This is a genomic window from Klebsiella sp. 4_1_44FAA, assembly GCF_000238715.1.
Taxonomy (GTDB): Bacteria; Pseudomonadota; Gammaproteobacteria; order Enterobacterales; family Enterobacteriaceae; genus Klebsiella; species Klebsiella pneumoniae.
This window is the reverse complement of the sequence record NZ_JH414804.1, coordinates 75113-172951: the sequence shown is the minus strand read 5'-3', so window position 1 is coordinate 172951 and position 97839 is coordinate 75113. Positions and strand designations below refer to the sequence as shown.

Genomic DNA, 97839 nt, shown 5'->3' with positions numbered 1-97839 from the left:
CGGCCTGCGGGTCCTCCACAGGTTCAAACAGCGTAGGCCCGCGCAAGCGCAGCGCCGCCGGGCGATACACATCAGACACCGTACCCGCGGTTGTGCCGGATGGCGGCATAAATTCCTTATCCGGCCTACGGGTCCCCCACAGGTTAAACAGCGTAGGCCCGCGCAAGCGTAGCGCCGCCGGGCGATACACATCAGACGCCGTACCTGCGGTTGTGCCGGATGGCGGCATAAATGCCTTATCCGGCCTACGAGTCCTCTGCTGGTTCAAACAGCGTAGGCCCGCGCAAGTGCAGCGCCGCCGGGCGATACACATCAGACACCGTACCCGCGGTTGTGCCGGATGGCGGCATAAATGCCTTATCCGGCCTACGAGTCCTTTCGCAGGCTCAAACAGCGTAGGCCCGCGCAAGCGCAGCGCCGCCGGGCAGCGGGTGATAGAACGGAGTTCGATGAAGAGTCCGGATGCAGAAAAGCAAAAACCCGCCTTTTGGGCGGGTTCTTTAAATAGTGGTGCCCGGACTCGGACTAACGCCGCAGGCGTTGAACAGCGCGCTTGCCGCGCTGGCCCCGAAGGGGTGAGCCGCTGTGCGGCGAATAATCGAACGGAGTTCGATGAAGAGTCCGGATGCAGAAAAGCAAAAACCCGCCTTTTGGGCGGGTTCTTTAAATAGTGGTGCCCGGACTCGGAATCGAACCAAGGACACGGGGATTTTCAATCCCCTGCTCTACCGACTGAGCTATCCGGGCAACGGGGCGCATTAAACCGTAATCCGCCCACCCCGTCAACCAAATTTCTTAAATTACTTATCGATTGCTTATCTTTGCGGCAATTCTGCGTTCAAAGGCGCGTTTTGGCTTAACTTCACTGCATGCCGTTATCGCCCTCGCGGGTTTTCCAGCCGCTGGTAATTGCGATAACGTGGCGTAGTCCGGAGATGAGATAATCGCCAATGACCTCCTCGTCCTCACGCGGCGAGCTTAGGGTAATTTCCGCATCCACGCCGTGGCGATAGGCGCCATGATGGCTGAAAATGGTGCCGATGTAACACTTCCCGTTCAGCCAGACCGGAATATAGGCCACCGTCTCATAGATATAGTTAACGGCGACGCCGCTGTAGTAGTTATCCGCCTCGTCAGCGGAGGTGCCCGGCGGGATGGGGCAGATCGGCGCGTCGTTGTCGCTGGCGGGTCTGTCTTTCAGCAGGCTGCCCTGCATTACCTCCAGCGAGCGCAGCAGGTCCGCTTTATCGCCGTCGCTCAGGCTGGGGGTCAGCGGCTGGTCTTTCTCCGGGGAGCGGATGCTGTTCAGCGTATAGCGATAGCGAACCGTCACCGCGGGCGTCTGGCTGGTGGTGCTGAACGGGCGTAGCAGGTAGAGGTTATCTTCGCCAAACTGGCCGTTGTACCACAGGGCATACACCTGGCCGTTGATTTTGACCCAGTGGTTCCACTGGTTAGCCCCGCGGCCATTAATGGAAAAGAGGGCGCCGGGCACCCCGGCATCGAAATCATCACCATTATCACTGTCGCTGCCGTTGACGGCGGCAAAATCATCATCACCTCGCTTGAGCACCCCGGTGTAGCTGAAGAGTCCGGTGCCGCCCACGTAGCTGTCGATAATCAGGTCGCGTTTGCCGTCGCCGTCGAGGTCGATAAGGGTAAAGCTGACTTTGCCGTTTTCTGAATCCGCGCTAATCGAGGAGCGCAGAAACGCCTGCCACTCATCATCGCTGATATCCGGGGACGGTTTACTGGTCGTGATCAGCGTATCGTCGGCGTAAGTGAGCGTGAAGTCGGTAATATGGCCGGTTAACGGAAACTGCTCGGCGACCTTATTCAGCGACAATTCTGGATCGCTTTTTTGCGCTTTCAACACTGCGTAATACAACGTGCGCAGAGCCAGGTTATCCGCCTCTTTCTGCTGCCTGGGGATCACCTGGCTGACAAAGGTCGGCAGCATCCAGGTGCCACCCGGGGTGATTTCCCGACACATACCGGTGCTGTACTTCAGGCTGGGGGGAAAGGTTTTACCATCCCAAACGCGCGTCTCGCCGGTGACGCAGTCGGCCATGCCCCGTTCTTTGTGCAAAAAGACGATAGCGCCGTCGGCGTAGCTGGAGGCCTCGGTAGTGAGCAGTCGCGGTTTGCTCAACTGGGCGTTATCGACCAGCCACAGGGCATAACCGTCGTTATAGGGCGCTCGCCAGCAGAGCGCCTGCGCCAGAGAATGGGTTTTATCCAGCGCGGTCAGCGTGATCTGGCGATCTGCCGCCGGAATGGCCTGATTCTGCCAGTCGTCGCAGCGCTGGTTCAGCAGCGGCGTCAGGATGGGCAGCAGTTTCTGGCGCTGAAGCATACTCAACGGCACTGGCTGCGCGTTATGGAGAACCGGGGCGGCGATAATTTCCGGGGCGGGAGTGGCTGGCAAAATGGCATCGTCGCCGGCATCGCCTTTATCCAGCAGCGCATCGGCGGTGCCGGTGCGTCGCTGAAACGCATCCATTTTACCCAGCACCTCGCGGCTGCCGGCGCTGGAAAGCGGCAGGTGCTGGCCGTTAAGGGTGAATTCGATTTTGCGCTGATTCGTTAACGCCTGTAGCAGGGCGGTGGTCTGATCGCTGTCGAGGCGAAAGTGGCTGTCGTCGAGAGCGTCCAGCGCGCCAAAATCCCGGTCGTCGATCAGCAGGCTGGCGGTGGAGTCGGCGGGGATATCGTGCTCGATTTGCGCAAAGGTTACCGTGGCGGTGAGGTGCTGTTCGCTGCCCGCGTTGCGGGTCAACAGCACGCTGACCTCACCCATGCGGACGCCGTAACCCGCCGCCCGGCAGGCGCCGGTATTATCGCAGGCGAGCTCCCAGTCTTTTTGTGCAAAGGAAAAACCTTGCAGGGGAGCCGCCAGCAGGGGCGTAGAGCAGAGGCCCAGCCAGGCAGCCCAGAAGAACGCGCGCATATCAATCCCTGTCAGCAATCAGTGAGGGGGAAATTATAGGCGCGACGTGGCGGTTAGGATATCAGAATCAGGTCAAGGCGCCACCCATACGGCACTGGGCGAAGCGTAGAATATCTTCAGCCAGCCGCCGGGCGGTATCCACATCCGTCTGGCTACGTTTGACCAGCAGACGGCTCAGACAGCCCTCGACAATCAGCTCCATCTGCTTGGCGACCATTTCCGGGTCATCCACCTCCAGCTGAGTCAGCAGCTCGTGAGTGTAGGCCAGCGAAGCCTGCTTCTGCTGTTCCGCCAGCTGGTGAATGGGGTGCTGAGGATCCGGGTAGAAGGTGCAGGCGGCGATAAACAGGCAGCCCGGGTACCGCTGGTTGCTTACGCAGGTGGTGAGTGCGGCATAGCGTGCCAGCAGCTTTTGCTCTGCGCTTAAGGTCTCGTCCAGCAGGAGCTGACGACGCCAGGCATCCACCTGCTGGCTCAGATAGCGAAGCGCGTCGTACAGCAGCGCTTCGCGGTCAGGCCAGAAGCGTTTCAGGTCGCTCGTCGGGCAGGACACGCGCTCAGCGACCATCTCCAGCGACGTGTTGGCGATACCTTCAATTTCAAGAATCTTAATGGCTTCTGCCAGGACGTCTTCACGTAGCACGGTGTTCTCCTCCATCTTTCCTCCTAAAGTGTCGCTCACGCTTGCCAATCGCGCAAATGGGCGCTGAATGCCGCGGCATCCATAAAGCCGGTGACTCGCCGCTCAGGCTGTTCCTGACCCTCAGCGTTAAAGAACAGGATCGTCGGCAGACCCAGCACCTGCAGGTGTTTCAGCAGCGCGACGTCTTGCGGGCTGTTCTTCGTCACATCAACCTGTAATAACACGGTGCCTTTCAGCGCCTGCTGCACGTCAGGTGAACTAAAGGTGTATTTTTCAAACTCTTTGCAGGCCACGCACCAGTCGGCGTAAAGATCGAGCATCACCGGTTGACCTTTCGCCTGCGCCAGCGCCTGGTCAAGCTCGGCCACCGAGCTGACGCGGGTGAAAGCCAGGTGCGCCTGCTGCTCGACCGCCGGGGCGCCAAACGCCCAGTCCTGCAGAGGCCGCGCGCTGACCAGCGCGGCGGCAAGCAGAATGATCTGTACCAGCCGCATCCACGGCCGGGTAGCGCCCAGCGAGGTGATAAACGCCCAGCTGAAGAAGGCGACACCGAGCATTGACCACAGCCGTAACCCCCACTGGTCGCCGAGTATGCGTTCCAGCAGGAAGACGGGCAGGGCAAGGATCACAAACCCGAAGGCGGTTTTCACATGGCTCATCCACGGGCCGCTTTTCGGCAACAGGCGATTGCCAAACACGGTCACAAGGATCAACGGCAGACCCATGCCCAGCGCGTAAAGGTACAGCGTGCCGCCGCCCAGCCACAGATTACCGCTCTGGGCGATATACAACAGAATGGCGCTTAGCGGCGCGGTGGTGCAGGGAGAGCAGATCAGCCCGGCAATAGCGCCCATCGCAAAGACCCCGCCGGGCGAGCCGCCCTGGCGCTTATTGCTGAGCAGCGTCAGCCGGGTCTGCAGCGACGACGGCAGCTGCAGCGTGAACAGGCCGAACATGGAGAGCGCCAGCAGTATAAACACCGCCGACAGGCCGACCAGGACATACGGGTGCTGCAGGGCCGCCTGGAACTGCAGCCCGGCGGCGGCTACCACCAGCCCCAGCGCGGTATAGGTCAGGGCCATCCCCTGGACGTAAATAAAGGCCAGCAGCAGGGCGCGCGCGGTGGAAAGCCGCTGTTTTCCGCCCAGCACGATGCCCGAAATCAGCGGGTACATCGGCAGCACGCAGGGGGTGAAGGCGATACCAATGCCAATCAGCAGCGCCCACAGGGCGGTGAAGGGCAGACGAGCGGGGACGTCTGCTGGCGGCGCCATGGCAGGCGCCTGCGGCACGGCGTTCTCCTCCATCGGGCGCGGTTCAACCGGCAGCGGCGGATTGAAGGCCGGGCGATGGTTCTGCGACGACACGGGCGCGGCGGCGGTTGGCTGAGCGTCGTTTGAGGCCGCCCGCACGGCGCTCAGCGGGATCACTTTAGTCTCCGGCGGATAACAGAATCCGGCATCGGCGCAGCCCTGCCAGGTGACGGTGAGAGTAGCCTCTTTGTCCGCCTCCTTCACCGTCACCGGCACGGTCAGGCGTTGGCGAAAGATCTCGCTTTTGCCGTAAAACTCATCTTCATGCCACTCTCCCGCCGGCAGCGCCGGTTCGTCGATCGTCGCCCCGGCGGCGCTGAAGGTAAACTGTTGACGATAAAGATAATAACCATCCTTGATTTGCCAGCTCAGGTTGACGTCATGCTGTTGCTGCTGAAAGTCAAAGGCGAAAGCTTGATCAGCAGGCACGAAGTTCGAGCGCCCCGGCGCGTCGAATAACCCGGCGGTGGCTGATGTGCTGCACAGCAGCAGGATCAGCGTAATGATGCGGTAAGCCATGAGAGGTAATCGTTATCTCCATGCGTGACGGGTAGAACCAGCAGTTCTGGGGTTTGATACGGGTGGTGTGACTTCAGGCAGTCCAGCAGCGCCTGCTGATGGGCAAGGTCAGTTTTGAGTAGCATCTGAACTTCATACTCCTGCTCGAGTTTCCCTTCCCAGTAATACAGAGAGGTGGCCCCCGGCAGCAGCGTGGCGCAGGCTGCCACCTTTTCCGCCAGCGCTTTTGCCGCCAGATCCTGGGCGGTCGCTTCGTCCGGCGCGGTACAGAGCACAACAACAGCATCAGGCGTAGTCATCATGAACCTCGTATCAGCGAAAAGAGGCACTATAACACGCAAGATGCGGGGATATTAGCGTAACGAGCGGGGAAAGTGAGGGCAACGGAAGGCGGGCCCGTAGTGGACCCGCCGCCAGCGGTATTTACAGCATAATCCCGCCAAAGATAAAACCGAGGATCACGCACAGCGTGATAGCGATAACGCCGGGGATCAGGAAGGCGTGGTTAAAGACATATTTACCAATGCGGGTTGAGCCGGTGTCGTCCATCTCTACCGCCGCCAGCAGGGTTGGGTAGGTCGGTAGAACGAACAGCGCCGAGACCGCGGCAAACGAGGCGATAGCCGTCAGCGGGCTGACGCCCAGCAGCAGCGCGGCAGGCATCAACGCCTTGGTGGTGGCTGCCTGCGAGTAGAGCAGCGTGGCGGCGAAAAACAGTACCACCGCCAGCAGCCATGGGTAATTATGCAGCAGATCGCCGGCCACGGCCTGGATGTCGCTGATATGCGCTTTAACGAAGGTATCTCCCAGCCAGGCGACGCCGAGGACGCAGACGCAGGCGCTCATCCCGGACTTAAAGGTGCTGGCGTTGAGCACTTCGCCGGTGTCGATTTTGCAGGTGATGCTAATCAGGGTGGCGATGGTCAGCATAAATACCACGATCGCCTCGTTACGCGGCAGCACCGGGTTCTTAATCAGGCCGACGGTATCGCTGATGGCCGTGGCGTAGAACATCACCGCCACGATGCCGATCAAAAACAGCAGGACAGAGCGTTTGGCGTGCGGCTGCAGCTCAAATACCTGGCTGCCGCGCAGTCTGACTTCCCCCTTGGCCAGCCGCTCCTGGTAAACCGGATCGTCTTTCAGTTCGCAGCCGAGGAAGTTGCAGACGATAGCGGTGAGCATCACCGCCAGCAGCGTGACCGGAATACAGATGGCCAGCAGCGTCAAATAGCTAACGCCCAGCGGTTCAAGGATTCCTGCGAAAAAGACCACTGCGGCGGAAATGGGCGAGGCGGTGATCGCTATCTGGGAGGCCACCACCGCAATCGACAGTGGACGAGACGGACGAATGCCTTGCTCTTTGGCAACTTCGGTGATCACCGGCAGCGTGGAGAAGGCGGTATGGCCGGTGCCAGCGAGCACGGTCATAAACCAGGTCACCAGCGGGGCAAGGAAGGTAATGTACTTCGGGTGGCGGCGCAGCATCCGTTCGGCGAGGCTGACCAGGTAATCCATCCCGCCGGCGACCTGCATGGCGGCGATAGCGGCAATCACCGCCATAATGATTTCAATAACGTCGAAGGGGATCGCACCCGGTTTAATTTGAAAAATAAGCGTCAGGACAAGGACGCCAAGGCCACCGGCAAAGCCGATACCGATGCCGCCGAGCCGGGCGCCGAGATAAATCGCCAGCAGGACAATAACCAGTTCTGCACCAAACATATATGCCTTCCTTGTTTTTTAACAAGTTGATATTGAATTGTTGTATTTTAGTAAAACCAAAAAGCAAAAAAGGCATGTCATCGCTGACATGCCTTTGAATGACTAACCTGAAAGATTACTGTTCGCTTTCATCGGTATAACGCTTTGCTTTATAAGCGGGATGCATCAGGTTTTGCGCAGAGAAAATATCATCCAACTCCGCCGCCGTCAGCAGTCCGCGCTCCAGGACCACTTCCCGTACGCTCTTGCCGGTTTCGGCACAGATCTTGCCGACGATATCGCCATTGTGGTGGCCAATAAACGGGTTGAGGTAGGTGACGATGCCGATGGAGTTGTAGACGTAGCCTTCACATACCGCTTTATTGGCGGTGATGCCGTTAACGCATTTCTCCAGCAGGTTGTAGCAGGCGTTGGTCAGGATATGAATCGACTCGAACATCGCCTGGCCGATCACCGGCTCCATCACGTTCAACTGCAGCTGACCGGCTTCGGAGGCCATGGTCACAGTGGTATCGTTGCCGATAACTTTGAAGCAGACCTGGTTGACCACCTCCGGCACCACCGGGTTAACCTTCGCCGGCATGATTGAAGAGCCAGCCTGCAGCTCAGGCAGGTTGATTTCGTTGAGGCCCGCGCGCGGACCGGAAGAGAGCAGGCGCAGGTCGTTACAGATCTTGGATAGTTTCACCGCCAGGCGTTTCAGCGAGCTGTGAACCATAACGTACGCCCCGCAGTCCGAGGTGGCTTCAATCAGATCTTCCGCCGGGACGACCGGTAAGTTGCTTACTTCAGCCAGCTTCTGCACCGCCAGCTGTTGATAGCCGTCCGGGGTGTTGAGGCGAGTACCAATGGCGGTGGCACCGAGGTTCACCTCCAGCAGCAGCTCCGCAGTGCGCAGAATGCTTTTGGTCTCTTCATTAAGCAGCACATTGAAGGCATGGAACTCCTGGCCGAGGGTCATCGGCACCGCGTCCTGCAGCTGGGTGCGGCCCATTTTGAGGATGTCCTGGAACTCCACGGCTTTCGCCTGGAAGCCTTCGCCCAGCTGTTTAATCGCATCGATTAACTTAAGGATGGAGGCATACACCGCAATGCGGAACCCGGTGGGGTAAGCATCGTTGGTGGACTGGCATTTGTTGACGTGATCGTTTGGGTTCAGGTACTGGTATTCGCCTTTCTGGTGGCCCATCAGCTCAAGGCCAATGTTCGCCAGGACTTCGTTGGTGTTCATGTTTACGGAGGTACCGGCCCCGCCCTGGAAGACATCGACCGGGAACTGGTCCATGCATTTGCCGTTATTCAGGACTTCGTCACAGGCGGCGATAATCGCATTTGCCGCGCTTTTGGGAATGGTCTGCAGCTCCTTGTTCGCCAGCGCGGCGGCTTTCTTCACCATGACCATGCCGCGCACGAATTCTGGTATATCGCTGATTTTGCTGTTGCTAATGTAGAAGTTTTCAATCGCTCGCAGAGTATGAACGCCGTAGTAAGCGTCCGCGGGAACTTCCCTGGTGCCCAACAGATCTTCTTCGATACGAATGTTGTTTAACATGTGAACCTTCTTTTCAAGCTGCCAATGAATTCACCAAACACACAGAATATCCAGTATTCAGTATATTTTCTGGCCGACGATTATTTCCTTAACCGGCCCGGTGCCCAAGATCATATGCTGATGATAGCGAATATCAGTAAGCTTGATCACTTATTACATTGCGGGTATGAGAAGATTTATTAATCTGTGAAATGGGTCACCGCTTTCTTATTCCTGAGAAAAATAAGCCTTTCCGCTGATTGAAAAGCCGCTCAGCATCCCCATGTTAGTGGGATGCGATCAGCAAATTGATGATTACGGGCGCTGAACGCAGCGCCCGTTGATGAAGGAGACGCCGGTGCGTTGGATTCCGTTTATTGCTTTTTTTCTTTACGTTTACATTGAGATATCGATCTTTATCCAGGTTGCGCACGTGCTGGGCGTCTTTATGACCCTGATCCTGGTGATCTTTAGCTCGGTGGTAGGGATGTCGCTGGTGCGTAACCAGGGCTTCAAAAACTTCCTGCTGATGCAGCAGAAGATGGCCGCGGGCGAGAGCCCGGCGGCGGAGATGATCAAGAGCGTATCGCTGATTATCGCTGGTCTGCTGCTGTTGCTCCCGGGGTTCTTTACCGACTTCCTCGGCCTGCTGCTATTGCTGCCGCCGGTGCAAAAGCATTTGACGATGAAGCTGATGCCGCACCTGCGCTTCAGCCGGATGCCGGGCGGCGGCTTTAGCGCCGGAACTGGCGGCGGAGAGACCTTCGAAGGGGAATTCCAGCGCAAAGATGAGCAGCGCGACCGTCTGGACCATAAGGACGATCGCCGCGATTAACATTCCCCCGGCCCGGTCAGCAGATGCGACCGGGCCGCTTTCTTTGCAGGCCTACACGCTTCCCGTCGCCAGCTTGCGCCTGGGTAAAAACAGCCACAGCCCCGCCAGCATCACCAGCGCGTACAGGCTTTTCCAGCCGACCATCGCCAGCAGCAGCAGACAGAGAATGCTGCCCACCACCGCCAATAGCCGATAGCGACCGCGAAGCAAACGACAACCCGCCAGCATGCACAGCAGATAGATCATGATGAAAATGCCATTGGCGTAAACGATCAGCGCGTCCAGATTGATATCGAGCAGATAGATGCCAAGGGTGCTAACTACGCAGGATCCCAGCACGGCGTTGAGGGCGTTGCGCGGGATCTGCCGTGGCGACAGCCTTGCGAGGTAGCTGTGTGGCTTATGCTGCGCTTGCGACCAGACCAGGCGGGCAAAGCTTTGAATATAGATGTTGAGGCTGGCGAAACAGGCGAGATAGCCGATGACGCAGGCTACCCACAGCGCTTCGACGCCGAACAGACGGACCACGATATTCGGTAATGACGCCGCCGCCGCCATCTCCTCGCCAAAGGCGTGGAAGTGCAGCACCAGCACGGTGCAGGCCCAGTAGACCGAGCCGGCAAGCAGCAGGCCTATCATCAGCGCCCTGGGGAAATCACGCTCGGGATGTTTAAACTCCGAGGCGAGATGCGCGAAGGCTTCCAGACCGACAAAGCACCAGAACATCACCGACAGCGCCAAAAAGAGCTGCCCGCGGTCAATCTCCGCCGGGGCCGGGAAGGGGATCTGCGCCGGGCTTATCCCGCCGCGCCACCAGACTACGACGATCAGCGCCACAATCAGTACGGCAACCAACGTCTGCAGGTTGGCGCTGGAGCTGGCGCCACGCGAACCGACCCACCAGACGATGGCCAGGGTGCCCAGCTCCGCCAGCAGCAGCTGCGCATCATGCCAGCCGAACAGCGCCTGGCCAAAACCGGTGGCGATGTGCAGGGCGGCGGGGAGTCCGACCGGGATAACCGATAAAAACAGCCAGCCGGTGACGCTGGCCAGACGTGGCCCAAAGGCCATATCGACAAAGTGGGCCACGCCGCCCGCGCTGGGAAAATGGCGGCCGAGCAGGGCGAAGACGATGGCAATCGGGAAAACAAGGAGAATGAGCAGCGGCCATGCCCACAGGCTGTTATCGCCAGCGACCAGCGCCGCCAGCGCCGGGACGGCGAAGACGCCGGTACCCAGCAATGAGGTGGAAAGCAACCCAACTCCCTGTCCCAGCCCTAACTCCTGTTTTAAACCACTCATGATTCAATCCTGCGCCAGTGAAAAAAAAGAGAGTATCACAATCGCTTTTCCTTATGACCGATTGCCTGACATGGCCGCTTTTTGTGCGCCAGCGCAAAGGTAAAAATTTTTTTAATTTTGCCCTTGAAGCCGTAAATGGCCATCCCCATCTCTCTCTGCACTAGCCGGTAAACCGCGTTCGGCCCGGCGTCACCCATAACTGATAATGACTTTCTCGAAGGAGAGCTATCAATGAGTATTCGTCCGTTACATGATCGTGTGATCGTCAAACGTAAAGAAGTTGAAACCAAATCTGCGGGCGGCATCGTTCTGACCGGTTCTGCAGCAGCTAAGTCAACTCGTGGCGAAATCATCGCTGTCGGTAAAGGCCGCATCCTGGAAAACGGGACCGTGCAGCCGCTGGACGTTAAAGTTGGTGACATCGTGATTTTCAACGATGGCTACGGCGTGAAGACTGAAAAGATCGACAACGAAGAAGTACTGATCATGTCCGAAAGCGACATCCTGGCAATTGTTGAAGCTTAATTCGCACGACCCTGAACGAATTTGAGGAATAAAAGAAATGGCAGCAAAAGACGTAAAATTCGGTAACGACGCTCGTGTAAAAATGCTGCGCGGCGTAAACGTACTGGCAGATGCAGTTAAAGTGACCCTGGGCCCGAAAGGCCGTAACGTGGTTCTGGACAAATCCTTCGGCGCGCCGACCATCACCAAAGATGGTGTTTCCGTTGCACGTGAAATCGAACTGGAAGACAAGTTCGAAAACATGGGCGCGCAGATGGTGAAAGAAGTTGCCTCTAAAGCGAACGACGCGGCAGGCGACGGTACCACCACCGCAACCGTACTCGCTCAGGCTATCGTGAACGAAGGCCTGAAAGCTGTTGCAGCAGGCATGAACCCGATGGATCTGAAACGCGGTATCGACAAAGCGGTACTGGCTGCAGTAGAAGAGCTGAAAGCGCTGTCCGTTCCGTGCTCTGACTCCAAAGCTATCGCTCAGGTAGGTACCATCTCCGCTAACTCCGACGAAACCGTCGGTAAACTGATCGCGGAAGCGATGGATAAAGTTGGTAAAGAAGGCGTGATCACCGTTGAAGACGGTACCGGTCTGGAAGACGAACTGGACGTAGTTGAAGGTATGCAGTTCGACCGCGGCTACCTGTCTCCGTACTTCATCAACAAGCCGGACACCGGTGCCGTTGAGCTGGAAAGCCCGTTCATCCTGCTGGCTGACAAAAAAATCTCCAACATCCGCGAAATGCTGCCGGTTCTGGAAGCCGTAGCGAAAGCTGGCAAACCGCTGGTCATCATCGCTGAAGACGTTGAAGGCGAAGCGCTGGCGACCCTGGTGGTTAACACCATGCGCGGCATCGTTAAAGTGGCTGCGGTGAAAGCACCGGGCTTCGGCGACCGTCGTAAAGCTATGCTGCAGGACATCGCTACTCTGACTGGCGGTACCGTTATCTCTGAAGAGATCGGTATGGAGCTGGAAAAAGCGACTCTGGAAGACCTGGGCCAGGCGAAACGCGTGGTTATCAACAAAGACACCACCACCATCATCGATGGCGTTGGCGAAGAATCCGCAATCCAGGGCCGCGTAGCTCAGATCCGTAAGCAGATCGAAGAAGCGACCTCCGACTACGATCGTGAAAAACTGCAGGAACGTGTCGCTAAACTGGCTGGCGGCGTAGCAGTAATCAAAGTCGGTGCGGCTACCGAAGTTGAAATGAAAGAGAAAAAAGCACGCGTCGACGACGCCCTGCACGCAACCCGTGCTGCGGTTGAAGAAGGCGTGGTGGCTGGCGGCGGCGTAGCGCTGGTTCGCGTTGCGGCGAAACTCGCTGGCCTGACCGGTCAGAACGAAGATCAGAACGTCGGTATCAAAGTTGCGCTGCGCGCAATGGAAGCGCCGCTGCGTCAGATCGTTTCCAACGCCGGTGAAGAGCCGTCTGTTGTGGCAAACAACGTGAAAGCAGGCGACGGTAACTACGGTTACAACGCAGCAACTGAAGAATACGGCAACATGATCGACTTCGGTATCCTGGACCCAACCAAAGTCACCCGTTCTGCACTGCAGTACGCGGCTTCCGTGGCTGGCCTGATGATCACCACCGAGTGCATGGTGACCGACCTGCCGAAAGGCGACGCGCCTGACTTAGGTGCTGCTGGCGGCATGGGCGGCATGGGCGGTATGGGCGGCATGATGTAATCGTGCGCTCTACGGCATAAAAAAGCAGAAACCCCTGGCCAGCAATGGCTGGGGGTTTTTTATTGTCATTTTTAATCATCTTCTTCGTGACCCTGGTTCAAAATAGGTGCTGTACCAAATCAAAGATCTTCGCCTGTTCGGATACTTCGGATAAATTCAGTCGGAGTCATGTCATTTAATAATGAATGCGTTCTCTCATGATTTTATTCCTGCGCCAGTTTTCGAGTTTGTCCTGCGCATCTTCCAGGGACAGAAGCCTGGCTAATAATTTTAAATGGAAACTGATGTAGGAAAGGGTTCGTAACTGGAGCAGAGTATTAAAAGTATAAAAAACATGTAATAAGTTTCTTATATTCTATTGATATGCTATCAATTCTAATCACTAAAGTGTTTTATTGTAATAAACCTATAGATGGAATTTATAATGATGATGTTTTATTTGTTAGAATAATCATTAATAAAGAAAGAAGTGATAAATTTAGCAAATAAAATTTTTGGAATGTTAAAAAACATAAAAAGGTACAACGTCGTACCTTTTTATGTTGAAAAATCAATCGAGATTAATAAATACCCGGAGTACCGTTAAAGATACCTTCTAAACTATCAATCGCGATCTGTTTTGACTGATCCCAGCCCAGGAAGAAACCTGCTGCGGCACCGTTAATTGCGCCAACGATAAGGCCATAGAGTCCACCGATCATCATACCGATAGTACCAACCCCAAAGATCCCGCCGTTGTCGCTGCCGTGGGAGCCACCAACGATGCTACCACCACCTGCGGTGATTGCACCTAACAGCAAAGCAGAAGCGACTGCTTCAACGCCGTTTGATGCAATCGATGAAATCGCCGATCCCAGGGATGAGAAGTCCCAGCTATAAGCACCAGAGATTGATTCCATTTCAATTACAGATAATTCTTTCATTTTATGTCCTTATTTTAATCAGTGGTGAAATTAGAAAATGCCGGTTGTTCCATCAATCAAACCTTTATAACCGTCCATGGTCAGCTGCATAGAATCATCCCAACCAAGTAAGGCACCGGTAATAGCACCAATAATACCGCCAGCGATCAGCCCCCATAAGCCACCAACGGCCATACCAATGGTACCAACGCCGAAGATCCCGCCGTTATCGCTGCCATGAGTTCCACCAATAGAACTGCCGTAGCTAGCAAGAATCGATCCCAGAGTGACCGCGGATGCAACTGCTTCAACGCCGTTTGATACGATAGAAGTCAGTGCTGAACCCAGGGAGGAAAAATCCCAGCTGTATGCACCAGCAATGGATTCCATTTCAATTACTGATAACTCTTTCATTAATGCTCCTTGAAGAAATAATAAAACTTACAATTGTATATTAGATCGAACTAATATTTTCTTCCTTATTAATCAATATACATTGGTCAATAATATAACGTGAATGCCAAGAAGCATTCCAGTTACTGGAAGCTGTTACAGGATAAATATCCAATTCTGTTTTTCAACTCATCTTTACATGAATTATTGCTGCTTAATGAACTGTGAAGTTAGGTTCACATCCCAGTTCATTTTAAAGTTTTATTAATATTGATTTATCGTGAAGGTCATTGCAGCATTAGCAGTCCCTGACTTAACCGTCCCGATACGTTTATAGTGAGCAACAAGTGGGATCTCTATTGAGCTCTCCATATTGGTATGATATTTGGTTTCACTAGAAAAAACTAAAGGAGAACGATCTTTAGCATTAAGTATTTCAACTGCTATGCCTGTGGCGGCATCTGAATTACTGGTGTCAACATTAAGTATACCTTTTCCAGTACTACCGGTTGTTGGGTCAAAAGAAACGTAGACAGCATTAGCATCTTTCTGACAATTAAGCTTAACGGAGAACTTGGTATCCGTAGATGTGCTTCCAACAGACGTAAAGGAAGAAGCAAGATGATTACCAAGTTGAATATTTTGAATTCGTAAACTTGGGTCTGTCACACAGCTTTTAGTAATCCAGGAAATTTTTGCTTTAATAGATATTTTTGCTACAACCCAGTTATCAACATTAAACTGGGCCGCGAGGCCATAATTCGTCGTCCCTTTACCAACAGTGCCTGTCTTAATGAAGCTAATGACAGTTTTTTTATCGGTAGACCAATATAATAAATCGCCAGAAGTCATAGACGCTGAATAAGGGACGGCTTTTGAAGATTGTACAAGATCTCGTATTTGAATACCGATACCATCAATACCTGAGGCATAGATATTACCATAAACATTCGAGCCCACTAATGTCTGGAAAGAACCCAGCATTTTAGAGGTATATTTACCTCTTCCTGAGTTTAAAGGACAGGTTATCTTTGGTCCTTCTGTATCGAGGCGAGCTGTATAGAGAGTTGCACCAACCTCGGCATCTGGATCGATAGCTATTGAAGACAAATTTAAAGTATACGTCTTGCCGTCCAATACAATACAGCCAGACGCATCAGCTAAGCACTGCGAACTATAGATACCGATAAAGGTGGTGATAATAGCCACCATAATTTTATACATAGTCAGGTCCTTCTTTGGTTAGTAGTGGCACACAAGTTGACTTTGTTGAATACCGCTTGTTTTTTCAGCATCCGAAAATTGATAATTTGCACGACACTGCTGAGAAGCCTTTTTACCCCACTGAACCGATAGTGCCCCTTCCAAAGGCAAACCAGCCATATAAACCTGACCATTATCACTGACGATACCATTACGAACTTCTTGTGACGTCTCTGCAACGCTGTTTACCATAGCACCAAATGGGACTGGTTTATTATTGGTATCAACTAGACGAAACATAGCTCTGATCCCTTTTTTACCTGTATATTGAGCTAATACAATCGCCCCACGAGTTGGCACCACTGTAGCGGTGGTTGTATCTAAATCAACGTCTTCAGGCATTGTTTCTGTATCAAGAACAACATCATTTCTCCGATACATCGTAATATTTGGAACTATCGCATAGCCACGGTAGTCTGTTTTCACACCGGTATTTCCTATAACACGTGTTCCGGTCACACCGGGCGCTTTGACAAGAGCACTTGTATCACTAAAAGATTGTCCAGCTGTAATACCATTGCGGTGCACAATTACACCACCGTTAATACCATAATTTAGACGCTGCCAATCATGATCATAGTTGTAGCTTCCGTAAATTTCACCATAGCTACCCTTATAGTCGACGCCAGCGTTACCACTACTGAAGTCTCGATTATCGTATTGTTGTTGCAAGTTCCAGCTCAGATTATTATCTGCCAACGCAAGCCCAGATAAACCCACACTATTACTGGTTGAGCCCGGATCGCTAGTATTCAAGCCATAGGTTACCCAAGTATTCGGCATCCAAATATCAAGAGGAATGTTGACGTTGAATGAAAATATATTATCAGTAGAATAGTTTCTACCGTAACCCTCATAGTCAGTTGAGGAGCGAGAATGGGAATAGTTTAAATTATACGTAATACCGCTCCAGCTATTGCTGTAACCTACGTTAAGTGAGTTATTCCTGCGGCGCTGATTCCAGTAATCTTCCATTACGCCGCCGATGTTAAAATAGCCTAATTTATCACCGAGGCTTTGGCTTACGGTAATTTCAGTTCTATTTTTAACGCGATCGTTATAGTAGTATTTATAGTCATCACGATAGGTTTCAAGAACATCAGAAAGGGTATTAAAGCCGCTCGTTGAGTAACGATAGCCTGCAATCGCTATATTTGTGCCTATATCGTTCAGGTTTTTGCTGTAGCGTATACGCACAGATTGGCCCGATATCTTATCTTGATCTTGCTTCGTCGACCAGGCCTGTGTTACGTCTAAAGAAACAGCACCAAGTACGCCCAGGTTGTTACCGACGCCAATGGCCACTGATTGATATTTAGAAGCAGCCTGGAATCCCCCGTATAGGGTGGTGTTGTGTGGTAAACCGTAGCTGGCCGTTGCTTGTGAAAACGGAGTATAGTCAACGCTACCGTCGGAGGAGCGGTATTGGCCGGATGTAATGCTATATTTTAAACTACCTTCACGACGTAATACGGGAAGTGAAGCATAAGCTACAACAAAATTTTGTTGAGTGCCGTCAGCTTCTTCGATAGTGACATTGAGGTCCCCATTGCCACCTGTCGAATACAGATCAGTGATCTCAAAGGCTCCAGGAGGAACGAAAGATTGATAAATAACATATCCACTTTGTTTAATAATAACTTTTGCGTTACTTTTCGCAATCCCGCGAACTACAGGTGCATATCCCTGGATACTTTCTGCATCCATGTAATCGTCTGAGTTTAATTGCGCACCACGATATGGCACACTATCAAAAATATCAGCATCTGAAGTGCTTTCACCCAATGTTAACAGGCTTTTAAGTGAAATAATATTTCGTTCAGCATAGGTATAAATAGTATCCCATTTACCATTGCTATCATTATCATAACTATCTTTATTCCACGTGGTGTAGTTTTTAATACGCCATGGTCCGATATTTAAGCCTGGTAGTAAGTTGACACTATGGTTCTCTTGATCTGATGATCCGTTATCTCGTGCGTAGCTACTGGTTCCATTATATCTATAATTTAAATAGAACGCGTTAATACCATTGTCAAATTCATCAGGTGAAACATACCCACGAACCGTTGAGGATACTGCGGCCTGCGGAACACTTAACTCAAGTTTCTGTAAGTTAAAGTTAAAATCAACAGAGGCTTCTGGAATGGAACTGATAATGACGCAACCATTAGCGTTTGTTTTTAATGAAGAGATTGCTTTTACCTTAATACCATAACCACTTAATTCCTCTGTTGATAAGCATGGGTATAGTTTAAGTTCTTCTCCCGCCTCGTTAAGATAGCTTGCTTTTTGTTCTGCCGTAGAAAAGAAATCAACATCTTTGGTATCGACGACGGTACCATTGATGATAATGTCAACCCGATATTTCCCAGGGGCCTGAGAATTTGCCACTTCAAAAGTCGAAAGGTCCGGACTCACGTCTGAACCGTTTAGATCGGTAAGAAATGCGGGGTTAAAAAATTCTCTTGCATATAGCTCAGAAGATATGGCTAACACACCGATACTTATAAGAGCTAAACAGCATGGAGATAATTTGAATTTTTTAATCATTACCTCGTCCTTGGGTTTTGTATAATTATATTTTATGCATCAAGCTCAACTATAAACTGCTTTGATAAAGGTCGCTTTGGCCACCCATATCATTGATAATTTTCCATTCTACTTTCCCACCACCGCCTGCAGGCAATGAGTAACTTGCTGAAGAGAATGGTGCAACGAAGTTTTTATCTTTCATTACTATTGATTGACCATTCACCTTGATAAACATGAAATTAATGTAAAAAGCTGACGGGTTTTTGACGATAATCTGATTGCCATTTTTTGACCATGATAATTCTTTAGCATGATTTACTGGCAAGTCATCGCTTAGTCCTTTCGGGCGGAAAATGAGCTTAAGTCTGGTACGAACTGCAATTTGCAACGTATTACGATCGGCATCTGTCGTACTGGCCGGGATTGACGTCGTATTAAAAAAGAAAAGTGACTCACGATCGGCAGGCAAAACGCCATCAAGCTTAAAGATCCTGACAACATTTTTTTGTTTACCTTCCAGACGAAAGAGGGGGGGCGTAACTAAAAAGTGTGTCCCAGCATTATTATTGTTTTCAATCCATGATTTAATTAGATAAGGAGTACTGTCCAGGTTATCAAGGGATACGCTCGCCTCCTTTTTACCTTCTGCATAAATTATACGAGTCGTTCCGACCTGTACTCCTGCGTAGCAGGCGAGAGAGGTAGAAAAAAGGAGTATAATGGATAGCAATGAATTTAAGATTCGCATAATGCACCATATATAAAAATGCCTCTCATATAAATGAGAGGCATTGATAATTAGTAAGTTACCAGCAGGGTCGCAACGCCATTTGCAGTACCAGCGTCAACGGTGCTTTCAACTTGTGCATAAGTTGCTTTAAATGCAACATTTGCGGCGCCAGCTGTCAGTGGAATTGCAGCAGATTTCTCACCCAGTTTCAGGTGATTGTTGTTGGAATCCATCAGCTGGATGGCAACACCTTTTGCAACACCAGTGTTACCGTAGCCGGTCAGTTTCAGGTAGTCATTCAGACCATTGTAATAGTCGCCGTCAAAAGTCACATAAGCGTCGGTTTTAGTGGTAGGGCAACCTGACAGGGAGATAGTGATCGCAGCCAGACCAGAACCGTTACCCGCAGTGGAACCGACGCCAGAGAATGCAGATTTTGGTACAGAGCCGAGAGTAACCTGACCGGTAGAAGAACCAGTATTTTGTACATCGACAGTACATGCGCCATCAGTAATGTCACCGATAAAATTAACGGTGCCATCGTTAGCGCTAGCATTGAATGCTACCAGGCCGCTTGCGGCGATCAGTGCTGCGATAATACGTTTATTCATTTGAAAATTCCTTGTTTCATTTCTAGATGATAGTTTTAAAAAACCAGTTAACTTCTAAAAGCGCAGGAGTTTTAAGCATACTTACACAACACACTTATTTTCCCTTTGCCTGCAGTGGACCTTCGCGTTGGCGAGAATTCCACAGCGCAACGAAAATAATGCACAATGGGTGAGGTCACGTAATGAATTTGATGTGACTTTTACTATGTGAGAGTGTGAAATTTATCAAATCTATTTGTTCATAGAACACAATGCTTTGATTTATTATTGATGAGGTGATTTTAATTTGTTTGCATCATTTTATTGATGTATCTTTATTCGATTAAGAAAGCATAAAATATTTTAGTCATGAACATTAAATAACAAAGCTTATGTGAGTTCTCAATATTTGGTGTTTTGGAAAAATTCAAAATGCCAAATTTTATAAAAACAATATGTTTTACAGTGGGTTATAGCACGAAAAGTATGCCAGTTATCAAGCGATATCGCCTATCTTTACGCGCAGGGGCTGCCATACACCGCGACAGGTGTCCGGAAGGCACACACCGCTCTTTACGATAGATTAATAATTTCAATTTGATCATCTTTTTAGTATAAGTTGTAGATGTGAGGCTAGTGGGCCCAACTAAATGATTATGGGGAGCAACATGCAGGTGAAATATTTTGCAGTGATAATTGGGGCTTCGCTACTGCTGGCAGGGTGCAGTTCGAGCAGTGATTTGACCGCAGGAGGGGAGGCGGTACGCTTCGTGCAGGATAAACCAGGAGCTGAATGCCAGTTGTTAGGTACCGCGACGGGTAAACAAAGCAACTGGCTCTCTGGGCAAAACGGTGATGAGGGTGGCTCGATGCGGGGGGCTGCAAATGCCCTGCGAAATCACGCTGCCGCGATGGGGGGGAACGTGATTTATGGGGTGAGCAGTCCAACACAAGGGCTACTTTCCAGTTTCGTACCTACGGATAGTGAGATGAATGGTCAGGTTTATAAGTGCCCGGACTGATCGTTTCGATTTGGCTCTCCTTCTTCGAAGGAGAGCTTTTCCCTTAGAACTCAAGTTTTGCCTGTTGCTCAATAAAAAATGTCTTTAATGGATGCAGACAGGCTTCCAAACTATCCATGTTGCCAACAGTCGGAATAACTTTACTGAATATCTCACACAAGGAATACTTTTCATTTACTACCCTTAATTTTGGACACTGTTCATTGATGCGTATAGTGATACTATTTTCTGCTTCAGAAGGATGAACCGCATTCGTTTTAATTACGGCTCCGGAGAGAATTTTTTTACCATTTTCGGTTTCATAACAATAAAGTACCGCGAGATGGTGAGAAAATAGATTCTGCTTCCATAATTCGTGTTCAAAATATTCATAGTTAAAACGAGTATCTTCCATAACTTGCACTGCATACAGCATCACAAAATCTGTAGTGGAATCTATAAGGTTGAGAAAATCTTCGGCATCAGCGTGTAAAAATGCCTGGCGTATTGCAAGTAGAAGTACCTCTGCTTGCGTGTCATCAATTGTGATAATTTCAATTTGCTCTGATTGAAGCATGGCGATCAGCGTTGAGTCCGATTTTCCTGGTTTGAGCGTTAATGAAGCGATTCTTCTCTCAGGCTCAGGCATCTGTACTTCGTTAGCATCTATACCTGGAATATTTTTTATACACAGCTCTGCCTGCTCATGCAACTGACCCCGATAGGTTTCACCATGTTCTAACAATCGATGAGCTACTCTGTGTAATTGATTTCTTAAAATAATTAACAAATCAGTTAATGTTGTATATTGTAAATAATATATTTGACATGTGTTATCACTTCTTTTTATTTTCAGCGCCAGAGCAAGAAAATTATCATTTTGCTTTATGATTGCGGTGTTAAAACCTAGCACGGTACTTAGCATATGGTTATCCTTTTCCATTATTCAGTTTATGATGCTTGCTTTCCATATTGAGAAAGATCAATGATCCGGTCTGCAGACGCTATCGTTGAAGGACGATGCGCGACAATGATTCGGGTTATACTTAAACTGGCAATAGATTGGTTTATGGCAGACTCATTCTTCAAATCAAGATGACTTGTTGCTTCATCCATAAACAAAATGCTCGGCTTGCGGTAAAGCGCTCTGGCAATTAAGAGTCTTTGTTTTTGCCCACCTGAAATACCCAGCCCTAACTCACCTATCATTGTTTCATAACCCATTGGCATTTTCATAATTTCATCATGAATATTACTGCGTCGAGCACACTCAACAATTAATTCTTCATCCGCATTATCTTCAAACCCGCTGATATTATCGCTAATTGACCCCGAAAAAAGACGATCTTCTTGCAGGACACATGCTGTCCCCAGGCGGTAGTTATTAAGCCCTATTTTATAAATGTCAAGATTATCGGCAATTACCTCACCTGAAGTTGGAGATAACAAACCACACATCACTTTCAGTAAAGTCGTTTTACCGACCCCTGAAGGTCCAACAAGCGCAATAGATTCTCCTGGCTCAACCTGCAGGTTAAAGTTAGAAAAAATAGGTTGCGAGAACGGGTCATATTGATAACTGAGATTTTTAATCTCCAGCTTCACTCCACTATTCTCATCGAAAACTCGACGTGCCGGGAGCTCTTTCTCGGGTTCGCTGAAAACAATCTCAGATAGTCTCTCGTTATGTAATGATAACATCCGCAGTTGCATAAAGAGATCGATCAAATTAGATGCTCTTTGAGAAAACTGGCCACGATAAGAGTTAAACGCCATAAACATACCTAACGTCATGTTGTTATCAATCACCATAATGGCGCCTAACCATAGGATAGCAACTTGATCTATAGATGATATGAAGGTGTTTATGCCACTGAACATCATATCAAAGCGAGTTTGTTTAATTCCTGCATTACATGCATCAATGTTAATATTAAGCCAATGCTGCGAACGGCGCTCTTTTAAATTAAGAGCTTTAATCGTTGATATTCCATAAAGTGACTCCATGAAATGAGAGCTCGAGCGGGCTCCTTTAATGACTTGTTCTTCTGCTACCCGACGGTAAAAACGGTATGTCGCCAAGCGCATAATGGCGTAGCAAAGTGTAAATCCTACGACCACCCATACTAGCCAGCCGCCGTAAAGGGTTAACATAATTAACAGACCAATTGTCATGATCGAGTCAATGATGCCACTGACAATACTGTTAGTGAACGTTGAGCGGATAGTATCCAATGAAGTAAAACGTGACTGGATATCACCAAGATGCCGTTTTTCAAAAAAGGATAACGGCAAACTTGTCAAGTGATCAAACAATGTCGTTTTCCATTGAATATTAGTCAGAGTATTGAGAGTCAGTGAGGTCCATGCCCTTAGCATACTGACAAAGGTACGGAAGAGAGTGAAAAAGACCAGTCCTATACAAATGACGGATAACAGACTCTGGTCATGGGCCATGATGACATGGTCTGTGACCAGTTGGGTACCAATGGGGAGTAAAAGGCCAATGGCTTCGATTACGACAGAGAATGCGAAGATTTTAATTAATGCAGACTTTAATCCGACAATGTTTCGCATCAGGTCTAATAAACGTAAGCGTGCTTTTGCCTTTTCTTGCTGAAAGTTCTGATCGGGCCAAAGTTCCAGAGCCACGCCGGTGAAATTATTAGACATCTCCTGCAAACCAATTATACGTTTACCCAAAGCAGGATCATGCACAACATAGCTAGATTTTCGTACTTTCGTTAGAACGACATAATGATTCATTCCCCAGTGGAGAATACAAGGGAGCTTAAGCTGTTTTATTTCATCTAAATCTAATGAAAGCGCGCGATTTTTAAGGCCAGCACGCTCGGCGGTTTTGCTCAAATGCAGCAGTGAAGCGCCTTGCGATGGGCTGCCGAAGCGTTGGCGGAAATTGAATAAGTCTATATCTAATCCATAGTGTCCGCAGATCATTGCCAGGCTGGCGATACCACATTCCGCTGATTCTGATTGTAAAATTACCGGTGTTTTCTTAATTAGCGAAAAATTTAACTTTGCAATAATCGTTTCAAAGAGTTTGTTATTCATTAATTGGGCCGCTCACACTTTGAGAAATTTTATAAAACGGTGTAAACATCCACATATATAACGGACGCTCTTCAAGAAAAACAACAGCTTCGGCTTTTAATCCATTAGATAAGTACAATGTTTTTCCATTGTAACTAAAGGATTTTTGCTTGATTTTTACAATCGTTTTATATAGTGCAAGCTCTTGCTGATTCGTGCCATTATTAACGTTAGTATATTCTGACATTTCCTGTCGTGAAGCAGGCATAGATGATATCGATATTACCTCTCCTGGAAATTGACCAAATTTATCTGCCGGAAAGGCATCGTATCGGATGTTGATTGTATCCCCCGGTTTTACGTAAGGAATACTATTATTGGGTAACCATAAAATAAGATAGTACTCAACATTACCGGTGGGCTTTATTTGTGCCAAACTACTCCCATTATCAACCATTTGCCCTTTGGTTACGGCTAGCGATTCGATTCTTCCATCCGTTGTCGCCTTGATGATGACATTGCCTTTTGCATCGGACTCAACTAGTTGATTTTTAAAATCATTAATTTGATTTTGTTGGTTTGATATTTGATTATCAAAATCTGCCGCTTTGGTGACTTTATCACTTGTGAACTGGGTTATCTGAGATTCCAGTTGCATCTTTTGGCTTACCAGAGATTGATACGCACTTTGCTGTTGAAAATAAAGTGAGTGCTGATAGTTGTACTGATCTTTTGTAATGAGGCCTTCTTTCAGATACTTATCGTAACTTGAAAGATTCTGATGCATTTTATTTAACCCTGCCTGCGTGTTGGCAAGCATTGAGGTTGTTTCGCTAAGAGATTTTTTAATCGTATTTAGTTGTGTGTCTAATGCATTCAATGTTTCATCTTTGTTGCGAATTAGTTTTGTAATAATGCTCTCAGCATTAATGATCTTTTCATTTATGACGGCAGTTTGAGCAAGACTCACATTACCGTTAGTGGTATTACGAGAAATATCTATTTCATATAATTTTTGACCTTTTTTGACTATATCTCCGACCTTAACATATTGATTTAACACAAAGCCTTGCTGCGGTGCAAAGACGTTAACGGAATGCGGTAATGTGATGACTTCCCCCCGTACATCTATACGTTGGGTGAATGTACATAGGATAAGAGTCGAGATGAGTGCGATGAGAAAACAACTTGACAGAGTAACGATAAGCCATGCTGGCATACCTGCCAGTAATAATGCTTTTCCTTTCCAGTGCAATTTCTTATATTCAATCGCTTCCTTGCGATAGAGCTTTCGTGCCATGAGTTTCCACTTTTGTTATTGATTCGAAGATAATTTTCTGACAGTAATGGAAAATTATATGATGTTTGTAACATGCCCGCTGGACTTTACATCTTGGCGGACGTTGTATTAATTTACTGTTTTTAACTATGAAGTGCATATGAATTATGCATAAATTTACATTTCTTTTGTATTGAATGAGATTAGATCGTAAAATGACGTGAGCTTGTGAAGCTCTTATCATGGACGTATATATTTTTCAGATTTATATTTTTAATGGGTAACATAGGGATTCTGAAGAAGATTAGTTTTTTATATGGATTGGCGCATCTGTTTTTTTCTGTGAATTATACGAGAATAATTGGTTTCTCCGATAAATAAAGAATATGGAAATGCTTTATGACATTTAATTCATACATCATTAATGATGAGGTTATTTTTAATATGGACGTGAATGAGCTTCAACCAGTAGCGGGGAAAGACCATGAAGCCATTACGTTAAATACCCCCACAGCCCGATGTTTACAACTACTTTTAGAAAGTAATGGAAACATTATTTCCCGAGATGAATTTTTATCCGCTGTGTGGAAAGAGCGTGGTGTCGTTGTTTCGCAAAATACTTTTTATCAAAATATCTCCTTGCTAAGGAAATCGTTGCTCAGAGCGGGACTGACTCAGGATGTTGTTGTTACGGTTAGACAACGTGGCTTCGTCATTGCTACCGGAACCGTAATTCGACAAGTTACACTGCAGAACGAGTTCAATAGTGCTCAACCGTTAAGTACCGACGCAAGCATGCGAATAATAAATGATAAATATATAGCCAGAATTGATGATGCAGAAGTGCAAAATAGCGTGAGGAAAACTTTCAGGATCAATGGGTTAACTTCACGACAACTATCATGGTGGACCTTTATTATTGTAGCCATAATGGCCATAATCAATATAATTTTTTTATGCTTCAAATATTTTTGATTTCTATTGAAGTATAGCTGGATTAAGTTGGATAAATGAATACTCATTATCATTTATCATCATTTAAATCTTCTTATTACCCAGCCTCCAGTACGCCTGGAGACTGGGTATATTGTTCTTCTTTAAAACAGAGTTACTGCTTTATCCTTATTCGGAAGCACTAACGTTGCTTCAGCCCTAAATCCAGCGGCGTCTTGCTGGGTTCCCCGCCAATCTCGCGCGCCAGCTTCGGCACCATATAGCCAGAGATGAGGGTCAATAGTTCGCGCATGATTTCACGGGCTTCATCATCGCTGACCATGAAGTGCGCCGCTCCCTGCACCCGATCCAGCACGTGCAGGTAGTAGGGCATTACCCCGGCGTCGAACAGCGCATTACTGAGGTCGGCCAGGGTTTGCGCGTTGTCGTTCACCCCGCGCAGCAGCACGCTCTGGTTGAGCAACGTGACGCCCGCCTGACGCAGCATGGCCATCGCCGCGCGAAACTCACCGTCAATTTCATTCGCGTGATTGACGTGGTTAACCAGGATTACCTGCAGCGACGAACGCTGGAAGCGACTGGCCAGCGTCTCGGTGATGCGCGCCGGGATCACAATCGGCAGGCGGCTGTGAATACGCAGGCGCTTAACGTGCGGAATAGCTTCCAGCTGGGTCATTAGCCAGTCAAGCTCATGGTCCTTTGCCATCAGCGGGTCGCCGCCGGAGAAGATGATTTCATCAAGCTGCGGATGCGCCGCGATGTAGTCCATCGCTGTCTGCCAGTTGCGCCTGGTGCCCTGATTTTCGGCATAAGGGAAGTGGCGGCGGAAACAATAACGGCAATTGATTGCACAACCGCCTTTCACCAGCAGCAGGGCCCGGTTGCGATATTTGTGCAACAGACCGGGCACCACGCTTTGCTGTTCTTCCAGCGGATCGGTGGAGTAGCCGGGGGCGACGATAAATTCTTCCTCAGCGGTAAGTACCTGACGAAGCAGTGGATCGTTAGGGTTGCCTTTCTCCATGCGGGCGATAAACGCGCGCGGGACGCGCAGCGGGAACAGGCGTCTGGCCTCGCGTCCGGCCAGCAGTTTTTCATCAGCGTCTACATTTAAAAGACGCAGCAGTTCATCAGGACTGGTCACAACATTGGCAAGTTGCGTTATCCAATCTTCTCTGGATGGGGTATTTAGGGTTACAATATGCGCCATTTTGTGGCTTAGCTACCAGTTAAACAATTTCAGAGGGCCTTATGGCGACTTACTATAGCAACGATTTTCGTGCTGGTCTTAAAATCATGTTAGATGGCGAACCTTATGCGGTAGAAGCCAGCGAATTCGTTAAACCAGGTAAAGGCCAGGCGTTTGCGCGCGTTAAGCTGCGCCGTCTGCTGACCGGTACCCGCGTTGAGAAAACCTTCAAATCTACCGATTCCGCAGAAGGCGCGGACGTTGTCGATATGAACCTGACTTACCTGTACAACGACGGTGAGTTCTGGCACTTCATGAACAACGAAACCTTCGAGCAGCTGTCTGCTGACGCGAAAGCGATCGGTGACAACGCTAAATGGCTGCTGGATCAGGCTGAGTGCATCGTGACCCTGTGGAACGGCCAGCCGATCGCGGTCACCCCGCCGAACTTCGTTGAGCTGGAAATCATTGAAACCGATCCAGGCCTGAAAGGCGACACCGCGGGTACCGGCGGTAAACCGGCGACCCTGTCTACTGGCGCGGTGGTTAAAGTTCCGCTGTTCGTTCAGATTGGCGAAGTGATCAAAGTGGATACTCGCTCTGGCGAATATGTATCCCGCGTGAAGTAATTTCGCGTCATGATGACCGGCGTAGCCTCCGTGCTGCGCCGCTCTTTTCGTACAGGCACAACGAGCACGATACATGAAGCGCAGCGTTAAACTCCTGGTGTTACTCTTTCTGAGCAGCGCGCTGTTGGCTGGCTGCAATACCGCCCGCGGTGTGGGTGAAGATATTCAGGGCCTGGGCCACGCTATCTCTCACGCTGTGAGCTGAATTTCCCTGCCGTTTCGTTAATGGCGCTTGCCTCCCGGTATGTCAGCCTCCTCCACGCATACTCCTTTTCTCTTAAAAATCGCAAAGATCCCTTCATCTTTGGACGGTTTGTCTATGCTTATAGGGCATGAAAACAAAACTGACACTAAGGATGACATTATGGTGAAAAAAACGATTGCAGCGTTCTTTACGGTTTTGGTCCTCTCTTCAGCACTGACCGCTTGTAACACCACGCGCGGTGTCGGTGAGGATATTTCAGACGGCGGCAACGCAATCTCTGGCGCGGCAACCAAAGCTCAGCAATAAACGCCGTCAACGGTACGGTTTAGCGCCGTACCGTTCTTCACTTCTCTCATTCCGTTGGATATACTCACCACGACTTTTCATCCACCTTACGGGACGACCCGTAAGCGTTTCTCATCCGGGGACGGCCCCAGCAAAGGAGCCTTATGTCCTGGATAGTCTTGTTTATCGCTGGTCTGCTGGAAGTGGTGTGGGCCGTCGGCCTGAAATATACCCATGGCTTTAGCCGCCTGGTTCCCAGCGTTATCACCATCGTGGCGATGGTGGCCAGCATGGCGCTGCTCTCATGGGCGATGAAAACCCTACCGGTAGGTACCGCCTACGCCGTCTGGACCGGGATCGGCGCCGTGGGCGCCGCCGTGACCGGTATTGTGCTGTTAGGGGAATCCGCCAGCGCCATGCGTATCGCCAGCCTTGTCTGTATCGTGATTGGCATCATTGGCCTGAAGATCAGCGCGCACTAATCATAGCGCTGATTGACCCAGACCAGTTTGCCGACATCAAAGCCCTGTCGGGTGGCAATGTCCAGCATCTGCTGCCTGACCTCCGGGGCGATGGTCGGCGCCCGGGCCAGCAGCCAGAGATAGTCGCGATCGGGGCCGCAGACCAGCGCGTAACGATACTCCTTATCCAGAGCAATGACGTTATAGCTGCCGTAGAAAGGGCCGAAGAAGGAAATCTTCAGCGCGGCGCGGCTGGGCTCCCCGGTAAAGTACGCTACCCCGTCCGTTTTCTGCCACATGCCGCGGTCGGGGTTATAACCTTTATTCACCACATCCAGACCGCCGTCATCACGTGGGTGCCAGGCGATCGTGACTTTTTCCAGCCCGCTTTCAAAAGGGTGGTCAAAGCGGGCGATTTCATACCAGGTACCCAGATAGCGCTGAACGTCGAAGGGACTGACCACGGTGACGCCCGGCGGCGGGGCGGGCGTGCTGCAGGCGACAGACAGGAACGAGACGGCAATCGCGGTGATTATCGGCAGGATACGCATGGCATGCTCCTTGCTGGCTTTTAAGCTAAGTGTAGAGTCCAGCAGGGAAAAGGCGGCAAGATTTTTCTATGAAGCGAGCCCGGTAGCAGAAATGCGACCGGGCTCTTGCAGGATCAGATAAACAGTACGCCAACGAGGGTGATGACGCTGAGGATTGCCGCCAGGCCGTAGAAGACCCATTTACCGTTTGGCACATGGATTTTCAGATCGTGCATGGCGTGGTGAATACGATGCAACCCACACCACAGCGGCAGGACAATCATCAGAAAGATGAACGCGCGGCCGATAAAGCTTTGGGCAAAGGCCAGCACACGCTCATAGCTGAAGGCGTCGGCCGGGGCGAGCCCCAGCGGCAGCAGGATGCCGACCAGCAGCACCATCACCGGCGCGACGATCGCGCCCCACATGCCGCCTGCGCCAAACAGCCCCCAGAATACGGGTTCATCGGAACGTTTCGGATTGGGATTAATCATCTCAGCCTCCTTACCAGAACAGGGCGACAAACAGGATCACCACGGTGACCGCCGCCGTCACCACCCAGAGCCCTTTAATGACCGGCTCTGGCCCCATTTTTTCGCCTTTGATGATGACGTTGGCGGCTTTCGGCGCCAGCTCAAACCAGGTTTTGGTGTGCAGCAGCGCCGCCGCCAGGGTAATCAGGTTGAGGATCACCACCACCGGGTTTTGCAGGAATCCGATATATCCCGCCCAGCTCTCGGCGCCGTGCTTGAGGGCAAATAGCCCATAAATCAGCACAATGCTAAACCATACCGTCGGTACCGCCGTGCCTTCCCGTACCATGTAGAAGCGATAAAACGGCAGCTTTTTCCACCAGGTGGAGGTCATTGGCCGCACGTAGGGTTTGCGTTTCGTCGTCATAATGCACTCCTTAGCGTGGTTTCAGGGTGGCGATAAGAAAGTCTTTCGAGCTTTCCACCTTGCCCTGCTGGATCGCCGCCGCCGGGTCGACGTGCTTCGGACACACTTCCGAGCAGTAGCCCACGAAAGTGCAGGTCCAGACGCCATTCTGGCCGTTAAGCTGCGCCATGCGTTCCTTTTTACCGTGGTCGCGGCTGTCTTCGTTATAGCGGTGGGCGAGGGTGATCGCCGCCGGGCCGATAAATTCCGGGTTCAGGCCGAACTGTGGACAGGCGGCATAGCACAGCCCGCAGTTGATGCAGCCGGAAAACTGATGGTATTTCGCCATCTGGGCCGGGGTCTGCTTGTTTGGCCCCTGGTCAGGCGTGCGGTTATTGCCGATGATATACGGCTTAATGGCTTCCAGGCTTTCGATAAAGTGGGTCATGTCCACCACCAGATCGCGCTCGATCGGGAAGTTGGCCAATGCCTCCACCTTGATGCCTTTGGTGTAATCGCGCAGGAAGGTTTTGCAGGCCAGCTTCGGCACCTTGTTGACCATCATGCCGCAGGAACCACAGATTGCCATTCGGCAGGACCAGCGGTAGCTCAGGTCTGGCGCCAGGTTGTCTTTGATGTAGCCCAGCGCGTCCAGCAGCGAGGTCTGTTCATCGTAAGGCACGTCATAGAACGCGCTGTGCGGTGCGGTGTCGACCTCCGGATTGTAGCGCACCACTTCGACTTTCAGGTTTTTCATCTCAGCCATGGGTGGTCTCCTTCTTCTCAGCCGCGTCCGCTTCTGCGCCATAGACACGTTTTGCCGGCGGCAGCGTGGTGATCTTCACATCGCCATATTCCAGACGGGTAGTGCCATCGGCCTCGCGGAAGGCGAGGGTGTGCTTGAGGAAGTTGACGTCGTCGCGTTCGGTACAGCCTTCATCCAGACGCTGGTGCGCCCCGCGCGATTCTTTACGGGCGATGGCCGAGTGCGCCATACATTCGGCAACGTTTAAACCGTGCCCCAGCTCAATGGTGTAAAGCAGATCGGTATTGAACACGCTGGAATTATCGGTAATGCGCACGCGCTTAAAGCGCTCGTGCAGTTCAGCCAGCTTGTCGATCGTTTTCTGCATCAGCTCCGGCGTGCGGTAGATGCCGCAGCCTTCCTCCATCGACAGCCCCATTTCATCGCGAATTTTCGCCCAGTTTTCGTTACCTTCCTGGTTGACGAGATCTTTCAGGCGCTGCTCCACATCGGCAGCCTGCGCATCGAGGGCGGCGCCGTTTGCCTCGCCCGCCTGAGCGGCGCGCTGCATGGCCTGCTCCCCGGCCAGGCGGCCGAAGACCACCAGCTCGGCCAGCGAGTTGGAGCCCAGACGGTTGGCGCCATGTAAGCCAACGGACGAGCATTCGCCCACGGCAAACAGCCCTTTGATCCGGGTTTCGCACTGCTGATCGGTTTCAATACCGCCCATGGTGTAGTGCGCGGTCGGGCGCACCGGGATCGGCTCTTTCACCGGATCGACGCCGACGTAGGCTTTCGCCAGTTCACAGATAAACGGCAGACGCTCCAGCAGTTTTTTCTCGCCGAGGTGGCGGAGATCGAGGTAGACCACGTCGCCGCGCGGCGTCGGGATGGTGTTCCCTTTCCGCCACTCGTGCCAGAAGGCCTGGGACACTTTGTCGCGTGGGCCTAGCTCCATATATTTATTCTTCGGTTCGCCGAGCGGGGTTTCCGGGCCCATGCCGTAATCCTGCAGATAGCGGTAGCCGTTTTTGTTGACCAGAATCCCGCCTTCGCCGCGGCAGCCTTCGGTCATCAGGATCCCGGAGCCCGGCAGGCCGGTCGGGTGATACTGAACGAATTCCATGTCGCGCAGCGGCACGCCGTGTCTCAGGGCCATCCCCATCCCGTCACCGGTGACGATGCCGCCGTTGGTGTTGTAGCGGTAGACGCGCCCGGCGCCGCCGGTAGCCAGCACTACGGCGTTAGCGCGGATCTGCACCAGGGTGCCTTCAATCATATTCATCGCCACCAGGCCGCGGGCCTGCCCGTCATCGACCAGCAGGTCAAGGACGAAATGTTCGTCAAAGCGCTGAATTTGGGGAAACTGAAGGGAGGTCTGGAAGAGGGTATGCAGCATGTGGAAGCCGGTTTTGTCGGCGGCAAACCAGGTGCGTTCGATTTTCATGCCACCGAAGCGCCGGACGTTGACGCTGCCGTCGGGGCGGCGGCTCCATGGGCATCCCCACTGCTCCAGCTGGGTCATTTCCGTCGGGCAGTGATGAACAAAATAGTCGACGACATCCTGCTCGCACAGCCAGTCGCCTCCCGCGACGGTGTCGTGAAAATGGTACTCAAAGCTATCGTGATCCTGGGCAACGGCTGCGGATCCCCCTTCTGCAGCGACCGTATGGCTGCGCATCGGATAGACTTTAGAAATCAGGGCGATTTTAGCGTTGGGGTTGGCCTGAGCGGCGGCGATAGCGGCACGAAGGCCTGCCCCGCCGGCGCCAATTACGGCGAGATCGGCTTGAAAAGTTTGCACGACATTCCTCCAGTTTTAGTGTATTTCGCCGCCGGGCTGGCGAAAAAGTATCACTGCTCCTTTATAGGTACAGGAGTATAGCCTTAGGGTCAGTATGGAAAATTGACGTGTTCGATTTTTTTATCGATATGTGCGGTTATTTATCAGTGGTATTTATGCGTCAGGGTTAACGATAGATTAATGGCATGTAGTCTGCCGGAGATTGCACAAAATTTGTTTCACTCGCCGGTTGCGAGTAGACTTCGTGCCCTTAATTTGCAATCGGAGAAAGTACCATGAGCGAGACGGCAACCTGGCAGCCGAGCGCACCCATTCCCAATCTGTTGAAGCGCGCGGCGGTGATGGCGGAAATCCGCCGTTTCTTTACCGATCGCGGCGTGCTGGAGGTGGAGACGCCTTGCATGAGTCAGGCGACGGTAACGGATATTCATTTGTTCCCGTTCGAAACCCGTTTCGTCGGCCCGGGCCATTCTCAGGGGCTTAACCTGTACCTGATGACCAGTCCGGAATACCACATGAAGCGCCTGCTGGCGGCAGGTTGCGGCCCGGTCTTCCAGCTGTGCCGCAGCTTCCGTAATGAAGAGATGGGGCGTCATCACAATCCGGAATTCACCATGCTGGAGTGGTATCGTCCATGCTATGACATGTATCGCCTGATGAATGAGGTGGACGATCTGCTGCAGCAGGTGCTGGAGTGCCAACCGGCGGAAAGTCTCTCCTATCAGCAGGCGTTTCAGCGCCATCTGGAAATTGACCCGCTCTCTGCCGATAAAGCACAGCTGCGTGAAGTCGCAGCGAAGCTGGATCTGAGCAATATCGCCGATACTGAAGAAGATCGCGATACCCTGCTGCAGCTGCTGTTCACCATGGGCGTGGAGCCGCACATCGGCAAAGATCGACCAACGTTCATTTATCATTTCCCGGCGACTCAGGCCTCTTTAGCGCAGATCAGCCCGGAAGATCATCGGGTCGCTGAGCGCTTTGAGGTCTATTACAAAGGTATTGAGCTGGCGAACGGTTTCCACGAGCTGACCGACGCCCATGAACAGCGCCTGCGGTTTGAGCAGGATAACCGCAAACGCGCCGCGCGCGGCCTTCCGCAGCAGCCCATCGATAACAACCTGCTGGCGGCGCTGGAGGCGGGTCTGCCGGACTGCTCCGGCGTGGCGCTGGGCGTTGACCGCGTGGTCATGCTGGCGCTGGGCGCTGAAAGCATCGGCGAAGTGATCGCCTTTACGGTAGACCGCGCCTGATCGCTTTTTCACCTCCCTCCGCCGCCGGGTGGGGGAGGTGAAAGACGACTCTGAACCTGACACCCTCGCCCCGGCTTTAGCCCGAATACCCACAATTTCCCTCCGTGATTTTGCTACTATCCGCGCTCTTTTTATGAGGCCAGGCGTCGCTCGTCGGGCGATGCCCACGTTTGGATAGATTTATGCATCAACAACTCAAGAAGATGAGCCTGATCGGGCTAATTCTGATGATCTTCACCTCGGTATTTGGCTTTGCCAACAGCCCATCGGCGTTTTATCTGATGGGCTATAGCGCGATGCCGTTTTACCTTTTTTCCGCCCTCTTTTTCTTTATCCCGTTCGCGCTGATGATGGCGGAGATGGGCTCAGCTTATCGTCGCGAAGAGGGCGGGATCTATTCCTGGATGAACCACAGCGTCGGGCCGCGCTTTGCCTTCATTGGTACCTTTATGTGGTTTGCCTCGTACGTAGTGTGGATGGTGAGTACCGCCGCTAAGATCTGGGTCCCGCTCTCTACTTTTTTGTTTGGCGCGGACAAAACCCAGACCTGGGCGCTGGGTAGACTGACGCCGACGCAGACGGTCGGTATTCTGGCGGCCTGCTGGATGGTCGTGGTGACCTTTATTGCCGTCAAAGGGATCAATAAAATCGCTAAAATTACCGCCGTCGGCGGTATCGCGGTGATGGGGCTTAACCTGGTGCTGCTGCTGGTGAGCGGGGCGATCCTTCTGCTTAACGGCGGTCATTTCGCCCAGCCGTTAAACTTCACCCTTTCGCCTAATCCCGGGTATCAGTCGGGCATGGCGATGCTGTCGTTTGTGGTATTTGCCATCTTTGCCTATGGCGGAATTGAGGCGGTCGGCGGCTTAGTGGATAAGACCGATAAGCCGGAAAAGAACTTTGCCAAAGGTATTATCATCGCGGCGATCGTTATCTCGATCGGTTACTCGCTGGCGATTGTGCTGTGGGGCGTGAGCGCCAACTGGCAGCAGGTGCTTGGCGCGCGTTCGACCAACCTCGGCAACATCACCTATGTGCTGATGACCAGCCTCGGGGCGACGCTGGGCCAGGCCCTGCACCTGACCCCTGCGGCGTCAGCCCTGACCGGGGTCTGGTTCGCCCGTATTACCGGCCTGTCGATGTTTCTCGCTTACACCGGCGCGTTCTTCACCCTCAGCTATTCTCCCCTGAAAGCGATTATCCAGGGCACGCCAAAAGCGCTCTGGCCGTCGGTGATTACCCGCCTTAACGTCAACGGAATGCCCGCCGCGGCGATGTGGCTGCAGTGTCTGCTGGTCGGGGTGTTTATCGTACTGGTATCGTTCGGTGGGGATAGCGCTTCCGCGTTTTATAACAAGCTGACGCTGATGGCCAATGTCTCTATGACCTTGCCTTATCTGTTCCTGACCATCGCCTTCCCGTTCTTCAAGGCGAAAACCCATCTTGACCGGCCGTTCGTGATCTTCAAAAACCGTCCGTCGACGCTGCTGGCGACTGGCGTGGTGCTGCTGGTGGTGACCTTCGCCAATATCTTCACCATTATCCAACCCGTCATCGACAGCGGGGACTGGAACAGCACCCTGTGGATGGTGGGTGGGCCGATCTTCTTCTCACTGCTGGCGCTGGGGATCTACGAAAGCTACCGTCGGCGCATGGCGTCCGGCGCGCTGGTGATGGAGAGTTAAAGAGCCTGCCCGGCGGTGCCGCCGGGCAGGGGATGGTTTACAGGCTACCAGCCGTACGGCGGCTGGTTTTTCCGGCCGAGGTCATGGTTTTACTGCTTTGCCTGCCGTCAATACTTTCCAGACGCATCTGGAACGGAGGGAACGGCATATCAATGCCATGCTCGCGGAAGCCCGCCAGGATCAGCTGATGCATCTCATGGCGCAGCGGCATGCGGTGCCCCATCTCCGCGGCAAAAATACGTAGCTCGAAAATCTGGATCCCCTGCTGCAGGTCGACGAGAAACGCCTCCGGCGCCGGGGTATCGATGACCAGCGAGCAGCGATGCGCCGCGGCGATGAGAATTTTCGTCACCTCTTCGGTATCGGCGTCCACAGGCGCCGGCACCGTCAGCACCACGCGGGTAACCGAGTCCGACAGCGACCAGTTGATAAACTGTTCGGTAATGAACGCCTTGTTCGGCACGATAATCTCTTTTCGGTCCCAGTCGCTGATGGTGGTCGCACGGGTATTAATGCGGGTGACGCTGCCCGTCAGGTCGCGAATGGTGACCGTATCGCCGATGCGGATCGGCTTCTCAAACAGGATAATCAGGCCGGAGATAAAGTTGGCGAAGATCTCCTGCAGGCCAAACCCGAGACCCACACCCAGCGCGGCGACCAGCCACTGCAGCTTCGACCACTCAATACCGATCATCGAGAAGCCCACCAGCCCGCCGACCAGCATCAGCAGATACTTAGTGATGGTGGTGATGGCGTAGCCGGTGCCGGGCGTTAAATCGAGATGCTGGAGGATCGCCAGTTCCAGCAGCGCGGGCAGGTTGCGTACCAGCTGAGTGGTGATGATCAGCACCAGAATGGCAATCAACACCGCGCCAAGCGTAATAGGCTCAAGGCTTTCCACCCCTTGTACCGTCGAGGTCACGTCCCACAGCGAGATATTCTCAAGGAAGCCAAACGCCGAGTGAATTTCCGACCACAGCACGATGACCGATAGCAGCGCGATCAACATCAGCAGGGAGCGCACAAGCCGCAGCGACTGGGTACTGATGGCATCGAGGTCGACCTCGCTGACCTCCGTCTCCACCGACCCTTCCGGGCTGCTGACGTGAACGGGCTCATCTTCGCCGCGGGCGCGCTGAGCGAGAATTTCCGCGCGACGATGGCGGGCCCGGTCGAAGGCCAGCCGGCGGCGCTGGATCAGCATCCAGCGGCGGATGATGTGATAGACCACCAGCAGCAGGAACCAGATGGCGACCGAGGTTTCCAGACGCGCAAGCAGCGCCTGGGCGGTGGCGAGGTAGCCGACGGCGGCCGCCAGCATGGCCACCAGCGGGGCGCCAAGCATCAGGTTCCACAGCAGGCGGTTCACCATATTGTCGCCATTCCCCTCTTTATCCAGATAGAGCGGAATACCGGCGTGCTTAAGGCTCAGGGTGACCACCGCTAGCGCGCCGCAGATCAGCAGGAAGCACAGGCGGCCCAGCGAAGCGGAGAATTCGCGGTCGTTAAGATTATCGAACATGATCAGCGCCATAATCAGCGGCACAATCAGCCCGATGCTCATCAGGTAGTAGCGCATCGCCTTCGCCACGCGGCTACGCGGCCAGCCGAAGTGGGCGATAAACAGCCCGTTTGGCCGGGCGAAGGTGGCGCAGATCATCACCACCCACAGCAGAGGCACCGTCGCGGTGACTCCATCGCCAATCGCCACCGCCAGCGGGAACGGCCAGGCGGACTGCAGACCATAGCCGAGCGTCATCCACAGCACCGGCAGCGGCGAGGCCACCAGTATCGACCAGAAGACCGTGCGCAGCGTCAGCCAGAAGTGATCCTGAGTGACTTTCCCCACCCGGGCGCTGGAGCGCTCGAGAAAGCGGGTGAAATGGCGCCGCGAGCTGATGCTAAAGCCAACCAGCAGCAGGGCGGCAAACAGCGGCAGCAGGGTCTCTTTGCTGGTAAGCATCATCGCGCTGGCTTTACCCAGTTCGCTGATGGTATCCAGGGAGATCAGGCGCCGCAGATCCTGGACGATCTCTAGCGGCCAGGAGAAGCCGATGGGGCTGACGTCCGAAGTCCAGAACAGATAGCGGTGGGTGGCTTCGTTGATCTCTTTCAGCGCGTCTTCCAGCTGGCCGTTGGCGACCTTCAGCTTGGTGAGCTCCAGCATCAGGGTGTCGCCGCCGCGCAGCAGCGAGTTCAGCAGCTCGTTCTGCGTGCGCAGCTGCGCCTGCAGGATCTTGTTCTGCTCGCTGGTCAGCGGTTCGCCGTCGGCCTGGCGGATCTGCCGCAGCTGCGGCTGCTTACTCAGCAAATCTTCAAAGCGCAGACGCTGCACGCGCAGCTGCGCCATTTCCGTATCCAGCTGCTGCGGGCGAGGGCGCTCCGGCAGCCTCGCCACCTGGGCGCGCAGGGCTTCGCCCAGCAGATTGGAGGAGCCCAGCCACTGCGACTGCTCGCGCAGAGTGTTTAACGCCTGGCGCACCTGCAGCGTTTGATTCGTCGCCTGCCGCTGCTGGGACGCCACCAGATCCATGCGCTGCGCCTGCTGGTTCAGCGCCTGGGAGAGCTCACGGTTGACCTTAAACTGGGCGGTGATGTCCGGCGGCAGGTTTTCACTGTTCTCCGCCAGCAGTTCGGTACTCTCCAGCGCCTTTTCCGCCTCCCGCTGGCGCTGGCTGTTTTGCAGATTGCGCAGCGCCTGCAGATAGGCATCCAGCTGCTCGCTCTGCTTTTGCGCCAGTTCGGAACGGGCGCGCGACAGCTCCTGGCGGTTGTTGGCGGAGAGCTGGGCGAGGTCGAGTTCATCCACCAGCGCCTTCAGACGCGCCGATTCCGCCTGCAGAGCAAGATTTTGCGCCTGGGCGAGAGCATTGTTGCCGGTTTGCGTGCCGATGCGGCGCTCAACCTCATTGAGCTGACGACGGGCATCGATTTGCTGCTGCGGCAGCTGGTTCAGGGAGTCGGCGATTTCACGCGCGCGATCCTGCTCCTGCTGCGCCTGGCGGCTCGATTCCAGCAGCTGACTGCTGACCTGCAGGATCTCCTGGTTCAGCGCATCGGCGGTCAGGCCGGTTGGCACCTGGCGCGGCTCTTCGCTCAGATTATTGAGCTGGGCACGCAGGCTTTGAAACAGTTTGGGGAAATTGTCGATAACGTCCTGATACTGACGGGCGCGCTCGAGGGATGATTTTCGCTCCTCAAGCGCGTTCAGCGCGGACTGCAGAACTTCAACGGTTTCAGGCTGGGCGGGCTTTGCCGCCTTCGCCTGTTCCAGTTCCTGGGTTATCTGTTTAGCATCCGGGGCTGTCGCAGCGTACGCCCCGAAACTGAGGCTCAAGGCCAACAGGAAAGTGTATATCAGGCGCACGGCATAACCCTTTTGCTGAAGAATTAACCTTGGTCTTGTTTATCGTCAACCAGCGGGCTGGCGCGGTGTTCGGCGCGGATCTCTTCTTCCGGTAACGGCGCGGGTTCAGCGGCGGCGGTCGCTTCCACTGCTGTCGCCAGCGGTTGGCCGATCTTGGTCACGGACAGGCTTTGCAGCGTGTCGACCAGCTTCACCTGGCCCGGGGCAAACAGGTTGATCACGGTGGAACCCAGTTTGAAGCGGCCCATCTCCTGGCCTTTCAGCAAGGCGATGGAGCCTTCGTTGTCGCCAGCGGGCCAGGTCCAGCGTTTAATAATGCCTTCGCGCGGCGGGGTCACGGTGCCGGACCACACGGTCTCGATGCTGCCGACGATAGTTGCGCCCACCAGAATTTGCGCCATCGGGCCAAACTCAGTATCAAACAGGCAGATGACGCGCTCGTTACGGGCGAACAGGTTCGGGACGTTCTGCGCCGTCAAGTGGTTAACAGAGAACAGGTCGCCAGGAACGTAGATCATTTCGCGCAAGATGCCGTTGCACGGCATGTGTACGCGGTGATAGTCGCGCGGCGACAGGTAGGTGGTGGCGAAGCTGCCGTTACGGAACAGGTCGGCCATCTGATAGTTGCCGGCCAGCAGGGCTTCCAGACTGTAGTCATGACCTTTAGCCTGCAGGATTTTATCGTTCTCAATGGCGCCAAGCTGGCTGATCACGCCATCGGCCGGCATCACCAGCACGTTTGGATCGGTATTCAGCGGGCGAACGTCGTCGCGCAGCGGGCGCACGAAGAAATCGTTGAAGGTGCGATAAGCCGCGGTATCCGGCTTCTGCGCCTCTTTCATATCGACCTTGTAGTATTTCACGAACAGATCGATGACCAGCTTCGTCAGCCAACCTGCGCGTTTGCTCGCACCCCAGCCTGCGAGGCGGGTGAGCCACAGTTTAGGCAGAATGTATTGCAGTGAAAGTTTAAGATCGTTTAACAAAGTAGCCTCCAGGCCATGATATGTCGTTCCTGACCCCGCCTGCGGGCGGGGACCTGAAAAAAGGGGACGATTCTATACGTAAAACTCGCCAAATGGCATCCGCGTAAGCTGCGTCATCACTGCTGCCCGGCAGCGCCTGACGTGATGCTCAGCTTAATGATCAGTCATCGGACGAGGAAAAGTTTTTACGCGTTTTTACCTGTACCTGCGCCATGCTTTCCAGGATGCGGTGATAGTTCTCAAAACGGCTTTCGGCGATCTTGCCGTTCTCTACCGCTTCGCGAAGCGCACAGCCAGGATCGGTATCGTGTTTACAGTCGCGATATTTGCAACGGCCTAAATAATCATGGAATTCGACAAAGCCGTTGGTGATTTGTTCCGCTTCCAGATGCCACAGGCCGAACTCACGTACCCCCGGTGAATCAATCACATCGCCGCCGTGCGGGAAGTGGTAGAGGCGTGCAGCGGTGGTGGTGTGTTGACCTAAGCCGGAAACGTCCGAGACATCATTGGTGAGGATCTGATCCTCGCTCAACCCGAGCAGGGCGTTCAGCAGGCTCGATTTACCGACCCCGGACTGCCCGGCGAAGATACTGATGCGGTCGGTCAGGGCCGCTTCCAGCGGCTTAAGGCCGTCCTGAGTCCGACTGGAAACCAGCAGCACGCGGTAACCGATGTTGCGGTAGATATCCATTTGCTCATTGACGAAGCGCAGACCATCATCATCCAGCAGATCGATTTTATTCAGCACAATGAGCGGCTCGATATCCTGCGCTTCGCAGGCCACCAGATAGCGATCGATAATATTCAGCGACAGCTCAGGCAGGATCGCGGAAACCACCACGATCTGGTCGATATTGGCGGCGATAGGCTTCACGCCGTCGTAAAAATCCGGACGCGTCAGGACGGAGGCGCGATCGTGCACCGCCTCGACGATCCCTTTGACGCTTACGCCGTCGGCGGCGTCTTTGCCCGGCCGCCAGACCACGCGGTCGCCGGTGACCAGCGAGCGGATCGTCCGGCGGATATTGCAGCGATGCACGCTGCCGTCAGCGGATTCGACGTCGGCATGCATACCAAAGCGACTGATGACAATGCCTTCCGACGTTTCGCCAAACAGGTTGTCATCGTAGTCGGCCTTCTCCGCAGTGGTTTTCAGACGGCGCTGGTGGTTGGCTTTGACGCGGCGCTGCTGGCCTTTGGAGAGTTTATTTTTACTCAATCGAACTGGCTCCTGGTCGCCCTGATGGGGCAAAACCTCTATGATACACGCTATTTTAGATGAATATAGTCACGCGAGAAGGGTGGAAAATAGCATGAGTGCAAATGAAAACAACCTCATTTGGATCGATCTTGAGATGACAGGGCTGGATCCGGAGCGCGATCGCATTATCGAAATCGCCACCCTGGTGACCGATGCCAACCTGAACATTCTGGCTGAGGGCCCGACCATCGCGGTGCATCAGTCGGACGCTCAGCTGGCAGTAATGGACGAGTGGAATGTGCGGACGCATACCGGCAGCGGTCTGGTGGATCGCGTAAAGGCGAGCACCGTCAGCGAGCACGATGCCGAACTGGCGACCATTGAGTTTCTTAAGCAGTGGGTGCCGGCGGGCAAGTCGCCGATCTGCGGCAACAGTATCGGCCAGGATCGTCGCTTCCTGTTTAAGTACATGCCGCAACTGGAAGCCTATTTCCACTATCGCTATCTGGACGTTAGCACGCTGAAAGAGCTGGCGCGCCGCTGGAAGCCGGAAATTCTCGACGGCTTTAAAAAGCAGGGCACTCATCAGGCGATGGACGATATCCGCGAGTCGGTCGCCGAGCTGGCTTACTACCGCGAACACTTCATTAAACTGTAAACCGCGACCGGGCCCTGTGCGCGGCCCGGTACACTTTTCTGCGTTATTTAAACCACTTCTGCTGCATCTGCTGGAAGTCAGGTGTCGCCATGACCGCGGCCAGGGCATCGTTGATGGCGTTCAGCAGCTCCGGATCGTCTTTGCGCACCGCAATCGCATACTGCTTACCGTAATAAGCCGGGTCGGTGGCCCGTTCATCCATGATGGCGTAGTCAGGGTTCTCCTGCTGCCAGGCGTCGAGGGTGGCGAAGTCGCCCATGACGCCGGTTATTTGCCCGGCTTTCAGCGCGGCCAGGGCGCTGGCGACATCGTCGTAAGGGACAGCCTGTACGGCTTTCTGTTTATCACGCAGGTAGCGCTGATGCAGCGTGCCTTTCACCACGCCGACTTTTTTAGCCTTCAGATCGGCAAAGGTATGGGCGACATCTTTGTTGACGATCACTACCCCGGAGAGCGCCTGGCGATAGGGTCGGCTGAAGGCGACCTGCTTCTCACGCATCGGGATCACTTCCATGCCGGCAATCACCGCGTCAAATTTCTTAAAGCGTAAAGCCGGGATCAGGGTATCGAAACGCTGCGCCGTGAACTGGCACTGCGCCTGCATCTGCTGGCACAGGGCGTGCGCGAGATCGATATCGAAGCCAACGGGCTGATTTTTGCCGTTGGCGGTGACAAACGGTGGATTGGCCGTGGTGGTGCCAAAATGGAGCGTCTCGGCTGACGCGGTTCCGATGGCCAGCGTGCTCAGCAGCAGGACGGTGAGGACTTTTCTCATGCTAATTCCCTGTTTGGCGTCGGGGTGGCCTCGTTATACGTCGCGCCACCGCTGTATGATGCGAGCGATTTTGCGTCATTCAGCCGGGCGGAAAAAGCGATTTTGCCCGTTATGACGCTTATTTATACAATTCAGCGGCGTAGATGGCGAGAAAATGTCCATTTAAACAAAAAACGCAAAAAAGTGATCGTCAGGGGGTTGCAGGGGCATCGAATTCTCGTATAATGCGCCTCCCGTAACGACGCAGAAATGCAAATTACGACGCCATCGAAATATGGCAAAAAATGCAGTAACGCGGGAATAGCTCAGTTGGTAGAGCACGACCTTGCCAAGGTCGGGGTCGCGAGTTCGAGTCTCGTTTCCCGCTCCAAAATTTGAAAGCACCATCCTGATCAAAGGATTTCATCTCGCAGATGCGGGGCGAAAGCCGAAGATTAAGCGGGAATAGCTCAGTTGGTAGAGCACGACCTTGCCAAGGTCGGGGTCGCGAGTTCGAGTCTCGTTTCCCGCTCCAAAATTTGAAAGACACACCACACCAGTCGCAGTTTTCAGGTTGCTAGACGGTAGCTTGAATGACGATGATTAAGCGGGAATAGCTCAGTTGGTAGAGCACGACCTTGCCAAGGTCGGGGTCGCGAGTTCGAGTCTCGTTTCCCGCTCCAAATTTTCTTCCATCTCTTATTTATCCACAGTGCAATCCAGCGCCGGGGATGATTTTCGTTTGGTCCGCAGAAATACTGTGAACAGAGTTATCCACAGGTTGTCGTTCCGTCACTGGCGGCGCAAATGCTTCGCTTTGTAAATAGTATCTTTGTATGTGATTGAAATTTAACAAATAAATTTCATTTCAAAATGTTAATCCGATCACTTGACCTTGGTCTGCGCCTTGAAACGCAATGTGTTTTAGATTTTATTCACAGCCTGTGAATGAATCAGGCGTCGCGCGGCAAGCCTTTCTCTACCACTCTGACCAGACGTAATTTTTTCGGCAGCTGTACTTCAACGGCGTCGGCGTTCCGCTTTTTCAGTTGCTGGGCAATCGCCCACTCAATGTGTTCGTCGAGAAGCGGGTGCTCGCCCCGGCGGCTCTCCAGGGCGCGAAGATGGGCTTCATCCCAGGGCGCATTGCCCAACGCGACGGCGATATTACGCAGCCAGCGCAGGTGGCCAATGCGACGAATCGCCGACCCTTCGGTCACCTTCAGAAACCACGCTTCGCTCCAGGCGAACAGCTCCACCAGCGGCGGGGCATGCAGCGCTTTGCGTGGGCTGAAATCCTCTTCATCGGTGAGCTGTGAGAAACGGTTCCACGGGCAGATCAGCTGACAATCATCACAACCGTAAATACGGTTGCCGATAAGTGGACGGAACTCCTCGGGGATTGCACCTTCCAGTTCAATGGTGAGATAGGAGATGCAGCGCCGGGCGTCGACGGTATAGGGCTCAACGATGGCCCCGGTGGGACAGATGGTCATGCAGGCGACGCAGCGCCCACACTCTTCCGCGACCGGGCTGTCGACCGGCAGGGGCAGATCAATCAGCAGTTCGCCGAGGAAAAAGAACGATCCGGCGTCGCGGCTTAAGATAAGTGAGTGCTTACCTGTCCAGCCTAGGCCCGCTTTTTCTGCGATTGGCCGTTCCAGGATAGGCGCGGAATCGACAAAAGGTCTAAAATTGAGCGAAGCACACTGTTCCTGAATCTTCTCCCCCAGCTTTTTCAGGCGATTACGTAGCAGCTTATGATAATCACGCCCGAGGGCATAACGGCTGACGTAACCCAGCGTGGGATCTTTCAGGGTGCGGGCAAAGGCGGCGTTAGCGGGCAGATAGTTCATCCGCACGCTGATGACGCGTAACGTACCGGGCAGCAGTTCGTGGGGACGGGCGCGCATCATACCGTGACGGGCCATCCATTCCATTTCGCCGTGGTATTGTTTATCCAGCCATGCCTGCAGTTTGGGTTCACTGGCGCTGAGGTCGGTATCGGCGATCCCCACCTGCTGGAACCCAAGCTCTGTGCCCCATTGTTTGATTTGTTGCGCTAACTGAACGAGATCGAGGGGCTGTGACATGATGGACCATACAATGACGAAAAACCCTGACAGTATACCATACAACATTTGGCCTGCGGAGGCGCTGCGCCTGGCCGAACGAGAGGCGGCGGACAGCCTGGGGCTGACGCTGTTCGAACTCATGCAGCGCGCGGGCGAGGCGGCGTTCCAGCTGGCCAGCGGCGCTTATCCTGCCAGCGCGCACTGGCTGATCCTCTGCGGACATGGCAACAACGGCGGCGACGGATATGTCGTTGCGCGTCTGGCACAGGCCGCGGGGCGGCGGGTGACGCTGCTGGCGGTGGAGAGTGACAGCCCGCTGCCGGAAGAGGCGCAGGCGGCGCGGGAGGCATGGCTTAACGCCGGCGGCGTGATCCATGCGGCGACCATCCCATGGCCCGACGATATCTCACTGATTATTGATGGCCTGCTCGGCACCGGTCTGCGCAGTGCGCCGCGCGATCCCGTCGCGGCGCTCATCCACCAGGCGAACCACCACCCGGCGCCGGTGGTGGCGCTGGATATCCCTTCCGGCCTGAATGCGCAGACGGGCGCGACGCCAGGTGCAGTGGTACAGGCCGACCATACGCTGACCTTTATCGCCCTCAAGCCGGGGTTGCTGACCGGCAGGGCGCGGGATGTCGTCGGGCAACTCCACCATCATGCGCTGGGGCTCGAACGCTGGCTCGCCGGACAAAGCACTCCTCTGACGCGGTTTTGCGCCGCCCACCTCGCCGACTGGCTGCCGCCGCGGCGGGCCACCTCCCATAAAGGCGATCACGGCAAGCTGGTGATTGTCGGCGGCGATCGCGGCACGGCAGGCGCTATCCGTATGTGCGGTGAAGCGGCCCTACGCAGCGGCGCGGGACTGGTGCGAGTGCTTACTCACCCGGAGAGCGTGGCGCCCATTGTCACCGTGCGGCCGGAATTAATGGTAGATGAACTGACGCCGCAGACTCTGAAAGCCGCGCTGGAGTGGGCGGACGTGGTAGCGATTGGCCCCGGGCTGGGGCAGCGCGAATGGGGACGCAGCGCCCTGCGGACGGTGGAAAGTTTTAACAAACCGATGGTCTGGGACGCCGACGCGCTGAACCTGCTGGCATTCAATCCCGATAAACGTCACAATCGCGTGCTAACGCCGCACCCCGGCGAAGCGGCCCGTCTGCTGAACGTCAGCGTGGCAGAAATTGAAAGCGATCGCTTACTTTCTGCGCAGCGTCTGGTAAAACGGTATGGCGGCGTGGTTGTGCTGAAAGGCGCGGGCACGGTGGTGGCCAGTGAAAGCGGGGCGATGGGCATTATCGATGCCGGCAATGCCGGGATGGCCAGCGGCGGGATGGGCGATGTGCTCACCGGCATCATCGCCGCGTTGTTAGGACAGCACCTGACGCCGTATGATGCTGCCTGTGCCGGGTGCGTCGCTCATGGCGATGCCGCCGACCGACTGGCCGCTCGCGAGGGCACCCGCGGCATGCTGGCGACCGATCTCTTTTCCACGCTCAGGCGTGTTGTTAACCCGGATGTGATTGACGTAGACCATGATTAACCGAGTGATTCCTTTACCCGATGAGCAGGCCACGCTGGCCCTTGGCGACCGCATCGCGCAGGCCTGTACCGGCGCCACCGTGATTTATCTGTATGGTGATTTAGGCGCGGGGAAAACGACCTTCAGCCGCGGCTTTTTGCAGGCGCTCGGTCACCGCGGCAATGTCAAAAGCCCAACTTATACCCTGGTGGAGCCCTATACCCTCGAGAACCTGATGGTGTATCACTTCGATCTCTACCGTCTGGCGGATCCTGAGGAACTCGAATTTATGGGGATCCGTGATTATTTTGCCGACGATGCCATCTGCCTGGTGGAATGGCCGCAGCAAGGCGCAGGTGTCCTGCCTGACCCGGATGTTGAAATTCACCTTGATTACCAGGCACAAGGGCGTGAGGCGCGTATTACCGCGATCTCCTCACGGGGTGAATCTTTACTGGCGCGTTTAGCCTTTTAGCCTGAAGGATAACGGGATGAAGTATCGCATAACCACCTGGCTTGCCGCTGCGCTGATGCTGTCGAGTCTTCACGCCACTGCGGCGAGTTTATCCGATATCCAGGTCTCTAACGGAGACCAGCAGGCCCGTATTACCCTAAGCTTTGTCGGTGAGCCGGAGTACTCCTTTACCCCACAGGGTAAACGTCTGGTGGCGCTGGATATCAAGCAGACCGGCGTATTGCAGGGACTACCGCTGCAGTTTAGCGGCAGCAACCTGGTAAAGAGTATTCGCGCCGGCACGCCGCAGGATACGCAGACGCTGCGTCTGCTGGTGGATCTGACGGAAGATGGCAAAACCCGGGCGGTGAAGCAACAGAACGGGGCGAATTACACGGTGGTCTTTACCATCAACGCCGACGCGCCGCCGCCGCCGCCTCCGCCGCCCGTGGTGGTGAAACGGGCCGACCCGCCGCCGGTGATGCCTTCCCGGACGACGACGTCAGGGCGTAACCCGTTCAGCTCGTCGGGTCATGAACGGCAGACGGTGATGACCTCCTCTCAGCCGGCGATGACCAACAATCAGACCGTGACTCGCCCGGCGGCCCGCACGGTGTCGGCGGATGATAAAGTCATTATCGCCATTGATGCCGGGCACGGCGGCCAGGATCCTGGCGCGATTGGCCCGAACGGCACCAAAGAGAAAAACGTGACTATCGCTATCGCGCGCAAGCTGCGGGCGTTACTGAACGCCGATCCGCAGTTTAAGCCGGTGCTGACCCGCGACGGGGATTACTTTATTTCGGTGATGGGCCGCTCTGACGTGGCGCGTAAGCAAAACGCCAATTTCCTCGTCTCTATCCATGCTGACGCCGCGCCAAACCGCGATGCCACTGGCGCCTCGGTGTGGGTGCTCTCGAACCGTCGCGCCAACAGCGAAATGGCCGGTTGGCTCGAGCAGCATGAGAAACAGTCTGAACTGCTCGGCGGTGCGGGCGATGTGCTGGCAAACAGCCAGGCCGACCCCTACCTGAGCCAGGCGGTGCTGGATCTGCAGTTTGGTCATTCCCAGCGCGTCGGCTACGATGTGGCGACCAACGTGCTGAGCCAGCTGCAGCGTATTGGCAACCTGCACAAACGCCGCCCGGAGCATGCCAGCCTTGGCGTGCTGCGCTCGCCGGACATCCCGTCGATCCTCGTGGAAACGGGCTTTATCAGTAACAACGGCGAAGAGCGGCTGCTGGGTAGCGATGATTACCAGGAGCAGATTGCGGAGGCGATTTATAACGGCTTACGCAACTACTTTATGCAGCATCCGCTGCAGTCGGCGCCTCGCGGCGAGGCGGCGCAGACCGCCAGCGCCGCGGCGCCGGGCGGGATGTTGATTAACTAAGGAGCAGGGGATGCCGATTCAGGTTCTGCCGCCGCAGCTCGCCAACCAGATTGCCGCCGGCGAGGTGGTGGAGCGGCCCGCGTCGGTGGTGAAAGAGCTGGTTGAGAACAGTCTTGATGCGGGCGCTACGCGGATTGACATTGATATCGAACGCGGCGGCGCGAAGCTCATTCGCATCCGCGATAACGGCAGCGGCATCAAAAAAGACGAGCTGGCGCTGGCCCTGGCTCGTCATGCGACCAGCAAGATCGCCTCGCTTGACGATCTGGAGGCCATTATTAGCCTCGGCTTTCGCGGCGAAGCGCTGGCCAGTATCAGTTCGGTAGCGCGCTTAACGCTGACTTCGCGCACGGCGGAGCAGCAGGAAGCCTGGCAGGCGTATGCTGAAGGCCGCGATCAGGCGGTGACGGTGAAGCCGGCGGCGCACCCGGTCGGTACCACTCTGGAAGTCCTCGATCTGTTCTATAACACCCCGGCGCGGCGCAAATTTATGCGCACCGAAAAGACCGAGTTCGGCCACATTGACGAGGTGGTGCGCCGCATTGCGCTGGCGCGCTTCGACGTCACTATCAACCTCAGCCATAACGGCAAGGTGATGCGCCAGTATCGGGCCGTCGCTCAGGATGGCCAGCGCGAGCGCCGGCTGGGGACAATTTGCGGCGCCGCTTTTCTCGAACATGCGCTGGCGATCGAGTGGCAGCATGGCGATCTGACCCTGCGCGGCTGGGTCGCCGATCCGCTGCATACCACCCCGGCGCTGGCGGAAATTCAGTATTGCTACGTTAACGGGCGGATGATGCGCGATCGGCTGATCAACCATGCTATCCGCCAGGCCTGTGAAGACAAGCTAGGGGCCGATCAGCAACCGGCGTTTGTGCTGTATCTGGAGATCGATCCCCATCAGGTGGATGTAAACGTCCACCCGGCCAAGCATGAGGTGCGTTTCCATCAGTCGCGCCTGGTGCACGACTTTATCTACCAGGGCGTACTGAGCGTACTGCAGCAGCAGCTTGACGCGCCGCTGGCGGAAAAAGACGACCCGCCGGCGCCGCGCCCGATGCCGGAGAACCGCATCGCCGCGGGAGGCAACCAGTTTGCGCGGCCAGCGGAAGCGCGGGAGCCTGCGACCCGCTTCAGCATCACGCCATCGCGTGAGCCTGCGGCCTCCAGCGGCAAACCGGGCGGCGCGAGCTGGCCGCATGCGCAGCCGGGTTACCAGAAGCAGCAGGGAGCGCTTTATCGTCAACTGCTCGACACGCCAACGGCGCCAAAGCCAGCGTTGCAGCCTCCGGCGGCGGCAGAGTTGGCCGGTCACAGTCAGAGCTTTGGCAGAGTGTTGACGATTGTTGGCGGCGACTGCGCGCTGCTGGAGCGCGAGGGCGGTCTGGCGCTGCTGTCGTTGACCGTTGCCGAGCGCTGGCTGCGCCAGGCGCAGTTGACCCCGGGAGCGGAGGCGGTATGTGCTCAGCCGCTGCTGATCCCGCTGCGGTTAAAAGTTACGGAAGGGGAAAAACAGGCGCTGGCCGCCGCTCAGCCGGCGCTGGCGCAGCTAGGGATCGATGTGCATACCGATGCCCTGCACGTGACGGTGCGCGCGGTCCCTTTACCCTTAAGACAACAAAATTTACAAATCTTGATTCCTGAACTGATAGGCTACCTGGCGCAGCAAAACGCATTCGACGTCGGCAATATCGCCCAGTGGATGGCGCGTTATCTGACGAGCGAACAGACGTCATGGAATATGGCGCAGGCGATTGCGCTGCTGGCGGACGTTGAGCGTCTTTGCCCGCAGCTGGTGAGAACGCCGCCGGGTGGCCTGTTACAACCTGTAGATCTCCATTCGGCGATGAATGCCCTGAAAGATGAATGATGTAACCGAGGCGAGCCTGCCCAAGGCAATTTTTTTAATGGGCCCGACGGCCTCCGGCAAAACCGCGCTGGCGATAGCCTTACGTAAAGTTTTGCCAGTAGAGTTGATTAGCGTTGATTCCGCCCTCATTTATCGGGGAATGGATATTGGCACCGCCAAACCGGATGCTGCGGAGCTTAGCGCTGCGCCGCATCGGCTGCTGGATATTTTGGATCCTGCGGAGGCCTATTCCGCGGCGGATTTTCGCCGCGATGCGCTGGCGGCGATGGCGGATATAGTCGCCGCCGGGCGAATTCCGCTGTTAGTCGGCGGAACGATGTTGTATTTCAAAGCGTTGCTGGAAGGATTGTCGCCCTTACCGTCGGCTGACCCAGAGGTCAGAGCGCGGATTGAGCAGCAGGCCGCAGAGCAGGGGTGGAATGCGTTACATCAGCAATTACAGGAGATCGATCCCGTGGCTGCTGCGCGTATTCATCCAAATGATCCGCAAAGGCTTTCCCGGGCACTGGAAGTTTTTTTCATTTCGGGTAAAACTTTAACGGAACTGACGCAAACGTCAGGAGACGCTCTGCCATATCAGGTGCATCAGTTCGCCATCGCCCCGGCGAGCCGTGAACTGCTCCATCAACGCATAGAACAGCGTTTTCATCAGATGTTAGCTTCAGGTTTTGAAGCAGAAGTACGGGCGCTTTTTGCCCGCGGAGATTTGCATACGGACATGCCTTCCATCCGTTGTGTCGGATACCGCCAGATGTGGTCATATCTCAATGGCGAGATCCCGTATGATGAGATGGTTTATCGAGGTGTTTGCGCCACGAGACAGTTAGCCAAACGTCAGGTCACCTGGCTGCGCGGTTGGGAAGGTGTGCACTGGTTAGACAGTGAACAACCTGAACAAGCGCTCAACAAAGTATTACAGGTTGTTGGTGCGAGCCAGAACTGAACGTGTACAATTAAACGGTATCGTGCGTAATTTTTTTTGAGAATCGTAAGGTTCTGAGTACAAAACAAGCATACATATAAGGAAAAGAGAGAATGGCTAAGGGGCAATCTTTACAAGATCCGTTCCTGAACGCTTTGCGTCGGGAACGCGTTCCGGTTTCTATTTATTTGGTGAATGGTATCAAGCTGCAAGGGCAAATTGAGTCTTTCGATCAGTTCGTGATCCTGTTGAAGAACACGGTCAGCCAGATGGTCTATAAGCACGCAATTTCTACTGTTGTCCCGTCTCGCCCGGTGTCTCACCACAGCAACAATGCTGGCGGCGGTTCCAGTAACTATCACCACGGTGGTAGCGCGCAGGGTTCTTCTGCGCCGCAACAAGACAGCGACGACGCCGAATAAGGCCAGTGCTGTTTTTCCACGCCGGGGAGCCAGGTTTTCTGCGTTCCCCGCTGGTATTTTATAAGGGGTTTACGCTTGTTTGACCGTTATGACGCCGGTGAGCAGGCGGTACTGGTACACATCTATTTTTCGCAAGACAAAGATATGGAAGATCTCCAGGAGTTTGAAACTCTGGCCTCTTCCGCCGGTGTCGAAGCAATGCAGGTGATTACCGGTAGCCGTAAAGCACCGCACCCGAAGTATTTTGTTGGTGAAGGTAAGGCAGTCGAAATTGCGGAAGCCGTTAAAGCGACCGGCGCTTCGGTCGTGCTCTTCGATCATGCCCTGAGTCCGGCGCAAGAACGTAACCTGGAACGCCTGTGCGAATGCCGGGTTATCGATCGCACCGGTCTTATTTTAGATATTTTCGCCCAGCGCGCGCGCACCCATGAAGGGAAATTGCAGGTCGAGCTGGCGCAGCTGCGCCATATGGCGACTCGCCTTGTCCGCGGTTGGACCCACCTTGAAAGACAGAAGGGCGGGATTGGTTTGCGTGGCCCGGGTGAAACCCAGCTCGAAACCGACCGCCGTTTATTGCGTAACCGTATCATGCAGATCCTGTCGCGGCTGGAAAAAGTCGAGAAACAGCGCGAGCAGGGGCGGCGGTCGCGTGCGAAAGCCGATATTCCTACCGTGTCGCTGGTGGGCTATACCAACGCCGGAAAATCAACGCTCTTTAACCAGATCACTGCCGCCGAGGTCTATGCCGCGAACCAGCTGTTCGCCACCCTGGACCCGACGCTGCGCCGCATTGACGTCCCTGACGTCGGCGAAACGGTGCTGGCCGATACCGTCGGCTTTATTCGCCACCTGCCGCACGATCTGGTAGCCGCGTTTAAAGCGACGTTGCAGGAGACGCGTCAGGCGACGCTGCTGCTGCATGTGATTGACGCGGCGGATGTCCGCGTGCAGGAAAACATTGATGCGGTAAATACGGTTCTCGCTGAAATTGAGGCCGATGAGATCCCGGCGCTGCTGGTGATGAACAAAATCGACATGCTTGACGATTTTGAACCGCGCATCGATCGCGACGATGAAAATAAACCGATTCGGGTCTGGCTTTCAGCCCAGACCGGGGTTGGCGTACCACTGCTTTTTCAGGCATTAACGGAGCGTCTTTCCGGTGAAGTGGCCCAGCATACGCTGCGCTTACCGCCGAAAGAAGGGCGACTGAGAAGCCGTTTCTATCAGCTTCAGGCGATAGAAAAAGAGTGGATGGAGGATGACGGCAGCGTGAGTCTGCAGGTGCGCATGCCGATCGTTGACTGGCGGCGCCTCTGTAAGCAAGAGCCAACGCTTGTTGACTATGTGGTTTAACCTTGCAGCTTGCCTGAAGATATTGACCCCTGTGGGGATATCAAAAACAAATATGGAGCATATACATGGCGTGGAATCAGCCCGGTAATAACGGACAGGACCGCGACCCGTGGGGGAGCAGCAAACCTGGCGGCAACTCTGAGGGAAATGGCAATAAAGGCGGTCGCGAGCAGGGGCCGCCGGATCTGGATGATATCTTCCGCAAGTTAAGTAAAAAACTTGGCGGGCTCGGCGGCGGCAAGGGCGGACTGGGCGGCGGCAATAGCGCGCAGGGGCCTCGCGGACCGATGGGCGGGCGTATTGTCGGCATCGTTGCTGCGGCGGCAGTGATTATCTGGGCGGCCAGCGGTTTCTATACCATTAAAGAGGCCGAGCGCGGCGTGGTCACCCGTTTTGGCAAGTTCAGCCATCTGGTTGAGCCTGGCCTGAACTGGAAACCGACCTTTATCGATAACGTTCAGGCGGTGAACGTGGAGTCGGTGCGCGAACTTGCGGCTTCCGGCGTCATGCTGACCTCTGACGAAAACGTGGTGCGCGTTGAGATGAACGTGCAGTACCGCGTCACCGATCCGGAGCGCTATCTGTTTAGCGTGACCAGCGCGGACGACAGTCTGCGTCAGGCCACCGACAGCGCGCTGCGCGGCGTGATCGGCAAATACACCATGGATCGCATTCTGACCGAAGGTCGTACCGTGATCCGTAGCGATACCCAGCGTGAGCTGGAAGAGACGATTCGCCCGTACAACATGGGTATCACTCTGCTGGACGTCAACTTCCAGACGGCGCGTCCGCCGGAAGAGGTGAAGGCCGCGTTTGACGATGCCATTGCCGCGCGTGAGAACGAGCAGCAGTACATTCGTGAAGCGGAAGCGTATACCAACGAAGTCCAGCCGCGGGCGAATGGTCAGGCGCAGCGTATTCTCGAAGAGGCACGCGCCTATAAGACCCAGACCGTTCTGGAAGCCCAGGGTGAAGTGGCTCGCTTTGCGAAGATCCTGCCGGAATACAAAGCCGCGCCGGAAATTACCCGCGAGCGTCTGTATATCGAAACCATGGAAAAAGTGCTGAGCCACACCCGTAAAGTGCTGGTCAATGACAGCAAAAACGGCAATCTGATGGTTCTGCCGCTGGATCAGATGCTGAAAGGCGCCGCTGCGCCGGCAGCAAAGAGCGATAGCAGTGACGCCAGCGATCTGCTGCGCCTGCCGCCAGCATCCAGCTCAAGCAGCGCCAGCACCTCATCAACCTCGAGCTCAACCGGGGGTAGCATTATGGACCAACGCCGCGCTAACGCGCAGCGTAACGACTACCAGCGTCAGGGGGAATAACGATGCGTAAATCTGTTATCGCGATCATTGTCATCGTGCTGGTAGTGCTCTACATGTCTGTCTTTGTCGTAAAAGAAGGCGAGCGCGGTATCACGCTGCGTTTCGGTAAAGTTCTGCGCGACGACGAAAACAAGCCGCTGGTGTATGCGCCAGGCCTGCACTTCAAGATCCCGTTTATCGAATCGGTGAAGATGCTGGATGCGCGTATTCAGACCATGGACAACCAGGCTGACCGTTTCGTTACTAAAGAGAAGAAAGACCTGATCGTCGACTCCTATATCAAGTGGCGCATCAGCGACTTCAGCCGTTACTACCTGGCAACCGGCGGCGGCGACGTCTCCCAGGCCGAGGTGCTGCTGAAGCGTAAATTCTCTGACCGTCTGCGTTCTGAAATTGGTCGTCTGGATGTGAAAGATATCGTCACCGACTCCCGTGGTCGCCTGACCCTGGAAGTGCGCGATGCGCTGAACTCGGGTTCGGCCGGTACGGAAGATGAGGTTAGCACCCCGGCGGCTGACGACGCGATTGCTAAAGCGGCAGAGCGTGTGGAAGCCGAAACCAACGGTAAAGTGCAGGTGATCAACCCGAACAGTATGGCGGCGCTGGGTATCGAAGTTGTCGACGTACGTATCAAACAGATCAACCTGCCGGCAGAAGTGTCGGAAGCGATTTATAACCGTATGCGCGCGGAGCGTGAAGCGGTTGCTCGTCGCCATCGTTCACAGGGTCAGGAAGAGGCGGAAAAACTGCGCGCGACTGCGGACTATGAAGTCACCAAGACGCTGGCGGAAGCCGAGCGCCAGGGCCGTATCCTGCGTGGTGAAGGTGATGCGGAATCAGCGAAACTGTTTGCCGACGCGTTCAGCCAGGATCCAGGCTTCTACTCCTTTATCCGTAGCCTGCGTGCCTATGAGAAGAGCTTCCAGAGCAATCAGGATGTGATGGTCCTGAGTCCGGACAGCGATTTCTTCCGCTATATGCGTTCACCGGATTCGGCGCGTAAATAAGCCGGAGAAGGTGTAAACCTGAAGTAATAATGCGAAAAGGCGCCTGAAACAGGCGCCTTTTTTCATGCTGCGAGGGCGGGAATTAGTTGCCGAGTAGCTTGTTCAGCAGGCCGCCGATCACCGGCAGGCCTGCCAGCGCACTTTCGATGGTGCCGCCGATAGTCGACCCAACGCTTTCGCCCAGGGTTTTGCCCAGGTCCGGCGCCAGGTCGGCCAGATTGAGGGTGCCAAGCAGTGGCAGGTTAATGCTCAGGGCATCGGTGCCCATCGTCCATGCGGCTGCGCCGACCTTGCTGCCTAAGGCCGCCAGACCATCCTGTAACCAGCCTGCGCCGCTCACATTTTCGATTTCAAATGCGGTTAATTCTCTCATCATAATCTTCCTGATTAAGTAGACGTACCGGGTTGTAGTACGCGATGGCATAGTTACAATTTAAAAAATATCCAGCAATACAATTAGTTGTGAATTTTGTTTCACCTTTCCGGTTCATAATGAAGCTGAAATACGGGACAATGTGAAATGAGGGAATGAATTCACCATGCTGGCCGAGACGCCCGCGAGGGCGGCAATGATACTTTTCAATTAGGGTTGACGATGAACTCCACCATTTGGCTGGCGCTGGCGCTGGTTTTAGTACTTGAAGGGCTTGGCCCGCTGCTTTATCCGCGCGCCTGGCGCAAGATGGTCGCCAGCCTGAGCCAGCTACCGGATAATTTATTGCGTCGTTTTGGCGGCGGACTTGTGGTTGCCGGGATTGTGATCTACTACATGTTGAGGAAATCGATTGGCTGATCAAAAAGTGGTCGGATTTGCCTTATTTTGGATGCAAAAAGTGCTGTAACTCTGAAAAAGCGATGGTAGAATCCATTTTTAAGCAAACGGTGATTTTGAAAAATGGGTAACAACGTCGTCGTACTGGGCACCCAATGGGGTGACGAAGGTAAAGGGAAGATCGTCGATCTCCTGACTGAACGGGCTAAATATGTTGTGCGCTACCAGGGTGGTCACAACGCCGGCCATACTCTCGTAATCAACGGTGAAAAAACCGTTCTCCATCTTATTCCATCAGGCATTCTGCGTGAAAACGTCACCAGCATCATCGGTAACGGCGTCGTGCTGTCTCCGGCCGCGCTGATGAAAGAGATGAAGGGCCTGGAAGACCGTGGTATCCCGGTTCGCGAGCGTCTGCTGCTCTCTGAAGCCTGCCCGCTTATCCTTGACTATCACGTGGCGCTGGACGTGGCGCGTGAAAAAGCGCGTGGCGCGAAAGCGATCGGCACTACCGGTCGCGGCATTGGCCCGGCTTACGAAGATAAAGTCGCTCGTCGCGGTCTGCGCGTTGGCGATCTGTTCGATAAAGCAACCTTCGCCGATAAACTGAAAGAAGTGATGGAATATCACAACTTCCAGCTGGTGAACTTCTACAAAGCAGAAGCGGTTGACTACCAGAAAGTGCTGGACGATGTGATGGCGATTGCCGACATCCTGACCAGCATGGTGGTGGACGTATCCGACCTGCTGGATCAGGCGCGTCAGCGCGGCGACTTCGTGATGTTCGAAGGCGCGCAGGGTACGCTGCTGGATATCGACCACGGTACCTACCCGTACGTTACGTCCTCTAACACCACCGCAGGTGGCGTGGCGACCGGCTCCGGCCTGGGCCCGCGTTATGTGGATTACGTTCTCGGTATCATTAAAGCGTACTCAACTCGCGTCGGTGCAGGTCCGTTCCCGACCGAGCTGTTTGATGAAACTGGCGAGTTCCTCTGCAAGCAGGGTAACGAATTCGGCGCCACCACCGGCCGTCGTCGTCGTACCGGCTGGCTGGACGCGGTCGCAGTCCGTCGCGCGGTGCAGATTAACTCCCTGTCCGGCTTCTGCCTGACTAAACTGGACGTCCTCGACGGCCTGAAAGAAGTGAAAATCTGCGTTGGCTACCGTATGCCGGATGGCCGTGAAGTGACCACCACTCCGCTGGCTGCCGATAACTGGGAAGGTATCGAGCCTATCTACGAAACCATGCCGGGCTGGTCCGAAACCACCTTCGGCGTGAAAGAGCGCAGCGGCCTGCCGCAGGCAGCCCTGAACTACATCCAGCGTATTGAAGAGCTGACCGGCGTGCCGGTGGATATCATCTCTACCGGTCCAGACCGTACCGAGACTATGATTCTGCGCGATCCGTTCGACGCGTAATCACTCTCAAGGGGCGCCGTTCGGGCGCCCTTGTTTTTGCTGTTCGCCCGCCCCATTTCAAATAAATTAGCGGCCTGAGCGCTGGCTGGTTTATCATCAATAATAATGATGTCGCTCGACATACCCTGTTTTCTTTTCCCTGAGGTTTATGTGCAGTTAACGAGTTTCACCGATTACGGACTACGCGCGCTGATTTATATGGCGTCGCTGCCGGAAGGACGAATGACCAGTATCTCGGAAGTGACCGAGGTCTATGGCGTCTCCCGTAATCATATGGTTAAAATAATCAATCAGTTAAGTCGCATGGGCTACGTGACTGCCGTGCGGGGGAAGAACGGGGGCATTCGCCTCGGCAAACCAGCAGGACAGATCCGCGTCGGTGACGTGGTGCGTGACCTTGAACCCTTATCGCTGGTCAACTGCAGCAGCGAGTTTTGCCACATTACACCAGCCTGTCGTCTGAAACAGGCACTAGCTGAAGCCGCGCAGAGTTTTCTCAAGGAACTGGATAACTATACGCTGGCTGATTTGGTTGAGAAGAATCAACCGCTTTATAAATTATTGCTGGTGGAGTGACGCCACTCTGCCGGAGATGACAACGGAGGAACCGATATGTCACAAGATCCATTCCAGGAACGCGAAGCTGAGAAGTACGCGAACCCTATCCCGAGCCGGGAATTTATCCTCGAACATTTAACTAAACGGGAAAAGCCTGCCAGCCGCGATGAGCTGGCCATCGAGTTAAATATCGAGGGCGAAGAGCAAACCGAAGCGCTGCGCCGCCGCCTGCGCGCGATGGAGCGCGACGGTCAGCTGGTCTTCACCCGCCGCCAGTGCTATGCCCTGCCGGAACGCCTCGATCTCCTCAAAGGAACCGTTATTGGCCACCGCGATGGCTATGGTTTCCTGCGCGTTGAAGGGCGCAAAGACGATCTGTACCTGTCGTCAGAACAGATGAAAACCTGTATTCACGGCGACCAGGTGCTGGCTCAGCCGCTGGGCGCGGACCGTAAGGGCCGCCGCGAAGCGCGCATCGTCCGCGTCCTCGTGCCGAAAACCAGCCAGATAGTTGGCCGTTACTTCACCGACGCTGGCGTCGGCTTTGTCGTCCCGGACGACAGCCGCCTGAGCTTTGATATCCTGATCCCGCCGGAAGAGATAATGGGCGCGCGGATGGGCTACGTGGTCGTGGTCGAGCTGACCCAGCGACCAACCCGCCGCACCAAAGCGGTGGGTAAGATCGTCGAAGTGCTGGGCGACAACATGGGCACCGGCATGGCCGTCGATATGGCGCTGCGTACCCATGAAATTCCGTATGTCTGGCCGCCGGCGGTGGAAAAACAGGTTTCCGGTCTCAAAGAACAGGTGCCGGAAGAGGCGAAGGTCGGACGCGTCGATTTACGCTCGCTGCCGCTGGTTACCATTGACGGCGAAGATGCCCGCGACTTCGATGACGCGGTGTACTGCGAGAAGAAACGCGGCGGCGGCTGGCGCCTGTGGGTCGCCATTGCCGACGTCAGCTACTACGTGCGCCCGGGGACGCCGCTGGATGCGGAAGCGCGCAGTCGTGGCACCTCGGTCTACTTCCCGTCGCAGGTAGTGCCGATGCTGCCGGAAGTGCTGTCTAACGGTCTATGCTCGCTGAACCCGCAGGTCGATCGCCTGTGTATGGTGTGCGAGATGACGATTTCGTCAAAAGGCCGTCTGACCGGTTATAAATTCTATGAAGCGGTGATGAGTTCACATGCTCGCCTGACCTACACCAAAGTGTGGCATATGCTGCAGGGTGACCAGGAACTGCGCGAACACTACGCGCCGCTGGTGAAGCACATTGAAGAGCTGCATAACCTCTACAAAGTGCTGGAGAGCGCCCGCGAAGAGCGCGGTGGTATCTCATTTGAAAGTGAAGAAGCTAAATTCATCTTCAATGCCGAACGCCGTATTGAGCGTATCGAACAGACTCAGCGTAACGATGCGCATAAGCTGATTGAAGAGTGCATGATCCTGGCGAACATCTCCGCCGCGCGCTTCGTTGAGAAGGCGCAGGAGCCGGCGCTGTTCCGTATCCATGATAAGCCAACCACCGAAGCGATTACCTCCTTCCGTACCGTGCTGGCTGAGCTGGGACTGGAGCTGCCTGGCGGCAACAAGCCGGAGCCGCGTGATTACGCCGAACTGCTAACCTCCATCGCCGATCGCCCGGATGCCGAAATGCTGCAGACGATGCTCCTGCGCTCCATGAAGCAGGCGGTCTACGATCCGGAAAACCGCGGTCACTTTGGCCTGGCGCTGCAGTCATACGCCCACTTCACCTCGCCGATTCGTCGTTACCCGGACCTGTCGCTGCACCGCGCTATCAAGTATCTGCTGGCCAAAGAGCAGGGACATAAAGGCAACAGCACCGAGACCGGCGGCTGGCACTACAGTATGGAAGAGATGCTCCAGCTGGGTCAGCACTGTTCGATGACCGAGCGCCGCGCCGACGAAGCGACGCGCGAAGTGTCTGACTGGCTGAAGTGCGACTTCATGCAGGATCAGGTGGGCAACATCTTCTCCGGCGTGATCGCCAGCGTGACCGGCTTTGGCTTCTTCGTCCGCCTGAACGATCTGTTTATCGACGGTCTGGTGCATGTTTCCAGCCTGGATAACGACTATTATCGTTTCGACCAGGTGGGGCAGCGTCTCATTGGTGAGTCCGGCGGCCAGACCTATCGCCTGGGCGACCGCGTGGAAGTCCGTGTGGAAGCGGTCAACATGGACGAGCGGAAAATCGACTTTACCCTGATCTCCAGCGAGCGTGCGCCGCGTAATGTCGGCAAGACCGCCCGTGAGAAAGCGAAAAAGAGTACCTCTGGCAAGCCGGGCGGCCGTCGCCGCCAGGTGGGTAAGCAGGTAAACTTCGAGCCGGACAGCGCTTTCCGTAAAGAGAAAGAGACCGCCCGACCGAAGAAAGAGAAAAAAGCGAAAAAACCGTCGGCGAAAACACAGAAAATCGCCGCCGCGACGAAAGCCAAGCGCGCGGCAAAGAAGAAGATCGCCGAGTGATTGACCTCCCTTCACCCTGAAGTCTGCTGACGCAGGATGGGGTGAAGGGGGCAGATAACAGAACCTAAAACGAGTACATCAATGAGTGAAATGATTTACGGCATCCATGCGGTGCAGGCACTGCTGGAGCGCGCACCTGAGCGTTTTCAGGAAGTTTATATTCTGAAAGGCCGTGAGGATAAGCGCTTGCTGCCGCTGATCCATGCCCTGGAAGCGCAGGGCGTGGTGATTCAGCTGGCCAACCGTCAGTTTCTTGATGAGAAGAGCGAAGGCGCTGTGCACCAGGGGATCATTGCCCGCGTGAAGCCGGGGCGTCAGTATCAGGAGAACGATCTGCCGGATCTGCTGGCGCAGCTCGATCAACCGTTCCTGCTGATCCTCGACGGCGTAACCGATCCGCACAACCTCGGCGCCTGCCTGCGTAGCGCTGACGCCGCCGGCGTGCATGCGGTGATCGTGCCAAAAGATCGTTCCGCTCAGTTGAATGCGACGGCGAAGAAAGTGGCCTGCGGCGCGGCGGAGAACGTCCCGCTGATCCGCGTCACCAACCTGGCGCGCACCATGCGTCTGCTGCAGGAAGAGAACGTCTGGATCGTCGGAACTGCAGGGGAAGCCGACCATACGCTGTTCCAGAGCAAAATGACCGGCCCGATGGCGCTGGTGATGGGCGCGGAAGGCGAAGGCATGCGTCGTCTGACCCGCGAACACTGTGATGAATTGATCAGCATCCCGATGGCGGGCAGCGTCTCCTCGCTGAACGTCTCGGTGGCTACCGGCATCTGTCTGTTTGAAGCAGTACGTCAGCGCAGCTAAGCTGAACCATCGACGAATCAAAAAAAGCCATCCTCCGGGATGGCTTTTTTGTGACCGCTCTCGCGGGCGAGTATCCCTCCGGATAACCATACTTATGGCTATCGCCATTGATGGAGGGAGACACGATGCACTGGCAAACGCACACCGTTTTTAATCAACCCACCCCGCTGAATAACAGCAATCTGTTTCTGTCCGATACCGCTCTGCGTGAAGCAGTGGTCCGCGAAGGCGCCGGCTGGGATGGCGATCTGCTCGCCAGCATTGGCCAGCAGCTGGGGACAGCCGAATCGCTGGAGCTGGGACGCCTGGCCAACAGCAATCCGCCGGAGCTGCTGCGCTATGACGCCACCGGCGCCCGGCTGGACGACGTGCGCTTCCATCCCGCCTGGCACCTGCTGATGCAGGGGCTGTGCGCGAACCGGGTACATAACCTCGCCTGGCAGGAGGATGCCCGCGAAGGCGCGTTTGTCGCCCGCGCCGCCCGCTTTCTGCTCCATGCCAAGGTGGAGGCCGGGACGTTGTGCCCGATTACCATGACCTTCGCCGCGACGCCCCTGCTGCAGCACGCCCTGCCCGCGCCCTTTCGCGACTGGCTGTCGCCGCTGCTGAGCGACCGTTACGATCCGCACCTTGCGCCTGGCGGCCAGAAGCGCGGCCTGCTGATCGGCATGGGGATGACCGAGAAGCAAGGGGGGTCTGATGTGCTGAGCAATACCAGTCGCGCGGAGAAAACGGCGGAAGGGTTTTACCGACTGGTGGGACACAAGTGGTTCTTCTCGGTGCCGCAGAGCGATGCTCACCTGGTGCTGGCTCAGGCTCCGGCGGGGCTCTCATGCTTCTTTGTGCCGCGTCTGCTGCCCGACGGGCAGCGTAACGGCGTGCGTCTTGAACGCTTAAAAGAGAAGCTCGGCAACCGCTCCAACGCCAGTAGCGAAGTGGAGTTTTATGATGCCTGCGGCTGGCTGGTGGGCGACGAAGGCGACGGCGTGCGGCAGATCCTCAGGATGGGCGGCCTGACCCGCTTTGACTGCGCGCTGGGCAGCCATGCCCTGATGCGTCGCGCCTTCTCGGTGGCGCTGTATCACGCGCTACAGCGTCAGGCGTTTGGCAAAAACCTGGTCGAACAGCCGATGATGCGCCAGCTGCTGGGGCAAATGGCGCTCCGTCTGGAGGGGCAGACCGCGTTTCTGTTTCGCCTGGCGCGGGCCTGGGACCGTCGGGATGATGCCCGGGAAAGCGCCTGGGCGCGCCTGTTTACGCCTGCGGCCAAGTTTGCCATCTGTAAGGCCGGTATCCCGTTTGTCGCCGAGGCGATGGAAGTGCTGGGCGGCATCGGCTATTGCGAGGAGAGCGAACTACCGCGGTTGTATCGCGAGATGCCGGTCAACAGCATCTGGGAAGGCTCCGGCAATATTATGTGCCTCGATGTGATGCGGGTGCTGAGCAAGCAGCCGGCGGCGATGGAGCTGCTGGCCGCGGAGTGTGCGGAGGTGAAAGGACAGAACCGCCATCTCGACCGCGCATGGCGTCAGCTGCAGCAACTGCTGAAACGACCCGCCGAAGAGCAGGGGAGAGAGATTGCCCGGCTGGTCTATCGTCTTGGCGCGGGGGCGCAGATGCTGCGCCATGCTTCGCCGCCGCTGGCCGAAGCCTGGTGCCGGATGATGCTCGACACCCGCGGCGGCATACGTCTTGACGCGCCGACCCTCGACGACCTGCTGCTGCGGGCTATGGGGCGCGGGCGCCAGGCGCCTCAGGCGTAGAGAATGGCCTGCACGCGCCAGCTGTCCGGCTGTTGTTCCTCGTACATCTGAATAATGCGATACCAGGAGGCGCCTTGCTCGTCTGCTTTGCGGGCAATGGCGTGCTCTACATCCTGTTGGCTGCCGGAAAGATTAGTGACGGAGATCAGACCGATTTCATTCAGGCCAGTGACGCAATCCGCGCTGGCGAATTCGGCTGACTGCGCGGACGTATTGGCCGTCGCAGCGGTTAACAGCAGGCTGGATAGGGTAAAAGATCGTTTCATCGTCAGCTCCATTTCACGTAGTCCCAAGGGCAGTCCGTTGCTAACGTCCTGCCAGGTGGCTGGCCGAACGTTATTATGCACAGGAGAACGTGAATGGACGCAAAGCTGTGTAAAGCAGATTTAAAGACGCCGCCTCGTTATCGACGATAGAGGATCGCCTGCGAATACCACTGGCCGGGTACCATGGTGTCATCGATCATGATGATGACGTAGTAATCGGCTTTAGCCGCTTCTGCTTTGGCCTTCAGCGCCGCTTCGACATCCATCGGCGAACCGTACATCAGTACGCTCACCGTGGCCATTTTCTGCAGGCCAGCCGTCTGGTAGCGCTGGATCTCCTGCGGATGGTCGGTGGCGGGCGGCGGGGCTTCCGGCGTTCCCTGCAGGGCGCTACACCCGCTGAGGACGATAGCCAGTAACCACGGTGAAAACCTGCGCATAACCATATCTCGTTTCCTGATAGTGATAGTGTAGTGGTAGCCTTAACAGGATTGCCGGGGAATGTTCCCGAACTGTTATCTCTGACGCGATTTTCGAATGAAAATGTTGTGAAAGCGTAACCGGGTTCTCAACATTATGAATCGTAGCAAACTGGGTTGCCTGGTGAATGAATTTTCCCATGACGCCTAACCACGATAGAGAAGGAAGACGATAAATGATTGCACTAGAAATGCGCAACCTCGGCGGTGGTGAAATTTTACATGCCTGTCCGCAGGAGAGTTTGGATAAGCCCTTGCCCTGTATCGTCTTTTATCATGGCTTTACCTCGTCGAAGCTGGTCTACAGCTACTTTGCGGTGGCGCTGGCCGAGGCCGGATTCCGGGTGATCATGCCGGACGCGCCGGAGCATGGGGCGCGCTATCAGGGCGATGAGGCCGGGCGGATGCAGCGCTTCTGGCCGATTCTGCAGCAGAATTTCAGGGAGTTTCCTGCGCTGCGCGAGGCGATAATCGCTGAAGGATGGCTGGAAGGGGAGCGGCTGGCGGTGGCGGGCGCTTCGATGGGGGGAATGACGGCGTTGGGCATCATGACGCATCACCCCGAGCTGAACAGTGTCGCCTGTCTGATGGGGTCGGGCTATTTTCGTTCCCTGTCGCAAACCCTGTTCCCCTCGCCTGATTTTGATGTCGATAGCCTCAACGAATGGGATGTCAGCCATCAGCTGGCGTCCCTTGCTCGGCGGCCGCTATTGCTCTGGCATGGCGATGCCGATGACGTGGTGCCGCCGGAAGAAACCTTTCGACTAGAGCAGGCGCTCCGGCAGGCGGATCTTGCCGCCAGGCTGACCTGCGTCTGGCAGAAAGGCGTCCGCCATCGCATTACGCCAGAGGCGCTGGCTACCACGGTCGCCTTTTTTCAGCAGCACCTTTAAACGCGGATTACGCTGACGCCCTGATCCTCAAGCTGTTTGAGGATCGCGGCATCGGCCTGTTTGCCGGTGATCACCACGTCAATTTGCCCGGCCTGGCTGAATAGCATCCCGGCGCGCTCGCCGATCTTGCTGCTGTCGACCAGCACCGCCAGTTTGCCGACCACGTTAAGCATTTTTTGCTCGGCCATGGCGGTCAACATATCCGTTTTGTAGAGGCCTTCGGCGGTGAGCCCTTTGCCGCTGGTAAACATCCAGTGTCCGGCATAGAGGCTGTTCTCGCTACCGTGGGGGCTGAGGGTGATGGCGTGGCTGCGGTTGTACTGGCCGCCCATGATAATCACGCTGTCATGCTCCTGGTCGATCAGGTAGTTAGCCAGCGGCAGATAGTTGGTGATGATCTGCACCGGTTTGCCGCACAGTTCCCGACCCAACAGAAAGGCGGTGGAGCCGCAGTTAATGACGATGCTCTCACCCGGCGCGATCAGTTGCGAAGCGGCGCGTGCAATACGCACTTTTTCATCCAGATTTTGCGCCTGGTGGATGTTCATCGGCGTCCAGCGGGGGCGCTGTTCGCTAATGGCTTCCGCGCCATTACGAACCTTTTTCAGTTTGCCGCTTTCATCCAGCTTGTTGATATCACGTCGGGCGGTAGCGGGTGAGATCCCGAGCCGCGACATCACCTGCTCCACGGTAACAAACCCCGTTTGGGCGAGCAGATCCAGCAGAATTTGGTGCCTTTGCGCTTCCGTCATGAGCGAATCCGATTAAAAGTGAACGGCAAAGATGATATTTGAAATCATGTGAAAATACTAACCCTGCGGCGGGGTATTTCCGGCAGGCAGGGCCTGCCGGCGGCGACTTACAGGAAGGATTTGAAAGGCAGATCCGGCTCAATGGTAAAGCAGTCGTCGAAACCGCGCGGGTAGTGATATTCGAAATTGTCTTTATCCAGCGGCCAGGTAAATTTGCCGCCGACCTGCCAGATAAACGGCTTGAAGCCGTACTTCAGACGATCCTTTTTCATCTCCCACAGAACGCGGATCTCCTGCGGATCGGCCTGAAAGTTTGACCAGATATCATGGTGGAACGGGATCACAACTTTGGCGTTGAGCGACTCTGCCATGCGCAGGATATCGGCGCTGGTCATTTTGTCGGTGATCCCGCGCGGGTTCTCGCCATACGAGCCGAGGGCGACGTCAATCCGATGCTCGTTGCCATGCTTCGCGTAGTAGTTGGAGTAGTGGGAATCGCCGCTGTGGTACAGGTTGCCGCCCGGTGTTTTAAACAGGTAGTTGACCGCGCGCTGGTCCATGCCGTCCGGCAGTACGCCAGCGGCTTTTTGGTCCGCCGGGAGGGTGATCAGCGCGGTGCGATCGAACGCATCGAGCGCATGGATCTCAATGTCTTTGATCTTCACGACATCGCCAGGTTTCATGACGATACAGCGCGCTTTCGGCACGCCCCAACCGATCCACAGGTCGACGCAGGTTTTCGGGCCGATAAAGGGCACATCGGCCGGGCAGTTCTGCATGACGGCGGCGGCGACGTTGACGTCAATATGATCGTTGTGATCGTGGGTCGCGAGGACCGCGTCAATCTGGCGAATGGCGAACGGATCCAGCACGAACGGCGTGGTGCGCAGGTTCGGCTGTAATTTTTTCACACCTGCCATCCGCTGCATCTGGTGGCCGGTTTTCATCAGCGGATTGCCGTGGCTCTGTTTGCCAGTGCCGCACCAGAAATCGACGCAGACGTTAGCCCCGCCTTCGGATTTTAACCAGATACCGGTACAGCCGAGCCACCACATGGCGAAGGTGCCGGGCGCAACCTGCTCCTGCTCAATCTCTTCATTCAGCCAGCTGCCCCATTCCGGAAAGGTGTTCAGGATCCATGATTCACGGGTGATGGTCTGTACTTTACTCATCGTGCTCTTCCTCGTATTTTCAATAGTAATCAAATTTTGATTGGTTTTGATTTATGTTGTCACTGGATTTTCAAGATTGCAATCTTGTTTTCCATCAATTTTACGAAGAGATGCGCATCACCTCTCAGGGGTTCCAGCATCCATAAAGGTTGTGATTTGTTTTATCTATATGATTTGAAAATATTTAATTATGTTTCGGCGCTACTGCTCGGCAATAGCCACAATGAAATAGAGGATTATTGCGGCGCGCGTCACATTTAATCAAATTCAATCTTGTTGTGATTATTTTTGATTATTAGAGTAGGCAGCGAGAAATGCTGAGCGTAAGGCGCGTTCAGCGCCTTCACCATCGGGAGTGTGTTATGGCAATCCTCTACAACATCTTTACCGTTTTCTTTAATCAGGTGATGACCAATGCCCCGCTGCTGCTGGGTATCGTCACCTGTCTGGGCTATATCCTGCTGCGCAAAAGCGTCAGCGTGATTATTAAAGGCACGATCAAAACCATTATCGGCTTCATGCTGTTACAGGCCGGCTCCGGCATCCTCACCAGCACTTTTAAACCGGTGGTGGCGAAAATGTCAGAGGTGTACGGCATCAACGGCGCGATCTCTGACACCTATGCCTCGATGATGGCGACCATCGACCGGATGGGCGAGGCCTATAGCTGGGTGGGCTACGCGGTGCTGCTGGCGCTGGCGCTCAACATCTGTTACGTCCTGCTGCGCCGTCTAACCGGCATCCGCACCATCATGCTGACTGGCCATATCATGTTTCAGCAGGCGGGGCTGATCGCCGTCTCGTTCTTTATCTTAGGTTGCGGAATGTGGACGACCATCATCTGTACCGCCGTGCTGGTCTCCCTGTACTGGGGTATCACCTCCAACATGATGTTCAAGCCGACTCAGCTGGTCACCGACGGCTGCGGCTTCTCCATCGGTCACCAGCAGCAGTTTGCCTCATGGATTGCCTACAAAGTGGCGCCGTATCTGGGGAAAAAAGAGGAGAGTGTGGAAGACCTCAAGCTGCCAGGCTGGCTCAATATCTTCCACGACAACATCGTTTCCACCGCGATTGTCATGACCATTTTCTTTGGCGCGATCCTGCTTTCCTTTGGTATTGACGTCGTGCAGGCGATGGCGGGGAAAACCCACTGGACGGTCTATATCCTGCAGACCGGTTTCTCCTTCGCGGTGGCCATTTTCATCATTACCCAGGGCGTGCGGATGTTCGTCGCCGAACTGTCCGAAGCCTTCAACGGTATCTCGCAACGCCTGATCCCCGGCGCGGTGCTGGCGATTGACTGCGCCGCGATCTATAGCTTTGCGCCGAATGCGGTGGTGTGGGGCTTTATGTGGGGCACCATCGGCCAGCTGATTGCCGTCGGCATTCTGGTTGGCATTGGCTCTTCAATTCTGATTATTCCGGGCTTTATCCCGATGTTCTTCTCCAACGCGACGATTGGCGTCTTTGCCAACCACTTCGGCGGCTGGCGCGCGGCGCTCAAAATCTGCCTGGTGATGGGCATGGTTGAAATTTTCGGTTGCGTGTGGGCGGTGAAGCTCACCGGTATGAGCGCCTGGATGGGAATGGCGGACTGGTCGATTCTGGCGCCGCCGATGATGCAGGGCTTCGCCTCCATCGGGCTGGCGTTTATGGCCGTCATCATCCTGATTGCTCTCGCTTATATGTTCTTCGCTGGCCGCGCGCTGCGCGCCGAAGAAGACGCGGAAAAACAACTGGCAGAGGCCTCTGCCCAATAAGGAGTTCTGATTATGACCGTACGTATTCTGGCTGTGTGTGGTAACGGGCAAGGCAGTTCCATGATCATGAAAATGAAAGTGGATCAGTTCCTGACGCAATCCAATATCGACCACACGGTGAACAGCTGCGCGGTGGGTGAATACAAAAGCGAACTAAACGGCGCGGATATCATCATCGCTTCAACCCATATCGCGGGGGAGATTACCGTCTCCGGCAATAAACACGTGGTGGGGGTGCGTAATATGCTTTCCCCCGCGGATTTCGGGCCAAAGCTGCTGGAGGTGATTAAAGCTCATTTCCCGCAGGACGTGAAATAAGGAGCGGCTATGAAACTCCATGAATCACTGGCGCAGAATCACTCCATTCGCCTGCAGGCGGAAGCGGAAACCTGGCAGGAGGCGGTGAAAATCGGCGTCGATCTGCTGGTGGCCGCCGACGTGGTGGAACCGCGCTACTACCAGGCAATCCTCGACGGCGTCGCTCAGCACGGCCCCTATTTTGTGATCGCTCCGGGATTAGCCATGCCGCACGGGCGGCCGGAAGAGGGCGTCAAAAAAACCGGCTTTGCGCTGGTCACGCTAAAGAAACCGCTGATTTTCAACCACGAAGATAACGACCCGGTCGACATCCTGATCACCATGGCGGCGGTTGACGCCACCACCCACCAGGAAGTTGGCATCATGCAGATCGTTAACCTGTTTGATGACGAAGCCAATTTCGACCGTTTACGCGCCTGCCGCAGTGAGCAGGAAGTGCTGGATTTAATCAAAAACGCCACCGCGGCGGCTGTTTAAAAGGAACACTATCATGTCATTACCTATGTTACAGGTCGCCCTCGACAACCAAACGCTGGCCAGCGCTTATGAAACAACCCGTCTGATCGCCGAAGAGGTAGATATCATTGAAGTCGGCACTATCCTCTGCGTCGGTGAAGGTGTACGCGCGGTGCGCGATCTGAAAGCGCTGTATCCGCATAAAATCGTGCTGGCGGACGCCAAAATTGCCGATGCCGGCAAGATCCTGTCGCGGATGTGCTTCGAAGCCAACGCCGACTGGGTCACGGTGATCTGCTGCGCCGATATCAACACCGCCAAAGGGGCGCTGGATGTCGCCAAAGAGTTCAACGGCGATGTGCAAATTGAGCTGACCGGCTTCTGGACCTGGGAGCAGGCGCAGGCGTGGCGCGAGGCGGGTATTCAGCAGGTGGTCTATCACCGCAGCCGCGACGCGCAGGCGGCAGGCGTGGCGTGGAGTGAGGCGGATATCAGCGCGATTAAGCGTCTGTCTGATATGGGCTTCAAAGTGACCGTCACCGGCGGACTGGCGCTGGAAGACCTGCCGCTGTTTGCCGGGATCCCTGTTCACGTCTTTATTGCCGGACGCAGCATCCGCGATGCTGCCTCGCCGGTGGAAGCGGCGCGCCAGTTTAAACGCTCTATCGCCCAGCTGTGGGGTTAAGGAGCGACTATGTTGGCGAAATCCATTCCGCTCGGCATCTATGAAAAAGCGCTCCCCGCCGGGGAGTGCTGGCTGGAGCGGCTAAAGCTTGCAAAAGCGCTGGGCTTTGATTTCGTTGAGATGTCTCTCGATGAAACGGACGCCCGCCTTGCGCGGCTGGACTGGAGCCCGGAGCAGCGTCTGGCGCTGGTCAAGGCGGTGGCTGAAACCGGCGTCCGGGTGCCGTCGATGTGCCTTAGCGCCCATCGCCGTTTTCCGCTGGGTAGTGAAGACGACGCGGTGCGGCATCAGGGGCTGGAAATTATGCGTAAAGCTATTCAGCTGGCGCAGGATGTGGGGATTCGGGTGATCCAGCTGGCAGGCTACGACGTCTATTACCAGCAGGCGAACGATGAGACGCGCCGCCGCTTTCGTGACGGCCTGAAACAGAGCGTCGAGATGGCCAGCCGAGCCCAGGTAACCCTGGCGATGGAGATCATGGACTACCCGCTGATGAACTCGATCAGTAAAGCGCTGGGCTATGCCCATTACCTGAATAATCCGTGGTTCCAGCTTTACCCGGATATCGGCAATCTGTCGGCGTGGGATAACGACGTCCAGATGGAGCTGAAGGCGGGGAGCGGGCATATCGTGGCGGTACACGTCAAAGACACGAAGCCCGGCGTCTTTAAAAACGTGCCGTTCGGCGAAGGGGTGGTCGATTTTGAACGCTGCTTCGAAACGCTCAAGCAGACCGGCTACTGCGGACCGTACCTGATTGAGATGTGGAGCGAAACCAGCGCTGACCCGCTGGCGGAGGTGGCGAAGGCGCGTGACTGGGTGAAGGCGCGGATGGCCCGCGCGGGCCTGATGGAGGCGGCATAATGCAACAGCTGAAACAGCAGGTGTTCGAGGCCAATATGGATCTGCCGCGCTACGGCCTGGTGACCTTTACCTGGGGTAACGTTAGCGCCATTGATCGGCAGCGTGGGCTGGTGGTGATTAAGCCCAGCGGCATCGCCTACGAGTCAATGACCGTCGATGACATGTCGGTGGTTGATCTGCAGGGGCACGTGGTGGAAGGGCGCTGGCGTCCCTCCTCTGATACCGCCACCCATCTGGCGCTCTATCGCCGTTATCCCGACCTTGGTGGGGTGGTGCATACCCATTCGACGCACGCCACCGCCTGGGCGCAGGCGGGGCTGGCGATCCCGGCGCTCGGCACCACCCATGCGGACTACTTCTTCGGCGATATTCCCTGCACCCGGGCGCTTAGCGCACAGGAGGTGGACGAGGCCTACGAGCTGAACACCGGGCAGGTGATTATCGAAACGCTGGGTGAGGCCAATCCGCTGCATACGCCGGGGATCGTCGTCTATCAGCACGGGCCATTTGCCTGGGGCAAAGACGCCCACGAGGCGGTACACAACGCGGTGGTGATGGAAGAGGTGGCGCGCATGGCGTGGATTGCCCGCGGCATTAATCCGCAGTTGCAGCCCATCGATAGCTGGCTGATGAATAAGCATTTTCAGCGTAAGCATGGGCCAAACGCCTACTATGGGCAAAAGTAGATAGCGCGCTCCGGGGCTTTCACCCCTCACGGTGAAGCAACTGGTCTGGCCCCGGAGCCGTTTTTAATCCTGACGATAGGCCGACGGCATCACGCGCATGCCGATGAGCGTGACCACGCAAATTATCGCCCCAGCGTAAAACGTCGAGGCGGCGCCGAAGGTTTCCCACAGTACCCCCGCGCCGGTGCTGGCCAGCAGCAGAGCCAGGCCACTCATCAGATTAAACATACCGAACGCCGTGCCGCGTAGCTCCGGTGGCGCCGTATGGGCGACCATCGCCGCCAGCAGGCCCTGGGTCATTCCCATATGAATCCCCCACAGCGCGACGCCGATCAGCAGCGTGCTCCAGTGGCCGCTGAGCGCCAGCACGATATCGGCGAGGATCAGCACCAGCAGCCCCCACTGCAGCAGTTTGCTGTGGCTCATGCTGTCTGAGAGTTTACCGAACGGGTAAGCCGTGAGGCTGTAGACCAGGTTCATCGCCACCATCACCAGCGGGATGGTATAGAGCGGGATCTCCATCTGCTGGGCGCGCAGCACCAGAAAGGCTTCGCTGAAGCGGGCGAGGGTGAAAATGCTGCCGATCGCGACCACCCACCAGTAGGCGGCGGAGAGCTTTTTCAGGTTTTCGCGCTTCAGCGGATTGCTGCGTTTGTGCGCGATGGCGGATTTTGGCTCCTGTAGGCCGAATCCGAGCAGGAGAATGGAGAGCACGGCGGGAATGACCGCCACCCAGAAAATAGCGTGAAAATCGTTGGCCCAGATAAACATCAGCAGCACCGCCAGCAGCGGGCCGAGAAAGGCGCCGACGGTATCCAGCGCCTGGCGTAGTCCGTAGGCGGCGCCGCGGATCTCCGGCGGGGTGACGTCGGCGACCAGCGCATCGCGCGGCGCGCCGCGAATACCTTTGCCTACGCGGTCAATCATGCGGGCGCTAAACACCACCCCGGCGGTAGGGGCGAAGGCAAACAGCGGCTTACTGAGCGCGCCCAGGCCGTAGCCCAGCAGCGCCAGTCCTTTACGCTTGCCGACATAGTCGCTGATTGCGCCGGAGAAGACCTTCAGGATCAGGGCGGTGGCTTCCGCCAGTCCCTCGATAAGACCGATAATTATCACGCTGGCGCCGAGGGTAGTGGCCATAAACAGCGGTAAGAGGCTGTGGATCATCTCGGAGGAGACATCCATCAGCAGGCTGACGCCGCCGAGTACCCAAACGCCTTTGGGGATACGGCCTAAGGTGGCGAAACGCGGAACCATCAATCACTCCTGATTATCAAATGGCGAGTGGCTGATTAAATCAGGTTGCGATGACGCTGGTAAGTCGGTTTGTAAAATAATTCTCAATTGCGTTTGGGCGCAGACCTCGCTTCGCCCCTCGCGAGGAGAGGCGAAGAATCGGGCAGGCGTTAGCGGTATATCACCGCGCTGGCGCGAAGCGGGCCGTTGGTTTCGGGTTCGTGCATCAGGATAGGCTGAAAGTATTTCGCCCCCTGCGCATCGCTCATCTGGCTAAGGGCCTGTTCGGCCTCGTGCTCAGTGGCCATATTGTGATTGATATAGATAACGCCGAGGCTCTGCACGTCGTCCATGTTGCGGGCCTGACGTTCGGTGATTTGGATAGCTGCCAGCGCGTTGGCGCTGAAGAAAAGCGCAGCCATCATGGCGATGATTTTCAGTTTCATATACTACGCTCCTGACTGACAGTCCTGACGCTGACTCGGGGCTCTCCTGTGATCGTTGGGCTTTGATAGAAGTGTAATCGCTGCGCGTTCATCGCATGGCGACCTTTTCTGATGCAGTTGTTCAAAAAAATGCCGCTTCCTTTATTGGTTAATTTTAAATCACCCACTTAGCCCAGCTTGGCGCTTAGTGCGAATTATTTGTGCAAATGCGCTTGTGTTCCTGAGGGGCCGCCATTAGAATGACGCGTCAATTTTTCAGCCGCCCTTTAACACGTTCCTTGCCTCCATGGGCCGCGGCTGACCCAGACAGGAGGCTGAATAATCCGTAAGGAGCAATTCGATGCGTCATTACGAAATCGTTTTTATGGTCCATCCTGACCAGAGCGAACAGGTTCCGGGCATGATCGAACGTTACACTGGTGCAATTACTGCAGCAGCAGGTACGATCCACCGTCTGGAAGACTGGGGCCGCCGTCAGCTGGCTTATCCGATCAACAAACTGCACAAAGCTCACTACGTTCTGATGAACGTTGAAGCGCCGCAGGAAGCGATCGATGAGCTGGAAACTAACTTCCGCTTCAACGACGCCGTTATCCGCAGCATGGTAATGCGTACTAAGCACGCTGTTACCGAAGCATCTCCGATGGTTAAAGCGAAAGACGAGCGCCGTGAGCGTCGCGAAGATTTCGCCAACGAAACCGCAGATGATTCTGAAGCTGGGGATTCTGAAGAGTAATCCTGATGACCAACCGTCTGGAGCTGTCCGGCATTATTTGCAGGACTCCACTTCGTAAGGTCAGCCCGTCAGGAATTCCTCACTGCCAGTTCGTGCTTGAGCATCGTTCAGTGCAGGAGGAAGCCGGTTTTCACCGGCAGGCATGGTGTCAAATGCCCGTTATTATTAGCGGTCACGAAAACCAGGCCATTACTCACAGTATAACGGTCGGTAGCGCAGTAACCGTTCGAGGGTTCATCTCTTGCCATAAGGCAAAGAACGGCTTGAGCAAAATGGTTCTGCATGCCGAGCAGATTGAATTGATAGATTCTGGAGACTAGCCATATGGCACGTTATTTCCGTCGTCGCAAGTTCTGCCGTTTCACCGCGGAAGGCGTTCAAGAGATCGACTATAAAGATATCGCTACGCTGAAAAACTACATCACCGAAAGCGGTAAGATTGTCCCGAGCCGTATCACCGGTACCCGTGCAAAATACCAGCGTCAGCTGGCTCGCGCTATCAAACGCGCTCGCTACCTGTCCCTGCTGCCGTACACTGATCGTCATCAGTAATCGGTCACGGTCCATTAATACGACTTTGAGAGGATAAGGTAATGCAAGTTATTCTGCTTGATAAAGTAGCAAACCTGGGTAGCCTGGGTGATCAGGTTAACGTTAAAGCGGGCTATGCTCGTAACTTCCTGGTCCCGCAGGGTAAAGCTGTTCCTGCTACCAAGAAAAACGTTGAATTCTTCGAAGCACGTCGCGCTGAACTGGAAGCCAAACTGGCTGACGTTCTGGCAGCTGCTGAAGCTCGTGCTGCGCAGATCAACGCCCTGGAATCCGTAACCATCGCGTCTAAAGCTGGCGACGAAGGTAAACTGTTCGGTTCCATCGGTACTCGCGACATCGCTGACGCTGTTACTGCAGCAGGCGTTAAAGTTGCTAAGAGCGAAGTTCGCCTGCCGAACGGCGTTCTGCGTAACGTTGGCGAGCACGAAGTGAACTTCCAGGTTCACAGCGAAGTATTCGCTAAAGTTATCATCAACGTGGTTGCTGAGTAATCGGCCTCTGACGTTCTGGTAACAACAAACCGCCGGCCTTGTGCCGGCGTTTTGCTTTTTTAGCGCCTTTCATTTTGCGGCGGCGTAACGCTTGCTGTCGTCTTCTCTGCTATCGCGCACGCACAAAGCTGCCGTTCGACTGGCGGGTAAACAGCACCTGCTGGCCGTTGCCGGTATCGATAGTGAGCCCGGTGACCACGCCGTTGGCGTTCTGCCGAATCTGCACCGTCTGTCCGCTCTGCAAAGTACTTAGCGGCTTGCCAGCGCCTTCAACCTGCGCCATGGCGTAGACGTCAGTGGCCGGCAGCCCATGATCGCGGAACAGCTGCGCCAGGGTTTTGCCTGACTCGATGCGATAGGTCCGCCATTGCTGCTCAATACCCGGCGCGGACTGCTGTGATGAGGATTGATAAGGCTGGGTGGCGGCGGGCTGCTGCGTCTGCGCTTGATCCGGCTGCTCATCCTGAATCGGCTCCGGAGCGACCGGCGCCATCTGATCGGCGTCGCTCACGGTAGGCGTATTAGTGATCGGCGGCAGCGGAACGGCCTGATTGCCGCCAGCTTGCGGCTGGGACTGCGACTGTAGATTCAGGTTCGCTTCACGGCTGGTGGACGCCGGGCTTTGGCTATCATCGGAGGGAAGCAGAATACCGATAATAACCAACAGGAAGCCAGCGATAATTCCCCGGCGGTGCATCGGAGGCAGCGGGTCCAGGAGGCGAAAATGATCCGGGGCGTGCCAGATTTTCGCCAGGGTAGATGTCAGTTCAAAGCGCCCGGGCATGGCTTTCCTCCTGCTCCGCATATTTATATCCTGCTCATGAGTATAGATGGCTAACGTCCTGATGACCGGAACAAAGTGAAGTTAACCTGCTGCCGCCTATTGTTTCTTTTTCGCTGAGATTTGTCATCATCCGCCGACAAAGTTTTACCCATTTCGCTATGGCTGTTATGCTTTCGCACGCTTTTATCTTGATGTTTATCACCCAAAAAGGAACAACGATGGCAACCCCAACTTTTGACACTATCGAAGCGCAGGCAAGTTACGGTATCGGCTTGCAGGTTGGACAACAGCTGAGCGAATCCGGCCTGCAGGGGCTGCTGCCGGAAGCGCTGGTGGCGGGTATCGCCGATGCGCTGGAAGGTAACCAGCCGCAGGTGCCGGTGGAAGCCGTTCACCGCGCGCTGCGTGAAATCCACGAGCGTGCTGACGCTGTGCGTCGCGAGCGTTTTCAGGCCATGGCCGCTGACGGCCAAAAATACCTTGATGAAAACCGCGAGAAAGAGGGTGTGAACAGCACCGAGTCTGGTCTGCAGTTCCGCGTACTGACCCAGGGCGAAGGCCCGATCCCGGCGCGTACTGACCGCGTTCGCGTGCACTACACTGGCAAACTGATCGACGGCACCGTCTTCGACAGCTCCGTTGCTCGCGGTGAACCGGCTGAATTCCCGGTGACCGGCGTGATCGGCGGCTGGATTGAAGCGCTGACTCTGATGCCGGTAGGTTCCAAATGGGAACTGACGATCCCGCACAACCTCGCCTACGGTGAGCGCGGCGCTGGCGCATCGATTCCTCCGTTCAGCACCCTGATCTTCGAAGTTGAACTGCTGGACATTATCTAAACAGCAGCGGCTTCCTCTTCCCCGCGGCAGGGGAAGCCATAAAAAAAGCGTAAAATCCTTAAGTTAAAAATTAATTGGAATTATGTTTTGCATTCATCACGTATGGGTGTATTTTTGTGAGCTATTTCGCGTTAGATGAGTGATATAACACTCACTTTAAACATAAAATTAACATTATATCTAAATCATAGTATTCATCCCTCCGATTCTTACCTAATATCGACTAGCCCTTGCTGGGGTTAATGACAGACGACGGGCCATCAGAGCCTGAACAACACAGACAGGTACAACAGGAAGAAATCACATGGTAGATCAGGTTAAAGTCGCTGCTGTCGAGCAGGAGCCGACTGAACAATCGCTACGGCGAAATCTCACAAACCGACATATTCAGCTGATCGCGATTGGCGGAGCGATCGGCACCGGGTTATTTATGGGTTCTGGCAAAACCATCAGCCTTGCCGGACCATCCATTATCTTTGTTTATATGATTATCGGTTTTATGCTGTTTTTCGTGATGCGTGCCATGGGCGAATTACTGCTGTCGAACCTCGAATATAAATCCTTTAGCGACTTCGCGGCCGATCTGCTGGGGCCGTGGGCGGGCTACTTTACCGGCTGGACCTACTGGTTCTGCTGGGTAGTGACCGGGATGGCGGACGTTGTCGCCATCACCGCCTACGCGCAATTCTGGTTTCCCGGACTCTCCGACTGGGTCGCCTCGCTGGCGGTGATCCTGCTGCTGCTGGGCCTGAACCTAGCCACCGTCAAGATGTTTGGCGAAATGGAGTTCTGGTTCGCGATGATCAAAATTGTCGCCATCGTGGCGCTGATCGTGGTCGGCCTGGTAATGGTGATGATGCATTTCAAATCGCCGACCGGGGTCGAAGCCTCTTTCGCCCACCTGTGGAATGACGGCGGCTGGTTCCCGAAAGGGCTGAGCGGCTTCTTCGCCGGCTTCCAGATTGCGGTGTTTGCCTTCGTGGGGATTGAGCTGGTGGGTACCACCGCCGCCGAAACCAAAGACCCGGAAAAGTCCCTGCCGCGGGCGATTAACTCCATCCCGCTGCGTATCATTATGTTCTACGTCTTCGCGCTGATTGTGATTATGTCGGTGACGCCGTGGAGCTCCGTGGTGCCGAGCAAGAGCCCGTTCGTTGAGCTGTTCGTGCTGGTTGGTCTGCCGGCGGCGGCGAGCCTGATCAACTTCGTGGTGCTGACCTCCGCGGCCTCCTCGGCCAACAGCGGCGTGTTCTCTACCAGCCGTATGCTGTTCGGTCTGGCGCAGGATGGTCAGGCGCCGAAGATGTTCGCCAAGCTATCGAAGCGTGCGGTGCCGGCGAAGGGCTTAACCTTCTCCTGCATGTGTCTGCTGGGCGGGGTGGTGATGCTGATGGTCAACCCGAGCGTGATTGCCGCCTTCACCATGATCACCACGGTGTCGGCGATTCTGTTTATGTTCGTCTGGACCATCATCCTTTGCTCTTACCTGGCGTATCGCAAAAACCGCCCTCAGCTGCATGAGAAGTCGAGCTACAAGATGCCGCTAGGTAAAGTCATGTGCTGGGTGTGCATGGCCTTCTTCGTCTTTGTGCTGGTGCTGTTGACCCTGGAAGACGATACCCGTGAAGCGCTGATGGTCACCCCGCTGTGGTTTGTGCTGCTGGGCGCGGGCTGGCTGTTTGCCGGCAAAAAACGGCTGGCGAAATAAACGAAAATTTTAACGTTGCTTGCAACGGCCCGTCATAAAAAAGGCCACCCAGAGTGGCCAAATAAGACGGACAATGTCGAGGGCGCCCGCGGGCGCCTTTTTCTTTACTTTCCGCCGAGGGCGCGCGGGAACAGCACATTATTTTCCAGGCTGATGTGTTCCATCAGATCGTCGATCATCTCGTTGATACCGTTATACATCGCCTTCCAGGTGGTACAGGCTTCCGGCGGCGGCGTCACGTTGTGAGTGATGTGCTTAATGACTTCCAGCAGTTCACCCGCTTCATCATGCTCGCTTTCCATCACGCTGATCGGCCCCCCGGCCTGGGCGCCCATTCCCTGTTTAATCATCGGGAACAGGATCTGTTCCTCTTTCATCATGTGGCTGGAAAGCTCCTGATGCAGCATGGTCAGGTACTTAGTCAGTCCTTTCGGTACGTTCGGTTTATCGGCATGGACGCGTTCAACCTTGGTGGCCTGCAGGATCAGCTCCGGCAGCTGTTCACGGTGCCGGTCGTGATAGCGAACGATGATATGGTCGATAATCTCCGCGAGGGGCGCCGCGCGCCAGTCGCGGGAGAGAGGCTGTTCGGCCAGTTTCGCCAGCTCGGCTTCAATCACCGCGACATCCAGCGCTTTGCGCGACGCGGCGCGCGCCAGGGTCTGTTTGCCGCCGCAGCAGTAATCCATATCGTATTGACGGAACAGGGCGGAGGCGCGCGGGATGGTCAGCGCCAGCTCGCCTAAAGGTTGGTCACGGAAAGCCATAGCAGTTACCTCGTCATCAGGAATATAAGATGTATTTTAAATGCATCTTTTTGGCGAGGGAATACCCCTTAAGGAGGCGAGGCTACTTTTTTTCGTCCGCCAGCGGCTGCAGCATCGGTTTTTCCGGTCTGGCGCGTACGGCGGAGACCACGCCGAGCACCAGCAGCAGGATGCCGCTCAGGGTCAGCAGCGGCGGTAAGCTTTGCCGCAGCAGGAAGGTATACAGCAGTCCGGCCAGGGTTTCGAAGACGATAAGCGGGCCGAGGATCACCGTCGGCAGCCGCTGGCTGGCAATATTCCAGCATAGCGCGCCGACCCATGAGCAGAGCACCGCGATGGCCAGCATCAGCGTAATAAACACCGCAGGACGCGGGCCGAAGGGCAGGGGAAACCCGGCCTGCTGACCGTGCAGCCAGGCGCAGGCGGCGAGATAGCCGGCCAGCGAAACCGGAAGCGTCACCAGCGCCTGAGCGGTAGCCCACATCATTGGCGGTTGATGCGGGTTCTCCCGCAGCCAGCGGGCGTTGCGCAGGGCATACCAGGCCCAGCAGACCACCGATCCCAGCGCCAGCGCAATGCCGGAGCCGTAGCGCCACGGGCTAAAATTCGGCAGCCCCTGACGCAGCTCCGCGACGTTAACGCAGATCAGGCCCACGGCGATGCAGATCAGCGCCGGAAACAGGCGCCGCCACGGCAGCTTCCCGTCGCGCTGGCTGTAGAGCAGATTGGCGAACACCGGCAGTACCACCGGCAGCGTGCCGATAATCATGGTGGAAACCGGCGCCCCGGTGCGCTGAATGGCGCTGGCCAGGCAGACGTAATAGATAAGGTTCCCCATCATTGTCAGGCCCAGCGCGGTCCACCAGTCGTGCCGGCTCAACTGGCGCAGTCGCGCGCGCCCGAGCCACGCCAGCGGCAGGGCGATCAGGCCCAGCGCCAGATAGCGTCCCATCGACTGCAGCATCGCCGGATACTCTGGCACCAGCAAAGGCCCGACGAAAATTAAACCCCACATCAGCCCCGCCAGCAGGGCGTATAACACACCACTAATCATCATTGCATCCGTTGTCATTACCGTTGTCTGCAGTGTAGAAGGGGGTCGGGCAGGAATATTGTATGAGATTGCGCATTAGCGCCTGGCGACCTGCTTCTGATAGCGCACCGGCGTAATGCCGTAACGCTGGGTGAAGGCGCGGGTCAGGTGGGACTGGTCGGTGAGGCCGACGGCTATCGCCACTTCGGCGGCGGGCATGCCGTGGGTGAGGAACGCTTTGGCGCGCCACAGACGGATGGCCATCAGCATCTGATGGGGCGTTACGTGATAGTGGGCTTTAAACTGGCGCTGAAAGTGGTACGGGCTCAGCGCCGCCACCTGCGCCAGCTCGTCGAGGGTGATGGGACGCATATAGTTATCGTGCAGGTAGTCGCGCACGCGGTCAAAGCGATGCCCGGCCTCACCTTGCGCAGAGGCATGGTGGGCCAGAGGGCGGAAGGCGTCGATGAGGTCGAGCAGCAGTCCCTGCTGGGCCAGCGGATCGTCGCTATGCCACAGGCCATAAATCAGCTGGCCAATCTGTCGGGAACGCAGGGGATCCTCGCGGACCACCTCGCTGAACCACCAGTCGCGCACCCCGGTGATGGCTTCAAGACGGTCCGGCTCCAGATAAATCATCCGGTAGCGCCAGCCGTCGGCGGTTTCCGCTTCGCCGGTGTGCAGCTCGTCGGGATTCATGGTGACAATGGAGTTTGCGGCGGCAATATGCTGACTGCCGCGGTAGCGAAAGCGCTCCGCGCCTTGCTCAATCACGCCGATGCCGAAGGCTTCGTGGGTATGGGGTTCAAAGGCGTAGCGGGATATATGGGCGTGGTAAAGCTCCACCCCGGGCAGCTGTTCGAGATGGCGAAAGCGCGCGCGGTCTTTTTCATCACTAAATTGGAGTGGTACGCCCTGCATGCCTGCCTCCCGACGGTTATCCCTTCAATATGGGAGAGGAACCGCCGGGACGCAACCGCAAAAGCTGAGAGGGGCGGTTACAGAATGCCTTTCACGCTTTCAGCAAGGGAGGTGGTCGGGCGGCCGATCAGCGTACTCAGGGTGCGGCTGTCGTCAAACAGTCCGCCTTTCGACGCGCCGACATCGGAATCCGCCAGCATATCGGCAAGCCCGGCCGGCAGGCCGACGCTTTTCAGCGCGGCGGCGAAATCGGCTTCGCTGAGGTTCTGGTAGACCACGTTTTTCCCGCTTTGCTTGCTCAGCTCGGCAGCCAGGTCGCTCAGCGTCCAGGCGTTATCACCCGCCAGTTCGTAAATTTTGCCTTCATGACCCTCACTGGCGATAACGCGGGCGGCAGCGGTGGCATAATCCGCGCGGGTGGCGGAGGCGATTTTACCCTCGCCGGCGGCGCCGATAAACACGCCATGCTCCAGCGCCGGCGGCGCGCTGGCCAGATAGTTTTCGGTATACCAGCCGTTACGCAGCAGGGCGTAAGCGATACCAGAGTCGGCCAGCATCTGCTCGGTTTCGATATGCTCTGCGGCCAGACCCAGCGGCGAAGTGTCGGCATGCAGCAGGCTGGTATACGCGATGAATTTCACTCCGGCGGCTTTGGCGGCGTTAATGACGTTGCGGTGCTGTACAGCACGCTGGCCGACTTCGCTGGAGGAGATTAACAGCAGTTTATCCACGCCCTGCAGCGCGGCGGTCAGCGCCGCTTCGTCGCTGTAGTCGGCCTGGCGGACAACCACGCCCTGCTGGCTGAGCGCCTGGGCTTTGGCCGGGTTGCGGACAATCGCCACAATCTGGCTGGCAGGGACGGTGTTAAGCAGGTCTTGCAGAACGTAGTGGCCAAGCTGGCCGGTGGCACCGGTAAGAGCGATCATGGGTCTTCTCCTTCGTGTTTATTGGCAGTTGTGGTAAGCTACCACCTTAACTAACTTTTAGTAAGTACGTACAAAAAGGTAAGTGTGAAATGGCCGAACCGACGCTGAGCGAGAAACTGCGCACCGGCAATTTGTTTGCGGAACAGTGCCCGTCGCGCGATGTGCTTAAACATGTCACCAGCCGCTGGGGCGTGTTGATTCTGGTGGCGCTGCGCGAGGGAACCCACCGTTTCAGCGATCTGCGCCGTAAGATGGGCGGGGTCAGCGAAAAGATGCTGGCGCAGTCGCTGCAGGCGCTGGAGCAGGATGGTTTTATCGACCGCGTCTCTTATCCGGTGGTGCCCCCGCACGTTGAATATAGCCTGACGCCGCTCGGCCTGCAGGTGAGCGAGAAGGTGGCCGCCCTGGCGGACTGGATCGAGGTTAATCTGCCCTCGGTGCTGGCTAACCACGGGGAGTGAAAATGTATCACTCCCTGTAGCCCCGGTAAGCGCAGCGCCGCCGGGGAACAGGCATTACTTGCTCAAATCCAGCTGATAAATGGCGAAGCCGATATCATCGGTGGCCACCTGGCGCATTGGATACTGCGCTTTCTCTTTGATAAACGCCGCGGCTTTGTCGCCAGGCGAGGTCTCAAAACGAATATCCAACGGCGTGTTGCTGTGGATCGGCGCCAGACGCCAGTTGTTATCCGCCGCCGGATGGATCGCGCCTTCCTTCTTCGATTGCGCGCCAATCCATGCCGCCAGCACCGAACGGTTTTCATCCGGCGAGGCGAAGGCGATATGGCTCTCACCGGTGCCGGCGAATTTGCCGCCGTAAGCGCGATAGTTATTGGTCGCGACCAGGAAAGTAGCCTGCGGATCAACCGGTTTTCCATTGAAGGTCAGGTGCTTAATACGCTCTGCCTGCGGATGGATCATCTGACATTCGCCGTCATAGCGGGCCGGCTGAGTGACGTCGATCTGGTAGTTCACCCCGTCAATGACGTCGAAGTTGTAGGTGCGGAAGCCGTCCCAGTTGATCAGCGACTGCGGCTTGCTGCTGGCGGGATCGATCTGGTTAAACTGTCCGGCAGAGCATTCCAGCCACTCCTTAACCTCTTTCCCGCTGACCTTCATCACCACCAGGGTGTTGGGGTAGAGATAGAGGTCGGCGGCATTGCGGAAGGTGAGCTGGCCTTTCTCCACTTCGACAAAGCTCGCCGGATCGTTTTTACGCCCGCCGACTTTAAACGGCGCGGCGGCGGAGAGCACCGGCAGCTTCGCCAGATCCGGGTCGCCCTGAATATAGTGTTCTACGTAGGCTTTCTGCGCCATGTTGACCACCTGCACCGTCGGGTCGTCCTGCACCAGCGCCAGATAGCTGTACATGTTGTCGGCGGACTTGCCGATCGGCTTGCTGACGAATTCGCGAGTGGCGTCATGATCGGCTTTCAGCACCGCCACCAGCTTGGCATCTTCGGCCGCCAGTGATTTCTTCGCCACCGCGTCATAGATTGGCCGCGCTTCCGCTTTACTCTGAGTTACCTGCCATTTACCGCTGTCGTTATTTAGCACCAGATCGACCACCCCGAGATGATCGCCCCACATTCCCGGCATCACCGCCGGTACACCGTTCAGCGTCCCTTTGGCGATATCCGCGCCTTTGATGTTGGCGAAGTCTTTACCCGGGAACACCGCGTGGGCATGGCCGAACATAATGGCGTCCACGCCGGGCACCTGGCTTAAGTAGTAAACCGAATTCTCGGCCATCGCCTGATACGGGTCGGCGGAGAGGCCGGAGTGAGCGACCACTACCACCACATCAGCCCCTTTCGCCCGCATCTCCGGGATATATTTGCGCGCGGTTTCGGTAATGTCATTGACCGTCACCTTGCCGTTAAGATTGGCTTTATCCCAGGTCATGATCTGCGGCGGCACAAAGCCGATATAGCCGATGCGCAGGGTGTGGGATTGACCGTCGCTGTCCACGACCCGGGTATCCTGGATCAGGTACGGCGTAAACATCGGTTTTCCGGTTTTGGCATCGATGATATTGGCGTTCACGTAGGGGAACTTCGCCCCGGCCAGCGCCTTGTGCAGGAAGTCGAGACCGTAATTGAACTCATGGTTGCCCAGGTTGCCGACGGCGTAATTCAGGGTGTTCATCGCCTTATATACCGGATGTACATCGCCCTCTTTGAGCCCTTTTGCCGCCATATAGTCGCCTAACGGGCTCCCCTGGATCACATCCCCGTTATCCACCAGCACGCTGTTTTTAACTTCTGCCCGCGCCTGTTCGATCAGGGTGGCGGTACGCACCAGGCCGAATTTCTCCGTGGCGGCATCTTTGTAATAGTCGAAGTCCATCATATTGCTGTGCAGATCGGTGGTTTCCATGATCCGCAGGTCGACCGTCGCGGCGTTGACGCTGGCGGCGATCAGCGTGGCCAGGAGCGTTGCGCTAAACTTAATCATCAGAGGCGTCCTTTTTTATGAGCGATAGCACAGAAGAAAATGTATTTATATTCTGTTGCTTACAGAAATGTGAATCTTGCCAGAAAAGCGGGCAGAGAAACCGCCATCGTTATCACAGATAGCGGAACTCGCGGTGATGCGATATAAATAAAACAACGAGTTAACGCCACTGTAACCAGACGAGGTGGAGAATGTTAGAACAAGTAAGTCAGCTTGCACGGAATGCGGGCGATGCCATCATGGAAGTCTACGATGGAAACCAGCCGATCAACGTCGCCAGCAAGAAAGATGATTCTCCGGTCACGGCGGCGGATATCGCAGCGCATAAAGTCATTGTCAGCGGCCTGCAGGCGCTGGATCCGGATACCCCGGTCCTCTCCGAGGAGGACCCGCCGGCGTGGGAAGTGCGCCAGCACTGGCAGCGCTACTGGCTGGTCGACCCGCTGGACGGCACCAAAGAGTTTATTAAGCGTAACGGCGAATTCACCGTCAATATCGCGCTGATTGAAAACGGCAAGCCGACGCTGGGCGTTGTCTATGCGCCGGTGATGAAGGTGATGTACAGCGCGCAAAATGGTAAAGCCTGGAAAGAAGAGTGCGGCGTACGCAAGCAGATCCAGGTCCGCGATGCCCGTCCGCCGCTGGTGGTGATTAGCCGCTCCCATAGCAACGATCCGGAGCTGCAGGAGTACCTTGAGCAACTGGGCGAACACCAGACCACCTCAATCGGTTCGTCGCTGAAATTCTGCCTGGTGGCGGAAGGTCAGGCCCAGCTCTATCCGCGCTTCGGGCCGACCAGCACCTGGGACACCGCCGCCGGCCATGCGGTCGCGGTGGCCGCCGGGGCGCATGTTCACGACTGGCAGGGGAAAACCCTCGACTACACGCCGCGTGAATCCTTCCTCAACCCCGGCTTCCGGGTCTCTATTTATTAAGCAATTTATGCAGCAGGTCGATCACCTGCTGCACCTCTTGTTGGGTGAGGGCGCCGTCCTTAGCCCACTGCACACGCCCGTTCTTATCCAGCACCACGATCGCTGAGCTCTTCTCGTCCAGCTGCCAGGCCTTCCGCACCAGGCCGTTGCTGTCGACGATAAATTGCGACCATGGGAAGAGCTTTTTATTACTTTCAATGCTGTTGCGTACAAACATCCCGGTGCCCGGGATGGCGTCGTCAGTGTTTACAATGGTGGTGGTCTGATAGCGATCGTGCGGGAAGCCCGCCGCTTTAATCGCCTCGATCAGGTTGGCATTCTTCTCTTTTGCTGACGAGCGTCCGGCGATGTGCTGGACCACGCGCACTTTTCCCGCCAGCTGGGCGCTATTCCAGTTTTTATAGCTAAACTTATCCTTATCCAGAATAAGCTCTCCCCGATCCGCGACGCCAACGGGCGCCACGCGCTGGCCGTCGACGAAGTTATGCGCTGTGGCCAGCAGCGGGAGAAGCAGTAACGAGGCGGCCAGTATGCTACGTAGGGTCATGCGCAATCCTTAATCATTTTTATGCAGGTGATCCGACCACTTGGTCTCGTTTAATCATAAGTGCGATTGACGGTGATTACCCGCAATGAGGATGCCAGTTTGCGTGTTGACGCACAAATTAGTCGTAAAACGGCGACTTATACTTACTTCATCGTATGTCTGAAACGAAAATTCTGAATTATTGTCATCAAAGGGTAAATAAACTTATACATACTGGGTCCCTCTGAGATTCTGGACTATAGTTTTAGGGCATTAAAATTTGCGCTCCCAAGACGTGGGCTAACTGTGGCACCACAAGAGCGTAACCCTGGCAGGAGAGAAGAATGAAAATTTTCCAACGCTACAATCCGCTGCAAGTGGCGAAGTACGTGAAGATCCTGTTTCGTGGACGGTTGTACATCAAGGACGTTGGCGCATTTGAATTTGATAAGGGCAAAATCCTTATCCCGAAGGTCAAGGACAAGCTGCATCTGTCAGTGATGTCCGAAGTCAATCGTCAGGTGTTGCGTCTGCAAACTGAGATGGCATAACCTGGCACGTAGCAGTACGTAGTAGGTAAAAGACGGCTCCCGATGGGAGCCGTTGATGTTTTTAGCCCTTCATTTCCGCATAGCGTTTGCGATATTCGCCCGGTGGGATGCCGTTATGTTTACGAAACAAGCGGGTGAAATAGACCGGATCGCTGTAGCCCACCGATAAAGCAATTTTGTTAAGTGGGAGTGTGGGATAACCATTTGGGCCATAAAAAAGGGCGGATGGTCATCCGCCCTTAGGAGAGAGAAAAGATTACGCTCAGGCGTTCTGGCTTTCCGCCGTTTCCGCCTGCTTCGGCACCAGCACCGTTGGCTTGTTATCGATGCGGGTCACCAGCAGCTGGTCGATACGGTAGTTATCGATATCCACGACCTCAAACTTATAGCCGGAGAACTTCACCGCGTCGGTGCGTTTGGGGATTTTACGCAGCATAAACATCATAAAGCCGCCGATGGTCTCGTAATTCCCGGACTGCGGGAACTCGTCGATATCCAGCACGCGCATCACGTCATCAATCGGCGTACCGCCATCGATCAGCCACGAGTTTTCATCGCGGGCGACGATCTGCTCTTCCAGCCCCTGGCCGACGAGGTCGCCCATCAGGGTGGTCATGACGTCGTTGAGAGTGATGATCCCGACCACCAGCGCGTATTCATTCATGATCACCGCGAAGTCTTCCCCGGCGGTTTTGAAGCTTTCCAGCGCTTCCGACAGGGTCAGGGTGTCCGGCACGATCAACGTGTTGCGGATCTGTACGCCGCCGGTCAGCACCAGGCTCTGGTTCGCCAGCACGCGGTTCAGCAGATCTTTTGAATCGACGTAACCGATAATGTGGTCGATATCTTCATTACAGACGAGGAACTTCGAGTGCGGATGTTCGGCCACTTTATTCTTCAGGCTCTGCTCGTCTTCGTGCAAATCAAACCAAATGACGCTTTCACGCGGGGTCATGGAGGAAGGAACGGTGCGGGACTCCAGCTCGAACACGTTCTCAATTAGCTCATGCTCCTGCTTGCGCAGCACCCCGGCCAGCGCGCCGGCCTCGACCACGGCATAGATATCATCGGAAGTGATATCGTCTTTCCGCACCATCGGCAGTTTGAAGATGCGGAAGATCATGTTGGCCATGCCGTTAAACAACCACACCAGCGGGCGGAAGACTAACAGGCAGAAGCGCATCGGGTTGATGATGCGCAGGGCCACTGTTTCGGGCGCAATCATACCGATGCGTTTCGGAGTCAGGTCAGCAAACAGGATGAACAAGCTGGTGACCAGGGTAAAAGAGATGATGAAGCTCAGCTGCTCGGAGAGCTCCGGTGACAAATACCCGCTGAGCAGGCTATGAAACGCCGGTGAGAAAGCCGCGTCGCCCACAATACCGCCAAGAATGGCGACGGCGTTGAGGCCAATCTGCACGACGGTAAAGAAGGTGCCCGGGTTCTCCTGCATCTTCAGCACCCGCTGTGCGTTGACGTTGCCTTCATCGGCCAGCAGTTTCAGTTTGATTTTACGTGAGGCAGCCAGTGAAATTTCCGATATCGAAAAAAACGCACTGACGGCTATCAGACAGAGTATTACTAAAATACTGTTTAACATATCTTTTCTGACCGTTGAGGCCAGATCCTCGGAAGGGAAGTTGATAACTCAAATGTGGAATACATAAAAAACCGGTCCGAAGGCGCTGGACCGGCTGTCACACTGGCTAGTATAGCGTAAGGGAATGTAAAGCCGCCAGAGCGTTCATTGACCGCCTCGCTGTTGAGGCGGAAATCAGAATTACGCCTGAGGCGGCAGGCAGACGCCAATGCCGCCGATGCCGCAATAGCCGTGCGGGTTTTTATACAGATACTGCTGGTGATCGTCCTCGGCATAGTAGAACGGTTTGGCGGTGGCGATCTCGGTGGTGATGTGACGGGTATCGTGCGCGTCGTTCATCGCCGCCTGGAAGCGCGCGAGGCTGGCCTTTGCCGCCTCCGTCTGTTCCGGGGTCAGCGGGTAAATCGCCGAGCGGTACTGGGTGCCGTGGTCGTTACCCTGCCGCATACCCTGCGCCGGGTCGTGATTTTCCCAGAACACCTGCAATAACTGCTCATAGCTAATCACCTGCGGATCATAAACCACGCGTACCGCTTCCGCGTGACCGGTCTGACCGCTGCACACTTCGCGATAGGTCGGATTGGGCGTATAGCCGCCAGTGTAACCTGCGGCGGTGCTGTAAACCCCCGGCAATTGCCAGAACAGGCGCTCAACTCCCCAGAAGCAGCCCATGGCGAACAGCGCCACTTCCATCCCCGCCGGGACGTTGGTCATCGAGTGGCCGTTAACTGCGTGGAGCGTCGCCACTGGCATGGGGGTATTGCGTCCAGGCAGCGCATCCGCCTGGGCGACAAGATGCGTTTTATCAAATAGACTCACGGTTGGCCTCTCAATACAGAAATCGTCGTTAAGGTTGTAACGAAGCGTGTCTTTTAACACAATAAATACGCGTAATACGTCTAGATTAATACATAAGAATTATTTGGGTTATTGCCACTTTTTCAACCCTATGTTGTTAGGGTTTTGTTAAGCCGTGGAGCGGCGCCAGTGTTTCCTGTAGAGGAAACAGGGATATTCAGGAGAAAATGTGCTAAAAATCCGCCAGTTATGTGTCACCAGCCTTTTGCTGGTCAGCGGGGTCGCCAGCGCAGCGAATGTGCGTTTGCAGGTTGAGGGATTATCCGGGGAGCTGGAGAAAAACGTTCGCGCCCAGCTTTCCACCATCCAGAGCGATGAAGTCACGCCGGATCGTCGCTTTCGCGCGCGCGTCGATGACGCCATTCGCGAAGGTCTGAAAGCGCTGGGTTATTACGAGCCGACGATTGAATTTGATTTGCGTCCGCCGCCGAAAAGGGGACGTCAGGTGCTGATCGCCAAAGTGACCCCGGGAGAACCGGTGCGCATTGGCGGAACCGAGGTGATTCTGCGCGGCGGCGCCCGCACCGATAGCGACTACCTGGCGCTGCTGAAAACGCGCCCGGCCATCGGGACGGTGCTCAACCACGGGGATTACGACGGCTTCAAGAGCTCGCTGACCCGCGTCGCCCTGCGCAAAGGCTACTTTGACAGCGAGTTTCTTAAGAGCCAGCTCGGGGTCTCCCTCGACCGTCATCAGGCGTTCTGGGATATCGATTACGACAGCGGCGAACGCTATCGCTTTGGCCACGTCACTTTCTCTGGCTCGCAAATCCGCGATGAATACCTGCAAAACCTCGTGCCGTTTAAAGAGGGCGACTACTACACCTCGCAGGACCTGGCCGAGCTAAACCGCCGCCTGGCGGCGACCGGCTGGTTCAGTTCGGTGGTGGTGGCGCCTGATTTTGCTAAGTCGCGGAAAACCAAGGTGCTGCCTCTGCAGGGCGTTGTCTCGCCTCGCAAAGAGAACACCGTGGAAACCGGGGTCGGCTATTCCACAGACGTCGGTCCGCGGGTGAAAGCCACGTGGAAAAAACCATGGGTCAACTCGTATGGCCACAGCCTGACCTCCAGCGTCAGCCTCTCCGCCCCGGAGCAGCAATTCGATTTTACCTATAAAGTCCCACTGCTGAAGAGCCCCCTCGAACAGTATTATCTGATGCAGGGCGGTTTTAAGCGTACCGACCTCAATGATACCCAGGCCGACTCTACCACCCTGGGGGTCTCGCGTTTCTGGGAGATGTCGAGCGGCTGGCAGCGAGCGATTAACCTGCGCTGGAGCCTGGATCACTTTACCCAGGCGAACGTCACCAACACCACCATGCTGATTTATCCTGGGGTCTCGGTGAACCGCACTCGCTCCCGCGGCGGCCTGATGCCTACCTGGGGCGATTCCCAGCGCTACTCGGTGGACTACTCCAACACCATGTGGGGCTCGGACATCAACTTCATCTTGATGCAGGCCCAGGACGTCTGGATCCGTACCCTCTATGACCGCCACCGCTTTGTGGTGCGCGGCAACCTTGGCTGGATCGAAGCGGACAACTTTGACAAGGTGCCGCCAGATCTGCGTTTTTTCGCCGGGGGCGATCGCAGTATTCGCGGCTATAAATACAAATCTATCTCGCCGAAGGATGATGACGGCAAGCTGATCGGGGCCTCGAAGCTGGCGACCGGCTCGCTGGAGTATCAGTACAACGTCAGTGGTAAATGGTGGGGCGCCGTGTTTGTCGATAGCGGCGAAGCGGTCAGCGATATTCGCGAGAGCGATTTCAAAACCGGCGCCGGGGTAGGCGTGCGCTGGCAGTCGCCGGTGGGGCCGATCAAGCTGGATATCGCCCGGCCGATCGGCGACAAAGAAGAGCATGGTTTACAGTTTTACATCGGTCTGGGGCCTGAATTATGAGTTTATGGAAGAAGATAAGCCTCGGCGTCTTAATCGTGTTGGTGCTCCTGCTGGGCACCGTCGGGTTCCTGGTGGGGACCACCACCGGCTTGCATCTGGTGTTCAAAGCGGCGGATCGCTGGGTACCGGGGCTGGAAATCGGCAAAGTGACCGGTGGCTGGCGTGATTTAACCCTCGATAATGTTCGCTACGAACAGCCCGGCGTGGCGGTGACCGCCGGTCAGTTTCACCTCAGCGTCAGGTTGCGCTGCCTGTGGGACAGCAGCCTGTGCGTAAACGACATCGCGCTGCGCGATATTTACGTCGCCGTCGATACCAAGAAGATGCCGCCCTCAGCGCCGGTCGAGGAAGAGGACAGCGGGCCGCTGAATCTCTCCACTCCTTATCCGATCACCCTCAGCCGCGTCGCGCTGCATAACGTCAACGTCAAAATCGATGATACCGCGGTCTCTGTACGCGACTTTTCCACCGGCCTGAACTGGCAGGAGAAAAATCTGACCCTGACGCCGACCTCGCTGCAGGGGCTGCTGATCGCCCTGCCTAAGGTGGCGAAAGTGGCGCAGGAGCAGGTGGTTGAGCCGAAAATTGACAACCCGCAGCCGCAGGAAAAACCGCTCGGCGAGACGATGACCGACCTCTTCTCGCAGCCGGTGCTGCCGGCGATGACCGATGTCCATCTGCCGCTGAACCTCAATATTCAGGCGTTCCGCGGCGAGCAGCTGCGCCTGACCGGCGATACCGATATCACCGTGTATAACCTGCTGCTGAAAGTCAGCAGTATCGACGGCCAGATGAAGCTCGACGCCCTTGATATCGACTCCGATCAGGGCAAGGTTAGCGCCTCGGGCAGCGCGCAGCTGCAGGATAACTGGCCGGTGGACATTACCCTCGCCGGAACCCTGAACGTCGACCCAATGAAAGGGGAGAAGGTGCAGCTGAAGGTGGGCGGCGAAGTGCGTAAAACGCTCAAAGTCGGAGTGGACTTAAGCGGGCCGGTCGCGGCCACGCTGCGCGCGGATGCGCAGCTGGCGGAGGTAGGGCTGCCGCTCAATATGGAGCTGAAGAGTAAGCAGCTCGCCTGGCCGTTCAGCGGCGAGAAGCAGTTTCAGGCCGACAATGTCCAGCTGAAGTTCAGCGGCAAAATGACCGACTATGCGCTGGCCTTCTCCACCGCGGTGAAAGGTCAATCGCTGCCTCCGGCGAAAATCGCCCTCAACGCCAAAGGCAATGAACGGCAGATCAATCTCGACAAGCTGACGGTCAACGCCCTGGAAGGGAAAACCGAGCTGAAGGCGCTGCTCGACTGGCAGCAGGCGATCAGCTGGCGCGGCGAGCTGACCCTCGACGGCATCAACACCGCCAAAGAGGTGCCGGACTGGCCGTCAAAGCTTAACGGCCGGATCAAGACCCAGGGCAGCCTGTACGGCGGCAGCTGGCAGATGTCGGTGCCGGAGCTGAAAATTACCGGCAACGTGAAGCAGAACAAAGTGGATGTGGCGGGCTCGCTGCAGGGTAACAGCTATCTGCAGTGGAAAATCCCGGGACTGCATCTGGCGTTAGGCCCGAACAGCGCTGATATCAAAGGCGAGCTGGGGGTGAAGGATCTTAATCTCGACGCCACCATCGATGCGCCGCACCTGGATAATGCGCTGCCGGGGCTCGGCGGGACGGCGAAGGGCTTGGTAAAAGTGCGCGGCACTGTCGATGCGCCGCAGCTGCTGGCCGACATCACCGCCCGGGCGCTGCGCTGGCAGGAGCTGACCATCGCCCAGGTCAACGTCAAAGGGGATGTGAAATCCACCGATCAGATTGGCGGTAACCTGGACGTGCGGGTGGATCGCATCAGCCAGCCGGGGGTCAATATCAGCCTGGTGCAGCTCAATGCCAAAGGTACAGAGAAACAGCATGAGCTGCGGCTACGCGTGCAGGGCGATCAGGTTTCCGGCCAGCTGACGCTGGCAGGCAGCTTCGATCGTCAGGCCGAACGCTGGAAGGGCTCGCTGAGCGATACCCGCTTCCAGACGCCGGTGGGGCCGGTAGCGCTGACGCGCAGCATTGCGCTGGACTATCGCAATCTGGAGCAGAAAATCAGCATCGGGCCACACTGCTGGACCAACCCGAACGCCGAGCTCTGCGTGCCTGAAACCATTGACGCGGGTGCCAGCGGACGGGCGCGGGTGAATCTCAACCGCTTCGATCTGGCGATGCTCAAGCCGTTTATGCCGGAGGCGACCCAGGCCAGCGGCGTGTTTACTGGTAATGCCGATGTGAGCTGGGACACCACCAAAGAGGGACTGCCGCAGGGCAAAGTGACCCTCAGCGGGCGCAACGTCAAGGTGACCCAGGTCGTCAACGACGCGCCGTTGCCGGTGGCGTTCGATACGCTTAACCTCAGCGCCGACCTGCACAACAATCGCGCCGAGCTGGGCTGGCTTATCCGCCTGACCAACAATGGTCAACTGGATGGGCAGGTGCAGGTTACCGACCCGCAGGGGCGGCGTAATCTCGGCGGCAATGTCAATATCAGCAACTTCTCGCTGGCGATGATCAACCCGATTTTCGCTCGTGGTGAAAAGGCAGAGGGAAGGCTCAACGCCCGTCTGCGTCTGGGCGGCAATGTGAAAAGTCCGCAGCTGTTCGGCCAGATGCAGCTGAGCGGGGTGGATATCGACGGCAACTTTATGCCGTTTGATATGCAGCCGAGCCAGCTGGCGATGAACTTCAACGGCACGCGCTCGACCCTGCAGGGGACGGTGAACACCCGCCAGGGGCAAATCGCCCTCAGCGGTAACGCCGACTGGACGCAGATCGATAACTGGCGGGCGCAAATTGCGGCGAAAGGCAGCCGGGTGCGGATCACGGTGCCGCCGATGGTGCGTCTCGATGTATCGCCGGATGTGGTGTTTACCGCCACGCCAAGCCTGTTCAATCTCGACGGCAAAGTGGATGTGCCCTGGGCGCGGATCGTGGTCAACGAGGTGCCGGAGAGCGCGGTCGGCGTCTCCTCTGATGAAGTGATGCTGGATAAAAACCTCAAGCCGATTAAGCAGCAGAGCGCCGGTATCCCGATCAACAGCAACCTGACCATTCACGTCGGCAACAACGTTCGTCTGGAAGCCTTCGGCCTGAAAGCGCGTCTGACCGGTGATTTGAAAGTGGCGCAGGACAAGCAGGGGCTGGGCCTCAACGGGCAGATTAATATTCCTGACGGCCGTTTCCACGCCTATGGTCAGGACTTGATTGTCCGCAAAGGGGAGCTGCTGTTCTCCGGTCCGCCGGATCAGCCGTTGCTGAATATCGAAGCGATTCGTAACCCGGATGCCACCGAAGACGATGTGATCGCCGGCGTTCGCGTAACCGGCTCCGCCGATCAGCCGAAAGCGGAGATCTTCTCTGATCCGGTTATGTCCCAGCAGGAAGCGCTGTCTTATCTGCTGCGCGGTCAGGGTTTGAGTAGTGGTCAGAGCGATAGCGCCGCGATGACCTCAATGCTTATTGGTATGGGGGTTGCACAAAGTGGTCAGGTTGTGGGTAAAATCGGCGAGACGTTTGGCGTAAGCAACTTGGCGTTGGACACCGAAGGGGTAGGCGATTCTTCCCAGGTGGTGGTCAGCGGCTATGTACTGCCGGGTCTACAGGTAAAATACGGGGTCGGTATCTTCGATTCCCTGGCGACGCTGACTTTACGTTATCGCCTGATGCCTAAGCTATATGTGGAAGCGGTGTCTGGCATCGACCAGGCGCTCGATTTGCTCTATCAGTTTGAGTTTTAGCAATGCGAATATTTGTTTACGGCAGTTTACGACGCAAACAAGGCAACAGCCACTGGATGACCAACGCCCAGTGGCTGGGCGCTCATAGTGTCGACGATTATCAGCTGTACAGCCTGGGCCACTATCCAGGCGCGGTGCCCGGCGAAGGCACAGTACATGGTGAAGTTTATCGTATTGATGCATCGACGCTGGCCGAACTGGATGCGCTGCGCACCAAGGGGGGCGAGTATGCGCGCCACCTGATTCAGACGCCTTACGGCAGCGCATGGATGTATGTCTATCAACGTTCCGTTGAGGGTTGTACGTTGATAGCGAACGGCAACTGGTTGGATCGCGACCAGTATTAACCACGACAGCGCCACCTTCGGGTGGCGTTGTTTTTTATTACTTCAGTTCCCATGGCGTCATTCTGGCGCCCTGACGTCTGGCATAACGTAATATGGCCTGATGTACCTTCACTCTACCGGCCACCCGACGTGACAGGGGATGGGCAATCATACGGACAAACTCCATCACTATTAACAGCAGGTTAATCGGGAGCTGGGTGCCTGTCAGCCTGGTAAGCATTTCACGATAAAATGGCCAACTGCCCAGATTAAGCATGGGGTCGTGCAGTTTGATGGTGAGCGTAAAAAACATCACTATGAGTACGAGGCCGTACGCGATTTTATAAATTGATGCCATCTGCTGATTGCCGGGATGAAAGGGGCTATTTTTTAAATAAACACTGCCATCACTGACATTGTATAACGCCTGAAGATCATCGTATCCATGCCGGCGTGCGGCGATAACCCAGTCCCCATCGGCAAGAAATGGCGGGCGACAACGATTATTCAGGGCATTGCTCAGCCAGGTCAAGCGCGCTGAAAAAAACGAGTGACGAGTCGCCAGCTGAAAACAGGCACCTTCTTTGATAAAATAAGGCCTTACCCTCGTAGCGATCCATATTTGATAATAACTATTCAGAATCACGCCTTCTTCAAGCGCAAATTCTTTTGGCAGCGCTATCTCGTTGTTGGCCGATGGTGGATGCTTTTCAGAAGTAGCGGGTAGAATTTCCAGACGCTGACAGAATGAAATATCGCCTTGCTTCGTTCGCTGCATTTTCGCATTGAGAACACGTAACCTGAGTGAGAAATTGCAAGAGCAAAAAGAGAAGATGCCGAAGGGATTCACCAACATTGTGATAAAACATAATAATAAAAAAATATCCAACCATGGAGCACAAGCGAGAATGATCAAGCAAACAAAAAAGACCAAGCCGACAGGTCGAAGAAGCTTTTTAATACTCAGCGGCTGCCGGGATGGTTCGAGCAAAATGTGGCCATCGCTTAACCAGTGGATCCAGTAACTGCCATCCTTTAGGCGGCAAGTGCCGATATGTAGCGGCTGGCCGAGCCTCAGACGGTCAAAAAGCGAGGGGTCTTTAAAATGGCGTTTATCGGTATAAAAGGCATGCTCGCCTGCAATGAGGCGTAAATAGCTTTGCTCTTCCGAGGCGGCAGTGGTGAAGCCGGTAAAATTCACGGTGAAATAATGGGTCTGTTTCACAAGGTTCCTTCCTTGATGAAATGATGGTGTTTTACGTATCACGCGTTGCCGACCCACTCCTTACCAGAGCGGGAGATGATCCTTCGCCAGCCACATCGCGGAAGCCAGCGTCGTCAGCGCGAGGAATAATAATCGTCGTGTTGGGGTGCTGAACATTACATGATCTCCTCGAGCGCGGTATGGCGGGCCGCTCCCTGCAGGTAGTGCCGCATCGCCGAGCGCATCTTCATCCAGTCAGCCACCCGGTGTGACAATAACCAGGCCGTCGGGCCAATCAGCTCCAGTACCGCCAGGATCCCGCCGAAACTGAGTAATAATAGGGACAGCATGTCCAGTGAATCCTGAATTAACCACCCAAATCCCCTGGCTGGTTTGTATGGGTTATTTAGCGACATGCCGAGTATGAGGAGGTACATCACCAGCACCATGCCATAAAACAGGTTATAGACTAGCGACATTTGCCGGTCACCGGGATAACAGGGATGATTTTTCAGAAAAGCGCACCCGTCGCTGACGTTGTATAACGCCTGGACGTCGTTATCTTTCCGTTGGTAGACGACGACTATCCGATCGCCGATAGCGAGAAAGGGCGGTTGACGGCGGTAAAAAAAGGGATGCAGGCCGAAGTTGGCGAAGCCGTTCTGCCAGAAGAAGGCCAGCGGCGCCGTGTCGCATTGTATCCCAACGCCATGGTATTCCCGCGTTGGGTTCCCCGCGAACCATTTCTTAAAAATGATATTGCTAATTTTTCCCGTCCGGACGGCATAGCGTTCCGGCAGGGCTTGCGTAAAAGGCTTCGCCGACTGGCGGAGGGTTTGCGCCGTAGTCGGTAGCGGCTGGCAAAAGGAAAAGTCGCGGCGGCGGGCCTGCGCCATCTTCGCCAACAGATCGCGCATGGCGGGGTGCATTTTTAGCGCCCGGTGGAACAGTAGCTCGCAGAGGCCGGTTAACAGTGCGATGAAGGCCAGTATCGCGATAATGCCGAAGCCGAACCTTCCCCATTCTGAGGTGCTCATCATGAGCGGGATAAGAGCGACGATGAGCGTCAGCAGGCTGATACTCAGCAGCGGCCGGGCCCAGCGCTTTACCCGTTGACTGGGCTCAAGGAGCGTTTCGCCATCGCTGAGCCAGTGGATCCAGTAACTGCCGTTGTCCAGGCGGCGGACGCCAAGGTGCAGAGGCTGATTGATCGTCAGGCGGTCAAAAAGCGAGGGGTCGTTAAAATAGCGTTTATCGGTATAAAAGACATGGTCGCCGGCGATAAGACGCAGATACCCCTGTTTTTCACAGGCGGCGGTCGTGAAGCCAGAAAAGTTAAGGGTGAAAGAGCGAACGCTTTTCACGGGACACCCTCCATGGTGTTATCGCGGCTATCCGTGCCGCAATCAGGCAGGGGATGACCCTGCCTGAGACAGAATTACTTCTGCTTAGCGCGCTCGAAAGAGGCAACGATTTCGGCTTTCGCCGCTTCCGCGTTGTCCCAACCGTCGACTTTAACCCACTTGCCTTTTTCCAGATCTTTGTAGTGCTCAAAGAAATGAGTGATCTGGGCTTTCAGCAGTTCCGGCAGGTCGTTCACATCGTTGATGTGATCGTATTCTTTGCTCAGCTTGGTGTGCGGTACGGCAACCAGTTTCGCATCTTCACCAGATTCGTCGGTCATCTTCAGAACGCCAACCGGACGGCAGCGGATCACGGAGCCCGGCTGCAGCGGGTACGGAGTCGGGACCAGCACGTCAACCGGGTCGCCGTCCAGGGACAGGGTGTGGTTGATGTAGCCGTAGTTGCACGGATAGAACATTGCCGTGGACATGAAACGGTCAACGAACAGTGCACCGCTCTCTTTGTCGACTTCGTATTTGATAGGATCTGCGTTCGCCGGGATTTCGATCACGACGTAGATGTCTTCCGGCAGATCTTTGCCCGCAGGTACGTTGAGTAAGCTCATGTCTGTTTCCTTTAAAATGTATGGCAAACAAGTGCTCGGTATTATAGCCAACTCACATCGAAAGTCTTCGCTTCTTTTTCCCGATATCGCCGCAGAGTGCTCCGAATTTTTCGCGTAATAATGACATGAAAATCCATAAACATAGCCACATCATGAATAAATTTATGTAACCGTTTTCATTGCATGTGATTGATTTATCATACTGCTTAAAAAAACGTCATAAACCGCAACAGCCGCGCTCCCTGCGAAGCCTTATCGGCTCTCCGCTGGGCAGTAGGGCCGACATTAACATCTCATTTACTTTTTTGAAGTGTGATGTAACGCATTCAGTTACATCACCGATTGTCTATAGTTTGTCCGCAGGTGAGACTTTAACCAACAATAACCCTACGAGGATACCCTTATGTGGAAGCGCTTACTTCTTGTCACAGCAGTTTCC

General features: G+C 55.4%; 93 protein-coding genes, 4 tRNA genes and 2 pseudogenes (1 of these 99 running past the window's edge). 50 read left to right on the top strand and 49 right to left on the bottom strand.

Annotation, left to right across the window (positions count from 1 at the left end):
* Positions 1 to 671: 671 nt before the first annotated feature.
* From HMPREF1024_RS05895 to aspA, 7 genes are all read right to left on the bottom strand, one after another.
* Positions 672 to 747, bottom strand: a tRNA-Phe gene (locus HMPREF1024_RS05895).
* A gap of 115 nt (positions 748 to 862) precedes the next feature.
* A complete protein-coding gene (locus HMPREF1024_RS05900; protein WP_009309375.1) occupies positions 863 to 2950 on the bottom strand; it encodes a DUF1176 domain-containing protein in 2088 nt (695 codons plus the stop codon).
* 67 nt (positions 2951 to 3017) lie between these two features.
* Positions 3018 to 3608 carry a transcriptional regulator gene (locus HMPREF1024_RS05905; RefSeq protein ID WP_002885410.1) on the bottom strand — a complete coding sequence of 197 codons (591 nt, stop codon included), beginning with the start codon at positions 3606 to 3608 and terminating at the stop codon, positions 3018 to 3020.
* 20 nt (positions 3609 to 3628) lie between these two features.
* Positions 3629 to 5425 carry a protein-disulfide reductase DsbD gene (locus HMPREF1024_RS05910; RefSeq protein WP_009309372.1) on the bottom strand — a complete coding sequence of 599 codons (1797 nt, stop codon included), beginning with the start codon at positions 5423 to 5425 and terminating at the stop codon, positions 3629 to 3631.
* The gene (cutA, locus tag HMPREF1024_RS05915; protein ID WP_002885422.1) at positions 5401 to 5724 is read right to left on the bottom strand and encodes a divalent cation tolerance protein CutA; all 324 of its coding nucleotides are present in this window, start codon (positions 5722 to 5724) and stop codon (positions 5401 to 5403) included. The genes HMPREF1024_RS05910 and cutA overlap by 25 nt, the downstream gene beginning before the upstream one ends.
* Before the next feature lie 124 nt (positions 5725 to 5848).
* Entirely contained in the window at positions 5849 to 7150 is a 1302-nt protein-coding gene (locus HMPREF1024_RS05920) for an anaerobic C4-dicarboxylate transporter (RefSeq protein ID WP_002885423.1), read from the bottom strand.
* A gap of 115 nt (positions 7151 to 7265) precedes the next feature.
* The gene (aspA, locus tag HMPREF1024_RS05925; protein ID WP_002885424.1) at positions 7266 to 8702 is read right to left on the bottom strand and encodes an aspartate ammonia-lyase; all 1437 of its coding nucleotides are present in this window, start codon (positions 8700 to 8702) and stop codon (positions 7266 to 7268) included.
* Between the two features lie 337 nt (positions 8703 to 9039).
* Between aspA and HMPREF1024_RS05930 the strand changes: the two genes are divergently transcribed.
* Positions 9040 to 9516 (top strand): FxsA family protein, encoded by a 477-nt coding sequence (locus HMPREF1024_RS05930; RefSeq protein WP_002885425.1) that lies wholly within the window; start codon positions 9040 to 9042, stop codon positions 9514 to 9516.
* Positions 9517 to 9567: 51 nt separating this feature from the next.
* On the opposite strand, the gene yjeH is transcribed toward HMPREF1024_RS05930, so the two are convergent.
* On the bottom strand, positions 9568 to 10818 hold the full coding sequence (gene yjeH, locus HMPREF1024_RS05935; protein WP_004146698.1) for an L-methionine/branched-chain amino acid transporter: 1251 nt from the start codon (positions 10816 to 10818) through the stop codon (positions 9568 to 9570).
* Between the two features lie 231 nt (positions 10819 to 11049).
* On the opposite strand from yjeH, the gene HMPREF1024_RS05940 reads away from it, so the two are divergent.
* A complete protein-coding gene (locus HMPREF1024_RS05940; RefSeq protein ID WP_004152420.1) occupies positions 11050 to 11343 on the top strand; it encodes a co-chaperone GroES in 294 nt (97 codons plus the stop codon).
* A 37-nt stretch (positions 11344 to 11380) separates the two neighbouring features.
* The gene (gene groL / locus HMPREF1024_RS05945) at positions 11381 to 13027 is read left to right on the top strand and encodes a chaperonin GroEL (protein WP_002885441.1); all 1647 of its coding nucleotides are present in this window, start codon (positions 11381 to 11383) and stop codon (positions 13025 to 13027) included.
* A gap of 119 nt (positions 13028 to 13146) precedes the next feature.
* Here the strand turns inward: groL and HMPREF1024_RS32100 are convergent.
* The 7 genes and pseudogenes from HMPREF1024_RS32100 to HMPREF1024_RS05970 form a co-directional block, all read right to left on the bottom strand.
* Positions 13147 to 13280 (bottom strand): annotated as a pseudogene (locus HMPREF1024_RS32100) (integrase core domain-containing protein); the annotation flags it as partial.
* 307 nt (positions 13281 to 13587) lie between these two features.
* A complete protein-coding gene (locus HMPREF1024_RS05950; RefSeq protein WP_009309366.1) occupies positions 13588 to 13950 on the bottom strand; it encodes a hypothetical protein in 363 nt (120 codons plus the stop codon).
* Positions 13951 to 13980: 30 nt separating this feature from the next.
* A complete protein-coding gene (locus tag HMPREF1024_RS05955; RefSeq protein WP_009309364.1) occupies positions 13981 to 14343 on the bottom strand; it encodes a hypothetical protein in 363 nt (120 codons plus the stop codon).
* Between the two features lie 243 nt (positions 14344 to 14586).
* A complete protein-coding gene (locus HMPREF1024_RS29205) occupies positions 14587 to 15546 on the bottom strand; it encodes a fimbrial protein (RefSeq protein ID WP_009309362.1) in 960 nt (319 codons plus the stop codon).
* Between the two features lie 18 nt (positions 15547 to 15564).
* Complete coding sequence (locus HMPREF1024_RS05960; protein ID WP_009309360.1) at positions 15565 to 18138, bottom strand: fimbria/pilus outer membrane usher protein; 2574 nt, start codon at positions 18136 to 18138, stop codon at positions 15565 to 15567.
* A gap of 49 nt (positions 18139 to 18187) precedes the next feature.
* A complete protein-coding gene (locus HMPREF1024_RS05965) occupies positions 18188 to 18868 on the bottom strand; it encodes a molecular chaperone (RefSeq protein WP_009309358.1) in 681 nt (226 codons plus the stop codon).
* A gap of 50 nt (positions 18869 to 18918) precedes the next feature.
* Positions 18919 to 19461 carry a fimbrial protein gene (locus HMPREF1024_RS05970; protein WP_009309357.1) on the bottom strand — a complete coding sequence of 181 codons (543 nt, stop codon included), beginning with the start codon at positions 19459 to 19461 and terminating at the stop codon, positions 18919 to 18921.
* A gap of 647 nt (positions 19462 to 20108) precedes the next feature.
* On the opposite strand from HMPREF1024_RS05970, the gene HMPREF1024_RS0127230 reads away from it, so the two are divergent.
* On the top strand, positions 20109 to 20462 hold the full coding sequence (locus tag HMPREF1024_RS0127230) for a DUF4156 domain-containing protein (RefSeq protein WP_016529871.1): 354 nt from the start codon (positions 20109 to 20111) through the stop codon (positions 20460 to 20462).
* A 43-nt stretch (positions 20463 to 20505) separates the two neighbouring features.
* Here the strand turns inward: HMPREF1024_RS0127230 and yjeJ are convergent, their stop codons facing one another.
* Genes yjeJ through HMPREF1024_RS05985 form a run of 3 tightly spaced genes read right to left on the bottom strand, consistent with a single transcriptional unit; the run spans position 20506 to position 24792 of the window.
* Positions 20506 to 21366: a YjeJ family protein gene (yjeJ, locus tag HMPREF1024_RS05975; RefSeq protein ID WP_009309355.1), complete on the bottom strand. Its 861-nt coding sequence runs from the start codon at positions 21364 to 21366 to the stop codon at positions 20506 to 20508.
* A 26-nt stretch (positions 21367 to 21392) separates the two neighbouring features.
* Positions 21393 to 23513, bottom strand: a complete 2121-nt coding sequence (locus tag HMPREF1024_RS05980) for a peptidase domain-containing ABC transporter (protein WP_009309353.1) — start codon at positions 23511 to 23513, stop codon at positions 21393 to 21395.
* The gene (locus tag HMPREF1024_RS05985; protein ID WP_009309351.1) at positions 23506 to 24792 is read right to left on the bottom strand and encodes an HlyD family secretion protein; all 1287 of its coding nucleotides are present in this window, start codon (positions 24790 to 24792) and stop codon (positions 23506 to 23508) included. The genes HMPREF1024_RS05980 and HMPREF1024_RS05985 overlap by 8 nt, the downstream gene beginning before the upstream one ends.
* Before the next feature lie 378 nt (positions 24793 to 25170).
* Here HMPREF1024_RS05985 and HMPREF1024_RS05990 point away from each other — a divergent pair, with 378 nt between their 5' ends.
* Entirely contained in the window at positions 25171 to 25746 is a 576-nt protein-coding gene (locus HMPREF1024_RS05990) for a winged helix-turn-helix domain-containing protein (protein ID WP_009309349.1), read from the top strand.
* A 160-nt stretch (positions 25747 to 25906) separates the two neighbouring features.
* On the opposite strand, the gene epmB is transcribed toward HMPREF1024_RS05990, so the two are convergent.
* Positions 25907 to 26935: an EF-P beta-lysylation protein EpmB gene (gene epmB, locus HMPREF1024_RS05995; RefSeq protein ID WP_009309347.1), complete on the bottom strand. Its 1029-nt coding sequence runs from the start codon at positions 26933 to 26935 to the stop codon at positions 25907 to 25909.
* A gap of 41 nt (positions 26936 to 26976) precedes the next feature.
* Between epmB and efp the strand changes: the two genes are divergently transcribed.
* From efp to sugE, 4 genes are all read left to right on the top strand, one after another.
* Positions 26977 to 27543: an elongation factor P gene (gene efp / locus HMPREF1024_RS06000; protein ID WP_002885506.1), complete on the top strand. Its 567-nt coding sequence runs from the start codon at positions 26977 to 26979 to the stop codon at positions 27541 to 27543.
* Positions 27544 to 27616: 73 nt separating this feature from the next.
* A complete protein-coding gene (locus HMPREF1024_RS06005; RefSeq protein WP_002885511.1) occupies positions 27617 to 27748 on the top strand; it encodes an entericidin A/B family lipoprotein in 132 nt (43 codons plus the stop codon).
* A 159-nt stretch (positions 27749 to 27907) separates the two neighbouring features.
* Positions 27908 to 28054, top strand: a complete 147-nt coding sequence (gene ecnB, locus HMPREF1024_RS0127225; RefSeq protein WP_002885518.1) for a lipoprotein toxin entericidin B — start codon at positions 27908 to 27910, stop codon at positions 28052 to 28054.
* A gap of 143 nt (positions 28055 to 28197) precedes the next feature.
* Positions 28198 to 28515 carry a quaternary ammonium compound efflux SMR transporter SugE gene (gene sugE, locus HMPREF1024_RS06010; protein ID WP_002885521.1) on the top strand — a complete coding sequence of 106 codons (318 nt, stop codon included), beginning with the start codon at positions 28198 to 28200 and terminating at the stop codon, positions 28513 to 28515.
* Here the strand turns inward: sugE and HMPREF1024_RS06015 are convergent.
* From HMPREF1024_RS06015 to frdA, 5 genes are all read right to left on the bottom strand, one after another.
* Positions 28512 to 29045 carry a lipocalin family protein gene (locus HMPREF1024_RS06015; protein ID WP_002885523.1) on the bottom strand — a complete coding sequence of 178 codons (534 nt, stop codon included), beginning with the start codon at positions 29043 to 29045 and terminating at the stop codon, positions 28512 to 28514. The two genes, sugE and HMPREF1024_RS06015, sit on opposite strands and share 4 nt — an antisense overlap.
* 113 nt (positions 29046 to 29158) lie before the next feature.
* Positions 29159 to 29518 carry a fumarate reductase subunit FrdD gene (frdD, locus tag HMPREF1024_RS06020; protein WP_002885526.1) on the bottom strand — a complete coding sequence of 120 codons (360 nt, stop codon included), beginning with the start codon at positions 29516 to 29518 and terminating at the stop codon, positions 29159 to 29161.
* Positions 29519 to 29528: 10 nt separating this feature from the next.
* A complete protein-coding gene (gene frdC / locus HMPREF1024_RS06025; protein WP_009309343.1) occupies positions 29529 to 29924 on the bottom strand; it encodes a fumarate reductase subunit FrdC in 396 nt (131 codons plus the stop codon).
* Between the two features lie 10 nt (positions 29925 to 29934).
* Positions 29935 to 30669: a fumarate reductase iron-sulfur protein gene (gene frdB, locus HMPREF1024_RS06030; RefSeq protein ID WP_004177729.1), complete on the bottom strand. Its 735-nt coding sequence runs from the start codon at positions 30667 to 30669 to the stop codon at positions 29935 to 29937.
* Complete coding sequence (gene frdA, locus HMPREF1024_RS06035; RefSeq protein ID WP_009309341.1) at positions 30662 to 32452, bottom strand: fumarate reductase (quinol) flavoprotein subunit; 1791 nt, start codon at positions 32450 to 32452, stop codon at positions 30662 to 30664. Before frdA ends, frdB begins: the two co-directional genes overlap by 8 nt.
* Before the next feature lie 275 nt (positions 32453 to 32727).
* Here frdA and epmA point away from each other — a divergent pair, with 275 nt between their 5' ends.
* Together epmA and yjeM are read left to right on the top strand one after the other, a co-directional pair.
* Complete coding sequence (gene epmA / locus HMPREF1024_RS06040) at positions 32728 to 33705, top strand: elongation factor P--(R)-beta-lysine ligase (RefSeq protein ID WP_009309339.1); 978 nt, start codon at positions 32728 to 32730, stop codon at positions 33703 to 33705.
* Positions 33706 to 33887: 182 nt separating this feature from the next.
* Positions 33888 to 35390 (top strand): glutamate/gamma-aminobutyrate family transporter YjeM, encoded by a 1503-nt coding sequence (gene yjeM / locus HMPREF1024_RS06045; protein WP_009309337.1) that lies wholly within the window; start codon positions 33888 to 33890, stop codon positions 35388 to 35390.
* Positions 35391 to 35427: 37 nt separating this feature from the next.
* Here yjeM and mscM read toward each other — a convergent pair whose 3' ends face one another.
* From mscM to rsgA, 3 genes are all read right to left on the bottom strand, one after another.
* On the bottom strand, positions 35428 to 38757 hold the full coding sequence (mscM, locus tag HMPREF1024_RS06050; RefSeq protein WP_009309335.1) for a miniconductance mechanosensitive channel MscM: 3330 nt from the start codon (positions 38755 to 38757) through the stop codon (positions 35428 to 35430).
* 23 nt (positions 38758 to 38780) lie between these two features.
* Complete coding sequence (gene asd, locus HMPREF1024_RS06055) at positions 38781 to 39743, bottom strand: archaetidylserine decarboxylase (RefSeq protein ID WP_002885536.1); 963 nt, start codon at positions 39741 to 39743, stop codon at positions 38781 to 38783.
* Positions 39744 to 39903: 160 nt separating this feature from the next.
* Positions 39904 to 40965 (bottom strand): small ribosomal subunit biogenesis GTPase RsgA, encoded by a 1062-nt coding sequence (gene rsgA, locus HMPREF1024_RS06060; protein WP_002885537.1) that lies wholly within the window; start codon positions 40963 to 40965, stop codon positions 39904 to 39906.
* A 94-nt stretch (positions 40966 to 41059) separates the two neighbouring features.
* Here rsgA and orn point away from each other — a divergent pair, with 94 nt between their 5' ends.
* Positions 41060 to 41605, top strand: a complete 546-nt coding sequence (gene orn / locus HMPREF1024_RS06065; protein ID WP_009309332.1) for an oligoribonuclease — start codon at positions 41060 to 41062, stop codon at positions 41603 to 41605.
* Between the two features lie 43 nt (positions 41606 to 41648).
* Here orn and HMPREF1024_RS06070 read toward each other — a convergent pair whose 3' ends face one another.
* The gene (locus HMPREF1024_RS06070; RefSeq protein ID WP_004177719.1) at positions 41649 to 42380 is read right to left on the bottom strand and encodes a transporter substrate-binding domain-containing protein; all 732 of its coding nucleotides are present in this window, start codon (positions 42378 to 42380) and stop codon (positions 41649 to 41651) included.
* Between the two features lie 294 nt (positions 42381 to 42674).
* On the opposite strand from HMPREF1024_RS06070, the gene HMPREF1024_RS06075 reads away from it, so the two are divergent.
* The 3 genes from HMPREF1024_RS06075 to HMPREF1024_RS06085 all read left to right on the top strand — a co-directional run bounded on the left by HMPREF1024_RS06075 (position 42675) and on the right by HMPREF1024_RS06085 (position 43042).
* Positions 42675 to 42750, top strand: a tRNA-Gly gene (locus HMPREF1024_RS06075).
* A 68-nt stretch (positions 42751 to 42818) separates the two neighbouring features.
* Positions 42819 to 42894, top strand: a tRNA-Gly gene (locus tag HMPREF1024_RS06080).
* 72 nt (positions 42895 to 42966) lie between these two features.
* A tRNA-Gly gene (locus HMPREF1024_RS06085) sits at positions 42967 to 43042 on the top strand.
* 270 nt (positions 43043 to 43312) lie between these two features.
* On the opposite strand, the gene queG is transcribed toward HMPREF1024_RS06085, so the two are convergent.
* A complete protein-coding gene (queG, locus tag HMPREF1024_RS06090; protein ID WP_004178333.1) occupies positions 43313 to 44452 on the bottom strand; it encodes a tRNA epoxyqueuosine(34) reductase QueG in 1140 nt (379 codons plus the stop codon).
* A gap of 13 nt (positions 44453 to 44465) precedes the next feature.
* Between queG and nnr the strand changes: the two genes are divergently transcribed.
* From nnr to hflC, 9 genes are all read left to right on the top strand, one after another.
* Positions 44466 to 45977 carry a bifunctional ADP-dependent NAD(P)H-hydrate dehydratase/NAD(P)H-hydrate epimerase gene (gene nnr, locus HMPREF1024_RS06095; RefSeq protein WP_009309329.1) on the top strand — a complete coding sequence of 504 codons (1512 nt, stop codon included), beginning with the start codon at positions 44466 to 44468 and terminating at the stop codon, positions 45975 to 45977.
* Positions 45970 to 46431 carry a tRNA (adenosine(37)-N6)-threonylcarbamoyltransferase complex ATPase subunit type 1 TsaE gene (gene tsaE, locus HMPREF1024_RS06100; RefSeq protein ID WP_002885589.1) on the top strand — a complete coding sequence of 154 codons (462 nt, stop codon included), beginning with the start codon at positions 45970 to 45972 and terminating at the stop codon, positions 46429 to 46431. Before nnr ends, tsaE begins: the two co-directional genes overlap by 8 nt.
* Positions 46432 to 46447: 16 nt before the next feature.
* Positions 46448 to 47803 carry an N-acetylmuramoyl-L-alanine amidase AmiB gene (gene amiB, locus HMPREF1024_RS06105; protein WP_004152021.1) on the top strand — a complete coding sequence of 452 codons (1356 nt, stop codon included), beginning with the start codon at positions 46448 to 46450 and terminating at the stop codon, positions 47801 to 47803.
* A gap of 10 nt (positions 47804 to 47813) precedes the next feature.
* Positions 47814 to 49673: a DNA mismatch repair endonuclease MutL gene (gene mutL, locus HMPREF1024_RS06110; RefSeq protein ID WP_009309328.1), complete on the top strand. Its 1860-nt coding sequence runs from the start codon at positions 47814 to 47816 to the stop codon at positions 49671 to 49673.
* Positions 49666 to 50616: a tRNA (adenosine(37)-N6)-dimethylallyltransferase MiaA gene (miaA, locus tag HMPREF1024_RS06115; protein ID WP_002885652.1), complete on the top strand. Its 951-nt coding sequence runs from the start codon at positions 49666 to 49668 to the stop codon at positions 50614 to 50616. The genes mutL and miaA overlap by 8 nt, the downstream gene beginning before the upstream one ends.
* A gap of 92 nt (positions 50617 to 50708) precedes the next feature.
* Positions 50709 to 51017: an RNA chaperone Hfq gene (gene hfq / locus HMPREF1024_RS06120; protein WP_002885659.1), complete on the top strand. Its 309-nt coding sequence runs from the start codon at positions 50709 to 50711 to the stop codon at positions 51015 to 51017.
* Between the two features lie 75 nt (positions 51018 to 51092).
* Positions 51093 to 52373, top strand: coding sequence for a ribosome rescue GTPase HflX (gene hflX, locus HMPREF1024_RS06125; protein ID WP_004146725.1), 1281 nt, complete (start codon positions 51093 to 51095; stop codon positions 52371 to 52373).
* A gap of 65 nt (positions 52374 to 52438) precedes the next feature.
* Positions 52439 to 53701 (top strand): FtsH protease activity modulator HflK, encoded by a 1263-nt coding sequence (hflK, locus tag HMPREF1024_RS06130; protein WP_004146726.1) that lies wholly within the window; start codon positions 52439 to 52441, stop codon positions 53699 to 53701.
* A 2-nt stretch (positions 53702 to 53703) separates the two neighbouring features.
* Complete coding sequence (hflC, locus tag HMPREF1024_RS06135) at positions 53704 to 54708, top strand: protease modulator HflC (RefSeq protein ID WP_002885662.1); 1005 nt, start codon at positions 53704 to 53706, stop codon at positions 54706 to 54708.
* A gap of 82 nt (positions 54709 to 54790) precedes the next feature.
* On the opposite strand, the gene HMPREF1024_RS06140 is transcribed toward hflC, so the two are convergent.
* Entirely contained in the window at positions 54791 to 55081 is a 291-nt protein-coding gene (locus HMPREF1024_RS06140) for a hypothetical protein (RefSeq protein WP_002885663.1), read from the bottom strand.
* Positions 55082 to 55303: 222 nt separating this feature from the next.
* Here HMPREF1024_RS06140 and HMPREF1024_RS06145 point away from each other — a divergent pair, with 222 nt between their 5' ends.
* From HMPREF1024_RS06145 to HMPREF1024_RS06170, 6 genes are all read left to right on the top strand, one after another.
* Entirely contained in the window at positions 55304 to 55501 is a 198-nt protein-coding gene (locus tag HMPREF1024_RS06145; RefSeq protein ID WP_002885664.1) for a DUF2065 domain-containing protein, read from the top strand.
* A gap of 102 nt (positions 55502 to 55603) precedes the next feature.
* Entirely contained in the window at positions 55604 to 56902 is a 1299-nt protein-coding gene (locus HMPREF1024_RS06150; protein WP_002885665.1) for an adenylosuccinate synthase, read from the top strand.
* Positions 56903 to 57052: 150 nt separating this feature from the next.
* Positions 57053 to 57478 (top strand): nitric oxide-sensing transcriptional repressor NsrR, encoded by a 426-nt coding sequence (nsrR, locus tag HMPREF1024_RS06155; RefSeq protein WP_002885667.1) that lies wholly within the window; start codon positions 57053 to 57055, stop codon positions 57476 to 57478.
* A 36-nt stretch (positions 57479 to 57514) separates the two neighbouring features.
* Positions 57515 to 59947 (top strand): ribonuclease R, encoded by a 2433-nt coding sequence (gene rnr / locus HMPREF1024_RS06160; protein WP_004192475.1) that lies wholly within the window; start codon positions 57515 to 57517, stop codon positions 59945 to 59947.
* 81 nt (positions 59948 to 60028) lie between these two features.
* On the top strand, positions 60029 to 60760 hold the full coding sequence (gene rlmB, locus HMPREF1024_RS06165) for a 23S rRNA (guanosine(2251)-2'-O)-methyltransferase RlmB (RefSeq protein ID WP_002885669.1): 732 nt from the start codon (positions 60029 to 60031) through the stop codon (positions 60758 to 60760).
* Between the two features lie 125 nt (positions 60761 to 60885).
* A complete protein-coding gene (locus HMPREF1024_RS06170) occupies positions 60886 to 62523 on the top strand; it encodes an isovaleryl-CoA dehydrogenase (protein ID WP_009309327.1) in 1638 nt (545 codons plus the stop codon).
* Here HMPREF1024_RS06170 and yjfN read toward each other — a convergent pair.
* Positions 62514 to 62789 carry a DUF1471 family protease activator YjfN gene (gene yjfN / locus HMPREF1024_RS06175; RefSeq protein ID WP_002885673.1) on the bottom strand — a complete coding sequence of 92 codons (276 nt, stop codon included), beginning with the start codon at positions 62787 to 62789 and terminating at the stop codon, positions 62514 to 62516. The genes HMPREF1024_RS06170 and yjfN overlap by 10 nt on opposite strands.
* Positions 62790 to 62926: 137 nt before the next feature.
* Positions 62927 to 63235 carry a biofilm peroxide resistance protein BsmA gene (gene bsmA, locus HMPREF1024_RS06180; protein WP_002885674.1) on the bottom strand — a complete coding sequence of 103 codons (309 nt, stop codon included), beginning with the start codon at positions 63233 to 63235 and terminating at the stop codon, positions 62927 to 62929.
* Between the two features lie 209 nt (positions 63236 to 63444).
* Here bsmA and yjfP point away from each other — a divergent pair, with 209 nt between their 5' ends.
* Entirely contained in the window at positions 63445 to 64161 is a 717-nt protein-coding gene (gene yjfP / locus HMPREF1024_RS06185) for an esterase (protein ID WP_004178343.1), read from the top strand.
* Here yjfP and ulaR read toward each other — a convergent pair.
* Positions 64158 to 64913 (bottom strand): HTH-type transcriptional regulator UlaR, encoded by a 756-nt coding sequence (gene ulaR, locus HMPREF1024_RS06190; protein WP_004177697.1) that lies wholly within the window; start codon positions 64911 to 64913, stop codon positions 64158 to 64160. The two genes, yjfP and ulaR, sit on opposite strands and share 4 nt — an antisense overlap.
* Before the next feature lie 107 nt (positions 64914 to 65020).
* Complete coding sequence (gene ulaG / locus HMPREF1024_RS06195; RefSeq protein WP_004194176.1) at positions 65021 to 66085, bottom strand: L-ascorbate 6-phosphate lactonase; 1065 nt, start codon at positions 66083 to 66085, stop codon at positions 65021 to 65023.
* Positions 66086 to 66447: 362 nt separating this feature from the next.
* Here ulaG and ulaA point away from each other — a divergent pair, with 362 nt between their 5' ends.
* The 6 genes from ulaA to HMPREF1024_RS06225 are packed head-to-tail and all read left to right on the top strand — an operon-like array spanning position 66448 to position 70857.
* A complete protein-coding gene (ulaA, locus tag HMPREF1024_RS06200) occupies positions 66448 to 67848 on the top strand; it encodes a PTS ascorbate transporter subunit IIC (protein ID WP_009309326.1) in 1401 nt (466 codons plus the stop codon).
* Between the two features lie 12 nt (positions 67849 to 67860).
* A complete protein-coding gene (gene ulaB, locus HMPREF1024_RS06205; protein ID WP_002885682.1) occupies positions 67861 to 68166 on the top strand; it encodes a PTS ascorbate transporter subunit IIB in 306 nt (101 codons plus the stop codon).
* 9 nt (positions 68167 to 68175) lie between these two features.
* Positions 68176 to 68643 (top strand): PTS ascorbate transporter subunit IIA, encoded by a 468-nt coding sequence (gene ulaC, locus HMPREF1024_RS06210; RefSeq protein WP_002885683.1) that lies wholly within the window; start codon positions 68176 to 68178, stop codon positions 68641 to 68643.
* A 13-nt stretch (positions 68644 to 68656) separates the two neighbouring features.
* Positions 68657 to 69307, top strand: coding sequence for a 3-keto-L-gulonate-6-phosphate decarboxylase UlaD (ulaD, locus tag HMPREF1024_RS06215; protein WP_002885684.1), 651 nt, complete (start codon positions 68657 to 68659; stop codon positions 69305 to 69307).
* Positions 69308 to 69316: 9 nt separating this feature from the next.
* Entirely contained in the window at positions 69317 to 70171 is an 855-nt protein-coding gene (locus tag HMPREF1024_RS06220) for an L-ribulose-5-phosphate 3-epimerase (protein WP_004210671.1), read from the top strand.
* Entirely contained in the window at positions 70171 to 70857 is a 687-nt protein-coding gene (locus HMPREF1024_RS06225) for an L-ribulose-5-phosphate 4-epimerase (protein ID WP_002885687.1), read from the top strand. The genes HMPREF1024_RS06220 and HMPREF1024_RS06225 overlap by 1 nt, the downstream gene beginning before the upstream one ends.
* Before the next feature lie 63 nt (positions 70858 to 70920).
* Here the strand turns inward: HMPREF1024_RS06225 and HMPREF1024_RS06230 are convergent, their stop codons facing one another.
* Positions 70921 to 72114: an MFS transporter gene (locus HMPREF1024_RS06230; RefSeq protein WP_009309325.1), complete on the bottom strand. Its 1194-nt coding sequence runs from the start codon at positions 72112 to 72114 to the stop codon at positions 70921 to 70923.
* A 149-nt stretch (positions 72115 to 72263) separates the two neighbouring features.
* Positions 72264 to 72539, bottom strand: a complete 276-nt coding sequence (locus HMPREF1024_RS06235; protein WP_002885689.1) for a DUF1471 domain-containing protein — start codon at positions 72537 to 72539, stop codon at positions 72264 to 72266.
* A 340-nt stretch (positions 72540 to 72879) separates the two neighbouring features.
* Between HMPREF1024_RS06235 and rpsF the strand changes: the two genes are divergently transcribed.
* The 4 genes from rpsF to rplI are packed head-to-tail and all read left to right on the top strand — an operon-like array spanning position 72880 to position 74318.
* Complete coding sequence (gene rpsF / locus HMPREF1024_RS06240; protein ID WP_002885691.1) at positions 72880 to 73275, top strand: 30S ribosomal protein S6; 396 nt, start codon at positions 72880 to 72882, stop codon at positions 73273 to 73275.
* Between the two features lie 5 nt (positions 73276 to 73280).
* Positions 73281 to 73595, top strand: coding sequence for a primosomal replication protein N (gene priB, locus HMPREF1024_RS06245; protein ID WP_002885722.1), 315 nt, complete (start codon positions 73281 to 73283; stop codon positions 73593 to 73595).
* 4 nt (positions 73596 to 73599) lie between these two features.
* Complete coding sequence (rpsR, locus tag HMPREF1024_RS06250; RefSeq protein WP_000135199.1) at positions 73600 to 73827, top strand: 30S ribosomal protein S18; 228 nt, start codon at positions 73600 to 73602, stop codon at positions 73825 to 73827.
* A 41-nt stretch (positions 73828 to 73868) separates the two neighbouring features.
* Positions 73869 to 74318, top strand: a complete 450-nt coding sequence (rplI, locus tag HMPREF1024_RS06255; protein WP_009309324.1) for a 50S ribosomal protein L9 — start codon at positions 73869 to 73871, stop codon at positions 74316 to 74318.
* 109 nt (positions 74319 to 74427) lie between these two features.
* Here the strand turns inward: rplI and HMPREF1024_RS06260 are convergent, their stop codons facing one another.
* Positions 74428 to 75102: a LysM-like peptidoglycan-binding domain-containing protein gene (locus HMPREF1024_RS06260; protein WP_004177687.1), complete on the bottom strand. Its 675-nt coding sequence runs from the start codon at positions 75100 to 75102 to the stop codon at positions 74428 to 74430.
* 218 nt (positions 75103 to 75320) lie between these two features.
* On the opposite strand from HMPREF1024_RS06260, the gene fklB reads away from it, so the two are divergent.
* A complete protein-coding gene (gene fklB / locus HMPREF1024_RS06265; protein ID WP_002886687.1) occupies positions 75321 to 75941 on the top strand; it encodes an FKBP-type peptidyl-prolyl cis-trans isomerase in 621 nt (206 codons plus the stop codon).
* Positions 75942 to 76245: 304 nt separating this feature from the next.
* Complete coding sequence (cycA, locus tag HMPREF1024_RS06270) at positions 76246 to 77649, top strand: D-serine/D-alanine/glycine transporter (RefSeq protein WP_002886688.1); 1404 nt, start codon at positions 76246 to 76248, stop codon at positions 77647 to 77649.
* Between the two features lie 104 nt (positions 77650 to 77753).
* Here the strand turns inward: cycA and ytfE are convergent, their stop codons facing one another.
* From ytfE to HMPREF1024_RS06290, 4 genes are all read right to left on the bottom strand, one after another.
* Entirely contained in the window at positions 77754 to 78416 is a 663-nt protein-coding gene (gene ytfE, locus HMPREF1024_RS06275) for an iron-sulfur cluster repair protein YtfE (protein WP_004152016.1), read from the bottom strand.
* Positions 78417 to 78498: 82 nt separating this feature from the next.
* Positions 78499 to 79470, bottom strand: coding sequence for a DMT family transporter (locus HMPREF1024_RS06280; protein WP_002886691.1), 972 nt, complete (start codon positions 79468 to 79470; stop codon positions 78499 to 78501).
* Between the two features lie 75 nt (positions 79471 to 79545).
* The gene (locus tag HMPREF1024_RS06285) at positions 79546 to 80370 is read right to left on the bottom strand and encodes an AraC family transcriptional regulator (RefSeq protein ID WP_002886699.1); all 825 of its coding nucleotides are present in this window, start codon (positions 80368 to 80370) and stop codon (positions 79546 to 79548) included.
* Between the two features lie 77 nt (positions 80371 to 80447).
* Positions 80448 to 81296, bottom strand: a complete 849-nt coding sequence (locus HMPREF1024_RS06290) for an SDR family oxidoreductase (protein ID WP_009309323.1) — start codon at positions 81294 to 81296, stop codon at positions 80448 to 80450.
* An 89-nt stretch (positions 81297 to 81385) separates the two neighbouring features.
* On the opposite strand from HMPREF1024_RS06290, the gene HMPREF1024_RS06295 reads away from it, so the two are divergent.
* Complete coding sequence (locus tag HMPREF1024_RS06295; RefSeq protein ID WP_004152015.1) at positions 81386 to 81757, top strand: helix-turn-helix domain-containing protein; 372 nt, start codon at positions 81386 to 81388, stop codon at positions 81755 to 81757.
* A gap of 54 nt (positions 81758 to 81811) precedes the next feature.
* Here the strand turns inward: HMPREF1024_RS06295 and cpdB are convergent, their stop codons facing one another.
* The gene (cpdB, locus tag HMPREF1024_RS06300) at positions 81812 to 83755 is read right to left on the bottom strand and encodes a 2',3'-cyclic-nucleotide 2'-phosphodiesterase (protein ID WP_009309322.1); all 1944 of its coding nucleotides are present in this window, start codon (positions 83753 to 83755) and stop codon (positions 81812 to 81814) included.
* A 191-nt stretch (positions 83756 to 83946) separates the two neighbouring features.
* Here cpdB and cysQ point away from each other — a divergent pair, with 191 nt between their 5' ends.
* Positions 83947 to 84690: a 3'(2'),5'-bisphosphate nucleotidase CysQ gene (gene cysQ / locus HMPREF1024_RS06305; RefSeq protein ID WP_004192435.1), complete on the top strand. Its 744-nt coding sequence runs from the start codon at positions 83947 to 83949 to the stop codon at positions 84688 to 84690.
* On the opposite strand, the gene HMPREF1024_RS06310 is transcribed toward cysQ, so the two are convergent.
* Positions 84680 to 85237, bottom strand: coding sequence for a YtfJ family protein (locus HMPREF1024_RS06310; RefSeq protein WP_002886706.1), 558 nt, complete (start codon positions 85235 to 85237; stop codon positions 84680 to 84682). The genes cysQ and HMPREF1024_RS06310 overlap by 11 nt on opposite strands.
* A gap of 323 nt (positions 85238 to 85560) precedes the next feature.
* Here HMPREF1024_RS06310 and HMPREF1024_RS06315 point away from each other — a divergent pair, with 323 nt between their 5' ends.
* On the top strand, positions 85561 to 85767 hold the full coding sequence (locus HMPREF1024_RS06315) for a DUF1107 domain-containing protein (RefSeq protein ID WP_002886707.1): 207 nt from the start codon (positions 85561 to 85563) through the stop codon (positions 85765 to 85767).
* 61 nt (positions 85768 to 85828) lie between these two features.
* Here the strand turns inward: HMPREF1024_RS06315 and HMPREF1024_RS29200 are convergent.
* The 3 genes and pseudogenes from HMPREF1024_RS29200 to msrA all read right to left on the bottom strand — a co-directional run.
* Positions 85829 to 85960 (bottom strand): annotated as a pseudogene (locus HMPREF1024_RS29200) (helix-turn-helix domain-containing protein); the annotation flags it as partial.
* Positions 85961 to 86029: 69 nt separating this feature from the next.
* Positions 86030 to 87367: a hemolysin family protein gene (locus HMPREF1024_RS06320; RefSeq protein WP_002886718.1), complete on the bottom strand. Its 1338-nt coding sequence runs from the start codon at positions 87365 to 87367 to the stop codon at positions 86030 to 86032.
* A 180-nt stretch (positions 87368 to 87547) separates the two neighbouring features.
* Entirely contained in the window at positions 87548 to 88186 is a 639-nt protein-coding gene (gene msrA / locus HMPREF1024_RS06325; RefSeq protein ID WP_002886721.1) for a peptide-methionine (S)-S-oxide reductase MsrA, read from the bottom strand.
* Between the two features lie 208 nt (positions 88187 to 88394).
* Here msrA and tamA point away from each other — a divergent pair, with 208 nt between their 5' ends.
* The 3 genes from tamA to HMPREF1024_RS06340 are packed head-to-tail and all read left to right on the top strand — an operon-like array spanning position 88395 to position 94248.
* On the top strand, positions 88395 to 90128 hold the full coding sequence (tamA, locus tag HMPREF1024_RS06330; protein WP_009309321.1) for an autotransporter assembly complex protein TamA: 1734 nt from the start codon (positions 88395 to 88397) through the stop codon (positions 90126 to 90128).
* Positions 90125 to 93901, top strand: coding sequence for an autotransporter assembly complex protein TamB (gene tamB / locus HMPREF1024_RS06335; protein WP_009309320.1), 3777 nt, complete (start codon positions 90125 to 90127; stop codon positions 93899 to 93901). The genes tamA and tamB overlap by 4 nt, the downstream gene beginning before the upstream one ends.
* A 2-nt stretch (positions 93902 to 93903) precedes the next feature.
* Complete coding sequence (locus tag HMPREF1024_RS06340; RefSeq protein ID WP_002886724.1) at positions 93904 to 94248, top strand: gamma-glutamylcyclotransferase; 345 nt, start codon at positions 93904 to 93906, stop codon at positions 94246 to 94248.
* A gap of 37 nt (positions 94249 to 94285) precedes the next feature.
* On the opposite strand, the gene HMPREF1024_RS06345 is transcribed toward HMPREF1024_RS06340, so the two are convergent.
* The 3 genes from HMPREF1024_RS06345 to ppa all read right to left on the bottom strand — a co-directional run bounded on the left by HMPREF1024_RS06345 (position 94286) and on the right by ppa (position 97400).
* Entirely contained in the window at positions 94286 to 95452 is a 1167-nt protein-coding gene (locus HMPREF1024_RS06345) for a hypothetical protein (protein ID WP_009309319.1), read from the bottom strand.
* A gap of 155 nt (positions 95453 to 95607) precedes the next feature.
* Positions 95608 to 96795 (bottom strand): hypothetical protein, encoded by a 1188-nt coding sequence (locus tag HMPREF1024_RS06350; RefSeq protein ID WP_009309318.1) that lies wholly within the window; start codon positions 96793 to 96795, stop codon positions 95608 to 95610.
* Between the two features lie 74 nt (positions 96796 to 96869).
* The gene (ppa, locus tag HMPREF1024_RS06355; protein WP_002886766.1) at positions 96870 to 97400 is read right to left on the bottom strand and encodes an inorganic diphosphatase; all 531 of its coding nucleotides are present in this window, start codon (positions 97398 to 97400) and stop codon (positions 96870 to 96872) included.
* A 403-nt stretch (positions 97401 to 97803) separates the two neighbouring features.
* Between ppa and ytfQ the strand changes: the two genes are divergently transcribed.
* Positions 97804 to 97839 carry the 5' portion of a galactofuranose ABC transporter, galactofuranose-binding protein YtfQ gene (gene ytfQ / locus HMPREF1024_RS06360; RefSeq protein ID WP_002886769.1) on the top strand. Its footprint extends 921 nt past the window's final position, so only the first 36 of its 957 coding nucleotides appear in the window; the start codon lies at positions 97804 to 97806; the stop codon falls past the right edge of the window.

What these genes read in the sequence shown, in the direction of transcription:
- HMPREF1024_RS05900 (WP_009309375.1), bottom strand. Translation starts at nt 2,950, where the DNA reads ATGCGCGCGTTCTTCTGGGCTGCCTGGCTGGGCCTCTGCTCTACGCCC.
- HMPREF1024_RS05905 (WP_002885410.1), bottom strand. Translation starts at nt 3,608, where the DNA reads ATGGAGGAGAACACCGTGCTACGTGAAGACGTCCTGGCAGAAGCCATT.
- HMPREF1024_RS05910 (WP_009309372.1), bottom strand. Translation starts at nt 5,425, where the DNA reads ATGGCTTACCGCATCATTACGCTGATCCTGCTGCTGTGCAGCACATCA.
- cutA (WP_002885422.1), bottom strand. Translation starts at nt 5,724, where the DNA reads ATGACTACGCCTGATGCTGTTGTTGTGCTCTGTACCGCGCCGGACGAA.
- HMPREF1024_RS05920 (WP_002885423.1), bottom strand. Translation starts at nt 7,150, where the DNA reads ATGTTTGGTGCAGAACTGGTTATTGTCCTGCTGGCGATTTATCTCGGC.
- aspA (WP_002885424.1), bottom strand. Translation starts at nt 8,702, where the DNA reads ATGTTAAACAACATTCGTATCGAAGAAGATCTGTTGGGCACCAGGGAA.
- yjeH (WP_004146698.1), bottom strand. Translation starts at nt 10,818, where the DNA reads ATGAGTGGTTTAAAACAGGAGTTAGGGCTGGGACAGGGAGTTGGGTTG.
- HMPREF1024_RS05940 (WP_004152420.1), top strand. Translation starts at nt 11,050, where the DNA reads ATGAGTATTCGTCCGTTACATGATCGTGTGATCGTCAAACGTAAAGAA.
- groL (WP_002885441.1), top strand. Translation starts at nt 11,381, where the DNA reads ATGGCAGCAAAAGACGTAAAATTCGGTAACGACGCTCGTGTAAAAATG.
- HMPREF1024_RS05950 (WP_009309366.1), bottom strand. Translation starts at nt 13,950, where the DNA reads ATGAAAGAATTATCTGTAATTGAAATGGAATCAATCTCTGGTGCTTAT.
- HMPREF1024_RS05955 (WP_009309364.1), bottom strand. Translation starts at nt 14,343, where the DNA reads ATGAAAGAGTTATCAGTAATTGAAATGGAATCCATTGCTGGTGCATAC.
- HMPREF1024_RS29205 (WP_009309362.1), bottom strand. Translation starts at nt 15,546, where the DNA reads ATGTATAAAATTATGGTGGCTATTATCACCACCTTTATCGGTATCTAT.
- HMPREF1024_RS05960 (WP_009309360.1), bottom strand. Translation starts at nt 18,138, where the DNA reads ATGATTAAAAAATTCAAATTATCTCCATGCTGTTTAGCTCTTATAAGT.
- HMPREF1024_RS05965 (WP_009309358.1), bottom strand. Translation starts at nt 18,868, where the DNA reads ATGCGAATCTTAAATTCATTGCTATCCATTATACTCCTTTTTTCTACC.
- HMPREF1024_RS05970 (WP_009309357.1), bottom strand. Translation starts at nt 19,461, where the DNA reads ATGAATAAACGTATTATCGCAGCACTGATCGCCGCAAGCGGCCTGGTA.
- HMPREF1024_RS0127230 (WP_016529871.1), top strand. Translation starts at nt 20,109, where the DNA reads ATGCAGGTGAAATATTTTGCAGTGATAATTGGGGCTTCGCTACTGCTG.
- yjeJ (WP_009309355.1), bottom strand. Translation starts at nt 21,366, where the DNA reads ATGCTAAGTACCGTGCTAGGTTTTAACACCGCAATCATAAAGCAAAAT.
- HMPREF1024_RS05980 (WP_009309353.1), bottom strand. Translation starts at nt 23,513, where the DNA reads ATGAATAACAAACTCTTTGAAACGATTATTGCAAAGTTAAATTTTTCG.
- HMPREF1024_RS05985 (WP_009309351.1), bottom strand. Translation starts at nt 24,792, where the DNA reads ATGGCACGAAAGCTCTATCGCAAGGAAGCGATTGAATATAAGAAATTG.
- HMPREF1024_RS05990 (WP_009309349.1), top strand. Translation starts at nt 25,171, where the DNA reads ATGACATTTAATTCATACATCATTAATGATGAGGTTATTTTTAATATG.
- epmB (WP_009309347.1), bottom strand. Translation starts at nt 26,935, where the DNA reads ATGGCGCATATTGTAACCCTAAATACCCCATCCAGAGAAGATTGGATA.
- efp (WP_002885506.1), top strand. Translation starts at nt 26,977, where the DNA reads ATGGCGACTTACTATAGCAACGATTTTCGTGCTGGTCTTAAAATCATG.
- HMPREF1024_RS06005 (WP_002885511.1), top strand. Translation starts at nt 27,617, where the DNA reads ATGAAGCGCAGCGTTAAACTCCTGGTGTTACTCTTTCTGAGCAGCGCG.
- ecnB (WP_002885518.1), top strand. Translation starts at nt 27,908, where the DNA reads ATGGTGAAAAAAACGATTGCAGCGTTCTTTACGGTTTTGGTCCTCTCT.
- sugE (WP_002885521.1), top strand. Translation starts at nt 28,198, where the DNA reads ATGTCCTGGATAGTCTTGTTTATCGCTGGTCTGCTGGAAGTGGTGTGG.
- HMPREF1024_RS06015 (WP_002885523.1), bottom strand. Translation starts at nt 29,045, where the DNA reads ATGCGTATCCTGCCGATAATCACCGCGATTGCCGTCTCGTTCCTGTCT.
- frdD (WP_002885526.1), bottom strand. Translation starts at nt 29,518, where the DNA reads ATGATTAATCCCAATCCGAAACGTTCCGATGAACCCGTATTCTGGGGG.
- frdC (WP_009309343.1), bottom strand. Translation starts at nt 29,924, where the DNA reads ATGACGACGAAACGCAAACCCTACGTGCGGCCAATGACCTCCACCTGG.
- frdB (WP_004177729.1), bottom strand. Translation starts at nt 30,669, where the DNA reads ATGGCTGAGATGAAAAACCTGAAAGTCGAAGTGGTGCGCTACAATCCG.
- epmA (WP_009309339.1), top strand. Translation starts at nt 32,728, where the DNA reads ATGAGCGAGACGGCAACCTGGCAGCCGAGCGCACCCATTCCCAATCTG.
- yjeM (WP_009309337.1), top strand. Translation starts at nt 33,888, where the DNA reads ATGCATCAACAACTCAAGAAGATGAGCCTGATCGGGCTAATTCTGATG.
- orn (WP_009309332.1), top strand. Translation starts at nt 41,060, where the DNA reads ATGAGTGCAAATGAAAACAACCTCATTTGGATCGATCTTGAGATGACA.
- HMPREF1024_RS06070 (WP_004177719.1), bottom strand. Translation starts at nt 42,380, where the DNA reads ATGAGAAAAGTCCTCACCGTCCTGCTGCTGAGCACGCTGGCCATCGGA.
- queG (WP_004178333.1), bottom strand. Translation starts at nt 44,452, where the DNA reads ATGTCACAGCCCCTCGATCTCGTTCAGTTAGCGCAACAAATCAAACAA.
- nnr (WP_009309329.1), top strand. Translation starts at nt 44,466, where the DNA reads ATGACGAAAAACCCTGACAGTATACCATACAACATTTGGCCTGCGGAG.
- tsaE (WP_002885589.1), top strand. Translation starts at nt 45,970, where the DNA reads ATGATTAACCGAGTGATTCCTTTACCCGATGAGCAGGCCACGCTGGCC.
- amiB (WP_004152021.1), top strand. Translation starts at nt 46,448, where the DNA reads ATGAAGTATCGCATAACCACCTGGCTTGCCGCTGCGCTGATGCTGTCG.
- mutL (WP_009309328.1), top strand. Translation starts at nt 47,814, where the DNA reads ATGCCGATTCAGGTTCTGCCGCCGCAGCTCGCCAACCAGATTGCCGCC.
- miaA (WP_002885652.1), top strand. Translation starts at nt 49,666, where the DNA reads ATGAATGATGTAACCGAGGCGAGCCTGCCCAAGGCAATTTTTTTAATG.
- hfq (WP_002885659.1), top strand. Translation starts at nt 50,709, where the DNA reads ATGGCTAAGGGGCAATCTTTACAAGATCCGTTCCTGAACGCTTTGCGT.
- hflK (WP_004146726.1), top strand. Translation starts at nt 52,439, where the DNA reads ATGGCGTGGAATCAGCCCGGTAATAACGGACAGGACCGCGACCCGTGG.
- hflC (WP_002885662.1), top strand. Translation starts at nt 53,704, where the DNA reads ATGCGTAAATCTGTTATCGCGATCATTGTCATCGTGCTGGTAGTGCTC.
- HMPREF1024_RS06140 (WP_002885663.1), bottom strand. Translation starts at nt 55,081, where the DNA reads ATGAGAGAATTAACCGCATTTGAAATCGAAAATGTGAGCGGCGCAGGC.
- HMPREF1024_RS06145 (WP_002885664.1), top strand. Translation starts at nt 55,304, where the DNA reads ATGAACTCCACCATTTGGCTGGCGCTGGCGCTGGTTTTAGTACTTGAA.
- HMPREF1024_RS06150 (WP_002885665.1), top strand. Translation starts at nt 55,604, where the DNA reads ATGGGTAACAACGTCGTCGTACTGGGCACCCAATGGGGTGACGAAGGT.
- rnr (WP_004192475.1), top strand. Translation starts at nt 57,515, where the DNA reads ATGTCACAAGATCCATTCCAGGAACGCGAAGCTGAGAAGTACGCGAAC.
- rlmB (WP_002885669.1), top strand. Translation starts at nt 60,029, where the DNA reads ATGAGTGAAATGATTTACGGCATCCATGCGGTGCAGGCACTGCTGGAG.
- HMPREF1024_RS06170 (WP_009309327.1), top strand. Translation starts at nt 60,886, where the DNA reads ATGCACTGGCAAACGCACACCGTTTTTAATCAACCCACCCCGCTGAAT.
- yjfN (WP_002885673.1), bottom strand. Translation starts at nt 62,789, where the DNA reads ATGAAACGATCTTTTACCCTATCCAGCCTGCTGTTAACCGCTGCGACG.
- bsmA (WP_002885674.1), bottom strand. Translation starts at nt 63,235, where the DNA reads ATGGTTATGCGCAGGTTTTCACCGTGGTTACTGGCTATCGTCCTCAGC.
- yjfP (WP_004178343.1), top strand. Translation starts at nt 63,445, where the DNA reads ATGATTGCACTAGAAATGCGCAACCTCGGCGGTGGTGAAATTTTACAT.
- ulaR (WP_004177697.1), bottom strand. Translation starts at nt 64,913, where the DNA reads ATGACGGAAGCGCAAAGGCACCAAATTCTGCTGGATCTGCTCGCCCAA.
- ulaG (WP_004194176.1), bottom strand. Translation starts at nt 66,085, where the DNA reads ATGAGTAAAGTACAGACCATCACCCGTGAATCATGGATCCTGAACACC.
- ulaA (WP_009309326.1), top strand. Translation starts at nt 66,448, where the DNA reads ATGGCAATCCTCTACAACATCTTTACCGTTTTCTTTAATCAGGTGATG.
- ulaB (WP_002885682.1), top strand. Translation starts at nt 67,861, where the DNA reads ATGACCGTACGTATTCTGGCTGTGTGTGGTAACGGGCAAGGCAGTTCC.
- ulaC (WP_002885683.1), top strand. Translation starts at nt 68,176, where the DNA reads ATGAAACTCCATGAATCACTGGCGCAGAATCACTCCATTCGCCTGCAG.
- ulaD (WP_002885684.1), top strand. Translation starts at nt 68,657, where the DNA reads ATGTCATTACCTATGTTACAGGTCGCCCTCGACAACCAAACGCTGGCC.
- HMPREF1024_RS06220 (WP_004210671.1), top strand. Translation starts at nt 69,317, where the DNA reads ATGTTGGCGAAATCCATTCCGCTCGGCATCTATGAAAAAGCGCTCCCC.
- HMPREF1024_RS06225 (WP_002885687.1), top strand. Translation starts at nt 70,171, where the DNA reads ATGCAACAGCTGAAACAGCAGGTGTTCGAGGCCAATATGGATCTGCCG.
- HMPREF1024_RS06230 (WP_009309325.1), bottom strand. Translation starts at nt 72,114, where the DNA reads ATGGTTCCGCGTTTCGCCACCTTAGGCCGTATCCCCAAAGGCGTTTGG.
- HMPREF1024_RS06235 (WP_002885689.1), bottom strand. Translation starts at nt 72,539, where the DNA reads ATGAAACTGAAAATCATCGCCATGATGGCTGCGCTTTTCTTCAGCGCC.
- rpsF (WP_002885691.1), top strand. Translation starts at nt 72,880, where the DNA reads ATGCGTCATTACGAAATCGTTTTTATGGTCCATCCTGACCAGAGCGAA.
- priB (WP_002885722.1), top strand. Translation starts at nt 73,281, where the DNA reads ATGACCAACCGTCTGGAGCTGTCCGGCATTATTTGCAGGACTCCACTT.
- rpsR (WP_000135199.1), top strand. Translation starts at nt 73,600, where the DNA reads ATGGCACGTTATTTCCGTCGTCGCAAGTTCTGCCGTTTCACCGCGGAA.
- rplI (WP_009309324.1), top strand. Translation starts at nt 73,869, where the DNA reads ATGCAAGTTATTCTGCTTGATAAAGTAGCAAACCTGGGTAGCCTGGGT.
- HMPREF1024_RS06260 (WP_004177687.1), bottom strand. Translation starts at nt 75,102, where the DNA reads ATGCCCGGGCGCTTTGAACTGACATCTACCCTGGCGAAAATCTGGCAC.
- fklB (WP_002886687.1), top strand. Translation starts at nt 75,321, where the DNA reads ATGGCAACCCCAACTTTTGACACTATCGAAGCGCAGGCAAGTTACGGT.
- cycA (WP_002886688.1), top strand. Translation starts at nt 76,246, where the DNA reads ATGGTAGATCAGGTTAAAGTCGCTGCTGTCGAGCAGGAGCCGACTGAA.
- ytfE (WP_004152016.1), bottom strand. Translation starts at nt 78,416, where the DNA reads ATGGCTTTCCGTGACCAACCTTTAGGCGAGCTGGCGCTGACCATCCCG.
- HMPREF1024_RS06280 (WP_002886691.1), bottom strand. Translation starts at nt 79,470, where the DNA reads ATGATTAGTGGTGTGTTATACGCCCTGCTGGCGGGGCTGATGTGGGGT.
- HMPREF1024_RS06285 (WP_002886699.1), bottom strand. Translation starts at nt 80,370, where the DNA reads ATGCAGGGCGTACCACTCCAATTTAGTGATGAAAAAGACCGCGCGCGC.
- HMPREF1024_RS06290 (WP_009309323.1), bottom strand. Translation starts at nt 81,296, where the DNA reads ATGATCGCTCTTACCGGTGCCACCGGCCAGCTTGGCCACTACGTTCTG.
- HMPREF1024_RS06295 (WP_004152015.1), top strand. Translation starts at nt 81,386, where the DNA reads ATGGCCGAACCGACGCTGAGCGAGAAACTGCGCACCGGCAATTTGTTT.
- cpdB (WP_009309322.1), bottom strand. Translation starts at nt 83,755, where the DNA reads ATGATTAAGTTTAGCGCAACGCTCCTGGCCACGCTGATCGCCGCCAGC.
- cysQ (WP_004192435.1), top strand. Translation starts at nt 83,947, where the DNA reads ATGTTAGAACAAGTAAGTCAGCTTGCACGGAATGCGGGCGATGCCATC.
- HMPREF1024_RS06310 (WP_002886706.1), bottom strand. Translation starts at nt 85,237, where the DNA reads ATGACCCTACGTAGCATACTGGCCGCCTCGTTACTGCTTCTCCCGCTG.
- HMPREF1024_RS06315 (WP_002886707.1), top strand. Translation starts at nt 85,561, where the DNA reads ATGAAAATTTTCCAACGCTACAATCCGCTGCAAGTGGCGAAGTACGTG.
- HMPREF1024_RS06320 (WP_002886718.1), bottom strand. Translation starts at nt 87,367, where the DNA reads ATGTTAAACAGTATTTTAGTAATACTCTGTCTGATAGCCGTCAGTGCG.
- tamB (WP_009309320.1), top strand. Translation starts at nt 90,125, where the DNA reads ATGAGTTTATGGAAGAAGATAAGCCTCGGCGTCTTAATCGTGTTGGTG.
- HMPREF1024_RS06340 (WP_002886724.1), top strand. Translation starts at nt 93,904, where the DNA reads ATGCGAATATTTGTTTACGGCAGTTTACGACGCAAACAAGGCAACAGC.
- ppa (WP_002886766.1), bottom strand. Translation starts at nt 97,400, where the DNA reads ATGAGCTTACTCAACGTACCTGCGGGCAAAGATCTGCCGGAAGACATC.